Source organism: Sulfitobacter brevis, from assembly GCF_900112755.1.
GTDB lineage: Bacteria > Pseudomonadota > Alphaproteobacteria > Rhodobacterales > Rhodobacteraceae > Sulfitobacter > Sulfitobacter brevis.
On sequence record NZ_FOMW01000004.1, the window covers coordinates 172,226 to 283,614 of the forward strand.

Annotated in this window: 116 protein-coding genes, 2 pseudogenes and 1 riboswitch (1 of these 119 cut by a window edge); of the genes and pseudogenes, 56 read left to right on the top strand and 62 right to left on the bottom strand. The window is 59.9% G+C overall.

From position 1 onward, the window contains the following. Positions 1 to 594, bottom strand: the 5' portion of a protein-coding gene (locus BM174_RS06865; RefSeq protein WP_143092430.1) for a bestrophin-like domain. It extends 207 nt beyond the left edge of the window; only the first 594 of its 801 coding nucleotides appear in the window; the start codon lies at positions 592 to 594; its stop codon lies beyond the left edge, outside the window. Between the two features lie 166 nt (positions 595 to 760). Between BM174_RS06865 and BM174_RS06870 the strand changes: the two genes are divergently transcribed. The 3 genes from BM174_RS06870 (at position 761) to deoD (ending at position 4,172) form a co-directional block, all read left to right on the top strand. Continuing rightward, positions 761 to 2,749, top strand: coding sequence for a protein meaA (locus BM174_RS06870; protein ID WP_093923107.1), 1,989 nt, complete (start codon positions 761 to 763; stop codon positions 2,747 to 2,749). 84 nt (positions 2,750 to 2,833) lie between these two features. After that, positions 2,834 to 3,184, top strand: coding sequence for an H-NS histone family protein (locus BM174_RS06875; protein WP_093923108.1), 351 nt, complete (start codon positions 2,834 to 2,836; stop codon positions 3,182 to 3,184). 283 nt (positions 3,185 to 3,467) lie between these two features. After that, positions 3,468 to 4,172, top strand: a complete 705-nt coding sequence (deoD, locus tag BM174_RS06880) for a purine-nucleoside phosphorylase (RefSeq protein WP_093923109.1) — start codon at positions 3,468 to 3,470, stop codon at positions 4,170 to 4,172. 43 nt (positions 4,173 to 4,215) lie between these two features. On the opposite strand, the gene BM174_RS06885 is transcribed toward deoD, so the two are convergent. The 11 genes from BM174_RS06885 to BM174_RS06935 form a co-directional block, all read right to left on the bottom strand. Beyond that, positions 4,216 to 5,058 carry an urea carboxylase-associated family protein gene (locus BM174_RS06885; RefSeq protein WP_093923110.1) on the bottom strand — a complete coding sequence of 281 codons (843 nt, stop codon included), beginning with the start codon at positions 5,056 to 5,058 and terminating at the stop codon, positions 4,216 to 4,218. Between the two features lie 82 nt (positions 5,059 to 5,140). Then, on the bottom strand, positions 5,141 to 5,356 hold the full coding sequence (locus tag BM174_RS06890) for a hypothetical protein (protein WP_093923111.1): 216 nt from the start codon (positions 5,354 to 5,356) through the stop codon (positions 5,141 to 5,143). Positions 5,357 to 5,416: 60 nt separating this feature from the next. After that, positions 5,417 to 6,193 carry a succinate dehydrogenase iron-sulfur subunit gene (locus tag BM174_RS06895; protein ID WP_093923112.1) on the bottom strand — a complete coding sequence of 259 codons (777 nt, stop codon included), beginning with the start codon at positions 6,191 to 6,193 and terminating at the stop codon, positions 5,417 to 5,419. Between the two features lie 62 nt (positions 6,194 to 6,255). Next, on the bottom strand, positions 6,256 to 7,056 hold the full coding sequence (locus BM174_RS06900) for an FkbM family methyltransferase (RefSeq protein ID WP_245766288.1): 801 nt from the start codon (positions 7,054 to 7,056) through the stop codon (positions 6,256 to 6,258). 12 nt (positions 7,057 to 7,068) lie between these two features. Continuing rightward, complete coding sequence (locus BM174_RS06905; protein WP_093923114.1) at positions 7,069 to 7,398, bottom strand: hypothetical protein; 330 nt, start codon at positions 7,396 to 7,398, stop codon at positions 7,069 to 7,071. 2 nt (positions 7,399 to 7,400) lie between these two features. Further along, a complete protein-coding gene (sdhA, locus tag BM174_RS06910) occupies positions 7,401 to 9,215 on the bottom strand; it encodes a succinate dehydrogenase flavoprotein subunit (RefSeq protein ID WP_093923115.1) in 1,815 nt (604 codons plus the stop codon). 30 nt (positions 9,216 to 9,245) lie between these two features. Further along, positions 9,246 to 9,617, bottom strand: a complete 372-nt coding sequence (sdhD, locus tag BM174_RS06915) for a succinate dehydrogenase, hydrophobic membrane anchor protein (protein WP_093923116.1) — start codon at positions 9,615 to 9,617, stop codon at positions 9,246 to 9,248. A 10-nt stretch (positions 9,618 to 9,627) separates the two neighbouring features. After that, positions 9,628 to 10,011 carry a succinate dehydrogenase, cytochrome b556 subunit gene (sdhC, locus tag BM174_RS06920; protein ID WP_093923117.1) on the bottom strand — a complete coding sequence of 128 codons (384 nt, stop codon included), beginning with the start codon at positions 10,009 to 10,011 and terminating at the stop codon, positions 9,628 to 9,630. A gap of 297 nt (positions 10,012 to 10,308) precedes the next feature. Beyond that, positions 10,309 to 11,271 (bottom strand): malate dehydrogenase, encoded by a 963-nt coding sequence (gene mdh / locus BM174_RS06925; RefSeq protein ID WP_093923118.1) that lies wholly within the window; start codon positions 11,269 to 11,271, stop codon positions 10,309 to 10,311. A 162-nt stretch (positions 11,272 to 11,433) separates the two neighbouring features. Further along, a complete protein-coding gene (locus BM174_RS06930) occupies positions 11,434 to 12,426 on the bottom strand; it encodes a PRC-barrel domain-containing protein (RefSeq protein WP_093923119.1) in 993 nt (330 codons plus the stop codon). 222 nt (positions 12,427 to 12,648) lie between these two features. Further along, a complete protein-coding gene (locus BM174_RS06935; protein WP_093923120.1) occupies positions 12,649 to 12,978 on the bottom strand; it encodes a hypothetical protein in 330 nt (109 codons plus the stop codon). 316 nt (positions 12,979 to 13,294) lie between these two features. Between BM174_RS06935 and BM174_RS06940 the strand changes: the two genes are divergently transcribed. From BM174_RS06940 to lpdA, 15 genes are all read left to right on the top strand, one after another. Further along, positions 13,295 to 14,152: an HpcH/HpaI aldolase/citrate lyase family protein gene (locus BM174_RS06940; protein WP_093923121.1), complete on the top strand. Its 858-nt coding sequence runs from the start codon at positions 13,295 to 13,297 to the stop codon at positions 14,150 to 14,152. Positions 14,153 to 14,154: 2 nt separating this feature from the next. Then, positions 14,155 to 14,712 carry an NnrU family protein gene (locus tag BM174_RS06945; protein WP_093923122.1) on the top strand — a complete coding sequence of 186 codons (558 nt, stop codon included), beginning with the start codon at positions 14,155 to 14,157 and terminating at the stop codon, positions 14,710 to 14,712. A gap of 34 nt (positions 14,713 to 14,746) precedes the next feature. Further along, the gene (locus BM174_RS06950) at positions 14,747 to 14,950 is read left to right on the top strand and encodes a DUF1737 domain-containing protein (RefSeq protein WP_093923123.1); all 204 of its coding nucleotides are present in this window, start codon (positions 14,747 to 14,749) and stop codon (positions 14,948 to 14,950) included. After that, on the top strand, positions 14,950 to 15,981 hold the full coding sequence (locus BM174_RS06955; protein WP_093923124.1) for a MaoC family dehydratase: 1,032 nt from the start codon (positions 14,950 to 14,952) through the stop codon (positions 15,979 to 15,981). The genes BM174_RS06950 and BM174_RS06955 overlap by 1 nt, the downstream gene beginning before the upstream one ends. 280 nt (positions 15,982 to 16,261) lie before the next feature. Then, complete coding sequence (gene sucC, locus BM174_RS06960) at positions 16,262 to 17,455, top strand: ADP-forming succinate--CoA ligase subunit beta (RefSeq protein WP_093923125.1); 1,194 nt, start codon at positions 16,262 to 16,264, stop codon at positions 17,453 to 17,455. A 130-nt stretch (positions 17,456 to 17,585) separates the two neighbouring features. Then, positions 17,586 to 17,894, top strand: coding sequence for a hypothetical protein (locus tag BM174_RS06965; RefSeq protein ID WP_245766289.1), 309 nt, complete (start codon positions 17,586 to 17,588; stop codon positions 17,892 to 17,894). Continuing rightward, on the top strand, positions 17,894 to 18,430 hold the full coding sequence (locus BM174_RS06970) for a hypothetical protein (protein ID WP_245766290.1): 537 nt from the start codon (positions 17,894 to 17,896) through the stop codon (positions 18,428 to 18,430). The genes BM174_RS06965 and BM174_RS06970 overlap by 1 nt, the downstream gene beginning before the upstream one ends. Before the next feature lie 119 nt (positions 18,431 to 18,549). Beyond that, positions 18,550 to 19,443 (top strand): succinate--CoA ligase subunit alpha, encoded by an 894-nt coding sequence (sucD, locus tag BM174_RS06975; RefSeq protein WP_093923126.1) that lies wholly within the window; start codon positions 18,550 to 18,552, stop codon positions 19,441 to 19,443. Beyond that, complete coding sequence (locus BM174_RS06980) at positions 19,443 to 20,165, top strand: FkbM family methyltransferase (RefSeq protein WP_093923127.1); 723 nt, start codon at positions 19,443 to 19,445, stop codon at positions 20,163 to 20,165. Before sucD ends, BM174_RS06980 begins: the two co-directional genes overlap by 1 nt. A gap of 12 nt (positions 20,166 to 20,177) precedes the next feature. Continuing rightward, entirely contained in the window at positions 20,178 to 23,144 is a 2,967-nt protein-coding gene (locus tag BM174_RS06985; protein ID WP_093923128.1) for a 2-oxoglutarate dehydrogenase E1 component, read from the top strand. A 3-nt stretch (positions 23,145 to 23,147) separates the two neighbouring features. Beyond that, on the top strand, positions 23,148 to 24,725 hold the full coding sequence (odhB, locus tag BM174_RS06990) for a 2-oxoglutarate dehydrogenase complex dihydrolipoyllysine-residue succinyltransferase (protein WP_093923129.1): 1,578 nt from the start codon (positions 23,148 to 23,150) through the stop codon (positions 24,723 to 24,725). Positions 24,726 to 24,944: 219 nt separating this feature from the next. Beyond that, entirely contained in the window at positions 24,945 to 25,328 is a 384-nt protein-coding gene (locus BM174_RS06995; protein WP_093923130.1) for an MAPEG family protein, read from the top strand. Between the two features lie 82 nt (positions 25,329 to 25,410). Further along, positions 25,411 to 25,674 (top strand): hypothetical protein, encoded by a 264-nt coding sequence (locus BM174_RS07000; RefSeq protein WP_093923131.1) that lies wholly within the window; start codon positions 25,411 to 25,413, stop codon positions 25,672 to 25,674. A 4-nt stretch (positions 25,675 to 25,678) separates the two neighbouring features. Beyond that, complete coding sequence (locus tag BM174_RS07005) at positions 25,679 to 26,074, top strand: MAPEG family protein (RefSeq protein ID WP_093923267.1); 396 nt, start codon at positions 25,679 to 25,681, stop codon at positions 26,072 to 26,074. 141 nt (positions 26,075 to 26,215) lie between these two features. Further along, positions 26,216 to 27,604, top strand: a complete 1,389-nt coding sequence (gene lpdA, locus BM174_RS07010; protein WP_093923132.1) for a dihydrolipoyl dehydrogenase — start codon at positions 26,216 to 26,218, stop codon at positions 27,602 to 27,604. Between the two features lie 59 nt (positions 27,605 to 27,663). On the opposite strand, the pseudogene BM174_RS07015 reads toward lpdA, so the two are convergent. The 4 genes and pseudogenes from BM174_RS07015 to BM174_RS07030 form a co-directional block, all read right to left on the bottom strand. Next, positions 27,664 to 28,268, bottom strand: a pseudogene (locus BM174_RS07015) (pyridoxamine 5'-phosphate oxidase family protein). After that, entirely contained in the window at positions 28,255 to 28,989 is a 735-nt protein-coding gene (locus BM174_RS07020) for a lysophospholipid acyltransferase family protein (RefSeq protein WP_093923133.1), read from the bottom strand. The pseudogene BM174_RS07015 and the gene BM174_RS07020 overlap by 14 nt, the downstream one beginning before the upstream one ends. Next, positions 28,989 to 29,894, bottom strand: a complete 906-nt coding sequence (locus BM174_RS07025) for a cell division protein FtsX (protein ID WP_093923134.1) — start codon at positions 29,892 to 29,894, stop codon at positions 28,989 to 28,991. The genes BM174_RS07020 and BM174_RS07025 overlap by 1 nt, the downstream gene beginning before the upstream one ends. Continuing rightward, entirely contained in the window at positions 29,891 to 30,562 is a 672-nt protein-coding gene (locus BM174_RS07030; RefSeq protein WP_093923135.1) for a cell division ATP-binding protein FtsE, read from the bottom strand. Before BM174_RS07030 ends, BM174_RS07025 begins: the two co-directional genes overlap by 4 nt. Positions 30,563 to 30,727: 165 nt before the next feature. Between BM174_RS07030 and BM174_RS07035 the strand changes: the two genes are divergently transcribed. Further along, complete coding sequence (locus BM174_RS07035; RefSeq protein ID WP_093923136.1) at positions 30,728 to 31,549, top strand: zinc-ribbon domain-containing protein; 822 nt, start codon at positions 30,728 to 30,730, stop codon at positions 31,547 to 31,549. Positions 31,550 to 31,579: 30 nt separating this feature from the next. Here BM174_RS07035 and BM174_RS07040 read toward each other — a convergent pair whose 3' ends face one another. From BM174_RS07040 to argH, 6 genes are read right to left on the bottom strand one after another with little or no spacing between them, the layout of a single operon-like run. Further along, entirely contained in the window at positions 31,580 to 34,189 is a 2,610-nt protein-coding gene (locus tag BM174_RS07040) for a TIGR02302 family protein (protein ID WP_093923137.1), read from the bottom strand. Positions 34,190 to 34,225: 36 nt separating this feature from the next. Beyond that, positions 34,226 to 35,491, bottom strand: coding sequence for a diaminopimelate decarboxylase (lysA, locus tag BM174_RS07045; RefSeq protein WP_093923138.1), 1,266 nt, complete (start codon positions 35,489 to 35,491; stop codon positions 34,226 to 34,228). Between the two features lie 41 nt (positions 35,492 to 35,532). Further along, the gene (locus BM174_RS07050) at positions 35,533 to 35,850 is read right to left on the bottom strand and encodes a DUF2834 domain-containing protein (RefSeq protein ID WP_093923139.1); all 318 of its coding nucleotides are present in this window, start codon (positions 35,848 to 35,850) and stop codon (positions 35,533 to 35,535) included. Position 35,851: 1 nt separating this feature from the next. Beyond that, entirely contained in the window at positions 35,852 to 36,025 is a 174-nt protein-coding gene (locus BM174_RS21040; RefSeq protein ID WP_177209437.1) for a hypothetical protein, read from the bottom strand. After that, the gene (locus tag BM174_RS07055) at positions 36,022 to 36,201 is read right to left on the bottom strand and encodes a hypothetical protein (protein WP_093923140.1); all 180 of its coding nucleotides are present in this window, start codon (positions 36,199 to 36,201) and stop codon (positions 36,022 to 36,024) included. The genes BM174_RS21040 and BM174_RS07055 overlap by 4 nt, the downstream gene beginning before the upstream one ends. After that, positions 36,198 to 37,589, bottom strand: coding sequence for an argininosuccinate lyase (argH, locus tag BM174_RS07060; protein WP_093923141.1), 1,392 nt, complete (start codon positions 37,587 to 37,589; stop codon positions 36,198 to 36,200). Before argH ends, BM174_RS07055 begins: the two co-directional genes overlap by 4 nt. 22 nt (positions 37,590 to 37,611) lie before the next feature. Here argH and BM174_RS07065 point away from each other — a divergent pair, with 22 nt between their 5' ends. Further along, a complete protein-coding gene (locus BM174_RS07065) occupies positions 37,612 to 38,184 on the top strand; it encodes a TlpA disulfide reductase family protein (protein WP_093923142.1) in 573 nt (190 codons plus the stop codon). Between the two features lie 21 nt (positions 38,185 to 38,205). Here BM174_RS07065 and BM174_RS07070 read toward each other — a convergent pair whose 3' ends face one another. After that, positions 38,206 to 39,288: a Hint domain-containing protein gene (locus BM174_RS07070; protein ID WP_093923143.1), complete on the bottom strand. Its 1,083-nt coding sequence runs from the start codon at positions 39,286 to 39,288 to the stop codon at positions 38,206 to 38,208. A gap of 343 nt (positions 39,289 to 39,631) precedes the next feature. Between BM174_RS07070 and BM174_RS07075 the strand changes: the two genes are divergently transcribed. Continuing rightward, positions 39,632 to 40,195, top strand: coding sequence for a winged helix DNA-binding protein (locus tag BM174_RS07075; RefSeq protein WP_093923144.1), 564 nt, complete (start codon positions 39,632 to 39,634; stop codon positions 40,193 to 40,195). Between the two features lie 81 nt (positions 40,196 to 40,276). Here the strand turns inward: BM174_RS07075 and eda are convergent, their stop codons facing one another. From eda to gap, 3 genes are read right to left on the bottom strand one after another with little or no spacing between them, the layout of a single operon-like run. Further along, positions 40,277 to 40,921, bottom strand: a complete 645-nt coding sequence (gene eda / locus BM174_RS07080) for a bifunctional 4-hydroxy-2-oxoglutarate aldolase/2-dehydro-3-deoxy-phosphogluconate aldolase (protein WP_425442337.1) — start codon at positions 40,919 to 40,921, stop codon at positions 40,277 to 40,279. Positions 40,922 to 40,945: 24 nt separating this feature from the next. After that, a complete protein-coding gene (edd, locus tag BM174_RS07085; RefSeq protein ID WP_093923146.1) occupies positions 40,946 to 42,745 on the bottom strand; it encodes a phosphogluconate dehydratase in 1,800 nt (599 codons plus the stop codon). A gap of 35 nt (positions 42,746 to 42,780) precedes the next feature. After that, complete coding sequence (gene gap, locus BM174_RS07090; protein ID WP_093923147.1) at positions 42,781 to 43,788, bottom strand: type I glyceraldehyde-3-phosphate dehydrogenase; 1,008 nt, start codon at positions 43,786 to 43,788, stop codon at positions 42,781 to 42,783. A 133-nt stretch (positions 43,789 to 43,921) separates the two neighbouring features. On the opposite strand from gap, the gene BM174_RS07095 reads away from it, so the two are divergent. The 3 genes from BM174_RS07095 to nagA are packed head-to-tail and all read left to right on the top strand — an operon-like array spanning position 43,922 to position 46,820. Then, positions 43,922 to 44,767 carry a TauD/TfdA dioxygenase family protein gene (locus BM174_RS07095; protein ID WP_093923148.1) on the top strand — a complete coding sequence of 282 codons (846 nt, stop codon included), beginning with the start codon at positions 43,922 to 43,924 and terminating at the stop codon, positions 44,765 to 44,767. A 38-nt stretch (positions 44,768 to 44,805) separates the two neighbouring features. Continuing rightward, positions 44,806 to 45,693 carry a glucosamine kinase nucleotide-binding domain-containing protein gene (locus tag BM174_RS07100; protein WP_093923149.1) on the top strand — a complete coding sequence of 296 codons (888 nt, stop codon included), beginning with the start codon at positions 44,806 to 44,808 and terminating at the stop codon, positions 45,691 to 45,693. After that, on the top strand, positions 45,690 to 46,820 hold the full coding sequence (gene nagA / locus BM174_RS07105; RefSeq protein WP_093923150.1) for an N-acetylglucosamine-6-phosphate deacetylase: 1,131 nt from the start codon (positions 45,690 to 45,692) through the stop codon (positions 46,818 to 46,820). The genes BM174_RS07100 and nagA overlap by 4 nt, the downstream gene beginning before the upstream one ends. Positions 46,821 to 46,862: 42 nt before the next feature. Here the strand turns inward: nagA and BM174_RS07110 are convergent, their stop codons facing one another. The 15 genes from BM174_RS07110 to BM174_RS07180 form a co-directional block, all read right to left on the bottom strand. Next, positions 46,863 to 47,528: a phosphoribosylanthranilate isomerase gene (locus BM174_RS07110; protein WP_093923151.1), complete on the bottom strand. Its 666-nt coding sequence runs from the start codon at positions 47,526 to 47,528 to the stop codon at positions 46,863 to 46,865. Positions 47,529 to 47,533: 5 nt separating this feature from the next. Further along, on the bottom strand, positions 47,534 to 47,884 hold the full coding sequence (locus BM174_RS07115) for a lipopolysaccharide assembly protein LapA domain-containing protein (protein WP_093923152.1): 351 nt from the start codon (positions 47,882 to 47,884) through the stop codon (positions 47,534 to 47,536). Further along, entirely contained in the window at positions 47,884 to 48,168 is a 285-nt protein-coding gene (gene ihfB / locus BM174_RS07120; RefSeq protein ID WP_093923153.1) for an integration host factor subunit beta, read from the bottom strand. Before ihfB ends, BM174_RS07115 begins: the two co-directional genes overlap by 1 nt. 278 nt (positions 48,169 to 48,446) lie before the next feature. Beyond that, positions 48,447 to 50,312: a 30S ribosomal protein S1 gene (rpsA, locus tag BM174_RS07125; RefSeq protein WP_281244845.1), complete on the bottom strand. Its 1,866-nt coding sequence runs from the start codon at positions 50,310 to 50,312 to the stop codon at positions 48,447 to 48,449. 151 nt (positions 50,313 to 50,463) lie between these two features. After that, positions 50,464 to 50,841, bottom strand: a complete 378-nt coding sequence (locus tag BM174_RS07130; protein ID WP_093923155.1) for a rhodanese-like domain-containing protein — start codon at positions 50,839 to 50,841, stop codon at positions 50,464 to 50,466. 101 nt (positions 50,842 to 50,942) lie between these two features. After that, entirely contained in the window at positions 50,943 to 51,557 is a 615-nt protein-coding gene (locus BM174_RS07135; protein ID WP_093923156.1) for a (d)CMP kinase, read from the bottom strand. Positions 51,558 to 51,581: 24 nt separating this feature from the next. Then, a complete protein-coding gene (aroA, locus tag BM174_RS07140) occupies positions 51,582 to 52,934 on the bottom strand; it encodes a 3-phosphoshikimate 1-carboxyvinyltransferase (protein ID WP_093923157.1) in 1,353 nt (450 codons plus the stop codon). Positions 52,935 to 53,088: 154 nt separating this feature from the next. After that, on the bottom strand, positions 53,089 to 53,790 hold the full coding sequence (gene trmB, locus BM174_RS07145) for a tRNA (guanosine(46)-N7)-methyltransferase TrmB (RefSeq protein WP_093923158.1): 702 nt from the start codon (positions 53,788 to 53,790) through the stop codon (positions 53,089 to 53,091). 208 nt (positions 53,791 to 53,998) lie between these two features. Continuing rightward, positions 53,999 to 55,183 carry a methionine adenosyltransferase gene (metK, locus tag BM174_RS07150; protein WP_093923159.1) on the bottom strand — a complete coding sequence of 395 codons (1,185 nt, stop codon included), beginning with the start codon at positions 55,181 to 55,183 and terminating at the stop codon, positions 53,999 to 54,001. A gap of 4 nt (positions 55,184 to 55,187) precedes the next feature. Then, a riboswitch (SAM-SAH riboswitch) is annotated at positions 55,188 to 55,237 on the bottom strand. A gap of 30 nt (positions 55,238 to 55,267) precedes the next feature. Beyond that, complete coding sequence (gene lnt / locus BM174_RS07155; protein ID WP_093923160.1) at positions 55,268 to 56,794, bottom strand: apolipoprotein N-acyltransferase; 1,527 nt, start codon at positions 56,792 to 56,794, stop codon at positions 55,268 to 55,270. After that, the gene (locus tag BM174_RS07160) at positions 56,791 to 57,690 is read right to left on the bottom strand and encodes a hemolysin family protein (protein WP_093923161.1); all 900 of its coding nucleotides are present in this window, start codon (positions 57,688 to 57,690) and stop codon (positions 56,791 to 56,793) included. The genes lnt and BM174_RS07160 overlap by 4 nt, the downstream gene beginning before the upstream one ends. A 43-nt stretch (positions 57,691 to 57,733) precedes the next feature. Then, positions 57,734 to 58,234 carry an rRNA maturation RNase YbeY gene (gene ybeY / locus BM174_RS07165; RefSeq protein ID WP_093923162.1) on the bottom strand — a complete coding sequence of 167 codons (501 nt, stop codon included), beginning with the start codon at positions 58,232 to 58,234 and terminating at the stop codon, positions 57,734 to 57,736. A 67-nt stretch (positions 58,235 to 58,301) separates the two neighbouring features. After that, positions 58,302 to 59,297 (bottom strand): PhoH family protein, encoded by a 996-nt coding sequence (locus BM174_RS07170; RefSeq protein WP_093923163.1) that lies wholly within the window; start codon positions 59,295 to 59,297, stop codon positions 58,302 to 58,304. 157 nt (positions 59,298 to 59,454) lie between these two features. Beyond that, complete coding sequence (locus BM174_RS07175; RefSeq protein WP_177209438.1) at positions 59,455 to 59,778, bottom strand: hypothetical protein; 324 nt, start codon at positions 59,776 to 59,778, stop codon at positions 59,455 to 59,457. Positions 59,779 to 59,790: 12 nt separating this feature from the next. Then, entirely contained in the window at positions 59,791 to 60,366 is a 576-nt protein-coding gene (locus BM174_RS07180; protein WP_093923164.1) for an OmpA family protein, read from the bottom strand. 534 nt (positions 60,367 to 60,900) lie between these two features. Between BM174_RS07180 and BM174_RS07185 the strand changes: the two genes are divergently transcribed. Beyond that, positions 60,901 to 61,245: a hypothetical protein gene (locus BM174_RS07185; protein ID WP_093923165.1), complete on the top strand. Its 345-nt coding sequence runs from the start codon at positions 60,901 to 60,903 to the stop codon at positions 61,243 to 61,245. A gap of 59 nt (positions 61,246 to 61,304) precedes the next feature. Here BM174_RS07185 and miaB read toward each other — a convergent pair whose 3' ends face one another. Continuing rightward, the gene (gene miaB, locus BM174_RS07190; RefSeq protein ID WP_093923166.1) at positions 61,305 to 62,609 is read right to left on the bottom strand and encodes a tRNA (N6-isopentenyl adenosine(37)-C2)-methylthiotransferase MiaB; all 1,305 of its coding nucleotides are present in this window, start codon (positions 62,607 to 62,609) and stop codon (positions 61,305 to 61,307) included. 111 nt (positions 62,610 to 62,720) lie between these two features. On the opposite strand from miaB, the gene BM174_RS07195 reads away from it, so the two are divergent. Then, the gene (locus BM174_RS07195; RefSeq protein ID WP_093923167.1) at positions 62,721 to 63,590 is read left to right on the top strand and encodes a hypothetical protein; all 870 of its coding nucleotides are present in this window, start codon (positions 62,721 to 62,723) and stop codon (positions 63,588 to 63,590) included. Between the two features lie 78 nt (positions 63,591 to 63,668). Here BM174_RS07195 and fabA read toward each other — a convergent pair whose 3' ends face one another. Next, the gene (fabA, locus tag BM174_RS07200; protein WP_093923168.1) at positions 63,669 to 64,178 is read right to left on the bottom strand and encodes a bifunctional 3-hydroxydecanoyl-ACP dehydratase/trans-2-decenoyl-ACP isomerase; all 510 of its coding nucleotides are present in this window, start codon (positions 64,176 to 64,178) and stop codon (positions 63,669 to 63,671) included. A 206-nt stretch (positions 64,179 to 64,384) separates the two neighbouring features. Between fabA and irrA the strand changes: the two genes are divergently transcribed. From irrA to BM174_RS07220, 4 genes are all read left to right on the top strand, one after another. Continuing rightward, a complete protein-coding gene (irrA, locus tag BM174_RS07205) occupies positions 64,385 to 64,813 on the top strand; it encodes an iron response transcriptional regulator IrrA (protein ID WP_093923269.1) in 429 nt (142 codons plus the stop codon). Positions 64,814 to 64,825: 12 nt separating this feature from the next. Next, positions 64,826 to 65,623 carry a phytanoyl-CoA dioxygenase family protein gene (locus BM174_RS07210; RefSeq protein WP_093923169.1) on the top strand — a complete coding sequence of 266 codons (798 nt, stop codon included), beginning with the start codon at positions 64,826 to 64,828 and terminating at the stop codon, positions 65,621 to 65,623. 163 nt (positions 65,624 to 65,786) lie between these two features. Beyond that, complete coding sequence (gene fabB, locus BM174_RS07215; protein WP_093923170.1) at positions 65,787 to 67,016, top strand: beta-ketoacyl-ACP synthase I; 1,230 nt, start codon at positions 65,787 to 65,789, stop codon at positions 67,014 to 67,016. A 4-nt stretch (positions 67,017 to 67,020) separates the two neighbouring features. Next, positions 67,021 to 67,812, top strand: a complete 792-nt coding sequence (locus BM174_RS07220; RefSeq protein WP_093923171.1) for an enoyl-ACP reductase FabI — start codon at positions 67,021 to 67,023, stop codon at positions 67,810 to 67,812. 64 nt (positions 67,813 to 67,876) lie between these two features. On the opposite strand, the gene BM174_RS07225 is transcribed toward BM174_RS07220, so the two are convergent. Continuing rightward, entirely contained in the window at positions 67,877 to 68,989 is a 1,113-nt protein-coding gene (locus BM174_RS07225) for a THUMP domain-containing class I SAM-dependent RNA methyltransferase (RefSeq protein ID WP_093923172.1), read from the bottom strand. A gap of 133 nt (positions 68,990 to 69,122) precedes the next feature. Here BM174_RS07225 and BM174_RS07230 point away from each other — a divergent pair, with 133 nt between their 5' ends. Continuing rightward, positions 69,123 to 69,488, top strand: a complete 366-nt coding sequence (locus BM174_RS07230) for a hypothetical protein (RefSeq protein ID WP_093923173.1) — start codon at positions 69,123 to 69,125, stop codon at positions 69,486 to 69,488. Positions 69,489 to 69,575: 87 nt separating this feature from the next. Here BM174_RS07230 and BM174_RS07235 read toward each other — a convergent pair whose 3' ends face one another. Continuing rightward, positions 69,576 to 70,004 (bottom strand): FKBP-type peptidyl-prolyl cis-trans isomerase, encoded by a 429-nt coding sequence (locus BM174_RS07235; protein ID WP_093923174.1) that lies wholly within the window; start codon positions 70,002 to 70,004, stop codon positions 69,576 to 69,578. Between the two features lie 219 nt (positions 70,005 to 70,223). On the opposite strand from BM174_RS07235, the gene BM174_RS07240 reads away from it, so the two are divergent. From BM174_RS07240 to BM174_RS07270, 7 genes are all read left to right on the top strand, one after another. Next, positions 70,224 to 70,910, top strand: coding sequence for a haloacid dehalogenase type II (locus BM174_RS07240; RefSeq protein ID WP_093923175.1), 687 nt, complete (start codon positions 70,224 to 70,226; stop codon positions 70,908 to 70,910). After that, positions 70,910 to 71,734, top strand: coding sequence for an alpha/beta fold hydrolase (locus BM174_RS07245; protein WP_093923176.1), 825 nt, complete (start codon positions 70,910 to 70,912; stop codon positions 71,732 to 71,734). Before BM174_RS07240 ends, BM174_RS07245 begins: the two co-directional genes overlap by 1 nt. Continuing rightward, complete coding sequence (locus tag BM174_RS07250; protein WP_093923177.1) at positions 71,731 to 72,711, top strand: threonine ammonia-lyase; 981 nt, start codon at positions 71,731 to 71,733, stop codon at positions 72,709 to 72,711. Before BM174_RS07245 ends, BM174_RS07250 begins: the two co-directional genes overlap by 4 nt. Positions 72,712 to 72,775: 64 nt before the next feature. Further along, positions 72,776 to 73,564: a 3-oxoadipate enol-lactonase gene (gene pcaD / locus BM174_RS07255; RefSeq protein ID WP_093923178.1), complete on the top strand. Its 789-nt coding sequence runs from the start codon at positions 72,776 to 72,778 to the stop codon at positions 73,562 to 73,564. A 28-nt stretch (positions 73,565 to 73,592) separates the two neighbouring features. Further along, a complete protein-coding gene (locus BM174_RS07260; RefSeq protein WP_093923179.1) occupies positions 73,593 to 74,918 on the top strand; it encodes a lyase family protein in 1,326 nt (441 codons plus the stop codon). 188 nt (positions 74,919 to 75,106) lie between these two features. Then, positions 75,107 to 76,189: a zinc-binding dehydrogenase gene (locus BM174_RS07265; RefSeq protein WP_093923180.1), complete on the top strand. Its 1,083-nt coding sequence runs from the start codon at positions 75,107 to 75,109 to the stop codon at positions 76,187 to 76,189. Positions 76,190 to 76,264: 75 nt separating this feature from the next. Next, positions 76,265 to 77,497, top strand: a complete 1,233-nt coding sequence (locus BM174_RS07270; protein ID WP_093923181.1) for a mandelate racemase/muconate lactonizing enzyme family protein — start codon at positions 76,265 to 76,267, stop codon at positions 77,495 to 77,497. Between the two features lie 34 nt (positions 77,498 to 77,531). Here BM174_RS07270 and BM174_RS07275 read toward each other — a convergent pair whose 3' ends face one another. From BM174_RS07275 to BM174_RS07285, 3 genes are all read right to left on the bottom strand, one after another. Next, entirely contained in the window at positions 77,532 to 78,083 is a 552-nt protein-coding gene (locus tag BM174_RS07275) for a hypothetical protein (protein WP_093923182.1), read from the bottom strand. Between the two features lie 262 nt (positions 78,084 to 78,345). After that, a complete protein-coding gene (locus tag BM174_RS07280; protein WP_093923183.1) occupies positions 78,346 to 80,526 on the bottom strand; it encodes a thiamine pyrophosphate-dependent enzyme in 2,181 nt (726 codons plus the stop codon). A 144-nt stretch (positions 80,527 to 80,670) separates the two neighbouring features. Then, positions 80,671 to 81,894 (bottom strand): acyl-CoA dehydrogenase, encoded by a 1,224-nt coding sequence (locus BM174_RS07285; RefSeq protein WP_093923184.1) that lies wholly within the window; start codon positions 81,892 to 81,894, stop codon positions 80,671 to 80,673. A gap of 97 nt (positions 81,895 to 81,991) precedes the next feature. Here BM174_RS07285 and BM174_RS07290 point away from each other — a divergent pair, with 97 nt between their 5' ends. Next, on the top strand, positions 81,992 to 82,891 hold the full coding sequence (locus BM174_RS07290; RefSeq protein ID WP_093923185.1) for a LysR substrate-binding domain-containing protein: 900 nt from the start codon (positions 81,992 to 81,994) through the stop codon (positions 82,889 to 82,891). Positions 82,892 to 83,026: 135 nt separating this feature from the next. Next, positions 83,027 to 83,356, top strand: coding sequence for a cupredoxin domain-containing protein (locus BM174_RS07295; RefSeq protein ID WP_093923186.1), 330 nt, complete (start codon positions 83,027 to 83,029; stop codon positions 83,354 to 83,356). 37 nt (positions 83,357 to 83,393) lie between these two features. Here the strand turns inward: BM174_RS07295 and BM174_RS07300 are convergent, their stop codons facing one another. Continuing rightward, positions 83,394 to 84,059 carry an SOS response-associated peptidase gene (locus BM174_RS07300; RefSeq protein ID WP_093923187.1) on the bottom strand — a complete coding sequence of 222 codons (666 nt, stop codon included), beginning with the start codon at positions 84,057 to 84,059 and terminating at the stop codon, positions 83,394 to 83,396. Between the two features lie 241 nt (positions 84,060 to 84,300). Between BM174_RS07300 and BM174_RS07305 the strand changes: the two genes are divergently transcribed. Next, positions 84,301 to 85,587: an MFS transporter gene (locus BM174_RS07305; RefSeq protein ID WP_093923188.1), complete on the top strand. Its 1,287-nt coding sequence runs from the start codon at positions 84,301 to 84,303 to the stop codon at positions 85,585 to 85,587. 75 nt (positions 85,588 to 85,662) lie between these two features. On the opposite strand, the gene BM174_RS07310 is transcribed toward BM174_RS07305, so the two are convergent. Further along, positions 85,663 to 87,219, bottom strand: a complete 1,557-nt coding sequence (locus BM174_RS07310; RefSeq protein ID WP_093923189.1) for a bifunctional metallophosphatase/5'-nucleotidase — start codon at positions 87,217 to 87,219, stop codon at positions 85,663 to 85,665. A gap of 152 nt (positions 87,220 to 87,371) precedes the next feature. Here BM174_RS07310 and BM174_RS07315 point away from each other — a divergent pair, with 152 nt between their 5' ends. From BM174_RS07315 to arsC, 4 genes are read left to right on the top strand one after another with little or no spacing between them, the layout of a single operon-like run. Then, entirely contained in the window at positions 87,372 to 87,722 is a 351-nt protein-coding gene (locus tag BM174_RS07315) for a DUF952 domain-containing protein (RefSeq protein WP_093923190.1), read from the top strand. Then, positions 87,719 to 88,150, top strand: coding sequence for a DUF1330 domain-containing protein (locus BM174_RS07320; RefSeq protein WP_093923191.1), 432 nt, complete (start codon positions 87,719 to 87,721; stop codon positions 88,148 to 88,150). The genes BM174_RS07315 and BM174_RS07320 overlap by 4 nt, the downstream gene beginning before the upstream one ends. Continuing rightward, complete coding sequence (locus BM174_RS07325; protein WP_093923192.1) at positions 88,147 to 89,190, top strand: quinone-dependent dihydroorotate dehydrogenase; 1,044 nt, start codon at positions 88,147 to 88,149, stop codon at positions 89,188 to 89,190. The genes BM174_RS07320 and BM174_RS07325 overlap by 4 nt, the downstream gene beginning before the upstream one ends. Next, the gene (gene arsC / locus BM174_RS07330; protein WP_093923193.1) at positions 89,187 to 89,531 is read left to right on the top strand and encodes an arsenate reductase (glutaredoxin); all 345 of its coding nucleotides are present in this window, start codon (positions 89,187 to 89,189) and stop codon (positions 89,529 to 89,531) included. Before BM174_RS07325 ends, arsC begins: the two co-directional genes overlap by 4 nt. A gap of 10 nt (positions 89,532 to 89,541) precedes the next feature. Here the strand turns inward: arsC and BM174_RS07335 are convergent, their stop codons facing one another. From BM174_RS07335 to BM174_RS07345, 3 genes are read right to left on the bottom strand one after another with little or no spacing between them, the layout of a single operon-like run. Then, positions 89,542 to 90,906 carry an MATE family efflux transporter gene (locus BM174_RS07335; protein ID WP_093923194.1) on the bottom strand — a complete coding sequence of 455 codons (1,365 nt, stop codon included), beginning with the start codon at positions 90,904 to 90,906 and terminating at the stop codon, positions 89,542 to 89,544. After that, positions 90,907 to 91,419, bottom strand: coding sequence for a PaaI family thioesterase (locus BM174_RS07340; protein ID WP_093923195.1), 513 nt, complete (start codon positions 91,417 to 91,419; stop codon positions 90,907 to 90,909). Continuing rightward, positions 91,416 to 91,838, bottom strand: coding sequence for a PaaI family thioesterase (locus BM174_RS07345; RefSeq protein ID WP_093923196.1), 423 nt, complete (start codon positions 91,836 to 91,838; stop codon positions 91,416 to 91,418). Before BM174_RS07345 ends, BM174_RS07340 begins: the two co-directional genes overlap by 4 nt. 132 nt (positions 91,839 to 91,970) lie before the next feature. On the opposite strand from BM174_RS07345, the gene BM174_RS07350 reads away from it, so the two are divergent. The 9 genes and pseudogenes from BM174_RS07350 (at position 91,971) to BM174_RS07390 (ending at position 100,125) form a co-directional block, all read left to right on the top strand. Beyond that, a complete protein-coding gene (locus BM174_RS07350) occupies positions 91,971 to 92,327 on the top strand; it encodes a MerR family transcriptional regulator (protein ID WP_425442338.1) in 357 nt (118 codons plus the stop codon). Positions 92,328 to 92,640: 313 nt separating this feature from the next. Continuing rightward, positions 92,641 to 93,042: a MerR family transcriptional regulator gene (locus BM174_RS07355; RefSeq protein WP_093923198.1), complete on the top strand. Its 402-nt coding sequence runs from the start codon at positions 92,641 to 92,643 to the stop codon at positions 93,040 to 93,042. A gap of 63 nt (positions 93,043 to 93,105) precedes the next feature. Then, a complete protein-coding gene (locus tag BM174_RS07360; protein WP_093923199.1) occupies positions 93,106 to 94,887 on the top strand; it encodes an acyl-CoA dehydrogenase C-terminal domain-containing protein in 1,782 nt (593 codons plus the stop codon). 50 nt (positions 94,888 to 94,937) lie between these two features. Further along, on the top strand, positions 94,938 to 95,150 hold the full coding sequence (locus BM174_RS07365; RefSeq protein ID WP_093923200.1) for a hypothetical protein: 213 nt from the start codon (positions 94,938 to 94,940) through the stop codon (positions 95,148 to 95,150). A 187-nt stretch (positions 95,151 to 95,337) separates the two neighbouring features. Beyond that, a pseudogene (locus tag BM174_RS07370) lies at positions 95,338 to 95,649 on the top strand (acyl-CoA dehydrogenase family protein); the annotation flags it as partial. 82 nt (positions 95,650 to 95,731) lie between these two features. Beyond that, positions 95,732 to 96,370, top strand: coding sequence for a glutathione S-transferase family protein (locus BM174_RS07375; protein ID WP_093923202.1), 639 nt, complete (start codon positions 95,732 to 95,734; stop codon positions 96,368 to 96,370). Between the two features lie 11 nt (positions 96,371 to 96,381). Beyond that, a complete protein-coding gene (locus BM174_RS07380; RefSeq protein ID WP_093923203.1) occupies positions 96,382 to 97,596 on the top strand; it encodes an acetyl-CoA C-acetyltransferase in 1,215 nt (404 codons plus the stop codon). After that, entirely contained in the window at positions 97,596 to 97,895 is a 300-nt protein-coding gene (locus BM174_RS07385) for an acetyl-CoA acetyltransferase (protein ID WP_093923204.1), read from the top strand. Before BM174_RS07380 ends, BM174_RS07385 begins: the two co-directional genes overlap by 1 nt. Before the next feature lie 25 nt (positions 97,896 to 97,920). Next, positions 97,921 to 100,125, top strand: coding sequence for a 3-hydroxyacyl-CoA dehydrogenase NAD-binding domain-containing protein (locus tag BM174_RS07390; RefSeq protein ID WP_093923205.1), 2,205 nt, complete (start codon positions 97,921 to 97,923; stop codon positions 100,123 to 100,125). A gap of 135 nt (positions 100,126 to 100,260) precedes the next feature. Here the strand turns inward: BM174_RS07390 and BM174_RS07395 are convergent, their stop codons facing one another. The 3 genes from BM174_RS07395 to BM174_RS07405 form a co-directional block, all read right to left on the bottom strand. Continuing rightward, entirely contained in the window at positions 100,261 to 100,935 is a 675-nt protein-coding gene (locus BM174_RS07395) for a Hint domain-containing protein (protein WP_177209439.1), read from the bottom strand. Between the two features lie 201 nt (positions 100,936 to 101,136). Then, the gene (locus BM174_RS07400) at positions 101,137 to 101,781 is read right to left on the bottom strand and encodes a sulfotransferase family 2 domain-containing protein (protein WP_093923207.1); all 645 of its coding nucleotides are present in this window, start codon (positions 101,779 to 101,781) and stop codon (positions 101,137 to 101,139) included. Next, complete coding sequence (locus BM174_RS07405; RefSeq protein ID WP_093923208.1) at positions 101,778 to 102,710, bottom strand: DMT family transporter; 933 nt, start codon at positions 102,708 to 102,710, stop codon at positions 101,778 to 101,780. The genes BM174_RS07400 and BM174_RS07405 overlap by 4 nt, the downstream gene beginning before the upstream one ends. Before the next feature lie 90 nt (positions 102,711 to 102,800). Here BM174_RS07405 and BM174_RS07410 point away from each other — a divergent pair, with 90 nt between their 5' ends. Further along, entirely contained in the window at positions 102,801 to 104,429 is a 1,629-nt protein-coding gene (locus tag BM174_RS07410) for an AMP-binding protein (RefSeq protein WP_093923209.1), read from the top strand. On the opposite strand, the gene BM174_RS07415 is transcribed toward BM174_RS07410, so the two are convergent. Continuing rightward, on the bottom strand, positions 104,426 to 104,890 hold the full coding sequence (locus BM174_RS07415) for a GNAT family N-acetyltransferase (protein WP_093923210.1): 465 nt from the start codon (positions 104,888 to 104,890) through the stop codon (positions 104,426 to 104,428). The genes BM174_RS07410 and BM174_RS07415 overlap by 4 nt on opposite strands. Positions 104,891 to 104,975: 85 nt before the next feature. Here BM174_RS07415 and BM174_RS07420 point away from each other — a divergent pair, with 85 nt between their 5' ends. Beyond that, a complete protein-coding gene (locus BM174_RS07420) occupies positions 104,976 to 105,989 on the top strand; it encodes a hypothetical protein (protein WP_093923270.1) in 1,014 nt (337 codons plus the stop codon). A 105-nt stretch (positions 105,990 to 106,094) separates the two neighbouring features. Here BM174_RS07420 and BM174_RS07425 read toward each other — a convergent pair whose 3' ends face one another. The 5 genes from BM174_RS07425 to BM174_RS07445 form a co-directional block, all read right to left on the bottom strand. Next, positions 106,095 to 107,549, bottom strand: a complete 1,455-nt coding sequence (locus BM174_RS07425; protein ID WP_093923211.1) for an SPOR domain-containing protein — start codon at positions 107,547 to 107,549, stop codon at positions 106,095 to 106,097. 91 nt (positions 107,550 to 107,640) lie between these two features. Next, on the bottom strand, positions 107,641 to 108,282 hold the full coding sequence (gene upp / locus BM174_RS07430) for a uracil phosphoribosyltransferase (protein ID WP_093923212.1): 642 nt from the start codon (positions 108,280 to 108,282) through the stop codon (positions 107,641 to 107,643). A gap of 80 nt (positions 108,283 to 108,362) precedes the next feature. Then, entirely contained in the window at positions 108,363 to 109,556 is a 1,194-nt protein-coding gene (locus BM174_RS07435; protein WP_093923213.1) for a phosphopentomutase, read from the bottom strand. Beyond that, on the bottom strand, positions 109,556 to 110,860 hold the full coding sequence (locus BM174_RS07440) for a thymidine phosphorylase (protein ID WP_093923214.1): 1,305 nt from the start codon (positions 110,858 to 110,860) through the stop codon (positions 109,556 to 109,558). The genes BM174_RS07435 and BM174_RS07440 overlap by 1 nt, the downstream gene beginning before the upstream one ends. Before the next feature lies 1 nt (position 110,861). After that, a complete protein-coding gene (locus tag BM174_RS07445) occupies positions 110,862 to 111,260 on the bottom strand; it encodes a cytidine deaminase (protein ID WP_245766291.1) in 399 nt (132 codons plus the stop codon). Positions 111,261 to 111,389: the final 129 nt, after the last annotated feature.

Consider the following 111,389-nt stretch of genomic DNA (forward strand, 5'->3'; position numbering starts at 1 on the left):
GGTGACGAAGAGCATGTACAGCACGATCTCCGGCACATGGCGGTCGAGCGCTGCGTTACGCGACGCTAGGGCATCAATCATGTCATTCAGCGAGGTCGCAAATGACACGTTGGCCGGACCACCGGGATCTTGAACCCGCGCCGAAGCCAAGGCCCAGACTTTGTCAAAAGCGGCTTCGGCATTTTGGGTTAAACGGGCACGGCGCTGGACCTTGTCGGCGGAGACTTCGCCAGCTTCGACCCGCAACCGCAGATACCGGCGCAAGTCTGCTTTCGCAGCCACTTGATCCTGTGCTGGCAGGAAATCGGTGCGCAACCACGCTGTTCCAATTGCATTCGCCTCACTCACTACCGAAGCCGAGCGTGCATCATGCCGCGCGAGCGCCAGCGAAAAGGTAAAACCAAGCAGCAGGGCCAGAAGCCCGAGTAACGACCCCTGAACTGCGGTAGTTTGCGAACGGGTTTGTTCGGTCTCGCGCGATTGCCGACCTGTGCCCGCACGGTAGCCAAGCCACATGGCAAGAAGCATCGCCAGCAGAAGTACGATTGCAATAATCGGGGTCGGGATATCGTACATCAGGTCACCACTTTTCATCGGCTACGCCACGGTTTCTATCCAACTGTGCCTAGCCATGCATTGCTGACAGGTCAAATATAACGCCACGATATGCCGCAATGCAGCGAATTGACAGTTGACTAAAATTTCACGTATCAACCCACTAACGCAAGAATATTACGCAACCAATAACAAGGGTGTTCCCATGTCGCAGCCGTCAAAAGACCACAGCAAGCCAGCCACAGACCGCCCTTGGTTGATCCGCACCTATGCGGGACATTCGACCGCTGAGGCCTCCAACGCGCTTTACCGCGCGAATTTGGCGAAGGGGCAAACCGGCCTCTCGGTGGCCTTCGATCTGCCGACGCAAACCGGCTATGACAGTGATCATATCCTGTCACGGGGCGAGGTCGGCAAAGTCGGCGTGCCTGTAGGGCATCTGGGCGACATGCGCGCGCTATTCAAGGATATCCCGCTAGAACAGATGAACACTTCCATGACGATCAACGCCACCGCGCCTTGGTTGCTGGCACTGTATATCGCGGTGGCCGAGGAACAGGGCGCAGATATATCGGAGCTGCAAGGCACAGTCCAAAACGACTTGATCAAGGAATACCTCAGCCGCGGCACTTATATCTGCCCGCCTGCTCCATCGCTCCGGATGATCGCGGACGTGGCCGAATACTGCTATACTCACGTGCCCAAATGGAACCCAATGAACGTGTGTTCCTATCACCTGCAAGAGGCGGGCGCGACGCCCGAGCAGGAACTTGCCTTTGCGCTCGCCACCGCCACCGCCGTATTGGACGCGCTGAAACCAAGGGTGCCTGACGCGGATTTTCCGGCATTGGTCGGGCGTATCTCGTTCTTCGTAAATGCCGGCATCCGGTTCGTTACCGAGATGTGCAAAATGCGTGCCTTCGTCGACCTCTGGGACGAGATTTGCGAAAAGCGCTATGGCGTATCCGATCCAAAATATCGTCGCTTTCGCTATGGCGTGCAGGTCAATTCTCTGGGTCTGACCGAACAGCAACCCGAGAACAACGTTTACCGTATTTTGATTGAAATGCTGGCCGTGACGCTTTCGAAAAAGGCCCGTGCCCGTGCTGTGCAGTTACCAGCGTGGAACGAAGCCTTGGGCCTGCCGCGCCCGTGGGACCAGCAGTGGTCAATGCGGATGCAACAGATTCTCGCCTATGAAACGGACCTGCTGGAATTTGACGATCTGTTCGAGGGCAATCCGGCAGTCGATGCGAAGGTCGAGTTGCTTAAAGATGGCGCGCGGGCAGAACTGGCCAATTTGGACAATATGGGCGGCGCAATCTCTGCGATTGATTATATGAAAGGCCGGTTGGTCGAGTCGAATGCAGAACGATTGGGCCGGATAGAATCCGGCGAGACGGTCGTGGTCGGAGTGAACCGCTGGCAACAGGGCGAACCATCGCCGCTCATGACCGGTGACGGCGGCATCATGGTCGTGGACCCTGCTGTAGAGGCGCAACAAATCACGCGGCTTGATGACTGGCGCGCTGAACGCGATGCCGCAGCAGTAGAGAAGGCATTGACAGAATTACGCGCCGCAGCTGCCGAAGGGCGCAATGTGATGCCCGCATCAATCGCAGCTGCCAAAGCGGGTGTGACAACTGGCGAATGGGCCGCACAGATGCGCGCGGTACACGGCGAATACCGCGGCCCGACAGGCGTAGCGTCAGGCCAGTCCAACAAAACCGAAGGGTTGGACGACCTGCGTGCCGCCGTAGATGCCGTGAGCGACCGGCTGGGGCACCGGATGAGGTTCTTGGTCGGCAAACCCGGCCTCGACGGTCACTCCAATGGCGCGGAACAGATCGCGGTCCGGGCGCGCGATTGCGGAATAGATATCGCCTACGAGGGAATTCGCCTCACCCCTTCCGAGATTGTGGCCGCTGCAAAGATTGAAACCACCGACGTTGTTGGCCTTTCAATTCTATCTGGATCGCACATTCCATTAGTCAAAGACCTGATGGACCAAATGCGCTTGGCGGGATTGGGCCATATCCCCGTTATTGTCGGCGGGATCATCCCCGAGGCCGACGCAGCCCGTCTCCGGGAAATGGGAGTAGCACGGGTTTATACTCCCAAAGATTTCGAACTGAACACCATCATGTCGGACATTATTACCCTCGTGGACCCCGAAACAATCGCCGCCCAGTAGAAGGCTGACACAAATTTGTTGATGCCATGTTAATGACCGTGCGGTACATTCGGGTAATAGCAATTAGTAATGACGGGTAATCTAATGGAAATAGACCTTAAATCGATGAACAGCAAAGAGCTTGAAAAGCTTTTATCCGATGTGAAGAAGACATTGGCGTCGACACAGGCACGTGACCGAAAAGAGGCGCGCAAGGCTGCGCAGAAAGCTGCAGCGGAATGGGGCTTTTCGCTCTCGGATATCTCCGACGACGAGAAGCCACAGGTCAAGCCTAAGAAAACTAAGGCAAAATCCTCAAAGCCTAAAGCTGCATCAAAACCTCAGTTCGCCAATCCGTCAGATGCCTCTCAAACTTGGACAGGAAAAGGGCGCCAGCCCAACTGGTATCGAAGCGAGATCGAGAACGGTAAATCACCGGACGATATGCGCATCTAACTTAGCTTGTGAAGTTTATTATCCCGATGCGAACCAATATAGAATCGGGTAAAAAAATCTTCATCAATAATATTTGGAACGGGGCCTGTGATAGCAGGCCCCGTTTTAATTTAACAACCTCTAGGTGCGCAGATAGCAACCCATTCGAGCATAAATGGAAGTTTAAGAGGTCAATTTAGCAAGGTGCAAATTAATTTTCGGCAAATTCTGAACTGCCGGTTGCCTCTTGCCTCCCGGTTGCAGGGCAGGCAAATTGACCCCACCCGCAGTCAGGAGAAATCAAATGACCGTTCATATCGGCGCCAAGCCTGGTGATATTGCTGAAACCGTTCTAATGCCTGGCGACCCGTATCGCGCGAAATGGGCGGCAGAAACATTTCTTAAAGATGCAAAACTTGTCAATGAAGTCCGTGGGATGCTGGGATTTACCGGCACGTGGCAGGGCCACCGAGTGACTATTCAAGGCTCGGGAATGGGCATGCCGTCCCTGTCGATTTATGCCAATGAGCTGATGGCCGAATACAATGCGCAAACTCTAATCCGCATCGGCTCTTGTGGCGGCATGCAGCCCCACGTGAATATACGCGACGTGATTATTGCAATGACAGCGAGCACGATCACCTCGCCTTCTTCAGGTATTTTCCGCGAATTCAACTACGCTCCCTGTGCGGACTGGTCTCTATTAATTGCAGCCGTCAAGGCTGCGGAGGCTAAGGGCACGCGCACCCATGTCGGCGGTATATATTCGTCGGATGTGTTTTATGCCGAACGGCCCGACCTTGATGAGCAAATGGTCCGTCACGGAATTCTAGGCGTCGAAATGGAAGCGGCGGAGCTTTATACACTCGCCGCCCGCCACAAGCGCCGCGCTTTGGCCGTGCTGACGGTTTCGGACCATTTGCAAACCGGAGAAGCGCTACCTGCGGCGGACCGTGAAAAGACATTTGGCGATATGGTTGAGATCGCCTTGCAGGCCGCTTTCTCCTAAAAACGGCCTCAGTTCGCCGCAAAGCCTGTGAATGATGCCTGCGTTACGCCCCGTGCGATCTATCATAGCTGTTGCGCTTGGAGGGCGACCACCCTTCCAGCGCAGCCGCTTTGGGCGCAAAAACTTCAACCAACAGCGGATGACAGGCAGCTTTGTCTGACGAATGAACCGTGGAGCAATCGCCGCCGGGGCAAGCGCTTAGCGCACCAAGCAAGTTGGTCTCGGCGAAGAACTCGATGTAATCTCCAGGCCTGACAGGACTTGCCTTCATAAAGTACTGTCCGGTGTCGCGGGTGAAACCGGTGCACATGAAAACGTTTAAAACATCATGCACGAAAGGCTCGGCCTCGTCCGTAGAGACATTAAGATGCTCCGCCAATGCGCGGGTCAGGTTGGAATGGCAGCAATGGTGGTACATGTCTCCGGCCAGCAGACGGTGAGTATAGGGATCGCAGCGGGTGCCAATAACATCGTGCACAGCGCCACCGAATGCATCAATACCATACCACGCAAGACTGTCGTGGGTGATGGTCGCGAGCGGTCGCAAATGCGGAAAGCTTGACCACATTCTGTCGCCGCGCGTGATATGAGTGCCGTGCAGCGCCCGTGTTTTCCCTGAATAGAACCGTTCATTCAGGTCGTCGGCGTGCCACAGATTCAAGTCTCCGACCTGCGAGCCCTCAACACTGGTGATGCGAAAAAAATGCCCCTCGGGCACCGAGAAAACCCCAGCGTCACGTGGCGCCACAACGACCTCGTCCACCTTCGTCAGCGTGGCGCGCGCGGCATCATAGAGCGCCATGTCGGGCGCAGGCAGGCTGTCGTTGGGATAGCAGATAACGGGTGTGACAGCGCGGCGCGCGGCGGCATCGGTTGGTTCGGTCATATTCGGCCTCTTTGCTGGATCCGTAAAGTTGGTTCAGTTTCAAACCACACGCAAGAGGCTTAGTGTAGGGCGAAATGCGCCCCTATAACCGGGGCACACCCTGACCAGAGAGGCAGCGGTCCGGTTGGCCCTGCGCCCGAAAAGCTTCGGCACCACAGGTAATACAATTGTATTTGACCAACGCACCTTTGCTGGCCGAACGGTCTTCGCGCCAACGGCAGGCGCGGGTCGGGGCCTTGCGGCGCGCGACAACGGCGACGATGATAAATGCAAGGATGAGGGCGATCAGAATGGGCATGATCCGGTCCTCTTGGGGGCGTTTTCGGGCCGCCCGATCCGCGGGCGGCCCAAATCGGCGTTAGATGGTGCGTTCGACCATCAGTTTCTTGATATTGGCAATCGCTGCGGCCGGGTTCAGGCCCTTGGGGCAGGTCTTGGCGCAGTTCATGATGGTGTGGCACCGATAAAGTTTGAACGGATCTTCAAGCTCGTCCAAACGCTCGCCGGTGGCTTCATCACGGCTGTCGACGATCCAGCGATAGGCATGCAGTAGGGCTGCGGGTCCGAGGTAGCGATCGCCGTTCCACCAGTAGCTCGGGCAGGAAGTCGAACAGCAGGCGCACAAAATGCATTCGTACAGGCCATCAAGTTTAGCACGGTCGTCAACCGACTGCTTCCACTCTTTTGCGGGCGCAGGCGTCTCGGTTTCCAGCCACGGCTGGATCGAGGCATGTTGGGCATAGAAATGCGACAGGTCGGGGATCAAATCCTTCACGACCGGCATGTGCGGCAGCGGGTAAATCTTCACGACACCCTTCACCTCTGCCATGCCATAGGTACAGGCCAGCGTGTTGATACCGTCGATGTTCATCGCACAAGACCCACAGATGCCTTCTCGGCACGAACGGCGGAAGGTCAGCGTCGGATCAATCTCGTTTTTGATCTTGATCAACGCGTCGAGGATCATCGGGCCGCAGGTATCCAGATCGACAAAATAGGTATCGACCGCAGGGTTTTTGCCGTCATCAGGATTCCAACGATAGATGTGGAATTCCTTAACGTTATCCCCTGCAGGCTTCGGCCATGTCTTGCCGCTGGTCATGCGGGAATTCTTCGGGAGCGTCAGTTGCACCATTTTGCGTCTCCTTGCTTGGCGCAGCGCGCCAGTCCGTCCATGCCCCTTGCGGAGCGTTTCAATCAGCTTCTGTCGTCTTTGACAAAAAGCGTGTTTCCATCGGCTTCGAGCGTTGCCGCAAAGCCGCGCGCGGTGATCTGGCCGACCAGATCGGTGTCCCATTCGTCCGCATGCCGTGTTTCCATTAACATCGCATCGGGCATCCAGTCCCCCGCCAAAAGCGGTGCAAGGGCCGCGACTTCGGCCCCCTCCACATCAATCTTGATGACTGTCAGATCATGCTTTGCCGCTTGCCCGATAAAGTCGGTGATCGGGCGGATCGGCACCAAGGTCCCGCCATCACGGACCGCCTTGCGCACCGGCATCAATGACGCCTGCCCGAAATTGCGCTGGCGAAAATTCAACATGCCTTCGCCCGCTTCGACTCCCAGCGCGCAGCCTTCGATGCGCACCACATTGCCCAAATCATTCAACCGGATGTTATGGCCCAAACGCCCGATCATCATCGGATTAGGCTCAAACGCGACGACGCGGCTGCCCGGCCCTGCGGCAAGTCCCAGCGGCACGGCGTAGGCTCCGCAATTCGCACCAATATCAAGGATCAGCGCATTGCGCCCCTCAATCAAGTCAACCAGCGCCATTAACGACTGCATTTCAGGCGGTTGCCCGTCGAGCCAGATCATCCGGTCGGTATAGTTATCGCGTGGATCGACATACATCCGCACCCCTGCAAATTCGACCTCGGCGGGCGGCAGGATCGGCACCAAGGTCTGGCGCATCGCCTTATCCGCACGCTTGAACACGGCACGCAGGGCGGCAATTTGCGCCGCCTCTGCTGTCGGGTCCAACGTGGGATGGGCCATTAACGTCATCCCTTACACAAGACCACTGCTCAGCGCGCGGCTTTGCAAACACTGCGCCGTTTCAGGCCGCGCCAAGACGCCGCGCACGGTGGCCACAGTCGTATCGTCCACGCCAATAACCGCAGCACGGGCGTATTCACGCACTTCCAACGCCGACGAATTGTCGATGATGCAATCGGTGAAGGGCGTGATCAGCTTTTTGGGTACCTGCGGGAAACGGGTCGCGAGGGTTTCGGTAATCACCCCCTTGGCCGCTGTCCGTGCAGTATTGTCCACGGCGGTCTGCACCTCGACGCAGGCGCCGAGGCTCAGGGCAACGAGAGCGGCAAGAACCAAACGCATGATCAATACACCCGCTTCTTGGGCGCGATCTTTTTCAGATCAATGCCGCCTTCACTTTCGGTGGTCAGCGGGTTCAGATGCACAGCGCGGAAGCCGAGTTTGGCATCATTGGCCTGATCGCCACTGAACCAGACAAGGCTGTGTTTGCGCCATTCTTTATCATCCCGTTCGGGATAATCCTCATGCGCATGGGCGCCGCGGCTTTCCTTGCGGGCCGCAGCGGCGGTAATGGTGGCCACTGCGTTGGGCATCAGGTTGGTCAGCTCAAGCGTTTCCATCAGATCAGAGTTCCAGACCAGCGAGGTGTCGGTGACATGTAGATCGTTCAACTTTGCCGCGACTTCGTTCATCTTGACGCGCCCTTCTTCGAGGGTTTTGTCAGTGCGGAATACGGCTGCGTCGGCCTGCATGGTTTTCTGCATTTCCAGACGCAGATCGGCGGTCGGAACGCCACCCTTGGCATAGCGCAGACCGTCAAAGCGCGCGAACGCCGCCTCAACCGAAGCTTTGTTCGGCGTCGGCACGGCGGAATTGGGATCAACCACCTCTTTCGCGCGGATCGCGGCCGCACGGCCAAAGACCACGAGATCGATAAGCGAGTTGGACCCCAAACGGTTGGCCCCATGCACAGAGGCACAGCCAGCCTCACCCACAGCCATCAAACCGGGGGAGATTGCATCGGGCTTGTCGTCGGTGGGCGCCAGAACTTCCCCCCAATAGTTGGTCGGAATACCGCCCATGTTGTAGTGCACTGTCGGCAGAACCGGGATCGGCTCTTTCGTCAGATCGACACCCGCGAAAATGCGCGCGGATTCGGAAATACCCGGCAGACGCAGATCGAGGGTTTCTGGTGGCAGGTGGTTGAGATGCAGGTGGATGTGGTCTTTGTTTTCGCCCACACCGCGACCTTCACGGATTTCCATCGTCATGCAGCGCGACACCACATCGCGCGAGGCGAGGTCTTTGTATGTCGGTGCATAACGCTCCATAAAGCGTTCGCCTTCGGAATTGGTCAGATAGCCGCCCTCGCCGCGTGCGCCTTCGGTGATCAAACAACCCGCGCCGTAGATGCCGGTGGGGTGGAACTGGACAAACTCCATATCCTGCAACGCCAGACCGGCCCGCGCGGTCATGCCGCCGCCGTCACCTGTACAGGTATGCGCCGAGGTCGCGGAGAAATAGGCGCGGCCATAGCCGCCGGTCGCCAACACAGTCATCTTTGCTGCGAACAAATGCATGGTGCCGTCATCGAGCTTCCAGCACAACACGCCCTGACAAGTGCCATCCTCGCCCATAATCAGATCAATGGCAAAATATTCGATGAAGAACTCGGCTTTTTGCTTCAGGCTCTGGCCATAGAGCGTGTGCAGGATCGCGTGACCGGTGCGGTCAGCAGCAGCACAGGTGCGCTGCACGGGCGGGCCTTCGCCAAATTCGGTGGTATGGCCGCCAAACGGACGCTGGTAGATTTTACCTTCGTCGGTGCGGCTGAACGGCACGCCGTAATGCTCAAGCTCGTAGACCGCCTTGGGCGCCTCACGGGCGAGATATTCCATCGCGTCGGTATCACCCAACCAGTCGGAGCCCTTGACCGTGTCATACATATGCCACTGCCAATTGTCGGGACCCATGTTCGACAAAGACGCGGCAATACCCCCCTGTGCGGCAACCGTGTGCGACCGCGTCGGGAACACTTTGGAGATACAGGCCGTGCGCAGCCCCTGCTCCGCCATGCCCAAAGTCGCGCGCAAACCTGCGCCGCCTGCCCCTACAACGACAACGTCGTATTCGTGGGTCTCATATTCATATGCTGCCATGTTTTCGGTCTCCCGTTCGGCGAAATTGGATCAGAGCGCCAAACGCGCGATGGCAAAAACACCTACCGCTGCGGCACCGTAGCTGATGCAAGTCATCACGATAATCGCGACCTTCTTGCTCAGCCCGTGGACATAGTCCTCGATCATGACTTGCACTCCGTCGTTGAAGTGCTTGAAGCCTACGAGCAGCGTCAGCGCCGCGACAATCGCGGGGAATGGACGGCTGTAATAGGCAAGGATTTCTTCATAGCTGCCGCCCAGCGCGGGACCGAAGGTGAACACGAACAGCGGGATCAGGATCAGCAAAGCAACCGAGCTGAGCTTCATCGACCAGAAATGTCCGGTGCCTGAGTTCGCCGAGCCGAGACCCTTGGCGCGTTTGCGATCTGTCATATAAGCCATGTCAGCCCCCTCAGACGATTATGACGGTAAGAATTGTCAGCACGACAGAACCGATCAGGCAGGCCCAGCCCAGCTTCTCGGCGGTCGGAATATCCAGCGCATGACCGGTGTCCCAGATCAGGTGCCGGATACCGGCAAGCGTGTGATACCACAGGCCCAGAACCGACAGCAGCATGACCAGATCACCAAACCAGCTGGTGACGAAGCCGTTGACCGTGTTGAAGTAATCCTCAGACGAGGCCGCCGCGAGAAACCACCAAACGATCAGCAACGCCGATATCAGCATCGCGTTTCCGGTAATCCGCGTCAGGATCGAGGTCATCGAGGTCAACTGCGGGCGATAGATCGAGAGATGCGGCGAAAGCGGGCGATTGCCCCGGTTCACATCGGCCATATGTCAGGTCCTTTGTCACTACGTTGGGTACTTGATAGCGCTTTTTACGGAAGTGTCACGACCCTGCGACACAGGCAGGCAAGGTTTGTCCACCTATCGAGAGGGTTAGCGCTAAAAACTATGATATGTGATCACAAAGTGGTAAATTTTTGTGATCACAAAGACGCCACGGAAGCGCTGTCAGGCGTAACCAGACATCCGGCGATACAATATTCTGCATTGATTCCCGCCTGCATCGACGAAAAATGGCGCGCCCCGATACCGAGACGCGCCATTTCTGTCAAACTTCCGTTAGCCTTAGCTCAAGGAGCCGTCGATCGCCTTGCAGGCATCGACCAGACCTTTGACAGCCTTAACCGAGCTATCAAACATCGCCTGCTCTTCTTTGTTCATCGAAATCTCGACAACACGCTCAACACCACCGGCACCGATCACCGTTGGTACACCGACGTAGAAACCGTCCAAGCCGTAAGCGCCATCAACATATGCCGCACAAGGCAGAACGCGTTTTTGGTCTTTCAGATAGCTTTCCGCCATCTCGATTGCCGAGGTCGCGGGGGCATAGAATGCAGAACCGGTCTTGAGCAGGCCGACAATCTCGGCACCGCCATCACGGGTACGCTGCACGATTGCATCAAGCTTGTCCTGCGTGGTCCAGCCCATTTTCACCAGGTCCGGCAGCGGGATGCCGCCAACGGTGGAATAACGCACCAGTGGCACCATCGTGTCGCCGTGGCCGCCCAGAACAAATGCGGTCACGTCCTTCATCGACACGTTGAATTCGGTCGCGAGGAAATGGCGGAAGCGCGCGGAGTCAAGCACACCAGCCATGCCGCAGACTTTCTCGGTCGGCAGACCGGAGAATTCACGCAGCGCCCAAACCATCGCATCAAGCGGGTTGGTGATGCAGATCACAAAAGCATCCGGCGCGTGTTGGGCAATGCCCTCGCCCACGGATTTCATAACCTTGAGGTTGATCCCAAGCAGGTCATCGCGGCTCATGCCCGGCTTGCGGGCGACACCGGCTGTCACGATGCACACATCGGCGCCAGCAATATCGGCATAGTCTTGCGTGCCTGTCAGCGTCGCATCGAACTTACCAGCGGGACCTGATTCTGCGATGTCCAAGGCCTTGCCCTGCGGAACACCTTCGGCAATGTCGAACATGACGACATCGCCAAGTTCCTTAAGGGCTGCGAGATGCGCGAGTGTGCCGCCGATTTGCCCTGCGCCAATAAGCGCGATTTTGGGTCTGGCCATGATAATGTCTCCGAGAGAGGTTGCATTCGCGCCGGGGATAACGAAATGCGACGTGCCGTGCAAGTTGCGCGACGCAGCGCAGCAAATGGAATGCCCCTCAAAGCGAAAAAGGGCCGCCCGTGAGGGCGACCCTATTTTAGAAAGCTTAGTTAAACGCTGCGATCAATCTTCGTATTCTGGCAGTGTTTCCAGCTTGCCTTCAGTGCTGTCCACATAGATGCGGAAGTCATTTGCGTCGCCATTGCGGACCAACTGCAGCTCTTCAAAAGAAAGCTTCACAGTGTGTTCGCCCATGCCGAGGAAGCCACCGATATCTGCAAGAACGTGAGTGATCTTGCCGCTGTCATCAACGATCAGCTCGTCGATTTCACCAATATCTTCGTCTTCCATGCCGTAAATGCGGGCACCTTCCAGATCGTCAGCGGTCATTTCTGTCCACTCAACGTCAGCGTAATTTTCACGCTCGACCGCTGGGCGGGTCAGCAAGTCACGCTCAACTGTGTTTTCAGTAGCAACAACAGCTTCTTTGGTCTCTGCTTCTGCGTTCGCAGCCATTTCTTCTGTCTTGGCTTCGGCGTCAGCGGCCATCTCTTCAGTTTTCGCTTCAGCGTTCTCGGCCATTACTTCGGTTTTGGCTTCTGCATTTTCAGCCGCAACTTCGGTTTTGACTTCGGCGCTCTCAGCTACTTGTTCAGTTTTCATTTTAGCTTCGTTTGCGTCAGCTTCCATGTTGCGCTCAAACGCAGGAGACTGCTCGAGCATTTCTTTGGATGTATTCACAACCAAGAAACGGTCGTCGGCATCGCCCTGCTCACGGACGATACGGATGTCGTCCATGGAAACAGCGATGTCACGCTCGCCTATGCCCAGAAAGCCACCGATGCCGAGGATAACAGCAGTGACGTTGCCGTCTTTGCTGACGATAATATCGTTGATTTCGCCGATATCATCCCACTCTTTTTCGGCGCCAGCTTCAATCTCGGCGTCGTTTTCGAATTCAGTTTCGGAGCTGTAGATCCGCATGCCGATCAGGTTCGACGCGAGGAAGTCGCTCTGCTCCAACGCGACAGTGCCGAACGCGCTTGCGTGTGCGTCGGCATAGGCTGCGCCACTCATGGTCAGAAGGACAGCTGTTGTGCTCAGAAAACGTTTCATCTTAAAACTCCTTGTACAGTTTCGCGTGGGTCTCACGCTGCTGTGAACCCAACCCGAAAAGGCGGTTAGAGTTCCGAAGTCTTGAAAAAAAATGAGTCCATTTGGCAGAGCCAAGCGCTTTGATGCGCTGCAGGGTATATAAAAGCAGGGGCGGATTATCGCTTTGCTAAATAGTCGTATAAAATGGCCCCTGTCTGAAGGCTCAATCGCAAGTAAGCTTTATCAGGCATCCTGATCCGTTGTCGGCAAAGCTTCGGCCAGCTCTTCGAATTGCTGACCTGACGCAACAACACAGGTCAGCCCAGTCGGCATCGTGACAGTGATCGTCCAGCTGCCCGTCTCGTCAGAGGCAAACACTTCAACAACTGAATTGTTTCCTCCCATGCCCATTGATTGCCGCGTCTCTCCATAGCCTTCCGCCAGCCGCAACACCACCTTCTCAAGTGGGGCGCAATTCTGGCTTTGGGCAGCGACATCTGTGGTGGTTGCCAATACGACAGCCGCCGCTGCGGTCAAGGCTGCCAGATGGAGGATTTTGATAGTACGGTGCATTGCAGTCTACCTTCTGTCCTGTGGCCCGGCCCTCGGTCATTGTGGCCCATCCGGAGTTTTCCGGCGACACGGTGGTGGCCTCATGTTTCTCGACTATTCACTCTACCCTCTATTGCGATCCAGCGACCTGCCGGAGCGCGGATTGGAGCAGAAACAACTTCCAAAACTTTGCGCCTGAAAATTGAAATAATGGTTAACGCTGCGTCCCGCCGTGTTTCGCCCCCACCGTTTCGCTGCACTGCGGCACATGATGGCTTGCAATAATCGGCAAGAAATGCCCCTTTGTCGCGCAATGATCAAACCTAGGACCTTCGCCATGACCAAACTCACACGCCCCCTGCGCTCGGTGCTCTACATCCCGGGATCAAAGCCACGCGCTCTCGAAAAAGCCCGCACGCTGGCCTGTGACGCGATCATTTTCGATCTCGAAGATGCAGTGACCCCCGAAGAAAAAGCCTCCGCGCGTGACATTCTGGCAGAAGCGCTGAAAACTGGCGGCTACGGTGCGCGCTTGCGGATCATCCGGATCAACGGGCTTGATACTGAATGGGGCGCCGATGACGCCCGCGCCGCCGCCGGGATGAAGCCGGACGCAATCTTGTTGCCGAAAGTCGGCAGCCCCGCCGATCTCGAAGCCCTCGCCGAACTGGTCGGTGACATCCCGCTTTGGGCGATGATGGAAACACCAGCCGCCATGCTGAACGCGCCCGCAATCGCCGCCCACCGCCAGTTGCAAGCGATGGTTATGGGCACCAACGATCTTGCCAAAGACTTGCAAACCCGGTTCCGCCCCGACCGCCTGCCGTTGATGGCCGGTTTAGGACTGTGCCTGCTGGCCGCCAAATCCCAAAATATCGCCATTATCGACGGCGTCTATAACGCCTTCAAGGACGATGCAGGTCTGCAAGTTGAATGTGATCAGGGCCGTGATATGGGCTTTGACGGCAAAACACTGATCCATCCGGCGCAACTCGACGTGGCCAACGCCGCCTTCTCACCCTCCCAGGACGAGGCCGACCTCGCCCGCCGCCAGATCGCCGCTTACGAAGCAGCGCAGGCAGGTGGCCAAGGTGTTGCGGTGGTTGATGGCCGCATCGTTGAGAATCTTCATGTTGCCACAGCCCGCGAAACTCTGGCAAAGCTTGACGCTATCGCATCCCTCACCGCGGAGTGACCATGACCCTACTTGTACTCGGACTGATCCTGTGGATCGGCGCCCATTGGCTGAGCCGCCTCGCCCCCGCCCTGCGCGATCAAATGGGCAAAGCTGGCAAAGGACTGGTGGCGGTTTTGATCGTTGCCGGTCTCATACTGATGATCCTCGGCTATCGTGGCGCAGACTATATCGACGTCTGGACCCCGCCCGCCTTCTTTATCCATATCAACAACGCGCTCATGCTTCTCGCGCTTTGGGTTTATGGCTCCAGTGCTGCCAAAGGCGCAAAGGCCTGGCCGGCCTACAAGACCCGCCATCCGCAGCTGCTGGCCGTAAAAATCTGGGCATTGGCACACCTGCTGGTCAACGGTGATCTGGCTTCGATCGTGCTTTTCGGCACGCTTCTGGCTTGGGCCATCGGCTCGGTCATCTTAGTCAACCGCGCCGAGCCGAACTGGACACCCCCTGCCCGCGCAGGCCGCCCTACTTATATCCGCCTGATCGTCATCTCACTGGTCATGTTCGCCATTATCGCAGGCATCCACCTGCTGCTCGGCGTCTCGCCTTTCCCCCGCTAAAGCTGCAAGGCCCCGCTAAGCTATAAGGACTGCCATGAAACTCTATCGCTTCCTCTCCGAAGAAGACACATCCGCGTTCTGCCATAAGGTCACGGACGCCCTTAACAAAGGCTGGGAGCTTTACGGCACGCCAACCCAAACCTGGGATCATACAGCAGGCATCATGCGCTGCGGCCAAGCCGTGACCAAAGAGGTTGAAGGCACCTATACGCCAGACACCAAGCTCGGAGCACACTGATGGGAAAAACCAACCCGGGCAGGTTTTTCGAAGACTACCGCATCGGTGACGTCCTCTCCCACGCGGTGCCCCGCACCGTGGGGGGCGGCGAACGCGCACTCTACCACATGCTTTATCCGGCCCGTCACGCGCTCTATTCTTCTGATGAATTTGCAAAATCCTGTGGCCTCGTTTCCAGCCCGCTGGATGATCTGATCAACTTCCACGTGGTCTTTGGCAAAACAGTCCCCGATGTCTCGCTTAACGCTGTGGCCAACCTCGGCTATGCCCAAGGCCGCTGGCTGCTGCCGGTCTGGCCCGGTGACACGCTGCGCGCCGAGTCCGAAGTTATCGGCCTGAAACAAAACTCCAACGGCAAGACCGGCGTGCTTTATGTGCGCACCACAGGCCTTAACCAAAATGATGAAGCTGTGCTGGAATATGTCCGCTGGGTCATGGTCCGCAAACGCGATGAAACCGCTCCAGCCCCCGAAACTGTGATACCGGACTTGCCCACCACCGTTGCCGCCGATCAATTAGTCGTGCCCGAGGGCTTGGACTTCACCAACTATGATTTTACCCTTGCGGGCGAACCGCACCGCTGGGGGGATTATGAGATCGGCGAGCAGATCGACCACGTTGACGGCGTCACGATAGAGGAGGCCGAACACATGATGGCCACCCGCCTGTGGCAGAACACAGCCAAGGTCCATTTCGACACCTCAGCCCGTCCCGATGGCAGTCGCCTGATCTATGGTGGTCACGTCATCTCGATGGCGCGTGCGCTATCTTTTAACGGCCTGGCCAATGCGCAAATGATCGTGGGGATCAACGCCGGCGCCCATGCGAACCCCTGCCTCGCCGGCGACACGGTTCGCGCATGGTCCGAGGTTCTCGACAAAGCCGAAACCGATGCGCCCGGCGTCGGCGCCATCCGCCTGCGCCTCGTCGCGACCAAAGGCGGCGCCCCTTTCGCCTTGAAAGACGACAAGGGCAAGTACCTCCCCGAGGTCCTGCTAGACCTCGACTATTGGGCGCTGATCCCGACATGAACCGGCAGCTTATCGGCTGAATTCTGCGCAGGTCTTCTGTTTTTGAGCCAGAACATCCAATCCCGCCTCACAACAGGCGGGACTATCGGCCATAATAGACAGGCCCAAACACGCTCCCCCCTGCAAAAACGCGGATTTGTGATCACAAGAATTTTGCGTGTGATCACAAATGCCACTTTGCACTGGAAATCCTTTCTAAACTGCGAAAAGCTCAAATCGATCCATAAGACTCACACGCCGCGTGGCTGTGACCTTGAACCAAACACGGGACCGATTTGCGATGAACATCCATGAGTATCAGGCCAAAGCCCTCCTTCGCAGCTATGGCGCACCGGTGTCCGATGGCCGTGTCGTTATGAAGGCAGAAGACGCGAAATCCGCCGCAGGAGAGATGGACGGCCCGCTCTGGGTGGTCAAAGCCCAGATCCACGCAGGTGGCCGCGGCAAGGGTAAGTTCAAGGAAGCGGACGCAGGCGACAAAGGCGGCGTGCGCCTGACCAAATCGGTTGAGGAAGCCGCCGAAGAAGCCAAGAAGATGCTCGGCCGCACATTGGTCACGCACCAGACCGGCCCGGCAGGCAAGCAGGTCAACCGCATCTATATCGAAGACGGCTCCGGCATCGAAAAAGAACTCTACCTTGCCCTGCTCGTCGACCGTCAGACCAGCCGCGTCTCCTTTGTATGCTCCACCGAAGGCGGCATGGACATTGAAGAAGTCGCCGATGCGACACCTGAAAAAATCCTGTCCTTCTCCGTTGATCCGGCCACCGGCTACCAAGCCTTCCACGGCCGCCGCATCGCTTTCACGCTGGGTCTCGAAGGCAAGCAGATCAAACAGTGCGTCACCCTGATGGGCCAGCTTTACAAAGCCTTCATGGAAAAAGACATGGAGATGCTGGAGATCAACCCGCTGATCGTCACCGATGGCGGCGATCTTAAGGTACTCGACGCCAAGGTCAGCTTTGACGGCAACGCGATGTACCGCCACAACGACATTGCCGAGCTGCGCGACACTACCGAAGAAGACCCCAAAGAGCTCGAAGCTTCCAAGTATGACCTGAACTACATCGCACTCGACGGTGAAATCGGTTGCATGGTGAATGGAGCGGGCCTCGCGATGGCGACGATGGACATCATCAAGCTCTACGGTGCCGAGCCTGCCAACTTCCTCGACGTCGGCGGCGGCGCGACCAAAGAAAAGGTCACCGAAGCCTTCAAGATCATCACCTCCGACCCACAGGTCAAAGGCATTTTGGTCAATATCTTTGGTGGCATCATGCGCTGTGACGTCATCGCCGAAGGCGTTGTCGCTGCGGTGAAAGAAGTCGGCCTGAAAGTGCCACTGGTTGTCCGCCTCGAAGGCACCAATGTGGCCGAAGGCAAGGCGATCATCAACAACTCCGGTCTGGATGTCATTGCCGCCGACGATCTTAAAGACGGCGCCCAGAAGATTGTGAAAGCAGTCAAAGGGTGAGCGCTGCACCGCGACATCGTCGCGGTCGGATCGCTTCACCGGAGCGGTCCGAAAAGCCGACGCCCATCGCGCAAGCGGTGGGCGGGACAGAGCGGGGCACTATGTTTTTCCTTTTAGGAGGGACGCATCCATGACGAAATCACCCATGACCGAACCCACAAAATCTTCGCCAATCCTCGCAGGTCTCGCCCTTTTGGGCGCAGGGCTGCTGGTTCGCCAATGGCAGCCGCGTGCGCTGGAACTGCCCGAACCGGGCAATCACGGCTCGCGCGATGGTGGCCTGCGCCGTGCTGCCCGCAAGTCGCGGGACGGTCTGGCAAAGGTCTTGCCTGGCAACCTCACCGGTTCCATCGCCCGCTCGCTGATGGTCATGGGCGCGGGGCTTATTCTTGTGCGCGCATTGGACGAATTGGTCGAAGACCAGGACGCATTGTTCTGATGGCTGCCCTGACACATATCTCCACGATCCGTCGCCTGCTGTTCGGTTCTGCCGTGCTGCTGGCGGCTGTTCCGGCATTGGCCGCGGCTGATGCGGGCGCAGATGTGGCGATCAGCACCTTCAACGCGTGGTGCTTCAAAGCAGGCCAGACCGAAACAAAGGCCCGCGATAATATGCAGGCCGATACTGCACCCTTCAAGCTCAGCTTCTGGGACGACAGTCTTGAGCCGCGCCCCGACGCTGCCCCACGCGGCGTCGAGCGGCGTTGCGAAGTCTCCTTCGCTGGCGACCACACCGCAACCGCCATCGCAGCACTGCAGACCCAGATGGCAACACCACCCAAGTTCGGCACCACCATTGCCCTGCCCGACACCCATAGCGCCCAGAACGGCACCGCGCTGATCGAAGGTCGTGAACTGCTGCGCGGTCGCGTGGCTGTTGTGCATGTCGGCACCCGCGACACCGCTGCTGGCACAGTTGAGACATTCATGACTGTGGACCGTCTCTATGACGGCCTCGGCCTCCCGGAAAAGTAGCGGGCGCGCACAAGTTTACGCGGATAGCACAATACGCCGTTCGTCACCGACACAAGATCAATCGCTCCGCAGGCCTGAGGGCCTTCCGGCGCACCAAGGAACACAAAGAGGAACACTACATGGCCGTACTCGTCGACGAAAACACCAAGGTAATCTGTCAGGGCCTTACCGGCTCGCAGGGCACCTTCCACACCGAACAGGCCATCGCTTACGGCACCAAAATGGTTGGCGGCGTGACCCCCGGCAAGGGCGGTCAAACCCACCTCAACCTGCCGGTCTTCAACTCGGTCCATGAAGCCAAACACATGACCCAAGCCAATGCTTCGGTCATCTATGTGCCACCGCCCTTCGCTGCGGATTCGATCCTCGAGGCGATCGACGCTGAAATGGAACTGATTGTTTGCATCACCGAAGGCATTCCGGTGCTCGACATGATGCGCGTCCAGCGCGCGCTTGAAGGCTCCAAGTCCCGCCTGATCGGCCCCAACTGCCCCGGCGTTATTACACCCGACGCTTGCAAAATCGGCATCATGCCCGGCCACATCCACAAGCGCGGCTCCTGCGGCGTGGTCTCGCGCTCCGGCACACTCACCTATGAGGCGGTCAAGCAGACCACCGATATGGGCCTCGGCCAGTCCTCTGCTGTCGGCATCGGCGGCGACCCGATCAAAGGCACCGAGCATATCGACGTGCTTGAAATGTTCCTCGCGGACCCCGAGACCCAGTCGATCATTATGATCGGTGAAATCGGCGGCTCCGCCGAAGAAGACGCGGCACAGTTCCTCGCCGACGAGAAGAAAAAGGGCCGCTGGAAGCCAACTGCTGGTTTCATCGCGGGCCGCACAGCGCCTCCCGGCCGCCGCATGGGCCACGCAGGCGCGATTGTCGCTGGCGGCAAAGGCGGCGCCGAGGACAAGATTGAAGCGATGCGTGCCGCTGGCATCATCGTCGCCGACAGCCCCGCAACACTGGGCGAAGCGGTGAAAGAAGCGATCGAGAAGTCCGCTTCTTAATGGAAACAGCCGCCGCCCCCAGTGCTTTCAGCCCACTCGGGTTAAAGCACCGCATCGCGACCTCGGGTCTTGCCGGACCCGTGGGCGCAGTGCGGGGGCGGCTGCGCGCTATGCGTGAATTATTGCATCCCGAACTCGCACTGCTTTACCGCGAAGATGCAATGATGGACGCTGTACTGGAACGGCTTATCCAGCCTGATTGGAACTGCCTCGATGTCGGCGCGCATCTGGAGTCGGTGTTCTACAAGCTTACCCAACTCGCCCCCAAAGGCACCCATGCAATGGTCGAGGCGAGCCCCGGCAAAGCCCAGATGCTGCGGGGCCGCGTGGTAGAGCGCCGCGTGGCTGCACGCCGTCTTGATGATCTACTGGGGCCGGACGCTCAGGTTGATTTCATTAAAATCGACGTGGAAGGATTTGAATTTCCCGCCCTGCGCGGGGCCGAAGCGCTGCTGCGCCGCTGCCGCCCGCTCATCTTGTTTGAAGCAGGCGCCGTGGCAGACACCGACATCGCAGACAGCGACGATCGCGCGCTGTTTGAATGGCTGACCCAGACAATGGGCTATGACATCTACGCCACCTTCGATCTCTACTATAACCGCCGTCCCATCACAGCTGACCAGTTCAACAGCTACCGCACCTACCCTTTTCTCGCATTCAACTACTTTGCCCTGAGCGCGGACAAGACCCCCACACAGCGTCCCGCTAATCGTGTCGACTGAAAGGCATATCCAATGACCGACCACCCCGCCAACGACCAGTTCCACGCCTCTTCCTTTTTGGAGGGCGAGAACGCCGATTACCTCGAAGCGATGTATGCGCGTTACGCGGACGACCCCGGCGCGGTAGACGAAGCATGGCAAGCGTTCTTCAAGGCAATGGGCGATGACGGTCAAACCGCAAAGGCCGAGGCTGCAGGCCCGTCATGGGCGCGCCGCGACTGGCCGCCAACACCCGATGGCGACATCATGGGCGCGTTGACAGGTGTCTGGCCGACCCCGCCCGAGGACGCGAGAGCCGCAGGCGAAAAGATCAAAGCCAAGGCTGCTGAAAAGGGCGTTGAAGTTTCCGATGAGGATCTGCGTCAGGCCGTGATGGACAGCATCCGCGCCTTGATGTTGATCCGTGCATACCGGATTCGCGGCCACCTCGCGGCTGATCTGGACCCGCTCGGCATGCGTGAAACCGGCAATCTGCCCGAGCTTGACCCCAAGTCCTACGGCTTCACCGCCGCGGACATGGAACGCCCGATCTTCATCGACAACGTGCTTGGCCTTGAGATTGCGACGATGAAACAGATCGTCGACATCGTGCGCCGCACCTATTGCGGCACCTTTGCGCTGCAATACATGCACATCTCCGACCCTGAACAATCCGCTTGGCTGAAAGAGCGTATCGAAGGCTTGGGCAAGGAAATCGAATTCACCCAGAATGGCCGCAAGGCGATCCTGTCGAAGTTGGTCGAGGCCGAGGGCTTCGAAAAGTTCCTGCACGTCAAATATATGGGCACCAAACGGTTCGGTCTTGATGGTGGTGAAAGCCTCGTGCCGGCGATGGAGCAGATCATTAAGCGCGGCGGCCAGTTGGGCGTTAAGGATATCGTCATCGGCATGCCGCACCGTGGCCGTTTGTCGGTGCTGGCCAACGTGATGCAAAAACCCTACCGCGCGATCTTCAACGAGTTTCAGGGCGGCAGCTTTAAACCCGAAGACGTCGATGGCTCGGGCGATGTGAAGTACCACCTCGGTGCCTCCTCGGACCGTGAGTTTGACGGCAACTCGGTGCACTTGTCGCTAACCGCCAACCCTTCCCACCTTGAAGCGGTCAACCCCGTGGTCATCGGTAAGGTCCGCGCCAAGCAGGACCAGCTGAACGACAAGGACCGCACCGCCGTCATGCCTATCTTGCTACACGGCGACGCCGCCTTTGCAGGTCAGGGCGTTGTGGCCGAGTGTTTTGCGCTTTCAGGCCTCAAGGGGCACCGCACTGGCGGCACCATGCATATCGTGGTGAACAACCAGATTGGTTTCACCACCGCACCGCATTTCAGCCGCTCGTCGCCCTATCCTACCGACAACGCGCTGGTCGTTGAGGCGCCGATCTTCCACGTCAACGGCGACGATCCCGAAGCTGTGGTCCACGCCGCCAAAGTGGCCACCGAATTCCGCCAGAAGTTCCACAAAGACGTGGTTATCGATCTGATCTGCTACCGTCGCTTTGGTCACAACGAAGGCGACGAGCCGATGTTTACCAATCCGGTGATGTACCAAAAGATTAAAGGCCACAAAACCACGCTCAGCCTTTATACCGACCGCCTGGTCAAGGATGGCCTCATCCCCGAAGGCGAGATCGAGGACATGAAGGCCGCGTTTCAGGCCCGTTTGAACGAGGAATTCGAAGCCGGTAAGGAATACCGCCCCAACAAGGCCGACTGGCTGGATGGCAAATGGTCACATCTCGACCGGATGAAGGAAAAGAAATACCAGCGCGGCAAAACTGCGATCAAACCGGAAACGATGGAAGAAATCGGGCGCGCACTCAGCACCGCACCCAAGGGCTTCCCCGCGCATAAAACCATAACACGTCTGCTTGACGCGAAGGGAGAAATGTTCTCCAGCGGTACGGGCTTTGACTGGGCCACTGCCGAGGCGATGGCGTTCGGGTCCTTGCTCACCGAAGGCTACAAAGTCCGGCTGTCCGGTCAGGACAGTTCTCGCGGGACATTCAGCCAGCGCCATTCGGCCCTGATCAACCAGAAAAATGAAGAGCGCTACTACCCCCTCAACCACATCCGTGAGGGTCAGGCCGAATACGAAGTCATTGACTCGATGCTCAGCGAATACGCGGTTCTTGGTTTCGAGTACGGCTACTCGCTGGCCGAGCCCAACGCCCTGACCCTGTGGGAAGCGCAGTTTGGTGATTTCGCCAATGGCGCGCAGATCATGTTTGACCAGTTCATCAGTTCGGGCGAGAGCAAGTGGCTGCGGATGTCCGGCCTCGTCTGCCTGATGCCCCACGGGCACGAAGGCCAAGGGCCGGAGCACTCGAGCGCCCGTCTGGAGCGGTTCCTGACCATGTGCGGCGGGGACAACTGGATCGTCGCCAACTGCACGACGCCCGCGAACTACTTCCACATCCTGCGCCGCCAGTTGCATCGCGGCTATCGCAAGCCGCTGATGCTGATGACGCCTAAGTCGCTGCTGCGCCACAAGATGGCGGTCAGCAACGCCGAGGAATTCACCACCGGTTCCTCCTTCCACCGCGTGTTGTGGGACGACGCGCAGCAGGGCAACTCCGACACCAAACTGGTCGCGGATGACAAGATCAAGCGGGTGGTGATGTGTTCGGGCAAGGTCTACTATGACCTGCTCGAAGAGCGGGATGCCCGTGGTATTGACGACATCTACCTGCTGCGGTTCGAACAGTTCTACCCCTTCCCCGCGCAATCTGCGGTCAAGGAACTTGAGCGTTTCAAATCCGCCGAAATGGTCTGGTGTCAGGAAGAGCCCAAGAACCAAGGCGCATGGACCTTTATCGAACCCAATATCGAATGGGTTCTGGGCCGCATCAAAGCCAAACATAACCGCCCCGATTACGCTGGCCGCGCCACTGCCGCCTCACCCGCCACGGGTCTGGCAAGCCAGCACAAAGCCCAACAAGCAGCTCTCATCGACGACGCGCTGACACTCAAAGGAAACTAACCCATGACTGAAGTACGTGTGCCCACCTTGGGCGAATCCGTGACCGAGGCAACCGTGGCGACATGGTTCAAACAACCCGGCGATACCGTCGCAGTCGATGAGATGCTCTGCGAATTGGAAACCGACAAGGTCACCGTCGAAGTGCCCAGCCCTGTGGCTGGCACCCTGTCGGAGATCGTCGCCGCCGAAGGTGAAACCGTTGGCGTTGATGCTCTGCTGGCCAGCATTTCCGAAGGCGACGCAGGCACCACCACGGCCCCCAAAGCCAAAGAAGCTGCCGAAGATTCTGAGGCCGCGAGCCAGTCTGACCGCGCGGCAGAGCCGTCCAAATCCGTCGATGCGGGTTCGGAAGACATCAAACCGCGCAAAGGCGGCGAAGCTGTCGACGTGATGGTCCCTACCTTGGGCGAATCCGTGACCGAAGCCACCGTCAGCACCTGGTTCAAAAAGGTCGGTGACACCGTCGCGCAGGATGAGATGCTCTGCGAGTTGGAAACCGACAAGGTCAGCGTCGAGGTCCCAGCGCCTGCCGCTGGTGTCCTGACCAAGATCATCGCCGAGGAAGGCAGCACTGTCGAAGCGTCCGGCAAACTCGCCGTGATCACCTCTGGCGACGGCGCCGCTGCGGCCTCCACCGCACAGGAAAGCGCGCCTGCACCCGCAGCAGCGCAATCCGGCTCGGGCAAGGACGTCGAAGACGCGCCTTCCGCCAAGAAAGCCATGGCCGAAGCCGGTCTCAGCCGCGATCAGGTCACTGCCTCGGGCCGCGACGGTCGTGTGATGAAAGAAGATGTGGCCAAGGCTATCGCCGCAGGCGCCTCGGCCGCTAAAACCGAGCAAAAGCCCGCAGCACCTCGCGCGCCTTCTGCCGCCAACGACCAGTCCCGCGAAGAGCGCGTCAAGATGACCCGCCTCAAGCAGACCATGGCGCGCCGTCTGAAAGAAGCCCAAAACACCGCCGCGATCCTGACCACCTTCAACGAGGTCGACATGACCGAGGTGATGGGAATCCGGAATGAATACAAAGACCAGTTCGAGAAAAAGCACGGTGTGCGTTTGGGCTTTATGTCCTTTTTCACCAAAGCCTGCTGCCATGCCCTGAAGGAAATCCCTGAGGTCAACGCAGAGATCGACGGCACCGACATCATCTACAAAAACTACGTCCACATCGGTGTCGCCGCTGGCACCCCCACCGGCCTCGTAGTGCCGGTGATCAAAGACGCCGATTCGATGTCCTTCGCCGAGATCGAAAAGGCCGTGAATGCCATGGGCAAAAAGGCCCGTGACGGCAAGCTGACCATGGCCGACATGACCGGCGGCACCTTCACCATCTCCAACGGCGGCGTCTACGGCTCGCTGATGACAGCGCCGATCCTGAACCCGCCACAGTCCGGCATCCTCGGCATGGCGAAAATTCAGGACCGCGCCATGGTAATTGGCGGCGAAATCGTCATCCGCCCGATGATGTATATCTCGCTCAGCTATGACCACCGGATCATCGACGGTAAAGGCGCCGTGACCTTCCTCGTACGGGTCAAGGAAATGCTCGAAGATCCACGCCGTCTGTTGATGGATCTGTAAAAACGCCGCAGGCCGGACCACCCTCCGGCCTGCACACCACGCGACAGCGCGTCGCCAACTCGCGCCCCGCCCGACCGCAGACCAGACAGTCTAACCCGCCCGCGAAGCAAACATATTGTTGCGCTATTTGCCCAAAGGTCGGACACTCCGAACTACAGCCTTCTGCACGACGCCGGAATTCGGGCGACCCTACCCGCCCCCAATCTCAAGGACCCCGCCATGACCGAAACAACCATTCTTGCCGCCTATGGCCTTCTGGTCATGCTCACCGTCCTGATCCAGGTCCTCGGTGCCACGCGCCAACTCTCGATGGGCTATCTTATGTCGTCGCGCGACGAGACGCGCAGCATGACTGGCATGACTGCCCGCGTCGCCCGAGCCCTCGACAATTCAGTCGTTGCCATGGCCCTCTTTGCGCCCGCAGTCTTGATCCTCGTACTGCTCGACCGGACCAACGCCACCACCTTGCTTTGCGCCCAAGTGTTCCTGATTGCCCGCATCATCTATCTGCCTGTTTACGCCATGGGCGTCCCAACAATCCGCACACTGGCGTGGCTTGCAGGCTTCATCGCGACGGCCTTCCTCTATTTTCTCGCCCTCTAACCCCCCCCGTCGCCGCCAATTCGGAACGCGACGGCTTGCCTGTGGGTTACCTCCTGAACGGCACAGCAAAGGACCCCGCACCATGCAAATGATCTGTCACCACCTGATCACCGACTTCGACGCCTGGAAGGCCGCTTTCGACGCCGACGACGAAGCCCGCCGCGCTGCCGGCCTAAGCGTCCTGCAAGTCTGGCGCGACAAACATGATGGAAAACATGCGTTTTTCCTGCTGCAAGTGAACGACCGCGACCGCGCCCAAGCATGGATCGACCGCTCCGACGCGCTCACCTCCGACGACAAAGGCACCGTCACCCAAGCTACCGCCTATTTTGTCGAAACCGCTTGAAAGCATGACCCCTGAACTCACCGCCCTGACCCTCGCCGCTCTGCTGCAAATCGGTCAATTCGCGCTCTACGCGATCCCCGCAAACCTAGAACTCGGCTCCGGATACACGATGTCGGCCCGCGACCGTGACCCTACGCGACAACTCTCCGAACGCACCGCCCGTTTGGGTCGGGCGTTCGACAACCATTTCCAAGGCCTGATCCTCTTCGCTATCGCCGTAGCGGTCATCCAGATGTCCGCGCAAAACTCCGGCTTTACCGCAGCCTGCGCATGGATCTACCTCATCGCCCGCATCGCCTACGTCCCGGCATACGCGCTTGGTTTGCGCCCGCATCGCTCGGTGATCTGGTTCATCGGCCTCATGGCCACCACCGCCATGCTCATCGCCGCCCTCTTTTGAGCTTCATTTGGCCCTGCAAACTCCGGGGGGGAGGCGCTTGCGCCGGCGGGCAACGCCCCCTACCTTGCGGGCAGAATACCGGGCCTTAACCTTCGCAAACCCGCATGATACAGACCGCCAAAACACCCAAAGGAGACCCCCATGTCCAGCTATGATGTCATCGTGATCGGCTCCGGCCCCGGCGGCTATGTCGCCGCCATCCGCTGTGCGCAACTGGGCCTGAAAACCGCCTGCGTCGAAGGCCGCGAAACTCTTGGCGGCACCTGCCTTAACGTCGGTTGCATCCCCTCCAAGGCGCTGCTCCACGCCACCCATATGTTGCATGAAGCCGAACATAACTTCGCAGAAATGGGCCTGAAAGGAAAATCGCCGTCCGTCGACTGGAAGCAGATGCTGAGCTACAAGCAATCCACCATCGACACCAATACCAAAGGCATCGAATTCCTGTTCAAAAAGAACAAGATCGATTGGCTCAAAGGCTGGGGCTCGGTGCCTGAAGCCGGCAAGGTCAAAGTCGGAGACGAGGTCCACGAGGCCAAAAACATTATCCTCGCCTCCGGCTCCGAGCCCGCCACCCTGCCCGGCATCGAAGTCGATGAAAAGATCATCGTCACCTCCACCGGAGCTTTGGAACTGGGCAAGGTGCCGCGCAGCATGGTGGTGATCGGCGCAGGTGTGATCGGGCTTGAATTGGGCAGCGTTTATGCCCGCCTCGGCGCCGAGGTGACCGTGATCGAATACCTCGACGCGATCACCCCCGGTATGGACCCCGAAGTGCAGAAGACCTTCCAGCGGATGCTTAAAAAGCAGGGGCTGAACTTCGTCATGGGTGCTGCCGTGCAAAAAGCCGAAGCCGCCAAGACCAAAGCCAAGGTCAGCTACAAACTGCGCAAGGACGATAGCGAACATGAGGTCGAAGCCGATGTCGTGCTCGTCGCCACGGGTCGCAAACCCTATACCGAAGGCCTCGGCCTCGACAAACTGGGCATCGAGATGACCAAGCGCGGCCAGATCGCCGTGAACGACCACTGGGAAACCTCGGTCAAGGGCATCTACGCCATCGGCGATGTGATCGAAGGCCCGATGTTGGCCCACAAAGCCGAAGACGAGGGCATGGCAGCGGCAGAGGTCATCGCAGGCAAGCATGGCCACGTGAATTACGGCGTGATCCCTGGCGTCATCTATACCCATCCCGAGGTCGCCAACGTCGGCGAAACCGAAGCCACTCTCAAAGAAGCGGGCCGCGCGTATAAGGTCGGGAAATTCAGCTTTATGGGCAACGCCCGCGCCAAGGCCGTATTTGCGGGCGACGGTTTCGTGAAAATCCTCGCTGACAAGGAAACCGACCGCATTCTGGGCTGTCACATCATCGGCCCCGGTGCGGGTGATCTGATCCACGAAGTTTGTGTTGCGATGGAGTTCGGTGCCTCAGCCCAAGACCTCGCGATGACCTGCCACGCCCACCCGACCTACTCCGAGGCGGTACGCGAAGCTGCCCTCGCCTGCGGCGCTGGCGCGATCCACATGTGATTTAGAGTATTGAGGCGGAGTTTCTCCGCCTCAATCTGCCCACCCGACGCAGGGCGGGCTTACCACATCGTCTTGGCAGCCCGCGCGCCCCATGCTGCGTCATAGGCCTGCCCGCCCTGGTCACCTTGACTGACTTCGCTAAGTATCTCGCCCGCTGTGGGCAGATCGGCGCTCTCGTCTTTGCCTGACCAAGTCCCCGCCCGCATCAGCGCCCGCGCACATTGCGAATAGACCTCGGCCACCGAAATTAAGATTACCGTCGCAGGCTGCCGCCCAGCCTTCTCAAACCGCGTCCGCATCTCGGCATCGTCAGTCAGATAAGCCGTGCCGTTGATCCGCACGACGTTGTGCGACCCTGCCACCATAAACAGCAGCGATACCCGCCCGTCCGCAACAATATTGCGCAGCGAATCCAGCCGGTTGTTGCCACGCCAATCGGGCATGGCGAGGGTCTGTGGGTCTATCGTGGCTACCACTGGACCGTCATCGCCGCGCGGGCTGCAATCGGTGCCTTGTGGCCCGATAGTGCTCAACATGCAGAGCTTTGAGGCTTCAATCCATTGCGGTACAGCGGGGTTAGATGATCGGCAACCTTGCGGATCGCAGGCGCGGCTGGCACCCCATAGAGCGCCTCTAGCGCTGGAATTTCTTCAATTTTTCGCATCGGCGTGGGTCCATCCCGCCTCGGCCAGCAGCGCGTCCGAGGCTGTCTCGACCTCAGCCTCCAACCGCTTCATAAAGGCGTCCTTACTCAGTCCCGGTTCGATCGGCGCGAGAAACTCCACCACCGCCACTCCGGGCCGGCGGTACAGCCCGCGACGCGGCCAGAAGTAACCTGCGTTGGTCGCCACAGGCACACAAGTCTGACCCAACTGGTCATAGAGCACCGCCGTGCCAACCTTATAGGGCACGCTGATCCCCGGTGCGACGCGGGTACCTTGGGAATAGATCACGATCTGGCCGGGTTCCAGTTCGCCGGCCTTAACGTCAGCCATCATCTTGGTGATCGCCTTACCGCGCTTGCCGCGATCAACGGCGATCATTTGCATGCGCTTGGCATACTGGCCAATCACCGGCGTCCACAAGATCTCGCGCTTCATGATGAATTTGGCCCGCGGCAAGGCGTGAAAGATCATCATGATGTCCAGAAATGACTGGTGCTTCGCTGGCACCAGAACCGCGCCTTGCGGGACTTCCCCGCGCACTTCGCAGCGCAAGCCGATCAACCAGCGCGCCGTCCACATGCACCATGCGGAATAGGCTTTGCACGCGGCATAGGCACCCCGCTTCGAGAACATCGCCCAAGGCGCATAGAGCAGCCCGACAACGGGCATCGCGATGGTCGCCTGCATAATGTACAGAATTGACCGTATCCATTGCAGCATCAGCTCAACTCCCCAAGGGTGCGCCTCGCCGCGGCACCCGTCGCCGCAAAGGCCACCACACCCGACAGCAGCGGAACGAACACCGGCAATATCCAGTGCCAGCCCTGAAAGCGCACACCTGTCAAAAATCCGGCATCCGATTGCGCACCGGGCAAAAGCAACACCGCGAACATCGCAAGCACAGTCCCCACGGCAGCGCCCGAAAGCGCACGCAAGGTAAAGCGCCGGATGAAGGCTTGCGCGATATACCGGTCGGTCGCCCCGACCAGCCTCAGCACCGCGATCACCTGCGCATTGGCCGACAGGGCCGCATTCGCAGCCAAGGTGATCATCGCCGCAACGGTCGCCGTGATCAGCAGGATCAGCACCCAACCTAACAGCCGCAACCGCGACGCGGCCTGCACCAAGGGCAGCCGCCAACGGCCGTGATCGTCCAGAATAGCCCCCGGCACCTCGGCTGAAAGCCGCAACCGCAAACCAGCAGGATCAAGACCATTGTCGTCTTCGAGCACTTCGATCAACTGCGGCACCGGCAATTGATCAAGCTTCAGGTCCGGTCCGAACCACGGGGCCAGCAATTCCTGCTGCTCTTCCATGGTCAAGGCCCGCGCTTTCGCAACACCCTTTGTGGTCTCCAGAATGCGCAGCGCGGCTTCGGTCTGGGCGGCACGCTGATCCAGTGGCGCCACAATGCGGATGGTCGCGGTACGCCCCAACTCATCACCCCATCGTTGTGCCAAACGGCCCGATGCCAAAGACAGCGCCAGTGCAAAAACCGCCAGAAATGCCATCGCCGCTGCCGCAAACAGGGTCAGTTGCGCGGTAAAACCCGAAGGCGGCACCACACGGTCGGCCTGTTTGTCACCTGCCCGCAGGGCTTGCAAAACTTTGAGGTCCAGCTTCACAGGTCTGCCCCCGCCAGTTGCACGCGCCGATTGGCGATCCGCAAAACCCGCGCCTGCACATGCGCCTTGGTGGCGCGGATCAGGCTCAGGTCATGGGTGGCGATCAACACAGTCTTGCCCATCTTGTTCAATTCGATCAGCAGCCGCAGCAAACGTTGGGACATTTCCCAGTCGATGTTGCCTGTCGGCTCATCGGCCAGCACCACATCCGGCGACATGATCACTGCTCGCGCCAGCGCGGCCCGCTGACGCTCTCCGCCCGACAGTTCTGCTGGCAGGGCATTGGCGCGGTTCGTCAGCCCGACCCACGACATTAATTCGTCAAGGTCAGCGCCCTCGGATGATCTGCCGGAAACGGTCAACGGCAGCTTGATATTTTCCGATACGTCAAGATGATCAAGGAACTTAACATCCTGATGCACCACGCCAACACGGCGGCGCACCATGGCGATGTCATCGCGGTCAAGCTCACGCACATCGGCGCCAAACACCCGAATATGCCCTGCTGTGGGCAGCAGGGCGCCATAGCAAAGCTTCATTAAAGTAGTCTTACCCGCCCCCGAAGGGCCGGTCAGAAAATGAAACGATCCTGCGGCCAGCTTGAGCGAAATATCCGATAGCAATTCACCGCCACCATAGCTGTAAGCCACATTTTCCAGCTCGATCACAAAAGCACCCCGCGAATGACGACCTGTTGTGCCTCAGCACCGCTCGGGTTTCAATGCACCACTTGAGCGCTTGCAGCCCAGATACTACTTTTCCTGTTGTATTCTAGGACATATGCTAAGGGTTAACGCCCGACGAGGGGCGAAAACAGAGACCAGGGATAGAAAATGCGGCTGACGTGTCCGAATTGTGATGCCCAATATGAAGTTCCGGACGAAGTCGTTCCGGAAGCGGGACGGGACGTTCAGTGTTCCAACTGCGGCCAAACGTGGTTCCAGCATCACCCCGACCATGCCCCTGCTGATGAGGACGATGCGCAGGTGGAACCCGATGCACCGGCACCGGACGAGGAAACTTCCCCGCCGCCACCGCCTGTGCGCCACGCGGAAGAAGCGCCCCAGCGCCGCCAGCTTGATCCCGCAGTTGCCGACATTCTGCGTCAGGAAGCCGAGGCCGAGCATGAGGCGCGCCGCAAACGCCAGTCCGAACCGTTGGAGAGCCAGCCAGATTTGGGCCTGGATACCGCAGACCAGCCCGAAGATGCGGCCCAAGCGAACCGCCGCTCGCTTGAGGCGCAAGAACGGATGGCCCGCATGCGCGGTGAAGCCGCGCCGGGTTCTGATGCTGCGGTCGCGGCGGTCTCCTCGCGCCGTGCCTTGCTGCCCGATATCGAAGAAATCAATTCCACCTTGCGCAAAGACGATGACCGTTCTTCGGGCGATGCCCATGTGCACGGCGCCGTTGATAGTGGTCTTAAGTCAAACCGCAGACGCGGCTTCTGGCTGGGGTTCTTGGTAATACTTGCCCTCGCGACCGTGTTGGCGCTGGTTTACACTAATGCGCCCAAACTGGCACAGATGGCACCACAGACCGATCCGTATCTTTCGTCCTTCGTCACTTGGGTTGACCAGACCCGTGTCACTCTCAACGGGCATGTGAAAAGTCTGCTGACGTGGCTTGAATCGATTGCCTCTCAATCAGACGGCTAACCTTCTGATTTTACGTGACCACCGTAAAACCTAGAAACGGTCCAGCAAGCGGTTGAGGTAGTCACGCTCCACCTCGGGCCGTGCAGTTTCGGCAGATCGGCGGCGTATCTCGTCTAGCAAACGGCGCGCGGTATCCGCCCCGTCCGGACCCTGACGGAAAGGTCCGTCCCCCGGCACATTTGAACTGGCACTGTCGTTTTTGCCACGCTCGCGCCCCAGCGGATCACGGTTACCGCTGCGGCGGTCGGACTCTGCAGTGCCTTGTCCCGGTTGGCGGCCTTGCGCTTCCTTGTCCATCGCTTCGCCGAGCGAGCGTATGCCTTCGCGCAGTGCATCCATGGCTTGGGCCTGATTATCAATTGCTTCGGCCAGATCACGGTTGCGGAGCGCCTGTTCGGCCTGATCCATTGCGCGTCCGGCGTCGTCCAATGCGTCGCGGGCTGCGTCGCCTTCCGGCGTGCCCCCGCCGGGTAGATTGCCCTGCTGGCGATTCAGCTCATCGCGCAAGGCCTGCTGACGCTCGGCCAGCCCTTGCTCGTCCGGCCCCTCGCCCGCTTGCGGTTGGCCGGATTGGCCATCTTGACCCTCGCCGTCCTGCCCTTGGCCCTCGCCGTTCTGGCCCTCATGGCTTTCGCCCTGACCCTGTCCGCCATTGCGCCCTTCGTTGCCCGCGCTTTCACCCGCACTGGCACCAGGGTTGAATTGCTCCTGCAAATCGCGGAACGCCTGATCGCTCAGCCCTTGTTGCTCGCGCAGGGTTTCTGAGAGCCCCTCCATCGCTTGCTCGCCCGGGTTGTTGCCACCCTGACCCTGCTGGCCTTGGGTAACGCGCATGTTTTCCATCATCTCCTGAAGCTCTTTAAGCGCCTGTTCGGCTTCGGCCATGCGGCCCTGCTCCATCAGCTCCTGAATATGGTCCATCATCCGTTGCAGATCATCCTGCGTCATCTGCATGGTTTCGCCCTGCGGCTGCTGTTGCCCGTCCTGTTCCTGATTTGCCTGCTGGTTCTGCAACTGCTTGAGATACTCTTCGGTGGCGCGGCGCATCTCGTCCATCAACTCGGCGATTTCTTCTTTCGATGCGCCATTCTTGATCGCCTCGTTCAACCGGTCCTGCGCCCGCCGCATCCGCTCCAGCGCGTCAGCCAACACACCCTCTTCCAGTTCAATCGCCAGCGCCCACATATCCTCGGCCAGCGCGTCCTGCGCTGTATCTTCCAAACCAAAACGGGCTTGGATCTCCAACCGTGAAATGATCTGGCGCAGGCGCAAGCTGGTTGTCTCGGAGCGGAACAAATCCTGCGGCTGATAGGACACCGCCCGCAAAACCTGTACCATCCGCGACGCGTTGGATTTAGACCACATCAAATCGCGCCGCATCTCGATCACTGCCGCTGCGGTCGGGTCAAAGAAACGTCGCCCCGGAAGAACCATCGCACTGGGTTCAGTCACCCCCTGCTGTTCGGCGGAATCAAGAACCTTCAGACTGATCTGCACCGGCAGGTTGGCCCATGGATGCTTTGAGAAGTCCTCAATGAGATTTTCCTCAAACGCCGCCCGGTCGCCAGAGATGGGTGTGGGCAGCGGCACCAGTATTTCGGGCCGCATATCCGGATCAACGGTCAAACCATAGCGTCGATCCACCGCCGCCAGATCGAGCATGATGCGGGCCTCTCCCGCCTCGACGCCATAATCGTCCTGCGCCGCAAAGGGCAATCGCATCTCGCCCAATGCCGCAGCAACTGGGACGCCCGTCAACCGCACCTGCGGCGGCGTGTCGGGTAGAGTGGTGACGTCCCAGACACGGCCCGAAGGCCCCGCAATCTCGATCGCGCCGGCCTGCACCACGGTAAAATCCTGCTGCGGATCAGATGCCGCAGGCACTTCGCCCGTACGCCCTGAGACGGTTTCCGCCAAGGTCAGCGCACCGACGTCGCCGTAAAACCGCAGGGTAATCAACGTGCCTTCCGGCAGGCTTAGCGCGCCTTCGGCCAAATCGTTGAGGTACAAGGTCGGTTTGCCGGTATAGCGCGGCGGTTCAGCCCAGCCTTCCCAGACGGGTCCGCTGACCAATCCTGTCCCGCCCGGCACCATCTCGGCAACCGAGGCGACGCGCCAGACCGAGCCAAAGACCAGCGCCATGACGAATGCTAAAACAGCAACAAATCGCAACGCATAAGGGTCGCGCCGTGCTACGCGCAAATCTGCAGGTACGGGTCGGGCCAAGGCGGCGCGGGCCATCATCCGCGCCTTATGTGCCCGCCAGACCGCCATCGAGGCATCGTCGCCATTGCCAATCGCCGCACTGTCCATCATCGCCTGTATCGGGCGGCCATGTAGGCTGTGGTCAAGCCGCGTCAGGGCCGCCGCGCGACTGGGAATACGAAAGTGGCGCAGCGCATAAACCAATGCCGCCAGCCCCGCGACCAACGCCAAAACCGCGCCAGCCCAAACCACCTCAAGCATCACCTGGTCCTGCAACCCCAGCATCAGGGCGGCCAGCACCAGCAAGGTTACGGTCAACAGCGGCCACAGGCTGGTCACAAGCGCCTCGGCCAGCATCCCCGCCCAAGTCAGCCGCAGCGGCCAGCGCAACTTTGCCAGCCCGCGCCGCATATCGTTCGGGGTATAAGAGGTCATTACCGGCGTCTCCCGCTGCCTGCTGGCACTACGCCATCATAGCCAAGGGGGAATGGTATCGCGATTTATCATTTCGTCAAAGGTCGGACGTGGGCGAATAACCGCAAATTGATCATCTTTCACCATCACTTCGGGGATCAGCGCACGCGAATTATACTCGCTGCTCATCACAGCGCCATATGCGCCCGCCGAGCGGAAGGCCACCAGATCACCCGCCACCAGGGGCGGCATCATGCGCTGCTTGGCGAAGGTATCACCGGATTCGCACACCGGCCCGACGATATCAATCGGCGCCTGCTCACCCCCTGCTTCAGGCTCGATCACCGGCACGATGTCATGCCAGGCATCATACATCGCCGGACGGATCAAATCATTCATCGCGCCGTCAAGTATCAGAAAATCGCGGCCCTCGCCGGATTTCACATAGATAACTTCGCTCACCATCAATCCGGCATTGCCTGCAATCAACCGGCCCGGCTCAATCTCGATCTCGCAACCCAGGTGCCCCAACGTCCGCTTGACCATCGCGCCGTAATCCGTCGGCAAAGGCGGTGCCGCATTGCTGCGCTCGTAGGGGATGCCCAGACCGCCGCCCAGATCAAGCCGCCGGATGTTATGCCCGTCGGCGCGCAAGGCTTCGGTAAGTTCGGCAACTTTATGATAAGCCTGCTCAAACGGAGCCAGATCCGTCAACTGGCTGCCGATGTGCACGTCAATCCCGACAACATCCAATCCGGGCATGCCCGCAGCCATCCGGTAAACCTCGCGTGCCCGCGCAATCGGAATGCCGAACTTGTTCTCCGATTTACCGGTCGCAATCTTGGCATGAGTTTTGGCATCAACATCCGGATTAACCCGAATAGTGATCGGCGCCACCACACCTAGGCTGCGCGCTGTGGCATCAAGCACCACCATCTCTGGTTCGGATTCCACGTTGAACTGACGGATCCCGCCTTCCAGCGCCAACCGGATCTCGGCCGCCGTCTTGCCCACACCGGAGAACACGATCCGCTCACCCGGCACGCCCGCCGCTTTGGCCCGCAAATACTCACCGGCCGAGACGACATCCATCCCCGCTCCAGCCTGCGCCAATGTCTGCAACACCGCCTGATTGGAATTGGCCTTCATCGCGTAACAAACCAAATGGTCCATCCCCGCCAGCGCCTCGTCAAACAGGCGAAAATGGCGCAGCAATGTCGCAGTTGAATAGACGTAGAACGGCGTACCAACGGCAGCGGCAATCTCGGCCACAGCTACATCCTCGGCAAAAAGCGCGCCGTCGCGATAAAGAAAATGATCCATGTTCTTGTTGGCCTTAAATATTCCCGCCGGAGGCTCCCGCCCTATTTAACAGGCGCCGTCCGCATAAACAGATAGAGCGGCAAGCCGCAACTCACCCCAATACAGAAGGTTGCAGGAATGGCAATCAACGCCCGCCAGTTCCGCCGCACAGAAACCTCGGCGAGCACCCAGACCGTCAGCGCAATCGCCGCAATTGTCAGATCCCAGACCAGCCCGCTTGAGGCCGCGTTGGCATGCCATGCCGCCACCATACCGGACAAACTCAGGCCGTTTTCCGAAAACCACTGAATGAAATAATACATCGGATGCACCGCGCCCCAAAGGGCCAGCGCCAGATAGACCATCCGCAAAAGCGACACCTCAGTAGGTCCGCGCCACGCCGACGGTGGCATAGCCCGACACCCGCAAGCCCGGCTCCAGCGCGGTCGGCACCTGCCGCGTGTCCGAGCGCACGGCCGATCTGTCGCCATTGCCAGATGCCGTGCACCCCGCCAGAGCAACAAGCGCACAGAGCATTATCAGCGCAGCCCTCACGATCCGACGCCCAATCCAATGGTAAACGGCCCGCGGTTCAGGCGCAGGTTGGTCGCCACTGACACGCCGTTGTTGGACAATGTTATACTGCTGTCCGCCGTCGGCTTCACCGGCTCGCCATCCGTACCGCAGCCCGCCAAGAACGCCAATCCCACCACCAGAACGATCCGTTTCATGCCAGTTTATCCTTCCACCGTGCCACTTGCGCACGCACCTGCGCGGGTGCTGTGCCGCCATAGGACATACGCGAATTTACCGAATTTTGCACGCCAAGAACATCAAAGACATCATTTGTGATCCCGTCATGCACCCCCTGCATCTGTGCCAGTGTCAGGTCGGGCAGATCACAACCCTGTTTTTCGGCCAAGCCCACAAGTGTGCCCGTCACATGATGCGCATCGCGGAACGGCAAACCCAGAACCCGCACCAGCCAGTCGGCCAGATCGGTCGCGGTGGAAAAACCACTGCCCGCAGCGGCGGCGAGGTTGTCGCGTTGCGCGGTCATATCGCGCACCATGCCCTCCATTGCGGCCAGCGCCAGCATCAGGTTGTCGGCGGCGTCAAACACCTGCTCTTTGTCTTCTTGCATGTCCTTGGAATAGGCCAGCGGCAGCCCCTTCATCACCATCATCAATGCGGTATTCGCACCAAAAATACGGCCCACTTTGGCTCGGATCAGCTCGGCGGCATCAGGGTTCTTCTTTTGCGGCATGATGCTTGATCCGGTCGAGAACCGGTCGCTCAACGCGACAAACCTGAACTGCGCCGAGGACCAGATAACCAGTTCTTCGGCAAAACGGCTCAGGTGCATTGCGCAGATGCTCGCCGCCGACAGAAACTCCAACGCGAAGTCACGGTCGCTGACAGCATCAAGACTATTGGCGCTGGGGCGATCAAAGCCAAGCGCCTGCGCGGTCATATCGCGATCAATCGGGAAGGATGTGCCCGCCAGTGCAGCGGCTCCGAGCGGGCTTTCGTTCATCCGCGCCCGTGCATCGCGAAAGCGGCTCTGGTCGCGGCCGAACATCTCGACATAGGCCATCATGTGGTGGCCCCATGTCACCGGCTGGGCGGTCTGCAAATGGGTAAAGCCCGGCATGACCCAATCGGCGCCCGCCTCGGCCTGCCCCAACAGCGCCTGCATCAAAGCGTTCAGCCCCGCATCAGCGGCGTCCAACTGGTCGCGCACCCAGAGTTTGAAATCTGTCGCCACCTGATCGTTGCGCGACCTGCCCGTGTGCAACCGCCCTGCCGGTTCACCGATCAAATCTTTCAGCCGCGCTTCGACATTCATGTGAATATCTTCCAAAGCGGCGGAAAAGGTGAACTTCCCGCCCTCGATTTCTGACAAGATCGTGAGCAACCCTTCCCGTATCGCCTCGGCATCGCTATCACTCAGGATACCTGTTGCGGCCAACATGGCGGCATGGGCACGCGACCCTGCGATATCTTGGGCGGCCATACGTTTGTCAAACCCGATCGAGGCGTTAATCGCCTCCATGATCGCATCGGGTCCGGCAGCAAAGCGGCCTCCCCACATTTTGTTGGAGCTGGTGTCGGTCATGGTAATACCCTCGGAGGGATGGATGAAAAAAACTCTATTGGCGCTCGTCTATACGGCCATCAGTCTGGGTGCAAACCCTGCCGCATCCGCAGACCTGTCGGAAATCGCCGCACTGCGCGACGGATCCATGAAAAAACTGGTGATCCACGAAAGCCCCGTGGCCACCTCTGATGCCTCATTCGAGCTGGAAGACGGCGGCGGCACTGCGACGCTAGAAGACTATCGCGGCAAATACGTGCTGGTGAATTTCTGGGCCACATGGTGCGCGCCGTGCCGCAAGGAAATGCCGCAGATCAACGCGCTACAAAAAGAATTCGGCGGCGAGCATTTCGAGGTGCTGACCATCGCTACGGGCCGCAATTCCCCCGAAGGCATCGTCAGGTTCTTTGAAGAAGCCGGTGTGGATAGCCTGCCGCGCCATCAAGACCCCAAACAGCAGCTGGCCAGCCAGATGGGTATCTTTGGCCTGCCGATCACCGTGATCCTTGACCCCGAGGGCCGCGAGATTGCGCGTTTGCGCGGTGATGCGGAATGGGACAGTGACAGCGCCCGTGCCATCATCAAAACGCTAGTCGACGATCAAGCCGAGAGCTAAGACGCCCGCCCGAGAGCGCGATCAGGCGGCATGCCGCAGGATCGCCGCTTCGGAAGAAGACAGGTTGCGCCGTGCGAAACTGCCGTAAGTATGGGGATCGAATTCCAGTTCGGGGTGGTTCTCCAGCAAGCGTGCTCTGTCCAGATCACGCAGGCTGCGCAACGAGGCGGAGACGGGGTGAAAGCTTTCGGTCTCCAGCCCGTTGGCCCACATCACCTGATGATGATCCAACAACAGATGGACGTAGGTCACCTCGCGCGATCTCAGATCGATCGAGATGGTACTGCCATTGATCAAATCTTTCGCCGCAACCAGCACTTCCGGCGTATTAAACAGCTCTTGCGCGACAGCGCCTTTGATCACCAGGCGATGTTCCGGCGAAACCAGCAAGTCATGGTCCGGTGCGTCCGAGCCGATCACGCCGCGCTGGATGCGGATCGGGCGTAGATGCGGCATCGCGAACAGCCGCGCACCGGTCATATGGCGGCTGCCGATCCACCTGATCTGCTGTGCACCGTTGTCTTTTGTTTGAACCGTGTCGCCTTCACGCAGATCCTCGACCCGCGCGGTGCCGTCCGGCGTGCGGATAAAGGTACCGGGCGTAAAGCAGATCACCCCCCCCATGCCGGGGCCATGGCTTTCTTGCGCCACCGCACCCAAGGTGTGGTGAACGATCCATAGGTCGCAGTTGCGCGGAGGAAATTCGTCGAGAAACATCAGCAGCGGCTGGCTGCCGCGCCCGACCTCGATCAAGGTAACGGTATAGCTCTTACTGCCATCGGTAATGACGAAACTGTTGTCCATCAGTGGCGTGTCACGGATCAACTCCCTGTCACGCTCCTTTGCGGCAAGCGCGGCAGGGTCGCGGTCCAGTGCCGCACCGACCAGTCTGTGTACCATGCGCGCCGCGCGTTTGCGCAGCGTCTCCGCCTCGTCCGCCTGATCCAGCCGCAAAACATCATTCGGTCCATCCACACGGATGGCATCCCCGCGCCATGCCCATGCGGCACCCACTGTCAGGGATTGCACCGGCGCGGCCTCAAGACCGTCTATTTCTGTTTGCGACCAGCTAATGACGAACGTGCCCTTAAAGCCCGTCTTCATCGCTGTCTGCCTGCCTCTAGTCTTTTTTTATTATGTGTAAGGTAACAAACTTTACCCAATCGGGGAAGCGGGTTTTAATTTCGGAAATTCAATCCGTTGCCGGATGGCGCTAACGCAACACCGGTGCGGAGCATATCGATATGCAGTGGGCATCTACATGGGGAGCCACTGGATATAGCGACGAACGAGACGCACCTTTACGTGGCGGAAGCCGGCAAATAGGGGGGCCGTCCGTCCAGTAGACTATGATTTACGTCGGGAGAACCGGCAAAGCGAGCCCTCAAACGCTTGCAAATCGTTAACGAATTGATAGCATTCGAGCCGTAAGTAACGAGGTTTAAGCATGACAAAACCACCAAACTCGGCACCAGAGCAGCGTTCTGATACCGTACCTCCTGCGGTTACGGATCGACGGATCGTTTCCTCGCGGCATCTGGCGGAGGGTGCAGGTTGGGAGGCATCCGAACTCGAATACGGGCTGATCATCGCCTACAATGCTTTTACAAGGTGGACCTCCCGCTGCATGGCCGCTGCGGGCAATGGCGATCTGACGCCGCTTGAAATACTCGTGTTGCACAACACCAATCATCGGGCACGTGAGAAGCGACTGGCCGACATCTGCTTTTTGCTCAACATCGAAGATACCCATACCGTAAACTATGCGCTGCGCAAACTGTTGAAGTCGGGCCTTTTGAGCTCGGAAAAGCGGGGGAAAGAAGTATTCTACCGAACTTCTCCCGATGGCGCAGCCCTGTGCGAAACCTATCGCCAAATCCGCGAGGCATGCTTTCTGGACGGGATGCCGCGCACTGACATCAGCGGTGACGAGTTGCGGCAAATCGCGGCGAGTTTACGCTCGATCTCGGGGCAATACGATCAGGCCAGCCGCGCGGCGGCATCCCTTTGAAAGTAAAGGCTGTGTTTAGTTGGAGGGGTGGGACCGGGGCCAGCCCCGGACCCCGGAGTTTATTCCGCCAAAAGAAGGGGTTCAGGACTTGCCCAGCTGGCTGGCGGCACGGGCAAGTTCGGTAATGGCGGCCCAGTCACCGGCTTGGACCAAATGGTCGGGTGCGACCCACGAGCCGCCGGCGCAGATGACGTTAGGCAGCGCGAGGTAGCTCAGCGCATTGTCCATGCTGACCCCGCCTGTCGGGCAGAATGTGATTTGCGGCAAGGGGGAGGCGAGCGATTTGAGGGCGGGCGCACCACCGGAGGCTTCGGCTGGAAAGAACTTCAACATGTCGTAGCCCCGCTCCTGCAGGGCCATCGCTTCGCTTGCCGTAGCCGCACCGGGCAAAGTAGGCAGATCGGCGTCTTCGCAGGCTTGTAGGAGCCTGTCGGTCGCACCGGGCGAGACGCCAAACCGTGCACCGGCATCCTTGGCGCGACGCACGTCGTCCGGCGTCAACAGGGTGCCAGCCCCGACGACACCGCCTTCGACCTTGGCCATCTCAGCAATGACCTGTAGGGCCACTTCCGTCCGCAGGGTGACCTCAAGCGCGGGCAACCCGCCTGCGATCAGGGCTTCGGCCAAGGGGCGGGCATGGGCCACATCGTGCACCACCAGAACGGGGATGATCGGAGCCATGGCAGCGATCTGGCGGGTGGATTTGCTGGCATCGAGTGGGGTCATCAGGATAGGTTCCTTCGTTGGTCGTCAGATGCAGCTTGCACCGGTATCGGCAGCACCCACAAGGGCGCGGAAATTGGCAAAGAGGTCACGGCCCTGCCCGTGTGCATTACCGCTAAGATCGGCTTGCACAGCGGGGCGGTCCAACACGCCTTGCGTCACAATCTCCAGACGGCCCTGCCGGGCATCGACCCGCAAAATGTCGCCATCCCGCAGTTTGGAAATCGGTCCGCCCTCGACCGCCTCGGGGCAGACATGGATCGCTGACAGGATCTTACCTGAAGCGCCAGACATGCGCCCATCCGTGACCAGTGCGACTTTCAAGCCTTTGGCTTGGAGATTGGCGAGGATCGGGGTCAAGCTGTGCAATTCCGGCATGCCATTGGCTTTCGGCCCCTGAAAGCGCACCACGACGATCACGTCACTGTTAAATTCACCGTTCTTATAGGCGGCCTTGACCGATTCCTGATCGCTGAATACCCGCACCGGCGCTTCGATCACCTGATGTTCGGGCTTCACCGCCGACACCTTTGAAACTGCGTTGCCGAGCGTGCCGTCAAGACGCGCCAATCCGCCCGTTGGCTGGAAGGGTTCTGCCACTGTGCGCAGGATTTTGTCATTCAGGCTATGTTCCGGCCCCGCGACCCATTCAACCTGACCGGATTGAAGCTTCGGGTCTTGGGTGTAACGCTCAAGCCCGTCGCCCGCGATGGTGGCGACATCATTGTGCAGCAGGCCGCCTTGCAACAACTGTCCGATCATGAATCCCAAACCGCCTGCGGCGTGGAAATGGTTCACGTCGGCCAATCCATTTGGATAAACCCGCGCCAGCAGCGGCGTCACCTCGGCCAGATCAGAGAAATCGTGCCAATCAAGGACGATCCCCCCTGCCCGCGCCATCGCAACAAGGTGGATTAGCAAGTTGGTCGAGCCGCCGGTTGCATGCAATCCAACGATCCCGTTCACATAGGCACGCTCATCCAACACATCACACACCGGCGTGTAGCTGTTGCCCAAGTGGCTGATCGCCAGCGCCCGCTGGGCCCCTGCCACGGTCAGCGCATCGCGCAACGGTGTGTTGGGGTTCACAAATGAGGCACCTGGCAGGTGCAACCCCATGAATTCCATCAACATCTGGTTGGTGTTTGCAGTACCGTAAAAAGTGCAGGTGCCCGGCCCATGGTAGGCGGCCATCTCGGATGCCATCAGCTCTTCCCGCCCGACTTCTCCGGCGGCGAATTTCTGGCGCACTTGGGCCTTCTCATCGTTGCTGATGCCCGAAGTCATCGGCCCAGCAGGCAAAAATATCGCGGGGAGGTGACCAAAAGCCTGCGCCGCGATCACCAGTCCGGGCACGATTTTGTCGCAGACGCCCAGAAAGACTGCCGCGTCAAAAGTATTGTGGCTAAGCCCGACACCTGCGGCCATCGCGATCACGTCGCGCGAAAACAGCGAAAGTTCCATCCCGGGGGTGCCTTGGGTCACGCCGTCACACATTGCGGGCACGCCCCCCGCTACCTGCGCTGTACCGCCGACCGCACGAGCGGCCTCGCGGATCAGCTCGGGAAAGCGCTCGAATGGTTGATGTGCCGACAGCATGTCGTTGTAGGTGGTGATGATGCCAATATTGCCTGCCGATTTGGTCGCCAGCGCGGCCTGATCCGGCCCTGCCCCCGCATAGGCGTGGGCCTGCCCCGAACAGCTCAGGTGCGCACGGGCGGGGCCGTCTTCGGCGGCCTTGCGCATCCGTTCCAAATAGGGGCCGCGCAGGCCAGCACTACGGGCGATAATCCGGTCGGTGACGCGGGCTACGGTATCATTCAACATCGGGTCTCTCCCTTTGGCGCGGAAATTCAGGTCGTTTAACGGTTGATCAGGCTGCCGATCACGCGGGCGGTATCGTTCATCCGGTTGGAGAACCCCCACTCGTTATCATACCAGCTTGCCACGCGGATCATCCCGCCTTCGGTCACGCTGGTTTGGGCCGAAGCAAAGCAGGAGGAGTGTGGATCATGGTTGAAATCAACCGAGACCAGCGGATCCACCTCATAGGAGAGCACCCCCTTAAGCGGCCCCCCGGCCGCGGCCTTCATCGCCGCGTTCACCGCCTCAACGCTCGCGGGTTTCGCGGGCATGATGCACAGATCGACCAAGGACACATTGGCCGTTGGCACCCGCACAGCCGAGCCTTCGAGCCGGCCTTTGAGATGCGGGATCACTTGGGAAATCGCGGCGGCGGCGCCAGTTGAGGTGGGCACCATCGACAGCGCTGCCGCCCGCCCGCGATATGGATCGCGGTGCGCGGTATCATGGGTGGGCTGGTCACCGGTATAGGCATGTATCGTCGTCATATAGCCGGTCTCGATGCCAAACATATCGTCCAGCACTTTGGCGACAGGGGCCAGACAGTTGGTGGTGCAAGAGGCATTCGAGACGATGACGTCATCGCCAGTCAGTTCGGTGTGGTTAACACCGTAAACGACTGTGCGGTCGGCGTTCTTGCCTGGGGCCGAGATCAACACCCGCTTGCTGCCATTCTCCAGATGTTTCGCGGCGCCATCGCGTTCGGTGAAAAATCCGGTGCACTCATAGGCCACGTCGACATCAGCCCATGGCAGCTTGGCGGGATCACGCTCTGCCGTGAGGCGAATCGCTTGATCACCAACATGCAGGGTATCACCCTCCAGCCGCGCTTTGACCTTCAGCCGCCCGTGAACCGAATCGTACTTGAGCAGGTGCAGCAAGGTTTCGGGAGCGGCGAGATCATTAATCGCAACAACTTGAAGGCCATCCGCGCCATTTTCCATCAACGCACGAAGCACGCAGCGGCCGATCCGCCCAAAACCATTGATCGCGATTGTCGTGGTCATTCGTCAGCTTCCTTCACGATAGATTGGACATGTTAGCGGTAACATATAGTGTTTTTCGCCATAGATCAACCATTCTGCTGCCGTTGTGCCGCGCTACGGATCGGGTAGATTGATCAGGCAAAGGGAGGCGGCAATGAAAACAGAGAAACTTACCGGCCACATGGGCGCGGAGGTGCGGGGCATCGACCTCAAGCAACCCATTTCGCAGGATTTGGCGGGAGCACTGCGCGAGGCATTGTCAGTGCACCAGATGATCGTGATCCGCCAACAGTTTTTGTCGATTGCAGACCAAAAGCGGCTAACGCTGGTCTTTGGCCCGCTGATGCGCCTGCCCTATGTGCAACCGATGGCGCATGATTCCGATGTAATTGCCGTGCTAAAAGAAGCCGCCGAGACCAATGTCGGAGTTTTTGGTGGCGACTGGCATTCCGATTTCAGCTTTCTGGAGAATCCGCCTGCCGGCTCGGTATTGAATGCGGTCGAGGCGCCACAGGTTGGGGGCGATACTGTTTGGGCCAGCCAAGTCGCGGCCTATACTCACTTGCCTGACGCATTGCGCGACATAGTCGAACACCGCCGCGCCGTGCATCTAGGTGCGCCTTACGGTGTCAAACATGCGCCGCCCGAAAATGCCCGCAGCGGTGGTTCGATCAAGATGACCCGCGGTGATCCGCAGGCCGATATTGAGCGCGTGCACCCCGCTGTGGTGACCGACCCCGAAACGGCGGCGAAAGCGCTCTTCGTGAACCCGATTTACACCACACGATTTGAAGATATGTCGGAGGCCGAAAGCGCGCCAATCCTTGCTGCCCTTTACAAACACGCCACCAAACCCGATTTCTCATGTCGGTTGCGGTGGCAGGCAGGCGATGTCGCGGTTTGGGACAACCGGATGAGCCTGCACTATGCCACCAATGATTACGACGGGGCGCGCAGACTTTTGTACCGCACCACTTTTGAACGAAGCGCGCCTGTTTGAAAACCACAGGCACGCGATAGAGAATGCTAGGCAAGGCTATGACCAAAATAGATAGCAGACTGCTGATTGCGGTGGATGGCGGTGGCACCGGATGCCGCGTCGGAGTTGGCTATGCGGATCGCGGTATGCTCGCGCAGGCCCGCGGCGGGCCAGCAAATGTCGCCACGGATTTTACCGGCGCTACAAACAATATCATGGCAACCGTCGGGGAAGCCCTGCGCCGCGCAGGATTGCCGGACAAATTGCCTGACACAGCCGTTGCACATCTGGGGCTCGCGGGCGTGAACTCGACCGAGGACATGGCCAAAGTCGAAGCTGCCCTGCCGATCACCCACTGCACCGTGACGGGGGATCGTGCCACAGCAGTGGCAGGGGCGCTCGGTCCGCAAAATGGCTATCTTATTGCGCTTGGCACCGGCACGATTGTGGCACGACAACGGGCGGGTGATGTGAAAACGGTTGGCGGCTGGGGGTTTGCGCTGTCTGACGAGGCGTCTGGCGCGTGGTTGGGCCGCGCGTTGCTGAGCCGGATCGTGCTGGCCGAAGACGGGCTGGCCGCACATACCCCGCTTAGTCGGGACACCTTGGCGAGATTTGGCGGGCGGGACGCGATTGTCGAATTTTCGGCCACGGCGCGGCCCTATCAATATGCAACCCACGCCCCCGACATCATGGCCGCTGCCACGCAGGGTGACGCGAGCGCGCAGGAGATCGTCGCCGCGGGTGCAGCCTATATCGAGCGCGCGCTCGCAGCTTTGGAGTTTAAAACACGCGACGTGTTGTGCCTGTCGGGCGGGCTTGGCCCTCATTATGCTCCCTTTCTTCCCGCGGCGTTGAGTGAAAATCTGCAACCGCCACAGGGCACGGCGCTTGAGGGGGCGTTTGCACTGGCACTCAAGGCAGCAGCGGCAATGGACCCGTCATGAACATCGCATTTGTCGGCGCCCGCATACATGACGGCAAAACCCTGCACGACGATCACGCTATCTTGGTTAGCAACAGCGTCCCGACGCTGATCCGTCGCGCCGACATCCCCAGCGAATGCCGGATCATCCCGCTCGACGGCGGCGTAGTTTTGCCGGGGTTCGTCGACCTTCAAGTGAACGGCGGCGGCGGCGTCATGGTAGATGGCACCACCTCTGTGGCAACTTTGCGCACCATCGCAAAGGCCCACGCGGGGCTTGGGGTTGCAGGGCTTTTGCCGACGCTCATCACCGACACGCCGCTAGCAACGGCGGCTGTAATAGACGCGGTTGCAGTGGCGCTGCGGGAGGAAGTTTCAGGCATTCTCGGCCTGCATCTTGAAGGCCCCCATCTGGACCCGCGCCGCAAAGGGGCGCATGACGCGGCCCTGATCCGCCCGATGGATGCCGATGACCTGCGCCAGCTGCTGGATGCGAACGAGCGCCTGCCCAACCTCAAGGTGACCGTCGCGCCAGAGGCAGTGACTTGCGAGCAGATCACCACGCTGAAAGACGCGGGCGTGCTGGTGTCACTCGGCCATAGCGATTGCGATTATGAGACTGCCATGCGCTCCTTTGATGCGGGTGCGACCTGTGCCACCCATCTGTTCAACGCGATGAGCCCCCTGACGAGCCGTACGCCGGGGATGGTCGGGGCGATCCTGGATGCGCCCGTGAGCGCAGGCGTTATTGCCGACGGCATTCACGTGCACCCCGCAACACTGCGCACGGCGCTGGCAGCCAAGCGCGGGCCGGGTGAATTGTTTCTGGTCTCAGATGCAATGGCCTGCGCCGGAACTTCGCAGCGCAGCTTTACACTCGGCGGGCGGGAAATCCGCAGGCATGAGGGGCGGCTGAACCTGGCGGACGGCACATTGGCAGGTGCTGATCTGAGCCTGAGCCGTGCGGTGCAGGTGATGGCCGACCAAGTCGGAGACAGTCTTGAGACCGCGATTGCGCGCGCCACCTCGATCCCTGCGGCTATGTTGCGTAGCCCGATGGGACTGGGGAAATGGCCGGACCGGTTGACAGAGCTTCGTTACATGGCCGAACTTGGCGCGGATCCGGTTGGGATGGAGACCCTTTTGTGATTTTGGTGGCAGGGGCGCTGCCCCCGATCCCCCGGGATATCTTCAGTCAAAAAAAGGGGCGGGTTCGCCAAGAGCCGCAGCGCAGAAATTCGCGATCAGCTGCGCGTCTTTGACGCCACGTGACGATTCGACACCGCTGGAAACATCGACCTGCCGTGCGCCCGTGAGCGCGATGGCTTCGGCGACATTTTCTGGGGTCAGCCCCCCTGCCAACATCCAAGGGATGGGCCAGCGACGTCCTGCGATGAGGCGCCAGTCAAAGGCAAGGCCGTTGCCACCGGGCAAAACCGCATCGCGCGGAGGTTTGGCGTCTATCAGGAGTTGATCGGCCACCCGGCCGTATTCATCAAGCTGAGCGAGGTCTTCAGGACCGGCAACGCCAATCGCCTTCATCACAGGCAGGCCGTAGCGCGCCTTAACCTCAACCACACGTTCAGGGCTTTCGCTCCCGTGTAGCTGCAACATGTCGAGCGGCACCTGTTCGGTCAGCGCATCGAGCATCGCATTGTCGGCATTCACGGTCAGGGCAACCTTGCAGACACCCATAGGGACAGTTGCGGCCATGAATGCCGCATCCCCAAATGTCAGATGACGGGGAGACTTTTCAAAAAATACAAAACCCAAATAGCGCGCGCCAGCGAACAGTGCGGCGGGCACGTCGGCAGGGTCGGTCAGCCCGCAAATCTTTACGTTAATAAGGCTCGTCACGGCGCTTAGCTGGCTTCATCCAACAGGGCCAGAACTTCGTCTTTGCCTTCGTGCTTCTCGGCTTTCAGACGTGCCACTTCGCGCTCAAGACGGCGCATTTCGCGGGCTTGTTTGGCGGCTTCGGCACGCTGTCCGTGTTCGCGGATCCACTCCCAGACAAAGCCGATCAACAGGCCTGCGACGATGCTGCCGAGGATCACGATGAACAGCGGCAGGTTAACTGCAGGCGTGACGGCAAACCAGCCGGACACTTCCGCAGGCAGAACCTGCAGGGTCACCATTGCGCGGTTTGCCAAAGCGACAGAGATTAGCGCCAGCGCAAAGATGGCGATACAAAGGTAGCGAACATAACGCATCAGGTGTTTCCGTTTAGCCGGTCACGCAGCAGTTTGCCGGTCTTGAAAAAGGGGACATGCTTCTCTTCGACATTAACGGTCTCACCGGTACGTGGGTTCCGTCCAACACGCGCATCGCGCTTTTTTACCGAGAAAGCCCCGAAGCCGCGCAGCTCAACCCGATCACCCTTGGCCATAGCGCCAGTGATCTCGTCAAAGATCGTGTTCACGATCCGCTCGACGTCGCGTTGGTAAAGGTGCGGATTATCGTCTGCAATCTTCTGGATCAGTTCCGACCGGATCATCGCTTATCCCCCCCGAGATGTGGCTGTTTTGAAATGTTCATTCCCGACTATAGAAAGAAAGCATCGAGCCGTGAAGGGAAAGCATTGCGGCTGATCGGTGTTTTTTTGCACGAAGACCCTGATTTCGGCGGGTTTTTTCTCGCATAGTGCGACACGCGATCAATTCAAGCTGCGCGGATGCAGCGGCGCGCCGAAACAAAGGGCACCCGATTCGCAAGAAAGGCCCCGCAGATTGCTCTGCGAGGCCTTTTGATTTTCAGCACATTGCTGGCGTGGGATTATTCGTCGCCCTTAAGCGCCGCACCCAAGATGTCACCAAGGCTCGCGCCGGAATCGGAGGAACCGTACTGCTGTACCGCTTCCTTCTCTTCCGCGATTTCGCGGGCTTTGATCGAGACGCCAAGACGGTGTGCCTTGCTGTCGACGTTGGTGATCCGCACGTCGACCTTGTCGCCAACGCTGAAACGCTCTGGGCGCTGCTCGGCACGGTCACGTGACAGGTCGGAGCGACGGATGAAGGACTTCATGCCTTCATATTCGACTTCGACGCCACCGTCTTCGATCTTGGTCACGTTCACAGTCACGATCGAGCCGCGCTTCACGCCGCCAACCGCTTCTGCGAACTTGTCGCCACCAACACCTTTGATCGACAGGGAGATACGCTCTTTCTCAACGTCAACCTCAGAGACAACCGCGCCGACCATGTCGCCCTTGCGGTAGTTCTGGATCGCGTCTTCGCCGCGCTCGTCCCATGACAGGTCGGAGAGGTGAACCATGCCGTCGATATCGCCTGGCAGGCCAACAAACAGACCGAATTCGGTGATGTTCTTGACTTCGCCTTCGACTTCGGTGCCCTCGGGGTGTGTTTCAGCGAACACTTCCCATGGGTTGCGCATGGTCTGCTTGAGACCAAGCGAAACGCGGCGCTTGGCACCGTCGATTTCCAGCACCATGACTTCGACTTCTTGGCTGGTCGACACGATCTTGCCGGGGTGCACGTTCTTTTTGGTCCAAGACATTTCGGAGACGTGAACCAGACCTTCGACACCGGGCTCCAGCTCCACGAAGGCGCCGTAATCGGTGATGTTGGTCACGCGGCCAGTGTGCGAGGATTCCAGCGGGTACTTGGCCTGAACCAGATCCCACGGGTCTTCTTGCAACTGCTTCATGCCAAGGCTGATGCGGTGTGTCTCTTTGTTGATCTTGATGACCTGCACCTTGATCGTTTCGCCGATGGCAAGGATCTCGGAGGGGTGGTTTACACGGCGCCATGCCATGTCGGTGACGTGCAACAAGCCGTCAACGCCGCCCAGATCAACGAACGCACCGTATTCGGTGATGTTTTTGACCACACCATCGACGGTCTGACCTTCGGTCAGGTTGCCAATGACTTCGGCGCGCTGTTCGGCACGGGACTCTTCGAGGATTGCACGGCGCGATACAACGATGTTGCCACGACGACGGTCCATTTTCAGAACCTGGAACGGCTGCTTGAGACCCATCAACGGGCCAGCGTCGCGCACGGGGCGCACATCAACCTGTGAGCCGGGAAGGAACGCAACAGCGCCGCCCAGATCGACAGTGAAACCGCCTTTGACGCGGCCAAAGATTGCGCCTTCGACACGCTCTTCTGCGGCGTAGGCCTTCTCCAAACGGTCCCATGCTTCTTCGCGGCGTGCCATCTCGCGGGAGATAACGGCTTCACCGCGCGAGTTTTCGACCTGACGAAGGAAAACTTCGACTTCGTCGCCAACTGCGATTTTGGGAGCTTCGCCTGGATCGGCAAATTCTTTAAGATCGACACGGCCTTCCATCTTGTAGCCGACGTCGATGATGGCCTGACCGGCCTCGATGGCAATTACTTTGCCTTTAACGACAGAACCCTCATCGGGCGTGTCCATTTCAAAGCTTTCTTCCAGTAGTGCTTCGAATTCGTCCATTGCTTTTGTCATGTAGCTAATCGTTTCCTTTTGTGTGTTTCTGGCCGTGCGGTTGTCTCCGCCGGTCTTGGAATGGATTTGGTCGGCGTGGCCCTTCGATGCGCAAACAAAACAGGGCCGGAAAAAACCGACCCCTGCCTGATATTTGCGCCCGAAGCTGTAATCGCCCCTTAGACACCGCGCGTATATGGAATTTGATGGCATCTTGCAAGGGGGAACGGGTGGGTGCACCCGCGCGCCTTTGGATACCAAAGCTGTCGTGCCCCTTCGGGCCGATGACTTTGGCAAGCGCGGCCCGAATGTAGACCATCCGGACCAGCTATTGTGCGTTTAGCCCCGCGAAGAGGGCGCAAGATTAGCTTTCGGTCGGGCCGCCAGCGTCTTTCCAGCCTGGGAAACCGCCGATATTGGTCACATTTGTATAGCCCATGTCTTTAAGTGTCTTGCCGGTCAGCGCTGCCTGACCGCCCGCGCCGCAGATCAGATAAAGCTCGGCGTCTTTCTTGAGAATCGGATTGTAGAAATCCTTCATCTCCGGATCCGCGCGAAATTCGATCATGCCGCGCGGGATACGGTGCGCACCCTTGATGGTGCCGGTTTCCGCGATCGCGGCGGAATCGCGGACATCGATAAAGACGCCTTCGCCTTTGGCATGCTTTTCAATCGCAGCCTTGGCGTCCAGCTTTGGAACGTCGGCATTCGCAGCGTCGAGATATTCTTTTGCAGTTTTCATAGTAATCTCCTTGGTCTGTGGTCTGCCCCTGACATAGTGCAGGTTTCACCTCGCACCAGTGGCCGAGCGAAAATACACGCAGCCCTTTGCCCGCAGCCCCGCTAGCCGCGCCGTTTGGACTCGATAAGCGCAACAACAGCAGCAACCGCATCGTCGATGGCCATCTCGGTGGTATCGACCTCAACCGCATCCTCGGCAGGGCGCAGCGGCGCATCCGCACGGCCCATATCGCGGGCGTCACGCGCCTGCACGTCGGCTAAAACCTCTTCAAAATTCGTGGCGTGCCCAGTCCCCGAAAGCTCAGCGAACCGGCGCTGCGCCCGCACCTCGGCGCTGGCCGTGACAAAGAGTTTTACTTGCGCTGCGGGGCAAATCACCGTCCCGATGTCGCGCCCGTCCAACACAGCGCCTCCGGCACGCAGAGCAAAGCTGCGCTGAAAGTCCACCAAGGCTGCGCGGACATCCGGCATCGCTGCCACACGACTGGCCTCCTGCGCGACGGCTGGCATGCGCAGCCCCTCGGCGTGCAAATCACTGGCGATCAAAGCCAATGCCGCCTGCAACGGCCCGACGCCTTCCAGCGATTTCACTGCCACCGCGCGGTAAAGTAATCCGGTATCGAGATGCGCAAAACCGAAATGCGCCGCAACTGCGCGTGAGATCGTGCCCTTGCCCGAGGCCGCTGGCCCATCAATCGCAACTGTAAAACCATCCATTGTCACTGCCCTCCCGGCCGCGCGTTAAACATCATCACGGGTTACTTGCGCACCCAATGCAGCCATTAACGGCTCGAAAATCGGGAAGGAGGTCGCGATCGGCCCGCCATCATCAACCCGCACCGGATTTTGGGCGGCCATACCAAGGATCAGCAAGGACATCGCAATGCGGTGATCGAGATGGCTGGCACAAAGCGCCCCGCCCTTGACGCCATCCGCACCATAACCGGTCACGATCCACCAATCCGGCCCGTCCTCGACTGTGACCCCGTTGGCGCGCAAACCGGTAGCCATGGCATCAATCCGGTCGCTCTCCTTGACCCGCAGTTCTTTCACGCCGCGCATCACTGTCTGGCCGCGTGCAAAAGACGCCACAACAGACAGGATCGGATATTCGTCAATCATGCTCGCGGCGCGCTCGGGTGGCACCTCAATCCCCTGCATATCGGGCGAATAACGCGCCCGCAGATCCGCGACTGGCTCGCCGCCTTCTTCGCGCTCGTTTTCAAAACTCAAGTCAGCGCCCATCTCGCGTAGCGTGGCAAACAACCCCGCCCGTGTCGGGTTCAAACCAATCCCCGGCACCAGAACATCTGATCCCGGCACGATCAACGCGGCGCAGACAGGAAAGGCCGCCGAAGACGGATCGCGCGGTACTTCGATATGTTGGGGCTGCAACTCAGGCTGGCCCGTCAATGTGATGACCCGCCCTTCTTCCGTATCTTCAACGGTGATCTCGGCCCCGAACCCCGCCAACATCCGCTCGGTGTGATCGCGCGTTGCTTCGGCCTCGATCACCTGCGTCTTACCGGGTGCATTCAATCCCGCCAGCAAGACCGCGGATTTCACCTGCGCCGAGGGCACCGGCACCACATAGCGCACCGGGACCGGCTCTGCCGCGCCAACCAAAGTCATCGGCAACCGCCCGCCCTCACGGCCCACGGACTGACAGCCGAACAAGGCCAGCGGGTCGGTCACCCGCGCCATAGGCCGCCCGTTCAAACTGGCGTCGCCGGTAAATGTTGCACTGATCGGCGAGGTCGCCATCGCCCCCATGATCAGCCGCACGCCCGTACCAGAATTACCGCAATCAATCACCTGATCAGGCTCGGCAAAGCCGCCAACACCCACGCCCTGCACCGACCATTTGCCGCCGCCATGCTCGGTCACTTCCGCCCCGAACGCCCGCATCGCCTTGGCGGTGTCCAACACATCCTGACCTTCCAGCAATCCGGTGATCGTGGTCTCGCCCACGCACAAGGCACCAAGGATCAACGCACGGTGCGAGATCGACTTATCGCCCGGCACCTCCGCCGTACCGGCAAGCGGCCCACATGGCGTTGAGGTCATCGGAATAGGTGCGGCGTGGCTTGACATGGAATACCCTTCTCTTGGATCCCCCCGCTTCTAGCCCAGCCCCCGCACGCCGTCCATGCCACCAGAACACAGAGCCTGTCTGGGCTCTCTCATTTTCGCAAAAAATATCCTGGGGGAGCTTGATCGGGCAAAGCCCCTTCGTCCGCCCGAAATATCAATCGCGGATAAACGTCAGGTAATGCGGCACCCGCCCTTCGCGCAGCGCCTTTTGCTCATAGCGGGTCGAAATCCAGTCATCCCACGGCTTTTCCCAATCCGTAGGGCCTTCGGCCGCCCAAGTGAACCCGTGCTGCGGCACCTGCTCTAAGGTCTGCCGCACATAATCTTCAATGTCGGTCGCAACACGGAACTGCGCACCCGACCGCAACACCCGCGCCAATGGCGCCAGATGCTCAGGGGTCACAAAACGCCTGCGGTGATGGCGCGATTTCGGCCAAGGGTCAGGATAGAGCAGAAACGCGCGATCAATCGAACCCTCCGGCAAAACATCAAGAATATCGCGCGCATCCCCGGGATAGACCGACACATTCTCCACGCCCGCGCGCCGTATCTTTCCCAACAGCATTGCCACGCCATTGATATAAATCTCGCAACCGAGAATCCCGACATTCGGATTTTGCGCCGCTTGATGTACCATATGCTCACCGCCGCCAAAGCCGATCTCTAGCCAGACCGGCCTGTCACCAAACAGATCTCTCAAATCCAAAGGGTCACGTTGGGGGTTATCCTCCCAACTCACCAGACCGGGGCTAAGCGGTGCGAGGTCTTCGTCGATATAGCCCTTCTGCGACGGCTTCAGCGACTTGCCTTTCAGGCGACCATAAAAATTGCGGCGGGGGCGAATGGGTGTGTTCATGGCCGCAGCCTTTAACCCGCAATCTGCGCGCCTGCAACGCCCCCCCCACCGCAGGGTAGATCGCGCCGACTGTCGCTAAACCAAGTTCATTTGGCCCTTCAAACTCCCCACGGAGCGTCAGCAACCCAAAACAAACTCTGGCAGTGCCAACAAAAAAGCCCCCCGCGCGGCGCACGGAGGGCTTAAATTCAAACCGCAGTATCTTGCGTCATATCGCTGCGCGCAACTGATCCACCAGATCCGTTCGCTCCCAGCTAAACCCGCCATCGGCTTCGGGTGCGCGTCCAAAGTGGCCATAGGCGGCCGTGCGCTGATAGATCGGCTTGTTAAGCTGCAAGTGCTCGCGAATTCCGCGGGGCGTCAGGTCGATAATCTTGCGGATCGCGTTTTCGATGGCCGTATCAGACACATCGGAATCGCCACCGGAGGTGTCACAGTAAATCGACAACGGCTTGCTGACCCCGATCGCATAGCTGAGCTGGATAGTGCATTTATTTGCCAGCCCCGCCGCGACGATGTTTTTCGCCAGATACCGCGCGACATAGGCCGCCGACCGGTCCACCTTGGTCGGATCCTTGCCAGAGAACGCGCCGCCGCCATGGGGTGCTGCCCCGCCATAGGTATCCACGATAATCTTGCGGCCCGTCAGACCTGCATCACCATCCGGCCCGCCAATCACAAAGGTGCCCGTCGGGTTGACCCACCATTCCGTCTCTTCCGAGATCCAGCCTGAGGGCAGAACTTCGCGGATATAGGGCTCCACGATGTCACGAATGTCCGCGCTGGTCTGGCTTTCATCAGCATGCTGCGTCGACAGCACGATCGAGCTTAAGCCCACGGGTTTGCCATTCTCATAGCGCACTGAAAGCTGGCTCTTGGCATCGGGGCGTAGCGTCGGCTCGGTGCCATCTTTACGCACCTCGGCCAAGCGCCGCAGAATGGCATGGGCATAATGGATGGGGGCCGGCATGAGCTCTGGCGTCTCATCCGTGGCAAAGCCAAACATGATCCCCTGATCGCCGGCGCCTTCTTCTTTTTCGCCAGAGGCATCGACGCCTTTAGCAATATGTGCAGACTGTTCGTGCAGCAAATTCATCACGTTACACGTCGCGTGATGAAACTTTTCCTGCTCATAGCCGATGTCTTTGATGCAGGCCCGGGCGATGCCCTCAATCTTTTCCATATACTCGGAGAGCTTGGTCTGGTCCGAAAGGCCAACTTCGCCCCCGATGACCACTTGGTTTGTCGTAGCGAATGTTTCTGCCGCGACCCGCGCTTCGGGTTCCTCGGCTAAAAAGGCATCCAGTACTGCGTCGGAAATGCGGTCGCAAACCTTGTCAGGATGGCCTTCGGAAACGGATTCCGAGGTAAAGGTATAGTTCTGGCGGGACATATCGTGCTCCATTCAAAATAATCTCACCACGTCAGGAAGCCGTTGTGGTCAGTCTAAGGGACTTAGCGAGCGCCCCCGTTAGGGTCAAACGCTATCTGGGTTTACCTGAACACGCTTTCGTCGGTGCGCCATTCCCGCAGCACCCAAGCCCAGCAGCAGCAAGATCATCAGCGGCCAGTCTTTCGTCCGGCTGTACAGCGTCGGCGGCAGCGGTGCAGGCAACGCGGCATCAACAAACCCTGCCTCGTTCAGCGCGAGCGAGGCAGTTATCCGGCCCTTGGGATCAATCATTGCCGAAATGCCGGTATTTGCGGCGCGGGCCAGCGGCAGACCTTGTTCGATCGCGCGCATCCGGGCTTGGGCCAGATGTTGCTTTGGCCCCGCAGCTTTGCCAAACCATGCATCATTGGTGATCTGGATCAGAAAGTTCGGGCGCGTCGGCGCGGCGTTCACATCATGCGGAAAGACCGCCTCATAGCAGATCAGCGGCAGCGCAGAACCCAACACGCCGAGGTCGAGCATCTCGGGGCCCGCGCCCTTGGAATAGCCATAGCCCTCACCCGCAGCCAAACCGTAGATCCCGAACTTAGCCAACAGGTCACCGAAGGGCATGTACTCGCCGTAAGGCACCAAATGGTGCTTGTCATAGACCTGCGCGACCTGCCCGTCGCGCTCCAGCACGGCGAGCGAATTATAGAACCGGCCCGCGCCCCGTCGTTGCACTCCAAGCATCACGGTCGCACCGGATTCAGTGGCGGCTGCGGCGATTTCATCAAGAGCGGATTGCGCCAGATCAAGCGACCACGGGATCGCAGTTTCGGACCAGACGACAAGTTCCGGAGCCGCCAAACCGGGTTGGGCGGGCGCAGCGGTATAGTCAAGCTGGCGGATAAAATGGGTCTCGATCAGGTCGGGCTTCCATTTGTCGCGCTGCGGAACGTTGGGCTGCACCAGCCGGATAACCGGTCTGTCGGCAACTTCAATCGCAACCGGCAGCAGCGAAACAGGCAGCATGACAGCAGCCAGAGCAGCAACCAAAACCGCACCTTGCGCCAGTCGTGCGCCAAAAGAAACCCGCTGTGTCGAGACCATGACCGCCACGGCGACCATCGCCATGCTGACCGCATAAGGTCCGATCCACGCCAGTGCCTGACCGCCGATCACCCCCACCAGTGCCTGCGAGGGCATGCCCCAGGCAAATCCCGTAAAGGCATAGGCACGCAATATTTCAGCCAGCGGCAGCGCAAAAATCAATGGCCATGCCCGTGCCGAAAGCCGCCGCGCGACGCCAAAGGCCAGCGCCCAATAGGACGCCATGAACAGAGACAGGCCCAATAGTGCAAAAGGCGCGATCCACGCATGCTTTTCCGGCTGTACCATGAAGGGCGATACCAGCCACTGAAGAACATGGACAAAATATCCCGTTCCAAAGGCCCAACCAAGCCAGGCGGCAGACCACGCTCCTGCCCGCGCACGATAGAGCCAAACGGCACCGATCAGCGCAAACAGCAGCAAGAACGGCAGATCATAGGGGGCCTGCCCGAAACCGCCAATCGCGCCAAGGCCGGCGGCCAGCGCAAGCTGTACCCAGCCCGACCTCTTTGTGATCATCCGTTGGCACCCATCGTGCGTACGCGCAGCCGTTTAATCCGGCGCGGATCAGCGTCGATGACCTCGAACTCCGGCCCGTCAGGGTGCAACACCACTTCGCCGCGCGCGGGCACACGACCCGACAGCATCACGACCAAACCGCCCAATGTATCAATCTCTTCTTCATCTACAGTGTCATGGTCGGTCAACGAATGGCCGATCTCGGCTTCGAAATCTGCCAGCGGCGTTTTTGCGAGGGCGAGATAGGTGCCGGGTTTTTCCACGGTCCAGTACTTGCCTTCGTCAACGTCATGTTCGTCTTCGATCTCCCCGATGACCTGTTCGATCAGATCTTCGATGGTGACCAACCCGTCAACGCCGCCGTATTCATCGATTACCAGCGCCATGTGTCGCCGTTCAGCCTGCATTTTGGTCAGCAAGACTCCGATCGTCATCGAGGGCGGCACAAACAGCAAAGGCCGCAACATCGCTTTAAAATCGAAATTATGCGCGGTGCCGTTGAAGCCGAAATTCAGCGCCAGATCTTTGAGGTGCGCCAGACCGACTGGAGTATCAAGCGTGCCGTCATAGACCGGAAGCCGCGTCAGCCCGCTTTCCTTAAAGACAGCAACAAGCTCGTCCATACTTGAGGAGATCGGCACGGCAGTGATGTCAGCCTTTGGCACGGCCACGTCATCCACCCGCATGCGGCGCAGGTTTATCATCCCATGGGTGCTCGGCCGCGCGTCGGAGCCATTACCGTTGCCGGTTGGTTCCTCGCTTTCCGAGGGGCTTAGCGCCTCTATGACACGAGAGAAAAATCCACCGCTTTTTACAGAGCTTTCTTCGATTTGCTCTATGTCTTCATCTGCAAGCGCGCGTTGCGCCGCGTCAGATGGTCCGTCTGTATCGCCCATCGGGTCCTGTCTTCATCCTGTCTTGGCCGGTCCGACCGTTAATTTACATATATGGGTCATCAAGACCCAGATTACCAAGTATTTCGACTTCAAGACGCTCCATCAGCGTCGCATCGGCATCATCGACATGATCATAGCCCAACAAATGCAGGGTGCCGTGGATGATCAGATGTGTAACGTGATCGGCAAAGGGTCGCGCAGCCGCCTCGGCTTCGGCTTGGCATGTCTCGAAACTTAGCGCGATGTCTCCCAGTTCAAGCAGCCCGTCAAGCCCGGCCTCGGGGGCCTGCGGAATGCCGCCCGATTGCGCTGCAGCGCGTTCCTCGGCGGGCCAGCTGAGCACGTTTGTCGGCGTGGGCTTGGCGCGGAAGTCGCCGTTGAGCACTGCGATGCGCGTGTCGTCACAGGCCAGCAGCGTGACTTCGCTAATCTCTGGGTCGATATTGAGGTGCACTAATGTGGCGCGCACCGCTTGGGCGGCGTGGTCTTCGAGGTCGAGCGCGGTCCAGCGGTCATCCTCGATGACGATGTCGAGCGTCTCCATCACTGGCGCACGGGGACCAGCCCCCGCCACCCTAGGACATTTTGCGTCAACAAAAGAGGGGCAATGTTCATCCTGACGCGGCTGTATCGGCTTCGTAGGCTTCGATGATGGCAGCGACGAGCGGGTGGCGCACAACATCTTTCGAGGTGAAGTAGTTAAAGGCGATTTTAGGGATACCCGCGAGCAGCCGTTCTGCATCGGCAAGGCCAGAGGGCACACCGCGCGGCAAATCGATCTGGGTACGGTCACCGGTGATGACCATGCGGCTGTTCTGGCCCAGACGGGTCAGGAACATTTTCATCTGCATGGAGGTCGCGTTCTGGGCCTCATCCAGCACCACAAACGCATTGCTGAGCGTGCGCCCGCGCATAAAGGCAAGCGGCGCGATTTCGATGCGTTTGTCTTCGAGCAATTTGGCTAATTGCTTGCCGGGCAGGAAATCGTTCAGCGCATCATAGAGCGGCTGCATGTAAGGATCGACCTTGTCCTTCATGTCGCCGGGCAGATAGCCAAGCTTTTCACCGGCCTCGACGGCGGGGCGGCTGAGGATGATCTTGTCAACATGGCCACCGATGAACATCGACACGCCGACGGCGACCGCAAGATAGGTTTTGCCGGTACCGGCGGGGCCGATGCCAAAGGCCAGCTCGTTATTAAACAGCGACTGGACATAGGCCTTTTGCGCTTCGGTGCGCGGCTCAACGCGTTTTTTGCGGGTCTGGATTTCGATCGACCCGCCGATTGGCATTTCGATCTGGTCCCCGTCGCGCACACCGGTCCCCACAGCAGAATTCCCCATCCGCAGCAGGCTTTCGACATCGGCGAGCTCAACGGACCGGCCACCCTCAAGACGGGTATAGAGCGCGTTGAGTAGCGCCTCGCCTTGTTCGGTCGCCTCGGCCTCCCCCATCAGCGTGAGATGATTACCGCGCCGTACGATCTGGATATCGAGGCCTTTTTCAATCGCCGCCAGATGCGCGTCATAGGCGCCGCATAGGTCAATCAACAGCCGGTTATCGGGATAATCCAACACCCGCTCGGAGGGCGCTGATGCGGTGGTCATGAGATCGCTTGAAGGCAAGGCAGGCTCCTGCAAAGGGGTGTGAACAACAAATAGGGGTTTGAACGCGGATGTGTAGGGCTGCAAATCGGAATTGCAGACAAAAAAGGCCGGAGCGCGAAACGCTCCGGCCTGTTATAGGATTTTGTGCGCGGCAATGTCAGTTCGGGTCCCGAACGTTTGAACCGCCTTTGAAATCGCCAACTGTAAAGGTTGGATCAGCGACGCCGGAGCAGACTGGTTTGCCAAATTTATCGAGACGCGCAGAGAGGTATCCCTCGACCCCGTCATCGATGATCCAGTGGTCGCAGCCGTTCGGATCGACCCAAATACCGGCCTGAAGCTGGCTGAGGTGCTTTTTGTCGAAGCCACGGTCGTAGGTTTTATCAGCAGGATAACCCCGGCCAAGTCCACCTTCGTAATCGGCGCAAGCGGTCAGACCAAAGGCACAGGCCGTGACCATAAGAATTTTTGTTTTAATCACAACGATGTCCCCTTAGCGAATGCAGATGATTTCGACGCGGCGGTTCTTGGCCATATTGGCTGCTGAACTGTTTGCCACTGCTGGCATGCGTTCGCCGTAGCCCCGTACATCCGCGATCCGCGCGCCAGTTGCAGCTGCCACAGCGGCGACCGAATTGGCACGGTTGTATGACAGGCGCATGTTGTACTCGTCAGAGGCGCGGCTGTCGGTGTGGCCGGTAATGATGTAGGACACCGCACCGGTTGTCTGGAAAAAGTTCGCCAGACGCGCCTTGCCCGGAGAGCTGATCCGGTAGCTGTCGGTGGCGAAAAACTGATCGGTTTCCATTACACCGCAGACATTACCGCGCCGGCAAACCGGAATACCCTGACGGGTGGTGTGCGGCGTCATATAGCCTTCGGCACCGTCGTCCATGACCCAGTGTTCACAGCCATCGGGGTCAACCCAGATGGTCGGAATGTACTGGCCTTTGTCGCGGCCTTGTTGTGACCGCGTTTGCGCATCGGCAGCTGATGCTTGAAATGCGAGTGCTGCAACCAGTGCCACACTGGCCAGCGCACGCACGGCTTTGGAGATTGTGTTTACCACAGCCTAGTTTCCTTATCCTGTTCCCCCACGAAAGAGCTGCCCATCCCAGGTCCGGTCCAGCTCCGCATAAAGGCAGGTTAGGTTTATTTTTCTGTGCTGTGAAGGGAAGATGTCAATTTTGTGCCCTGATTTCACGGGTATAGCGACGAAATACGGCAGTATCGGAAAGATTGTCCCTGTTTGATGCCCAAGGCCCTGCATAAATGGCGTGGAGCAGTGCGCGAAAGAGATGCGCATCCGGCGCTGCCGACCTGCGAACCTGAGCGGGACAAAGCAGGCGTAAGTCGCAGGTTAACCGCTGCAGCCTTGATGATTGAAGCGCAGCCCGCGACAATCAACTGCTCTTGTGAGATACTGTTTCCGACAGCGCGACAGTCAACGAAATTGTTTCTTGATTCGCACCAACCACTGAGCCAGCGTGAAGTCATTCAATGCCAGCGCTGTCGATGATTTCCACTGGAACGCTTTCGCGCAACGCCACGTTATTGAACTGCTGGGCCGACATTTTTCGGCTTTAACAACTGGGGTGTAGAAATGATTAAAAATCTGGGAGTGGCTGCTGTTATCGCAGCTATGGGGCTGCCAGCCATCGCTGGTGGAAATGCACACGGACATCACAATTACGGCGCTTACGGGCCAACCGGCAATCAAATTGTGGTCAGCTGCTATCGCGGTCCGTGGAAAGAAGTGATCTGGGACCGTCCGAACGCGGTTTTCGTCGATAGTCTGGTCTCGGTCGGCTATGACTTTTCAACCGCAGCGGCGATCGCCGAGCGGGTATGCCGCGATCAAACTCTGGTCGGCAATCCCGGCGCATTGAAGGCAAATATGGAAAATATCTGGCATCAGCCCGGATCGCATCGCCGCCACAACTATTGAGCACTCTGCACAGCCGTGCCCTGACGAGCGGCGCGGCTGTGACTTACAAAATCCGGCCGTCAGCGCACCACGGCAGAGAGCGAATTGCGCTTGGCCTCGACCACCCGAACCTTTTGAACAGTCCCTATTTCCGCCGTCGTGTCCTCGATATGGACCGCGTGCAGATACTCGGACTTACCGACCATCTGCCCTGCCAACCGACCCGGCTTTTCCACCAAAACCGATAGATCCCGTCCGACCATGCTTTGCTGGATCTCTTGCTGCTGCTCGGTAATCAGCGCTTGCAGCCGTTGCAGACGCTCGTCGGCCACAGCCGGGTCTACCAAGGGACGCTCGGCCGCAGGTGTACCGGGGCGCGAGGAATATTTGAACGAATAGGCGTAGCCGTAGCGGACTTCGCGCACCAAATCCAACGTCGCCTCGAAATCCGCATCGGTCTCTTCGGGGAAGCCGACAATAAAATCGCCGGACATCACGATATCGGGGCGCGCAGCACGGATGCGCTCTATCAACTTGAGATAGCTTTCGGCGGTATGGCTGCGGTTCATCCGCTTGAGGATACGATCAGACCCCGACTGCACGGGCAGATGCAAATAGGGCATCAGCTTTTCAACCTCGGCATGAGCCGCGATCAGCGCGTCATCCATGTCGTTGGGGTGGCTGGTGGTATAGCGGATCCGCTCCAGCCCATCGACCTTTGCCAAGTCGCGGATCAATCCGGCCAGCGTTGTGCCGCCGTGGTAGGCGTTGACGTTCTGACCCAGAAGAGTGACTTCGCGGACGCCCCGCTCGACCAGATCGCGGGCTTCTTCAAGCACCCGCGCCGCAGGGCGCGAGACTTCGGAGCCACGGGTATAAGGCACCACGCAGAAGGCGCAGAATTTGTCGCAGCCTTCCTGAACCGTCAGAAAGGCGGCAGGGGCGCGGCGGGCCTTGGGGCGGGATTTGAGGTGGTCGAATTTGTCTTCCGGCGGAAAATCGGTGTCGAGAGCACTCTGGCCGCTGCGCACTTTGGCCTCCATCTCCGGCAGGCGATGGTAGGATTGCGGACCGACGACCAGATCAACGGCAGGCTGGCGGCGCATGATCTCGGCGCCTTCGGCCTGAGCCACACAACCCGCGACAGCGATTTTTAGATTGGGATTTGCCTCTTTGAGCGGCTTCATGCGACCGAGTTCGGAATAGACTTTCTCGGCGGCTTTCTCACGGATGTGGCAGGTATTAAGCAGGATCATATCCGCGTCGTCAGCCCGATCGGTGGCGACATACCCCTGCCCGCCCAAAGCCTCCGCCATGCGTTCACTATCGTAGACATTCATCTGGCAGCCATAGGTTTTGATGAACAGCTTTTTGGGCGTTGTCATGGCAGATATCCGGGTTAGGAGGCAGAAACGCGGTCTAGCAGTGTCCTGCCCCGCTTGCAATGCACAGCGAATTGACCGATTCTGGCCCGCAGGTACAGCACGCGAGGGCTTATGCATTTCCCCGATCTGGCGACGATGATCAAAGACAGCGCCGACACATTGGCCAAAGGAGCCACGGCGATTGTGATGGTCGAGGATGATATCGAGGTCGATACCACGCTGCGCCACCACCAGCAGGCGGGGTTTGCCAATGTGATCGCGCTGATGCCTGCCGGTTTTGATCTGGCGAAAGACCTGCAGAAATCAGTGCTGCGGGTCGATTATGACATGTACCGCGATCAGGCGATGGAGCGCGGCCTGAACCAGATCATCGACGCGGTGCCGGGCCAGTGGCTGTACTACTGTTATAATGCGGAGTTCCTGTTCCATCCGTTTTGCGAGACCCGAAACATCAACGAGATGCTGGCCTTTCATACCGAAGAGCGGCGCCATGCGATGCTGGCCTATGTGATCGACCTCTATGCCGACGATCTGGAACAGCATCCAAACGCGGTATCGCTGGACCGCGCGCATCTGGACCGCTCGGGCTACTATGCGCTGGCACGGCACGCCAAGACGACCGATGGCCATCCGATGGAACGGCAGTTAGATTTTTTCGGGGGTCTGCGCTGGCGCTATGAGGAGCATGTGCCTGCAGCGCGGCGCAAGATCGACCGCATTCCGCTGTTTCGCGCCAAAAAGGGTCTGCGCGTACGCAGCGATCACACTTTTAATGATGAAGAATATAATACCTACGCTTGCCCGTGGCACCACAATATCACGGCGGCGGTCTGTTCGTTCCGAACGGCCAAGGCGTTGAAGACCAATCCGGGCAGCACCTTTGATATCCACACCTTCAAATGGCACAACTCGGCGCCGTTTGAATGGCATTCGCGGCAATTGCTGGATTTGGGTCTGATGGAACCGGGCCAATGGTTTTGAGGCAGCCGGTTATCGGATTATAAAGGTTTGGGTGGCCTGCCCGTGTGGCGGGCAGGCACATTCGTTCGATGTGACGGATCAGCTTTCGCTCAGCGCGACCTTCATGTCTTTGACCTGATAGATCACTTCGCCATCGGCTTCGACGATGCCATCGGCAACGCCCATCGTAAGGCGGCGGGTCTGAATCGCTTTGGTAAAGTCGATTTTATACGTCAGCATTTTGCGGTCGGGGCGTACCATGCCGGTCAGCTTGACCTCGCCGACGCCCAGCGCATAGCCGCGCCCCTGCCAGCCGCGCCAGCCGAGGTTAAATCCGGTAAGCTGCCAAAGGCCGTCAAGGCCAAGGCATCCGGGCATAATCGGGTTGCCGGGGAAGTGGCAGTCGAAGAACCACAAGTCTGGCGTGATGTCGAACTCGGCGACAATATGGCCTTTGCCATGGGCACCGCCATCACCCGAGACCTCGGTGATCCGGTCCATCATCAGCATCGGCGGGGCGGGAAGCTGGGCATTGCCGGGGCCGAATAGCTCGCCCCTTGCACATTTCAGCAAGTCGTCCTTGTCGAAGCTGGTGGGGTAATCGGCCATAATTGCGGCTCTCCTGCTGGATGGTTTTTGTTGCATTCCCGTTTAGCATTGCCACAGCCCGTGCTGCAAGGGGACCGGCGATGAGCGGGGATGTAGGGTGGCACTGCGCGTATGGTTTGACAGGCTAAAGGTGCAATATGTGGATTTGGTTTGAAAAACCGCTGCATTGCCCCCTATATAACAAGGTAAAGGGCAGTGGAGCCGAAATGACTGAATTGCAGATTGAAGCAGGGACAAGGTGGCTGGAGCAGGCCGGCCTGCGCCCGACCCGTCAGCGCGTCACGCTGGCGAGCCTGTTGGTGGGCGACGGCAAGCACCGCCATGTTACAGCCGAAAGCCTGTTTGATGCGGCTAAAGGTCAGGGTGATGCGGTATCTCTGGCCACGGTCTACAACACTTTGCGCGCCTTCTGCACGGCGGGGTTGTTGCACGAAGTCACTGTGGATGGTTCCAAAAGCTATTTCGACACGGACACCCATGATCACCCGCATTACTTTTGGGAAGACGATGGCACGCTGACCGACGCACCGTCGGATGATTTGGTGATTGCACAATTACCTGCCGCACCTGCAGGAGCCGAGATCGTAAGCGTCGATGTAGTGATCCGCTTGCGACGCAAAGACACCACCGCATAGACGGACTTTCATATGTCGCATCCGCTTATTACCCAGACCCACATCGTTACCTATCAGCGTGACGGGGTCGTGCTGGTCAAGGGGCTGTTCGCCGACCATGTCGATGCCCTGCGCAGCGGGGTGGAGCGTAATATGGTCGATCCCGGTCCTTATGCATCAAACAACGATAAGGCTGGCGAGACGGGGCGGTTTTTCGACGATTACTGCAACTGGCAACGTATCGAAGAATTCGCAGAGGTGATCCGGAACTCTCCCGCTGCCGAGGTCGGGGCAGATTTGATGCAAAGCCAAACGGCGCAGGTTTTTCATGACCACGTGCTGGTGAAAGAGCCGGGCACCTCGATGGCGACACCGTGGCATCAGGACGGCCCCTATTACTTTGTCGAAGGCCGCCAGACAGTCAGCTTCTGGTCGCCGCTTGATCCGGTCACCGATGCCTCGTTGCGCTGTGTCGCTGGGTCACACCTGTGGGAGAAGCCGGTTTTGCCGACCCGCTGGACAAAGGGCGATGCATTTTTTGATCCAGCGCCCTATATGCCGGTGCCTGATCCGGACGCGGAGGGCATGGATATTCGCGAATGGGAAATGGAACCGGGCGATGCGGTGGCCTTTAACTACGGCACGCTGCACGGTGCGCGGGGCAACAAGTCGGTGGCACGGCGGCGGGCCTTTTCGCTGCGGTTATTGGGAGATGACGCGCGTTATATCGCGCGGCCCGGCCCGACGTCGCCGCCCTTTCCCGACCACGGCATGCAACCCGGTGCGCGTTTGCGCGAAGACTGGTTTCCAACTCTGTTCAAACGCGCTTGAGGCGGGCGGCGCGAACGCGGCGTCCTGCGCGTCTGTCGCAGGGCCACTTGCGGCTTTTTCGCTGGAAACTCAGCTTTCTTGCCCCTTCGCCCTGCCCATTGATGTTGCACGCCCCATAGGCAATGTCCTAGTATCACGTTGAATTTTCAAAGGAGTGCTGCCCATGCGCCGCGTCGTCGTCACAGGGTTGGGAATCGTCTCTTCCATCGGAAACAATGCTGAAGAAGTGCTGGCTTCGCTCAAGTCAGGCACCAGCGGCATCGAAGCCAGCCCGGAGATGGCCGAACACGGCTTTCGCAGCCGCATTGCTGGCACGCTGAAGATCAATGTCGCGGATCATATCGACAAGCGCACCCTGCGGTTCATGGGACCGGGCGCGGCCTATGCGCATATTGCAATGGGTCAGGCGATTGCCGATGCGGGGCTGGATGACAGCGACATCTCGAACCCGCGTACCGGACTTGTTGCCGGGTCGGGCGGCCCCTCCACCTCCGCGATGTTTGCCGCCCATAACGTGGTGAAAGATACCGGCGCCACCAAACGCATCGGACCGTTTGCCGTGCCGAAATGCATGTCTTCGACGATCAGCGCAAACCTGTCGACCGCTTATAAGATCAAGGGCATCAACTATTCGATCACCTCCGCTTGCTCGACCTCGCTACACTGTATCGGCAATGCCGCAGAGCAGATCATGATGGGCAAGCAGGACGTGATGTTTGCCGGTGGCGGCGAGGAGCTGGACTGGACGCTGTCCTGCCTGTTCGACGCGATGGGCGCGATGAGCAGCAAGTATAACGACGCCCCCGAGACCGCCAGCCGCGCCTTTGACGCGGACCGCGACGGATTCGTAATTTCCGGTGGCGGCGGTATTGTGGTGCTCGAAGATCTCGAGCATGCGCAGGCACGCGGCGCCAAGATTTACGCCGAAGTGACCGGCTATGCCGCGACCAGCGATGGGCACGACATGGTCGCGCCTTCCGGTGAAGGTGGTGAACGGGCGATGCGGCTGGCGCTTGCCACCCTGCCCGAAGGCCGCAAGGTCAGCTATATCAACGCGCATGGCACCTCGACCCCTGTTGGCGATGTCGGCGAGATCGAGGCCGTGCGCCGTGTCTTTGGCAAGGGCAGCACGCCGCCTGTGAGCTCGACCAAATCAATGACCGGCCATGCACAGGGCGCCGCGGGCGCCTTGGAGGCGATTTTCAGCCTGCTGATGCTAGACAATGACTTCATCGCTAAATCGATCAACGTGCAAAACCTCGATCCGGCGCTGGAGCCGGAGGAGATCGCGCTGGAACGGGTCGACAATGCCGAGCTGGACAGTGTGATGACCAACTCTTTCGGCTTTGGTGGCACCAACGGGTCGATGATCCTGTCGAAATTCAAGGGGTAAGAGAATGTCCGGATTGCTTGCAGGAAAACGCGGCCTGATAATGGGTGTCGCGAACGAACGGTCGATTGCATGGGGAATTGCTAAGGCAATGGCCGGGGCTGGCGCGGAGCTGGCCTTTACCTATCAGGGCGAAGCCTTTGGTAGCCGCTTGAAGCCGTTGGCCGAAAGTGTCGGCAGTGATTTCATGGTTGATGTCGATGTGACCGACGATGCTTCGCTTGATGCCGCGTTCGAGCAGTTGGGCGCACGCTGGCCGACGGTTGATTTCGTGGTCCACGCCATCGCCTTCTCGGACAAGTCCGAGCTAACGGGGCGGTTTCTGAATACCAGCCGTGCGAACTTCAAACATTCTATGGATATCTCGGCCTATAGTTTCATCGAAGTGGCCCGCCGCGCGCATCCGTTGATGGTTGAGCAGGGCGGCACGCTGATCACGCTTACCTATCAGGGCAGCAACCGCGTGGTGCCGAACTATAACGTCATGGGTGTCGCCAAGGCGGCGCTGGAATCCGCGACACGCTATCTGGCCAATGACCTTGGCCCCGAAGGCATCCGCGTCAATGCGATCAGCCCCGGCCCGATGAAAACCCTGGCAGGGGCCGCAATCGGCGGCGCGCGCAAGACCTATAAGCACACCGACCAGAACGCCCCGCTGCGCAGCAATGCGACGCTTGAAGCTGTGGGCGGGACAGCGGTGTATCTGTGCTCGGATGCCGGTGCTTGCACCACTGGTGAGATCATCCGCGTTGACGGCGGCTTCCACGTGCTGGGCATGCCGCAAGCCGACCACTTGTAAGAAACCGCGCGGGGGCAAACGCCCCCGTCGCCCTGCCAAACGCCACGAGAGGTGTTGCGCTGCCCTAGCGCAGCGGCGGCGTCTGCCAGAGCCAGACTTTCATGCCCCCATGCGCCACGGCGGGACCCTGCGGCTTCCACGGCAGTCCGGTGGCTTTGGCCAAAGGCGGCTCGGACGTGACGAGCCCGACGCGCCAGCCCTTAAACCGTTCCAGCAGCGTCACCCCCAAAGTGCCGTAAAGCGGATAGAGCAATTTCTTGTTGCCGATCCGCGCGCCATAGGGCGGATTGACGATAACCAATCCGGGCGGACCGTCGGGCGGGGTGATCTCACCCGCACCGTGGCAGGCAAAACTGATCCAATCCGAAACCCCTGCCCGTTCGGCATTTGCAGTGCTCATCCGGATCGCGCCAGCGTCGCGGTCGGAGCCATAGAAGCGCTGCTGCGGCGTCTTGGTCGGCGCGGCACTGCGCATCTCGTCCCAGACATCCTGATCAAAGCTCGCCAGTTGCTCGAAGGCAAAGCTGCGCGAGCGGCCGGGCAGCAAGCCTGCCGCGATTTCCGCCGCCTCGATGGGAAAGGTGCCCGAGCCGCACATCGGATCCAGCACCGGTTCGGTGCCGTTATAGCCGCATTGCCGCAGGAAGAGAGACGCGAGGTTTTCGCGCATCGGGGCCTTGCCGACCGCCTCTTTATGGCCGCGTTTGTGCAGGGATTCGCCCGAGGTATCGATGCTGATCGTCACCTGATTGTCGTGGATACGGACCTTGAGCACCATCTCTGCCTCGTCCGACAGGGTGATGCCGTGGCTCTCGCGCAGCGCGGTTTCGATCCTCTGGGTTGCAGCACCCGCATGATAGATTTTCGAGGCCTTGCAGGTCACCTGCACCTTGACTGGCACGTCGGAACGCAGCACATCCCCCCACGGAAATTTGCGCGACCGTTTATCAAGTTGCGCAAGGTGAAAGGCCATAAAACTACCGATGCGGGCCAATACTCGGGCCGTACCGCGCAGTTCCAGATTGGCGCGCCAGACCTCGGGCCAGCCGCCTTGCACTGTCACCCCGCCCGGTGAAACGGTGGGCGCGACAAAGCGCTTTTCGACGGCTTCTTCGCAAAGCACCGCCTCGAGCCCCGGAGGGCAGACGAGAAAAATCTCAAAGGTCTGTTGTTCCATCCCCGTGTCTTTAGAGGCAACGCCCGCCCACTGCGAGAGGCAACGGCGCTTTTCGAAAAATCGCCAGATCAATTTTGTTAAAATTTTGCGACACCGCCATCATTGTGTCGCGATTCATTTGCAAAATGGGTGCATGGATTTTCGCCGGACATATCACGCCGAAGTGCTGCAATCGCGCCGCGACCGCGCCCGCCGCGCCATTTTCTGGTCGCGGGCCACTGGCGTGCTGCTGATGATCACCGTGGCCGCCACCCTGCGGTCGGAGCCTGAACTGCGCAGGGTACTGGCGGACGCTGGCATTGACGCGATGCTCAAGGTCACCGGGCGGGTCGCGGCGCCACAGTTGGCCGATGCCTCGGCTGTGACCTCTGAACGGATGCCGGTCAGTCGGGTCAAGGTGAACCGGCCCGCAATTGCCGCCCCGTCCGAGGGACATGACACCCAAGCGACAGCCGATGCGCTGGGGCAAGCACTTGCCGAACGCCGGATCACCGATTAACGCGCCAGCAGTTCCGACAGAGCCAGACACGAAAAAGGGCGACCCGCTTGCGCGATGCCGCCCCTCGTCAGTGCCGTGATCGCTTGATCAGGCGATTTTAACCAACTCGATATCAAACTGCAGGTCTTTGCCCGCCAGCGGGTGGTTCGCGTCCAGCGTGACTGTCGCGTCATCCACGCTGACGACGGTGACCGGAACGGCCTGACCCTCGGGGGTCTGCATCTGCAACTGGGTGCCGAGTTCCAGCGGGATTTCCGCCGGAATGCCTTCGCGTGGCACGGCCTGACGCATCTCGGGGTTGGCTTCGCCGTAAGCATCCTGACAGGCGACTTTGACGACCTTCTTGTCGCCGACAGCCATGCCGGGCAGTGCGGTATCAAGGCCGGGGATGATCTGGCCGGAACCTACCTGAAACTCCAGCGGGTCACGCCCTTCGGAGCTGTCGAATGTTGTGCCGTCCAGCAGGGTGCCGGTGTAGTGAATTGCGACGGTATCGCCGGATTTGACCTCAGCCATGTTAATTTCCAATCTTATCGGTAAAAATTTATCGGAGGCCACGTATCTACGCAGGTGCTCCGGATTCGGCCGCAACCTGACAAAACATGCCCTTTATGTAAACCCCCGCGCCAAAAGCACGCGTAATGCGGCCTCAAGTTGCCGGATTGCCCTTTCATTTCGGGCCTTTTCCCTCTTCGTGCAGCATGCCACTCTATCCCAAAATCAGGGAGAGCGTTCATGCCCATTACGACCTGCGTCTTTGACGCCTACGGCACACTTTTCGATGTTGCCGCCGCCGCGCGTCAAGCCGCTGCCGAACCGGAATTCGCCGCCATCAAAACCGACTGGCCCGCCGTCGCCGAACAGTGGCGGTTGAAGCAATTGCAATATTCGTGGCTGCGCGCGGTCACTGGCGCACATACGGATTTTTGGGAAGTCACGCAAAACGGTCTCGATTGGGCGCTTGAGAAAACCGGCCATCATGGCGATGCAGCGCTGCGCGCCCGGCTGCTGGCGCTCTATTGGGAGCTCCAAGCTTATTCCGAGGTGCCCGACATGCTGGCCGAGTTGAAAGCAGCCGGATTGAACACTGCTATTTTGTCGAACGGCTCGCCCGCAATGCTCGACGGCGCGGTCGCTTCCGCAGGCATCGGTGGCGTGCTGGACGCCTGCCTTTCGGTCGAAACTGTCGGCATCTTCAAACCCGACCCTTCGGTATATGATCTTGTTGGCAGCCATTTCGGCTGTGACAAAGAAAACGTGCTCTTCGTCTCCTCCAACGGTTGGGATGCTGGCGCGGCCACAGGCTACGGATTTGAAACCGCATGGGTCAACCGCAGCGGCGAGCCGATGGACCGCCTGCCATGGACGCCCTCGCATGTGCTCAAAGACCTGACCGGAATACCCGCGCTGGCCGGTGTCTGATGGCGCGGTTTGAAACCTCGGACGGATTGTCGCTCCATTATACCGACGAGGGCGATGGCCTGCCGATCCTGTGTCTGTCAGGGCTGACCCGTACGACCGCAGATTTCGACTATGTCACCCCGCATCTGGCAGGCCACCGGCTGATCAAGATGGACTATCGCGGGCGCGGCCAATCCGATTTCGATCCAGACTGGAAGAATTACGTCCTGCCCGTCGAGTGCCGCGATGTCTTGGAACTGCTCGCGCATCTGAGCCTCGATAAAGTCGCGATCCTCGGCACTTCGCGCGGCGGGCTGAACGCGATGGGCCTCGCAATGGGGGCCAAGGACCGCCTGTTGGGCGTTGCGCTCAATGACATCGGGCCAGAGCTTGATACGCGCGGGCTGGAAGTTATCATGGGCTATCTGGGCCGCAATCCAACGGCCAAAACCCATGCCGAGGCCGCTGCCGCCATGCCGCGCTTCTTTCCCGAATTTAGCGCGGTGCCCGACAGCCGCTGGCGGGAAGAAGCCGCCAAGCATTACACCCAGACCGATAAGGGTTTGCAGATCACCTATGACAAGCATCTGCGCGATGCCGTTGCTATGGCCGGTGCCGATGGTGCGCCAGACCTCTGGCCGTTCTTTGACGCACTCGCAGGTCTCCCGCTGTGCTGCATCCAAGGCGCCAACTCTAACTTGCTGAGCGATGCGACTGTCGCTGAAATGCGCCGCCGCCGTCCGGATATGGTGCTGGGCGTGGTCCCCGGTCGCGGGCATATTCCTTTTCTAGACGAACCCGAGGCTGTTGCCGCCCTCAAGACATGGTTGGAATTGATGACATGAACATAGAGATGATCCGCGCCGCCCAAACCCGACTGGCAGGTGTCGCGCGCCACACGCCGCTGCTCGGCTCGCCATTTCTGGACGAGATCGCAGGCCGCCGTGTCTGGATCAAACCCGAATGCCTACAACACACCGGCAGCTTCAAGTTTCGCGGTGCGTGGTCAGCCCTGTCCGCGCTTGACGACAAGGTGCGCAGCCGCGGCGTGATCGCCTACTCCAGCGGCAACCACGCACAGGGCGTGGCCCTTGCCGCGCGGATGCACGGGGTGCCGGCGGTGATCATTATGCCGGCGGACAGCCCGCGCCTGAAGATCGCCAATACCCGCACTTACGGGGCCGAAGTGGTGCTCTATGACCGCGCGACCGAAAGCCGCGAAGAGATCGGCGACCGGATCAGCGCCGAGCGCGGGCTGACTTTGGTCAAACCCTACGACGATCCACAGGTTATCGCGGGGCAAGGCACCACTGGGCTGGAAATCGCGGCACAGGCTGCCGAATTCGGTATCACGCAGGCGGATGTGATCGTTTGCTGCGGCGGCGGCGGCTTGTCGTCGGGGATCGCACTGGCGCTGGCGGCTGACGCCCCCGGCTTGCGGGTGCGCCCCGCCGAACCAGAAGGGTTTGACGATGCGGCCCGTTCTTTGCGTGAAGGTCGAATTCAGCGAAATGAGCGGCTGACCGGATCTATCTGCGACGCTATCGTTACCCCGCAACCGGGCGAGCTTACGTTCCCGATCTTGAAAGACCGCGCCGGTCCGGGGCTGGTGGTCTCGGACGATGAAGCGCTGCGGGCGATGGCGCAAGCTTTCAACCGGCTAAAGCTGGTCGCGGAACCCGGCGGCGCGGTGGCTTTGGCGGCTGCGCTGTTTCGCACCGATGAGATCGAGGGCGATGACGTGATCGTCACCATCTCGGGCGGCAATGTCGATACGGATATCTTTGCCCGCGCCTTGGCGACACTGGACCGCCCTGAATAATCCCGCACCCCACGCGGAAATCGTGCCAGAATTTGGTACACCCCTCATGAAAGGACCCTGACCTATGCAGATTTTGGATACTGGTGACGTGCGGTTGCATTACCGCGTGGATGGCCCCGATGATGGCGCCCCGGTGGTCTTTGCCAATTCGCTGGGCACCGACATGCGGTTGTGGGACCCGATCTTGCCGCTGTTGCCCAAGGGGCTGCGTCTGATCCGCTATGACAAGCGCGGGCATGGGCTGTCGACCTGCCCTTCCGGAAATTACTCGATGGGGTCGCTGATCACCGATGTCGAAAAACTGATCGATCACTTGGGCGTCACGAATTGCGTCTTTGTCGGGCTAAGCATCGGCGGCATGATCGCGCAGGGGTTGGCGGTTAAACGGCTCGATCTTGTGCGGGCGATGGTTTTGTCCAATACCGCCGCGAAAATCGGCAATGCGGCGATGTGGGACGACCGGATTGCCGCAGTGCGCGCAGGCGGTATCGAAAGCCTTGCCGACGGAGTGATGGAGCGCTGGTTCTCTGCCGAGTTCCGCGAAAAGCCCGAGCTTGAACTTTGGCGCAATATGTTGGTGCGCCAACCCGATGATGGCTATGCCGGATGCAGCGCCGCAATTTCGGGCAGCGATTTCTATGCGACCACGGCCACTTTGCGCCTGCCGACGCTGGGGATCGCTGGGGCCGAAGATGGCTCCACCCCGCCGGACCTTGTGCGCGAAACCACCGACCTGATACCCGGTTCGCGGTTTCATCTGATCCGCCGTGCAGGGCACCTGCCGTGCGTTGAGCAGCCTGAAGAATATGCGCAGGTGTTAAGCGAATTCTTAAAAAGTGTCGGCCATGTTTGATCTTACCACCCCAGCGAAAGTCTGACTTATGGCCGCAAGTGTTTTCGACAGCCCTCTTTTTGCACACCTGTTTTCCACGGGTGAATGCGGGCGGCTGATGTCTGATACTGCCGCGATCCGCGCGATGTTGCTGGTCGAAGGGGCGCTGGCGCAAGTGCAAGGCAAGCAAGGCATTATCCCCGAGATCAGCGCCGCCGCGATTCACCGCGCCACGCTGGAGGTGCAGGTCGATCCGGGTGCGATTGCCAAGGCGACAGGGGAGAACGGTGTGAGCGTTCCGGGGCTCGTGGCCGCGTTCCGCGACGAGATGAAAGCGCCCGAACACGCGCAATATGTGCATTGGGGGGCGACCAGTCAGGATATTCTGGACACCGCGCTGATGCTGCGGTTGCGCCAAGCCTTGCTGCTGGCCGAGACCGATCTGCATGCGGTGATCCGCGCCTTGGGCAAACAGGCGAAAGCCCATGCCCATCTACCAATGCCCGCACGCACCTATGGCCAGCATGCGACGCCGACCACATGGGGTGCGGTGGCAGCCGACTGGGGGGCGCCGCTCATCGAGGCGCTGGCGGGGCTAGAAAACCTGCGCAAGTCCACGCTTTGGGTGTCGCTGTCAGGCGCGGCAGGCACGGCATCGGCGCTGGGGCCGGAGGCGGCAAAGACACGGGCCGGATTGGCCAAAGCACTCGGGCTGCATGATCCACAACGCTCGTGGCACACTGATCGCGGCCCCATCCTGCGAATTGCCGATTGGCAGGGTCAGGTGATGGCTGCTCTGGCGCATATGGCTGAAACACTTATTGGGCTTACAAGCACTGATATAAGTGAAGTTTCTCTTGGCAGTTCGGGCGCGTCCTCGACCATGCCGCAAAAGCAGAACCCTGTTGCGCCCTCGGCCTTGCTGGCGTTGCACCTGCAATTTAACGGGCTGCGCAGTACCTTGCAAAGCGCCGCCGTGCACCAGCACCAGCGCGACGGTGCGGCGTGGTTTGCCGAATGGATGGTAGTGCCACAGCTCACGCTGAGCCTTGCTGCCGCGTTGCGACACGCCCGCGATATTGCCGAGAACATGACCCCGCATCCAATGCGGATGCACAGCAACCTTGATGACAATCTTGGCCTGATCCATGCCGAAGCGCTGAGCTTTGCGCTGGCCGAGTTGATGCCACGTCCCAAGGCGCAGAAGGTGACAAAAGCGCTCTGCCTTGACGCGCTGCGCCAAGGCACGCCGCTGGAGGATTTGGCGCGGCACGACTACCCCGATCTGGGCAAGGATGTGTTTGAACCTGTGCGCGGCACCGGATTGGCGGCGCAGGATGCGCTGGCCTTTGCCAGCCGCGCCGCAAAGTTCTGACGCATTAAACCGCCCCTGCTCTATCTTGCGAGGCGGAGTTGCACATACATTTTGTCGAACCGGAAGATGTCTCGACCGCGCGCGATCTCACATTGCGTGAATAATTCGACCTTGAGCTTCATAGTGCCTTGCAGGCCAAGTCGATCCGCGCAAGCTTGCTTGAAACAAATCAAGTAAGGGACGACCCAATGATTAAAGCTGCCGTCTGCCACGCCTTTGGTGCCCCTCTGGTTGTCGAGGAGGTGCAACTGCGCGCGCCTGAAGGCAGCGAGGTCGAAGTAACAGTTGATGCGGTCGCGATCTGTCATTCCGATATTTCATTTGCTGCGGGCGCTTGGGGCGGATCATTGCCTGCCGTATATGGCCACGAGGCAGCGGGACGTATTTCGGCGCTGGGTGGAAACGTCAGAGGATTGGCGGTCGGCGATTCTGTCATTGTGACGCTTATCCGCGCCTGTGGGTCTTGTCCCAGTTGTTGCAGCGGGCGGCCCACGGGCTGCGAAACGCCCTATGACGGTGATCAGGGGCCACTGAAAACTGCGGATGGCGGCAAGTTGCACCAAGCGATGGCCTCGGGCGCTTTTGCAGAAAAGGTCGTCGTCGAGCAGGCGCAGGTCGTAAAAATCAGCCATGACATTCCCAAAGATGCGGCGAGCCTGATTGCCTGTGGGGTGATCACTGGCGTCGGTGCGGTGGTGAACGCGGCGGGCCTGCGTGCCGGTCAGGATGTTGTGGTGATCGGCGCAGGCGGCGTGGGATTGAACGCGATCCAAGGTGCGCGGATCGCAGGCGCGCGGCGGATTGTTGCAGTAGATATGAGCGAGGAAAAGCTCGCCATCGCACGGGAGTTTGGCGCCACCGACGGGGTGCTGGCCACAGCCGAAAAGCCCTGGCGCGAGGCGATGAAGCTGATGGGGCGCGGTGCCGATGCTGTTATCGTGACGGTCGGTGCGACCCCTGCCTATGACGCGGCCCCGAAATATCTGGCGGGCGGCGGGCGCGTGATCATGGTGGGCATGCCGCATTCGGGCGCGATGTCGACCTATGAGCCGGTGATGTTGGCCGCCACGGGCCAGGGTATGGTCGGCTCCAAGATGGGCGATGTGGTGATTCAGCGTGATATCCCGTGGATGGTAGATCTGTATTTGCAAGGCCGGTTGAAGCTTGATGAGTTGATCTCGGCGCGGTGGACGCTGGAGCAGATTAACGAGGCGATTGAAGACACCAAATCAGGCGCAGCACGGCGCAATGTGATTATGTTTAATCGCTAAACTAAGGGGGCCAGCCCCCCCCCGGCCTGCGGCCTCCCCCCGGAGTTTCTCCGGCCAAATGAATTGGAATTTGTGATGAAACTTCAGGACCTCGACGTCATTGTCACCGCGCCCCCCGCGCCGGGTTGGGGCGGGCGGTACTGGATACTGGTCAAGGTGACGACGGATACCGGCGTTGTGGGATGGGGTGAGTGCTACGCCTCGTCCGTCGGGCCGGAAGCGATGCGTCATGTGATTGAGGATGTTTTTGCGCGGCATATGCAGGGTGAGAATCCGGAAAATATCGAGTTGATGTTCCGGCGGGCCTATTCTTCGGGGTTTACCCAGCGGCCCGATTTAACCGTGATGGGCGCGTTTTCGGGGCTGGAGATCGCCTGTTGGGATATCTTGGGCAAGGATCGGGATCGTCCGGTCTATGCGCTGATGGGCGGACGGATGAACGCGCGGGTGCGTGCCTATACCTATCTCTATCCATTGCCGCACCACGATCTGGCGGCCTTCTGGACTTCGCCGGAGATGGCGGCGGAATCGGCGGCAGATTGTGTGGCGCGTGGCTATACGGCGGTCAAGTTTGATCCGGCGGGGCCCTATACCATGCGCGGCGGGCACATGCCGGCCATGACCGACATTGCGCAGTCGGTGGCGTTTTGCAAAGCCATCCGCGAGGCTGTTGGAGATAAGGCGGACTTGCTGTTTGGAACCCACGGCCAATTCAGCACAGCGGGCGCGATCCGCTTGGGCCGCGCCTTGGAACCCTATTCACCACTTTGGTACGAGGAGCCGATCCCGCCTGACAATCTAGCAGAAATGGCAAAAGTTGCGGCCGCTGTGCGCATTCCGATTGCGACGGGCGAGCGATTAACCACCAAAGCCGAATTTGCGCCCGTGTTGCGGAATGGCGCGGCGACGATTTTGCAGCCCGCACTGGGCCGTGCCGGTGGCATCTGGGAGATGAAGAAGGTCGCCGCGATGGCCGAAGTCTATAACGCGCAGATGGCACCCCATCTCTATGCGGGACCAATCGAGTGGGCCGCAAATGTGCAATTTTCTGTGTCGATCCCGAATATTCTAATGGCCGAAACTATCGAAACGCCGTTTCATGATGCCCTGATCAAGAGCGCGATTCGGGTAGAGGACGGATTTATCACAGCACCTGAGGCACCCGGTCTGGGGATCGACGTTGATGAGGACCTTGCGCGGGCGCATCCCTACACCGGCGATCATTTGCACCTGCAGATGCAGGATGCACCGTGCGACTATGTGAACGGCAATGCTTTTGAGGGCGGCGCACCTGCGACGCCGGACTAAGTAGAACCGTCGGTGCTTGCGAGGAAGGCCGCTGTCAGATCTGCGGGTCTGAACTGGTCAAATGGATGGCTTCCAAAGCGCGGTGATGCGCGAGCAACAGGGCGTCGGCGTCCCTTTTCGCCCCTTTGAGGGCGATTTGGCTGATCACCTGGACCACCACGCCTTTGATGGCGATATAGCTGTGCAAGATGGGTTGGTTCTGGCTTGCGCCAGCGAGGGTGTAGCTCAGTGTGCCGAAAGGCGCTTCACCCGCATTTGCCGAAGTGAGGTCGGAGAATTCGAACTCGCGCCCGATCTCGCTGGCCTGTCGGCTGACCATCGCCATAATCTGTGCTTCGATCTGGGCTTGATCCGCGGCTTCTGTGGGGCCGCTTTGGACCATGACCTTGGCCATATATCCACGGCTATCAAGCCAGTAGCTCAGGCCTTTCGTGCCGCCTTTATCAAGACGCGCAAACAGACCTTCGGTGCAAAAGCTGGCACCCGGTCCGGCGGCACGACAGCTCGGATCGTCGTCGGCCCAGACAGGCGCGGCCTGTTGAAAGGCGGCCAAGGCAAAAATAATCATGGCGAGTACATGTTTCATGGGAACTCCTCTGCTGATTTTGCGTTAGTCCAATTAAGGAAGAATTTCCTTCAGACGCAAAACTCCTGAGAGAAGAACAAGGAATTTGGGCACTTTGATCTAAATGTGGTGCAAAAATGCGCCGATATTCCTGCGTTTTACACCATGTTGATGATGGGACTGTCTCCGCGTGGCCAGCCAAGCCGCACAGTTCAAGACCACCGAGACGAGGCCCCTGACCCCGCCTCGCAAAAGCAGATGCAAGTTTTGCTAACTCGCTGGCTTAACCGTTCACAACCGTCTGTGCTGCGGCCACGATGCCCTCGCGCGAGGGCAGCGTGGCGCCGTACGCCGGACCGGTCGCGATAAAGCTGTCTTCGGCAGTCAGACGGGCGAACCGTGCCACGCCCTGCTCTACCATCAGCGCCATCAAGGCCTCGGCCTGCCCGCCCGTGCGACGGCATTCATCAACGATCAGCACAGGGCGTGATCCGATTGCCTGCATCAAAGCCTCGGTTGGCAACGGCGCTAACCAGCGCAAATCAATGACGCGCGCATTAATTCCCTGACCTGCCAGATCATGCTGGGCCTGACGCGACAGGTAATGACCGTTGCCATAGGTGACGATCGCCAAATCCTCGCCCGCGCCATGCACGCCGACGCTGCCCAAGCTGATGCGCTGATCCGGCGCCGGGTAGGTCCGCATCCAGCCGCCGTCGCCCGGCTCCAGCAGATCGCGCATCGGGTACAGCGCAATCGGCTCAAGAAATACCACCACGCGCTGCTCCTCGCGGGCCAGACGCACGGCTTCGCGCAGCATGCAGGCCGCGTCGTCGCCGGTGGACGGGCAGGCAATGATGATCCCGGGAATGTCGCGCAACACCGCAATGGAATTATCGTTGTGGAAGTGACCGCCAAAGCCCTTTTGATACCCCAGCGCCGAAATCCTCAGCACCATCGGGTTGGTCCATTGCCCTTGGCTAAAGAACGACAAGGTCGCTGCCTCACCGCGCAACTGGTCCTCGGCGTTGTGCAGATAGGCCAGAAACTGGACCTCGGGGATCGGGATAAACCCGTTATGCGCCATGCCGATCGCAAGGCCGAGAATGCTGGTTTCATCCAGCAGTGTGTCAATGACGCGGGCGGGGCCGAACCGGCCGTGCAGCTTTTGCGTAACGCCGTAATTGCCGCCCTTGCGACCCACGTCCTCGCCCATCACCACAGTTTCGGAATACGCCAACATCACATCGTGCAGCGCCCAGTTGATCAAGCGCGACATTGGCTGCGGCGCATCAAACTGCGCTGTATCACTGCCAAAAACCTGCTGCCGCCGCGCCTCATCGGGGCCGTTCGTCGGCGCGCAGGCCCGTGATGGTGGCACAATGCTCGCCATCACCTCGGCGGCGGACTGCAGTCTTGGCGTCGATGCCATCGCCTCAGCCGCCTTGGCAACCGAGGCCAATGTCTGCTGATAAACATCTAACGCCTGTTCAGTCGATGCCGCCCCGCTGGCCACCAATCCGCGCACAGAATAGAGCAGCGGATCGTTTGCCTCATCGGCTTCCACCTCGGCTTTGGGCAGGTATGAGGTCACCACATCCGGTCCGGCATGGCCGTACAAACGCACTGTCCGTAAATGCAAGAACGCAGGCTTGCGGTGCACTCGCACCCAATCTGCGGCCTCTTGCGCTGCCTCAAACGCCGCGAACATATCCAACCCGTCAGCCGCAAAATACTTCAATCCGGGCCGTTGTGACATCGACGCATGAATCCAACCCGTCGGCGTCTTGGTCGAAATCCCGATCCCGTTGTCCTCACACACAAACAACAGCGGTAGGGGAATGCCCTGCACCGCCGTCCAGCAAGCCGCGTTAATCGCGCCTTGTGCCGTAGAATGGTTGGCCGAGGCATCGCCGAACGAACACATGGTAATCGCATCGCGGGCAAGTACCGCGTGCTCGGGCCGCCCGCGCCGCGCCAAACCGATGGAATGTGCAGCCCCGATTGCCTTGGGCAGATGGCTCGCAATCGTCGACGTCTGGGGCGGGATCATCAACTTCCGACTGCCCAACACCTTATGGCGCCCGCCACTTATCGGGTCTTCTGTAGAACAGGCAAAGCTCAGCAGCATGTCCCGCATGATGTCCGTCGCGCCGGTCTGCTGGGCGCGGGCTATCTGGAATGCCGCATCACGGTAATGCAAAAACGCCATGTCATCGGGGCGCAGCGCATAAGCAACTGCCGCCATACCCTCATGGCCGCTGGAGCCGATGGTATAAAACCCCTGCCCGGCCTTCTGCATCGCCCGGCTCTGGATGTCCAACGCACGGCTCAACACCTGCGCCTCGAACATCTCCAGTGCCATCTCAGGCGTCAACGCCCCCAGCGGCGTTTCACCAACAGGAAAATCCCACGCCGCCACGCGACGCAGGAAATTGCCATGCACTATTTCAACGCGATCCATGCTGCCCTTTTAGTATCAATGTCTCAAAACGTGCTGCAGCAGATACTCAATCCCAAACCGAGAGAGGAAACCCCCCCCCTCTCTTTTTGACCACAAATATCCGGAGGGAGGTCCGGGGGGAGGAAATCCCCCCAATCCAACGCTTTAGAAAAACGCCTGCAAGCCAGTCTGCGCGCGCCCCAAAATCAAGGCATGCACATCATGAGTACCCTCATAAGTGTTCACAGTCTCAAGGTTCATCATGTGGCGGATCACCTGAAACTCGCCTGAAATCCCGTTGCCGCCATGCATGTCCCGCGACATCCGCGCGATATCCAGCGCTTTGCCGCAGTTGTTGCGCTTCACGATGGAGATCATCTCCGGCGCGGCATTTGCCGCATCCATCAAACGCCCAACCTGCAACGAGGCCTGAAGACCCAGCGAAATTTCGGTCATCATATCGGCCAGCTTTTTCTGGAACAGCTGTGTTTGCGCCAAAGGCTTGTTGAACTGCTTGCGATCCAGACCGTACTGGCGCGAGGCATGCCAGCAGAACTCGGCAGCGCCCATTGCCCCCCAGGAAATGCCGTAACGTGCACGATTCAAGCAGCCGAACGGCCCTTTCAAACCTTCCACATGCGGCAGCAGCGCGTCGTCGCCCACTTCCACATCCTTCATCACGATCTCGCCGGTGATCGAGGCGCGCAGGCTCAGCTTGTTACCGATTTTTGGCGCGCTCAAACCGTCCATGCCCTTTTCGAGTACAAAGCCGCGAATTTTGCCGCCATGCTCTTCGGACTTGGCCCAGACCACAAAGACATCCGCGATCGGCGCGTTGGAGATCCACATTTTGGAGCCGGTGATCTTGTAGCCATTGGCCGTTTTCACCGCACGGGTCTTCATGCCCGCAGGGTCGGAACCCGCGTCAGGCTCGGTCAGGCCGAAACAGCCAATCCACTCGCCCGAGCACAGTTTGGGCAGAAATTTCTTGCGCTGCGCTTCGGATCCGTAAGCATAGATCGGGTACATCACGAGGCTCGCCTGCACCGACATCATCGACCGATAGCCCGAATCGACACGCTCGACCTCACGTGCAACCAGACCGTAAGAAACGTAGCCGCTGCCCAATCCGCCGTATTCCTCGGGGATGGTTATGCCAAGCAGACCCATATCGCCCATTTCGCGGAAAATACCAGCGTCAGTATGCTCGTTAGCAAAGGCCTCGATCACGCGAGGCTGCAGCTTCTCTTGTGCATAGGCGCGTGCACTGTCCTGAATCATGCGCTCGTCTTCGCTCAACTGGTCGGACAGGCGGAAGGGGTCGGTCCAGTCGAATGTTCCCAGATCGGGCTTGTCCTTGGCGCGCAGTGTTGGTGTCTCGGCGTTCATGATGCTCTCCTGAATGGCTCGGATTTGGCAGCAGTATTGCAAATCAAAGCGAGGAACTCTATCGCTGCTTTATCCTGCACCTATGAGAAAAAGTCATATGATCGCCCCGCGCCGCTTCCTGCCATCAATCTCGGCGCTGCTCGCTTTCGAGGCTGTCGCGCGTCTGGGCAGCGCCACGCTCGCCGCAGCGGAGCTTTCGCTCACCCAAAGCGCCGTCAGCCGTCAGATCAAGACGCTGGAAGAACAACTGGGCCTTACGCTGTTTCACCGGCAGGGCCGCCAACTGGTGCCCAGTCAGGCCGGTCAAGACTACGTCGTCGATGTGCGCGATATCCTCAACCGGTTGGCGCAGGCCTCGCTCAAGGCGCGCACCAATCCATTGGGTGGCTCGCTTAACCTCGCGATCCTGCCCGCGTTTGGCATGCATTGGTTGGCGCCACGTTTGCGCGACTTTGCGCAGGCCCATCCGGAGGTCACGGTCAACCTCAGCACCCGCCTGCATCCTTTCGCCTTTGCCAGCAGCGCCTTTGATGCCGCAATCCATTTTGGCCACGAAGATTGGCCCGGCGTGCAATATCTGCCGCTGATGCCCGAACGTGTTGTGCCAGTGTGCAGCCCCGAACTGCTCACCGCGCCAATTGCAGACCCGCAAGACATGTTGAACCACCCGCTATTGCACCTCGAAACCCGGCCCAAGGGCTGGGCCCGCTGGCTTGGCGCCTTGGGTATCACCGACACCCCGCCCACGGGCATGGTGTTTGACCAGTTCTCGACAATGGCACAGGCGGCGATCCACGGGCTCGGTGTGGCGCTCTTGCCAGTGTTCTTTGCCGAGCCCTATTTGCGCGATGGCAAGCTTGTGCTGGCCTCGGCGCAGACCACGCAGAGCATCGGCAGCTATTACCTCGTCTGGCCCGACGACCGCGACGAATCCGCCGCCTTAAAATCATTCAGGACATGGCTCGCCAGCGAGGCAGAAACTGTGGCGCCAGCATAGCGCCCCCGCGCTAAAATCTGTCGCGACCGCCCCTCTTTCGAGATTTTCTCGCCAAATTTGCCTAATTTTTGCCTCAATCCCAAGTTATATAAAACTGTCTGTTACCGGGTGGGGCCGTTACAGGAGAGCATGGGTATGCTTACTTCACTTCGCGCGGGCGTTTGTACGCTTGCTACTGCCACAGTCCTTATTGCCAGTTCGGCGCAGGCCGATGATCTGACCGTCCTGATTCTGGAAGGCGCGTATTTCCCACCAGTAGTCAGCGCGCAGATCGGGGACACAATTGTCTTTGTCAACGAAACCGACTCCGAGCATACCGTTTCGGGCGATGATGAAATCTGGACCTCCGGACCAATCCCGACCGAGGGCAGCTATCGTCTGGCGTTGAACGAAACCACCCCGCTCACCTTTGGCGGCGACTGGGTCGATGGCTCAGAGATGACAGGCCAATTTAGCCTCGAATAATCAACCGAGCCGTCCAATTCCCACCGCGGCGCACCGCTCAAACCGGCGCGACCAGCGCCGCGCCTGTCGCGCGGTTGGAATTGACGGCGCGGTCGACGCGATGCCAATGCAATAGATCCTCAGCGGCGGGCTGCATCAGTGCAGCCGCCCCTTTGCCAGCCTCGCCCAACCAAAGCGGCCAGTCAGCCTCCGCCAAGATCACCGGCACGCGACTGTGCAGCGCGGTCATCTTTCCGATCGCTGCCGTCGTCACCACCGCGCAGGTCGCCAGACGACTGCCGTCCGGTTGCTTCCAATCCTGCCAAATCGCCGCAAAGGCCAAGGGCGCGGCATCTTGGCGTGTGATGTACCACGGGTCGCGCCCGTCATCCTCGCTTTTGGTCCATTCGTAGAAACCGCTGGCCACGATTATGCCGCGCCGCTCGCGTACTGCGGCACGAAAGGCAGGCTTCTCAGCAATGGTCTCGGCGCGCGCATTGATCAGCAGCGGCCCGTCATTGGGCTTTTTGTACCAATGCGGGATCAACCCCCAGCGCATCGCGCCCAATTTGCGTTGCCCCTCTTCCGCGCTGGTGACGATATGCACCTGATTGGTCGGGCAGATATTATAGTTTGGCACCGGCGGCAGGTCATTGGCCGGTGCCGCACTGAAAAGCTGCGACATCGCATCGGGGGGAAGCGTTATGGCCATCCGACCGCACATGGGCTGTTCCTTTGCACTCACTCACCGCAAGTCTTGCGGTTAAGATATAGCTGGCGTGCAAGGTTGCAACGCCTACGGCCCATGCCTTCTGTCTAAACCACCCAGCCCGCGCCCTGCCCCCTTGGCTGAAGTTTGCGCAACCAACGCCCTTTGCAGTCCCCGCAGTCACCGATGCGGTTTTACCCCGCCGCGATATCTGGCACAGAGGGCAAATTGTTCAGCCTTGCGCCAAGGAACTCGTATGCTCAGGTCTTTTCTGCCCGTCAGCGCCCTCTTACTCGGGTCGTTTTTCCTCCTGTTTGCGGGAGGAATCAACGGTTTGATCCTGCCAGTGCGCGGCGCCAACGAAGGATTTTCCGATATTTCGCTCGGCCTGCTCGGCACCGGCTGGGCGCTCGGCTATGTATCGGGCTGCGTGTTGACGTCGGGGTTGGTGGCGCGGGTCGGGCACATTCGTGCCTTCGGGGCGATGGCGGCCATCGCTGCTGTGTCGATCCTTGGCAGCGCCATCGTGGTGAACCCTTGGGCGTGGATCATCCTGCGCGGCGTCTGTGGTTTCTGCTTTGCCGGTGCGGCGATGATCGTGGAGAGCTGGCTGAGCGAACAGTCCGCCCCCTCGGCGCGGGGCCGGATTTTCGGCGTCTACACAATGGTGAACCTCACCGCGAGCACCGCGGGCCAGATGATGTTGACGCTGGGTGATCCGAACGGATTTCTGTTCTTTGCCTTGGGCGCGATCTTTTATTGTCTGGCGCTGGTGCCAACCGCGATCAGCTCGACCTCGACGCCAGCGCCTTTGGCAACGGTCAAACTAAACCTGCGCAGCCTGTGGAAGAACTCGCCCGTGGCGGTGTTTGCCGTGTTCTGGGTTGGGGTCTCGAACGCGGCCTTTGGCACGCTCGCGGCGGTATATGCGCAGAAAATCGGGCTGGTGCTGGCGGCCATCGCGCTTTTCACCTCGATCCCCATTCTGGCGGGCGCGATCATGCAGATCCCTGTCGGATTGCTGTCTGACAAGATGGACCGCCGCCGCGTTCTGGTCGGCGTGGCCGCGCTGGCGCTAATCGCCGATATCGCCTTTTTGGTGCTGGCCCCGCAAGGGCGCGGGATGAACCTGCTGTTGGCGGCGCTGCTGGGCGGGTCAATCTATGCGATGTATCCGGTCATTGTCGCTCACGCCAACGACCATGCCGAACCCGGCACCGCGATCCAGATTTCCGGCGGCTTGCTGCTGACCTATGGCCTTGGCTCCATCGTCGGCCCGCTGATCGCGGGTTTCGCGATGGAAGAAGTCGGCAATCGGGCGCTCTTTATGGTGACTTCGGCCTCGCACGGGATGGTCATACTCTACACCCTGTGGCGCATCGGGCGGCGCGAGGCGGTGTCGGATGCCGACAAGTCGAGCTTCCAACCGATCAACGCGGGCCGCACCTCGAACCTGCAAACGGCTGAACACAGCAACGCGGGCGACGTCCCCCAACGGCGCCGCGAACCACGCTCGATCCGCGAGGTTCTGGGCAAGCGGTAGGGTCGCTTGCAGACACTTGCTAAAACGACAAAGGGCGCACCTTAGTGCGCCCTTTGCTTTTGCAATTAGCCGGATTTACTTCACCGTAATGCGCCCGTCAGTATAAGGTGCATAGGGTCCGTTCTTGGCCAAAAACTCTGCGGTGACATCGGCCAGATCGGGGCCATAGTCATAAGCATTTTCGGCAGACTTGAACATCTCGTAGCCGTCGCCGCCATTGCGGACGTAGTCGTTGGACACCGCGCCATAGACCTTGTCCATCTCCAGTGGTGCGCCATTCACGGTCACATCGCTGATGCGATCGCCAACTTCGGCTTTGGCATCAAAGGCAAAGGTCATGCCCGCAACCTGCGGGAAGCGGCCTGCGACCTCTTCGATCTGGCTGACACCGTTTTCAAGGGCGGCTTTCAACGTCTCGCCACTGATCTGGAATGTCGAAAGCGTGTTCTGGAACGGCAGCACGGTCAGCACCTCGCCCATCGTCACTTCGCCTGCGTCGATGGAGGCACGCAGACCACCAGAGTTTGCGATGGCCAAGTCGATGCCTTGGTCCTTAACCCTTGCCAACATGGCGTCGGCCACGAGGTTACCCATAGTGCATTCCATCACGCGGCAGGCGTTGCGGTCGCCGTCAATTGCCTCGGATGTCTCGGCAACCACCTTGTTGCGGATCTCCTCCAGCGGCGCGGCGGCCTCGGCGATGCGGCCAACGGTGGCTTCATCCTCGGTCACGGCCGCGTCCATGATCAGCGGCTCGCCCTTGGCTTCGGTCACGTTGCCTTCGTCGTCAAAGGTCACGTTCAACTCGCCCAAAAACTTACCATAGGCATAGGCCTGTACGATGGCGGTTGCGCCTACCATGGTGGGGTACGGGCCTTCGGCACGGTCGTTGGTATTGCTAAGCAAGGTGTTGGAGTGGCCGCCGACGATCACGTCAATCCCGGTGGTTTCAGCCGCGATCTTCTGGTCGACGACATAGCCGGAGTGGCTGAGCACGATGATCTTGTTCACGCCCTGCGCGGTTAGCAGATCAACCTCGCCCTGCACCGCACCGACCGGATCGGTGAAGGTCACGTTATCGCCGGGGGACGCCAGTTCATGGGTGTCTTGCGGGGTCAAACCGATCAGGCCGATCTTCTCGCCGCCGCGCTCGATCACGGTGGATTTCGCGAGTTTGTCGGCCAGCAACGGCTCGCCCGAGACATCGGCGTTCGACATCAGCACGGGAAAGTTGACCGCATCCATAAAGCCGCTGAGCACTTCGGGGCCATCGTCGAATTCGTGGTTGCCCACGGTCATCGCGTCATAGCCCATCTTGTTCATCATCTCGGCGGCAAGCGCGCCTTTGTAATAGGTATAGAACAGCGTGCCCTGAAACTGGTCGCCGCCATCCACGAGGATCGCGTTATTGGACCGTGCGCGTGCCTCGGCAATCGCGGTCACCAAGCGGCCCGACCCGCCGAAACATTCGCCAGCAGTGTTATCCTCGGCACCGCAAGGCCCGTCGTACTTGCTGATCGGCTCGAACCGCGCGTGAAAATCGTTGGTGTGCAAAATGGTCAGGCTGTAATCGGCAGCGGCCATACCGCTGGTCAGCGCGAGGGCTGCCGTGGCTGTCAGGATTCGTTTCATTGGTTTTCCCCGTTGGATAGAGTGATGGCGGTATCGTGGCGCGGGGCACGAGCGGAGTCAAAGGCGATGTGCACCTCTGGTAGTCCCCCTCGCTCTTGCCGCAGCGGCAAGCAGGGCTTGACCCCCGCGACAGCACGGGGCAACAGTGCCCCATGCTGATCTTCAAGATATTCCGGGCGGACGAATGGGCCGCCCTGCGCAAGGATAAAGAGACCGCAGGGGCGCCGATTGACGTCACTGACGGCTATGTCCATTTCTCCACCGCTGAACAGGCCGCCGAAACGGCAGCCAAGCATTTTTCGGGCGAAGAGGGCCTGTATCTGCTTGCCGTTGAGACCGACAGCTGCGGTCAGGACATCAAGTGGGAAAAGTCGCGCGGCGATGCGCTGTTCCCGCACCTCTATCGTAAGCTGGCCCTGTCGGATCTGGTCTGGGCCCAGCCGCTGCCCCTGCTCGACGGGGTGCACCAGTTCCCCGCCGGTCTGGCCGAGGCAAGCGCGTGACAGGGTATATCGACCCAGAGCGGGCGCAATTTGATGCGTTCAAAGGTCTGGAACGCGATAAACCCCTCAATATGCTGAACCTCGTCGCCCTGCGCGACAAGGCCAATTATGCGGGCGATCATGATCTGGCCCGCGACGGGTTGAGCGGGGCCGAGGCCTATGCGCTCTACGGTCGCCACTCTGCGCCGGTTCTGGCCCGCGTCGGCGGCTCGATTATCTGGCGCGGCCAGTTCGATCTGACATTGATCGGCCCTGCGGATGAGGCATGGGACGTAATGTTCATCGCGGCCTACCCCAATGCGCATGCCTTTCTCGCCATGGTGTCTGATCCCGAATATCAGCAAGCCGTGAAACATCGGCAGGCGGCGGTCAAAACCTCGCGGCTCATCCGCAGCCAGTCGCTGCCTTTGACGGACGGATTTGCATGAGAGCGCTGATCGAGCGGTTGGGCCTTTCGGCCTTGCACCGCCTTGACCCCGAAGTCGCCCATGGTTTGGCGATCCAAGCACTGCAAACCGGTCTGGCCCCCGCCCCCGGCCCGATCACCTCGGCCCGCCTGAAAACGCGGATTGCGGGGTTGGATCTGGCCAATCCGGTCGGCCTTGCCGCCGGATTTGACAAGAACGCCACCGCGGTTGCGCCTCTGTCACGTGCAGGCTTCGGGTTTATCGAGGTCGGGGCCGCGACGCCGTTGCCGCAGTCCGGCAACCCGCGTCCGCGTCTGTTTCGCCTGACCGAGGATGCCGCCGCGATCAATCGCTTTGGCTTTAACAACGAAGGCATGCAGGTCATCGTCGCGCGGTTGTCGCGGCGCGGGGCTGGCGTGCCTGCCGGGCTGAACCTCGGCGCGAACAAGACCAGCACCGACCGTGCCGCCGATTTCGCCCGCGTCATGGTCGCCGCCCGCGATCACGTCGATTTTGCCACGGTCAATGTCTCCTCGCCCAACACGGAAAAGCTGCGCGATTTGCAAGGCAAGGCAGCACTCGCGGGCCTGCTTGAAGGTGTCATGGACGTCCGCGGGGCGTGTCCGGTGTTTCTCAAAATCGCGCCCGACCTCACCGCGGCCGAGATCGAGGATGTCGCCGAGGTTGCCACCAACGCCCGTGTGGCGGCGATCATCGCCACCAATACAACGCTTGACCGTGTCGGGCTGAACAGCCTGCATATGGGCGAAGCGGGCGGCCTGTCCGGTGCGCCGCTGTTTGAGAAGTCCACCCGCGTGCTGGCAAGGCTGTCGACTCTGACCGATATTCCCTTAATCGGCGTCGGAGGTATTTCGAGTGCCGAGGAAGCCTATGCCAAGATCGGCGCAGGTGCCTCTGCGGTGCAGCTATATACAGCACTGGTGTTTGGCGGACTGACACTGGTGCGCGAAATTGCCGAAGGGCTGGACGCGCTTCTGGCCCGCGACGGTTTCGCGACAGTCGCCGATGCGGTCGGCAGCAGGCGCAGCGACTGGCTGTGATTACGCTTTGGCACAACCCGCGCTGTTCGAAATCACGGCAGGCGCTGGCTTTGCTTGAGGTTGCAGGGGCTGAGGTGTCGCTGCGACGCTACCTTGATGACGCGCCCGATCTGGCTGAGTTGCAAGCCGCACGCGCGGCGCTCGGGATGCCGCCGGTGATTGCGATGATGCGCAAGGGCGAGGCAGTCTTCAAAACGCTGGGACTTGGCCCGCAGAGCAGCGATGACGCCTTGCTGGCCGCGATGGTGGCTCACCCGATCCTGATCGAACGGCCCATCGCCTTCAAAGACGGCCGCGCCGTGATTGGCCGCCCGCCAGAAGCTGTGCAAGACCTGCTCTGAGCCAGCCGGATCAGTCCGCCGCTGCCTCAAGCGCGGGGTAGCGCAGGCCGAGCGTAATGCCGCGTGTCACAAATGAAATCAGCAGCGCCAGCCACAGCCCGTGATTGCCCAAGAGCGGCAACAACACCAGCACCGAGGCGACATAGACCGCGAAGGACACCAACATCATATTGCGCATGTCCCGCGAACGGGTGGCGCCGATAAAGATGCCGTCCAGCATCCATGCGGCACAGCCTGCCAATGGCGCGGCGACCATATAAGGTAGATATTCGCGCGCGATGGCTCTGACGTTCTCTGCCTTGGCCATCAGATCAATTATCGCCCCGCCGCCGATGGCAAAACCCACCGCCATAGCCACGCAAATCACCAGCCCCCAGCCGGAGGTCAACACGGCTCCGCGCCGTAGCACAGCCCGTTGTCGTGCCCCCAAAGCGCGGCCCACAATCGCCTCTGCCGCAAAGGCAAAACCATCCAGCGCAAAGGCGGTAATCATCAGGAATTGCAACAGCACCTGATTGGCGGCCAGCGTCACATCGCCCAAGCCGGAGCCGAGGAACATGAAGGAGACAAACATCGCCTCCAACAGCATCGATCGGATCAAAATATCGGTATTCACCGACATCATATGCACCCAGCGGGGGCGGTCAAAAACCTGCACCCAATTGCGCCAGTCCGGCAAGGCAAAGGCCGCGCGGCAGAACCACAAGCCTAGCAATGCGCCCGACCATTCCGCGAGGAAGGTCGCCACGGCCACCCCCTGCACGCCCCAATCAAGGCCCAGCACAAACCATAGGTCGAGCACAATATTCAGCCCGTTCATCCAGACCTGAATGACCAGCACGGCGCGGGTCCGCTCCTGCGCGATCAACCAGCCGGTGATCGCATAGATCGAAATCGCGGCAGGGGCCGACCAGATCCGGATCGCCATATATTGCCGCGCCAGCCCCTCCACCTCGGGCGAGCCCGGCGAGGCCTTGAAGGCCAGCCAGAACAACGGCACCTGCAACAGCACTACCAGTGCCCCCGCCCCCGCCCCGATCAGCAAGCCACGGGTCAGCAGCGCGGCGACCTCGGCGTGATCGTCATTGCCGGCTGCTTGCGCCGTCAGACCCACAGTGCCCATGCGCAGAAAGCCGAATATCCAATAGAGCGCCGACAGGATAATCGCGCCCAGCCCCACCGCGCCAATCGGTGCAGCAAGCCCCATCTGGCCGACCACGCCGGTATCCACGGCACCAAGGATCGGGACCGTGGCGTTTGAGATAACAATCGGCAGCGCGATGTTGAGCACGCGACGATGGGTCACCACATCCCGTGGCGCCAGCGCGCCTTTGTCGACGGCGCGGACCTCTGCATCGCTCAGCGGCTGGTTCATCTACTCGGACCTTTGCGGCATCACGAAGTGCCCTGTTGCTTGTGCAAACAGCCGCGCGCGATTGTCTTGCCATGCCTCCACATGCACCGAGGCATAGCGCCGCCCCGAACGGTTTATCCGCGCCCGAGCATAAGCATCGCGCGGCAGGCCGGAGCGTAAATAATCAACCGTGAAGTCGATGGTTTTGGGCAGGCGCGGCAGGTGTGCGTGATCAAGGTTGGTCACATCCAGCGCACCGCTTTCCATATCCTCCCAAAGCATCCCCCAGCTTAACGTGATAATTGCCGTCACCTCAAGGAAGGCCGCCGTCGCGCCGCCATGCAGCGCAGGCAGCATCGGGTTGCCGATCAGGCTGTCCTTGAAAGGCATGATGCCGGTCAGTTCATCGCCACGGCGCTCGAACTCGATCCCGAGGAACCGGATATAGGGCACTCCGTCGACCATGGCACGCAACACTTTATCGCGGCGTTGCTTGACGACCTGAACGGGCTCTGGCGGGCGTCTGGTGCTCATCGTTTCCCCTCCACAGTGAAGGTGCCGGTGGCAATGGCGACCGGATTGTCGCTGTCTTCGTCCATCGCCTGCGCACGCACAAAAGCAACCGAGCGGGTGACGTGATAACAGGTGGCTGTGGTGGTGATTGTCTGGCCCGGAACGGCGGCGCGCAGGTATTCGATGCGCAAATCCATCGTCGCGGTGCCAGCGGGATTGCTGGGGTGGCTCATTACCGCCGCACCGCAGCAGGTATCCATCAAAGCCGAAACTGCCCCGCCGTGGATTACGCCGGTTTTCGGATCGCCAACCAACTGGTCGTTATAGGGCATCGAGATGACCGCCGTGCCCGCCTCAATCGATTGCAATTGCATTCCCAGCGCAGCGGAATGCGGCAAAGCCTTGATAAAGCTCGCCGCCAATTTAATCTTGTCTGTCATCGGCTTGGAATTCCTTCGGTGAAGCGTGACCTTTATCGGGGGCTGTCTGGCAAAGGGCAAGACCACCTGTTGCGCTCGGTCAGCCTTGGTTCTAGCTTGAGTTTAGGGGGGCCGCAGATGCCAGAGCAGCAAATGACATTCAAAGAAATGTGCGCGCATTTTGACGTGACGCCGCGCACGCTGCGCTACTACGAATATATCGAACTATTGCAACCCCAGCGCGAAGGCAGAACCCGCTTTTACGGCCCGCGTGAAAAGGCGCGGATGAAACTGATCATGCGCGGCCGCAAGTTCGGATTTTCGCTGGAAGATATCCGCCAGTGGCTGATGATCTATGAACACGAAGGCACCACCGCCCAGATGGAAGCTTGGATCATCATGGCCGACGGGCAATTGGCCGAACTGGCCGAACAGCGCAAGCAATTGGAAGAGGCGATGGCTGAATTAAAGAAACTGCGCGATGACACGGCACAGTCGCTTGATGCCTAGATACGGTCCTGCCTGACGTCAGCCTTTAAGGCACATCCTCGAACTCTCGTCACTGCACCCGCTTGCCCTGCCGCACCCCGTCAGTGTGTGAGGTTCGGACAGGTGCGGCCCCGATCCCCTAAATACCATCTTAAATTCAGTTCAGAAACAGGTCGCAACGCAGCGGGCCTGCCTTTACGCGATACGTCGCTACGTAAAGTTACAAAGTGACGTGGCGTCTTACTTACGTAAACCTTGGCAGTCGTTGTATGGCTGCGTTTGTCACTTACGTAAAATGCATGAACGTCACCCTTTCCTGACAAAGGTATGAACGATGAGCACCGATACATTGACCATCCGCCAGATGTGCGACGCCTATGACGTCACACCGCGGACCCTGCGGTTTTACGAAGCCAAAGAACTGCTATTCCCGATCCGTGATGGCCAAAAACGCCTGTTCACCAAGAGCGACCGCGCGCGACTGAAACTGATCCTGCGCGGCAAGCGCTTTGGCTTTAGCCTCGAAGAAATCCGCCAGTTGCTGGACCTGTATCACATGGGCGACCAGCAGCAGACCCAGATCGCCCGTACCTATGAAATCGCCCGCGCACGCCTTGCCGCTATGGAAGCCCAGCGCGATGAATTGAACGCGAACATCAACGATCTGCAAGACCAGCTAAAGTGGGGCGAGAAGATGATCGCTTCCGTCAACCAATCGCGCAAGGCCGCAGAATAATCTGCGCCTGACCGCACCCGCCATACCGACATATCGCCAGCAAATTCGAAACGGAGCGCCTTGATGCCAAGCTACACCCCCCCCACGAAAGACCTGCAATTTGTGCTGCACGATGTGCTCAAGGTCACGGAATCCAAGACGCCCGGCTACGAAGAGCTTGAGCCTGATTTCACCGCTGCCATTCTTGACGAAGCGGGCAAGCTGACCTCTGCCGTGCTCGCCCCGCTGAATGCGGTTGGCGACCGTGAAGGCTGCCGCTTGGAAAATGGCGTTGTCTACACGCCCAAAGGTTTCAAGGAAGCCTTCGAGAAGGTCAAAGAAGGTGGCTGGACCGGCCTTGATATGCCTGAGCAATACGGCGGGCAGAACATGCCTTACGTGATCGGCACTGCCGTGGGCGAGATGTTCTCCGCCGCAAACCAAGCCTTTACGATGTATCAGGGTCTGACCCACGGCGCGGCCTCGGCGATCCTTGCCCATGGTACTGACGCCCAGAAAGACACCTACCTGCCCAACATGGTCTCCTGTGAGTGGACCGGCACTATGAACCTGACCGAGCCGCATTGCGGCACCGATCTGGGCCTGATGCGGACCAAAGCAGCCCCACAAGGCGATGGCAGCTTTAAGATCACCGGCCAGAAAATCTTCATCTCGTCGGGTGAACACGACATGGCCGACAACATTATTCACTTGGTGCTGGCCAAGATCGAAGGCGGCCCCGAAGGCATCAAGGGTGTGTCGCTGTTCATCGTGCCGAAGTTCATGGTGAACGAAGACGGCTCTCTGGGCGAGCGCAACGGTGTGACTGTCGGCTCCATCGAAGAGAAGATGGGCATTCACGGCAACTCCACCTGCGTGATGAACTATGACGGTGCCACCGGTTATTTGCTGGGCGAAGAGCACAAGGGCATGCGCGCCATGTTCACCATGATGAACGAGGCCCGCGTCGGCGTTGGTATGCAGGGTCTGGCACAGGCCGATGTCGCCTATCAGAACGCGGTAATCTATGCCAACGACCGCCTTCAGGGTCGTGCGGTGACGGGTGCGGCCTATCCCGACAAACCCGCCGATCCGCTGATCGTGCACCCCGATATCCGTCGCTCGCTGATGGATCAGAAAAGCTTTGCCGAAGGTGCGCGTGCCTTCATCCTTTGGGGTGCGTCCATGATCGACGCCGCACACCGCGCGGATGACAAGGATGCCGATGGCCTCGTGTCGCTTCTGACGCCAGTGATCAAAGGTTTCCTGACCGATCAAGGCTATGACATGACCGTCAAGGCGCAGCAGATCTATGGCGGCCACGGCTATATCGAGGAATGGGGCATGTCGCAGTTCACCCGCGATGCCCGCATTGCGATGATCTACGAAGGTGCCAATGGTGTGCAGGCGCTTGACCTTGTCGGGCGCAAGCTGGCGCAGGACGGCGGCAAGCATGTGATGGCGTTCTTTGACATGGTGAAGAACTTCATTAAAGACAACGCTGGCGAGGACACCGAATTCGATACCGCCTTTCTTGACCCGCTCAAGGCTGCCAGCAAGGATTTGCAATCGGCGGGCATGTACTTCATGCAAAACGGTATGAAAAACCCCAATCACGCGCTGGCAGGGTCGAATGACTTCATGCACATGTTCGGGCATGTTTGCCTTGGCCTGATGTGGGCGAAAATGGGCTTGGCGGCCAAGAATGCCCTTGCAGCGGGCACCGGTGACGCCCAATTCTACAAGACCAAGCTGGCCACGGGGCGTTACTATATGGCGCGCCAATTGCCTGCCACTGCGCTTCACCTGACCCGTATCCAATCGGGCGCCGACACAGTGATGGCTCTGGCCGAAGCCGACTTCTGAACCGGAGGGGCGGGGCTACGTGCCCCGCTCCGACCCACAAAGGAAAGACCATGCCAAAACGCTTCCGCCTGACCCGCCGCTTCCCTGTCGCAATGACAGAGGATGGCTATCGCAAGCTGAAAAAATTCAGCAAGGACGCAGGGCTAGACGAAGGCGAGGCGCTCTCCTTTTTGTTCGAGAATTTTAACAGCGTAATCCATGAAGAAAACCTGACAGCCCGCCTGCGGCTGTTCAACTCGGAGCTCGACGATCGCAAACGCTGACACTTGGGAGGGGCGGCAGATGAAAGACCAGACAACCAGCACGTCGCCTTGGATGACGGGCGAACACCGCATGCTCGCGGATATGACCGCGGCGTTCATCGACACCGAATGGGCACTAGAATTCGATAAATCACGCAAGCACTGCCAGATGGACCGCGATACCTCGCAGCAGGCCGCTGTACTTGGCCTGACCCAGCTCCAGAACACCCGCTTCCAGCCCGCCGAAACCAAAACCAGAACCTCGGTCGCCCGCGCCTTCCTCGACAGTTGCATCGCTGATAATCAACGCGGCGCGTTGACGGTCGAGAAAGCCACCATGCAGAAATCCTGGCTCACCGACACCCAAGGCGAAGTGCCTGATATCTGCCTGCAAATGCACGGCGGCTATGGCTTCATGCAAGAATACGCTGTTGGTGAAATGGGGGCCGACGCCCGCGTCCAGCGCATCTGCGGCGGCACCATTGAAATCATGAACGAACTGATCGGACGCGCCCACTAACCCGCTTCATTTGGCCAAAAAAACTCAACGGGGGTTCGGGCGTGTAAAACCCCCGTATGACCCGCCAACAAGGACCTGACCTATGACAATCAAACTCCACTGCTTCGGCGAAAGCGGCAACGCCTATAAAGCGGCCCTCGCCCTGCAATTCAGCGGCCTCGACTGGGAACCGGTCAAGGTGGACTTTTTCGGCGGCGAAACCCGCAGCCCCGATTATCGCACTGCGCTCAACAACATGGGCGAAGCGCCAGTGATGATCGATGGTGACCTGCGGCTGACCCAATCCGGTGTCATTCAGGATTACGTCTCCGAGAAATCCGGCAAGTTCGGCGGCAAGGATGCGACGGAACGCCGCGAGATCCTGCGCTGGGTGCTCTGGGACAACCACAAGCTCAGCTCGAATGCCGGAATGACCCGCTTTCTGATGAATTTCCTGCCCGAAGACAAACGCCCCAAAGAGGTGATCGGCTTCATGCAAGGGCGTCTCGCGGCTGCTTACGGGGTGCTCAACGATCACCTTGAAGGACGCGAGTGGATCGTCGGCGACAGCCTGACCAACGCCGACCTGTCGTGCTGCGGCTACCTATATTACCCCGAACCTTTCGGCTTTGACCGCAAGGATCGGCCAAACATCGACACATGGCTCACACGCCTGTCCGAAACACCGGGCTGGAAAGCCCCCTATGACCTCATGCCCGGCAGCCCCGCTGACCGCGCCTAAAGGAGACTGTTATGACCGAAGAAGCATATATCTACGACGCCCTGCGCACCCCGCGTGGCAAAGGCCGCGCTGATGGCTCCCTGCATGAGCTGACCTCGCTGCGCCTCTCGGCGCTGACGCTGAATGCTATGAAAGAGCGTAACAACCTCGAAGGCCACGCTGTTGAGGATGTGATCTGGGGCAATGTCACCCAAGTGATGGAACAGGGCGGCTGCCTTGCCCGCTCTGCGGTGCTGGCCTCTGACCTTGACGAGCGTATCCCCGGCCTTGCGATCAACCGGTTCTGCGCCAGCGGCATGGAAGCCGTGAACCTTGCCGCCAACCAGATCCGCGGCGGCGCGGGCAATGCCTATATCGCGGGCGGCGTTGAAATGATGGGCCGTGTGGCGATGGGCAGCGATGGTGCGGCCATTGCCGTTGACCCCTCGCTCGCGATGGACAGCTATTTTGTGCCGCAAGGCATTTCGGCCGATATCATCGCCACCGAATATGGCTTCACCCGTGACGAGGCTGACAAACTGGCCGTGCAATCGCAGCAGCGCGCCAAACGCGCTTGGGACGAAGGCCGCTTTGCCAAATCGGTGATCACCGTGCGCGACCAGAACGGTCTCGCGATCCTTGATCACGACGAATACATGCGCCCGCAAACCGACATGCAATCGCTCGGCGCGCTGAACCCTGCGTTTCAGGCGATGGGTGAAGTCATGCCCGGCTTCGACAAGATCGCTTTGATGAAGTACCCGCATCTGGAGAAGATCAACCACATCCACCACGCGGGCAACTCTTCGGGCATCGTTGACGGTGCCGCTGCGGTGCTGATTGGCAACAAGGAATTCGGCGAGAAATACGGGCTGAAGCCCCGCGCCCGCATCCGCGCCACCGCCAAGATCGGCACCGACCCGACCATCATGCTGACCGGCCCCGTACCAGTGACTGAGAAAATCCTTGCGGATAACGGCATGAAGATCGGTGACATCGATCTTTTCGAGGTCAACGAAGCCTTCGCCGCCGTGGTCATGCGCTTTATGCAGGCCTTCGACGTGGAAGACAGCAAGGTCAACGTCAACGGCGGCTCCATTGCAATGGGCCACCCGCTGGGTGCGACTGGTGCGATGATCATCGGCACGCTGCTCGATGAATTGGAGCGTTCCGACAAGGAAGTCGGCATGGCCACACTCTGCATCGCGTCCGGCATGGGCGCCGCTACGATAATTGAGCGCGTATAATGGCCGAGAGCAAACATCCGTTCCACGGCGTTGCCGCACTCGCAAAGAAGCGCGGCGCGCCCGACTTGCAAATCAAGGTCGAGCATGACGGCGATTACGTGCGGCTTTATCACACTGATCCTGCGCTGTTTTTCAAGCACCGGGACGATCCCAGCGACCCGTTTGACCGCGAGTTCTTTGGCAAGCACAAGCGCATCCTGCTGAGCGCCGAGGACTGTGCCGGAGACCACGAGTACACGCTGGCCCTGATCGAATCCCTGCTGGAAAAATTTGCTGATTACAAATTTCAGCGCAGCTGACCTAACCCATTGACGGGAGAGACATATGACCGATTTCACAATGAAGACCGACGCCGAGGGCATCGCCACGATTACCTGGGATGTGCCGAACAAATCCATGAACGTGATGTCCTTTGACGGGCTGCGGGAACTGGAAGAAAACATCGACGCCGCCCTGGCTGACGAGGCTGTCAAAGGCATCATCATCACCTCCGGCAAGGAGGGTTCTTTTGCCGGCGGCATGGACCTTAACCTGCTCGCCAAGATGAAGGCAGATGCGGGCGACGATCCTGCCAAGGGCCTGTTTGAGGGCACCATGAAAATGCACGCCCTGCTACGCAAAATCGAACGCGCAGGCATGGACAAGAAGACCAACAAAGGCGGCAAACCTGTTGCTGCTGTGCTGCCCGGCACTGCTGCGGGCATCGGACTGGAAATCCCGCTCGCCACGCACCGCACTTTTGTGGCCAACAACCCCAAGGCCCGTATCGGCCTGCCCGAAATTCTCGTCGGGATCTTTCCGGGCGCGGGCGGCACAACACGGATGGTGCGCAAACTGGGCGCAATGGCGGCCTCTCCCTTCTTGCTCGAAGGCAAGATGGTCAGCCCCGAGGCCGCGCAAAAGGCGGGCATCATTGATGAGGTTTCCGACGATCCGATGGCCGCAGCCCGCGCATGGGTGTTAAGCGCCACGGACGCCGATATTCTCAAGCCGTGGGATGCCAAAGGCTACAAAATGCCCGGCGGCACGCCTTACCACCCCGCTGGCTTCATGACCTTTGTCGGCGCCAGCGCTATGGTGAACGGCAAGACCAAAGGCGCCTTCCCTGCTGCCAAAGCGCTGCTCTCGGCTGTCTATGAAGGTGCGCTTGTTCCTTTCGACACTGCGCTCAAGATCGAAGCGCGCTGGTTCACCCATGTGCTGATGAACCCCTCCTCCGAGGCGATGATCCGTTCGCTCTTCCTTAACAAGGAAGCCTTGGAAAAAGGTGCTGTGCGCCCCGAAGGTGTACCAGACCAACGCGTCAAAAAGCTCGGCGTCCTTGGTGCGGGCATGATGGGCGCGGGCATTGCGCTGGTTTCTGCTCAGGCGGGTATCGAGGTTGTGTTGATTGACCGCGATCAGGCCGCTGCCGACAAGGGCAAAGCCTATGCCGCGACCTACATGGACAAAGGCATCGCCCGCAAGAAAGCGACGCCCGAGAAGAAAGAGGCGTTGCTAAGCCTGATCACTGCGACGCCGGATGTCGACGCGCTGAAAGGCTGCGACCTGATCATCGAAGCGGTTTTCGAGGACCCCAAGGTCAAGGCCGAGATCACCAAGCGCGTCGAAGCGGTGATCCCCGAGGATTGCATCTTCGCCTCCAATACCTCGACCCTGCCGATCAGCGAGCTGGCCAAAGCCAGCAGCCGCCCCGAGCAGTTCATCGGCATCCACTTCTTCTCTCCGGTAGAAAAGATGCTGCTGGTCGAGATCATCAAAGGTGCCGAAACCGGCGATCGTGCAGTGGCCAAATCGCTCGACTACGTGCGCCAGATCCGCAAAACGCCGATCGTCGTGAATGACGCGCGGTTCTTCTATGCCAACCGTTGTATCATCCCCTACGTCAACGAAGGCGCGCGGATGATCACCGAAGGTGTAGCGCCCTGGATGATCGACCACGCGGCACAAATGCTGGGCTTCCCCGTAGGGCCAATCCAGTTGACCGATGAAACCTCCATTGATCTTGGCGCCAAGATCGCACGGGCGACCAAAGCCGCGATGGGCGATGCCTATCCGGAATCGCCTGCCGATGAGCTGATCTTCTGGATGGAAGAAAAGGGCCGTCTGGGCCGCAAGTCCAACGCCGGTTTCTTTGACTACGATGAAAAGGGCAAGCGTCAGGACTATTGGAAAGGCATGCAGGAGAAATACCCGCTGGCCGACGTGCAGCCCGATCTCATCGAAGTGCAACATCGCCTGATGTTTGCACAGGTGCTGGAGGCGGTGCGTGCGCTGGAAGAAGGCGTGTTGATGGACATCCGCGAAGGCGATGTCGGTGCGATCCTCGGTTGGGGCTTTGCGCCGTGGTCCGGTGGCCCCCTGTCATGGCTCGACATCATCGGCACCCCCTATGCTGCCGAGCGTTGCGACCAATTGGCCGAGAAATACGGCAAGCGCTTCGCCTGCCCCGATCTGCTGCGCGATATGGCCGACAAGGGTCAAAGCTTCTACGGGCGCTTCAACCCCGAGAAGAAAGCCGCCGCCTGATCCTAGGCAAAACTTAAATAGACTGCGCCCCCTTGTTGCAAAAACAAGGGGGCGCTTTTCGTTTGGGGGATGGGATGTTTTCGTGTCAGGTCGCAGGGCTTTTAGGCAGTGCGTCGCGTTAGACGCACCGTTTCGTCAGCAATAAGCGGCGGCAGCGCCCGAGACCCGACCGACCGAGGCAAGGATCTGGTCTTCGCGCATTAGGCATTCGGCGATAAAGGCCGCGTCACTGGTGCCCAGCAGGTCGTAGGTTGCAGCGTCGGCGGCAAGGAATTGATCCAGCGCGATCGTAGTCGCGGGGCAATGCACCAAGGCGCCGCCTTCGGCATAAATTACCTCGTCGCGGGCAAAGTAGATCGCGATGATCTCGAGTTCCTGAAACGGGGCGGCACGGTGAATGCCCCGCACCCCATCAAGCGCCGAAGCAGGCACCACAGCGAAGGGGTCGCCGTACATATCCTGCGCCGCGTCACAATCAACCAGCACCCCTTGATCGGGCAGCAGGGTCAGTTCGGTCCGGTTGTCCAACGCCCCTGCGGGCACCACAACAGGCAATCCGGCCCGGCCCTGCGCTGCGTCGATCCACACCACGCGGCGGCGGATCTCAATTATCTGCTGCATGCCGTGGTCGAAGGTCAGCACCGTATCACCGACCGCCAGTGCCTCGACCGACCGCCAACCGAGGTTGGATGCGACACGGGTGCCCGCCATCAACCCTTGGGTTTGCGCGGCCAGACCGCCATCAAACGCGCCCGAACGCTCGACCGAGCGGTGGGCTATCTGTGGGCTCTTTTCTTTCCATCCAAACATTTCATCCATCCCCATGGTGCTGCGTCCGTGGCAGGGACGCTGTTGCAGTTACCCTTACGAGTTGCAGCGATTCGCGTGTTCAGGAGTGGCCGAGAAAACGGCGAGATTGGGGCATTGTTGCCGCAATCAGCAACAGTTTGCGCTAAATGCAGCAGATTGATGCGAATGATGCGGCAAACCTCGGGCTTCGGCGCGGTGCGCTCAGAAAGAATACCCGAATCTGGCGATGTCTTCGGCACAGCACTCGGCAATCACATCGCGGGTCGCAGGGATGAAGTAGTCTTGGTACGCCGCGTCCCGTGCCGAGCGGTTGGCGGTCGGCAGATCGAGCGCAAAACCCAGATGCTGCTCTAGCGGGGCGGCATCCTGTGCGAAATGCTCCAGCCGGATATAGGCGTCACAATGCTCCGCGCCTGCGCAATCGCGCATGTAGCGGGCGGCGGGCCAGTCTTGCAGGCTGCGCACCGTGTCGGGGTGGGTCAGGAAATCGGAAAACTCGCTGGTTTTCGCCAGCCCAACGGCAGGGTGGTCAAAACTCTGTTCGCGCAGCCAGTGATAATAGCTGACCGCGCGGTCCCACGGATTGCGCACCATGGTAAAGCAGAACATCCCCCCCAGCTCGTCGCGCGTGACCAGCCCGTCGATGTCCGACAGGGTGGCGTGTTTCCATAAACGGCCCCGGGTCGGGACGTCCTTAAGCCGCCGCCGCCGTTTGGCGGCTTTTGGCGTGTCACCCAGCATAATGTCGTCCTTCATCGCCCGCGCCTCCAACGCCAGCGCCATCGAAGTACCGCCGGTTTTGGGGATGTGCACAAAGGCATAGGCCCGACCGCGGCTGATGATCATGTTGGTATCTTTGGCGCGCGCAGCGGCACCGGTGTGCTTGAGCGCATTGCGATCACCGCCCCCGCACAGGCGATCAACGCCATACCCGCAAAGGCCATCGGCTCGACAATCTGGCCCCAAAGAACGAAGGCCCAGAAGCTGGCGAACACCAGCAAGGAATATTCGAACACCGCGACCTGACTGGCCTCGCCCAATTGATAGCCGCGAAAGATCAGCGCGATCCCGATAAGCGAGCCAACCGCCTGTACAATGATCCAGAACATCATGCTCGCATCCAGCGGCCCCCACGTTCTGAGCGCAAAACCTGCGTGCCCGATCGGCGCCTCGGCCGAAACCAGCAGCACCCCGAGCGCACCAAACACAGCCAGCATCCCAAAGAACCCAGCGGTCAGGGTCAGCGTGCTTTCCCCCTCACACCACGACCGCGTTGCCACCGCCCCGATGGCATAGAGGAGCCCTGCGATGACCGGCAGAAACGCCACCAGATCAAGCGCTGCCGGATCGGGCCGGATAACCAGCACCGCGCCAAGAAATCCCAGCACCACAGCCGCCCAGCGGATCGGCCCGACAGTCTTGCCCTGCACCAGCACCGAGATCATCACCACGAACAGCGGCGAGGTGAACAGCCCCGCTACCACCACGCCAATTGGCATAACCGACAGACAACCGAAATAGATCAGCATTGATCCCGCCTGAAACAGGCTGCGCCCCAGCACAGCCCAGATGCGTTTGGAGCGTAACCGCCCCCCGATCAGCATGGCGATCAGCGCCAGCAGCACCAGCGCCATGACCCCGCGCACCATATGGAACTGCCACAGCGATCCACGCTCGGAGATATAGGGGACGAAATTGTCAGTCAGCCCAAGGCTCGCCATGCCTCCCAGTACCGAAAGCGCTGCTAGCCCCGGTCGTGTCACGTCACTGCTCATCCTGCCCCCGTTGTCCGAAATTCTGCTCTTTCAAAGTCACCGGACGACAGCAATACTCAACCCCTAAAATGATCGTATCGGGAGACGGCAATGGGTTGGATGCAGGACGAGACCGGATTGGGCAAATGTGCGGCCAATCATATTGCCCTGAGCCCCCTGTCGCATCTGGCGCGGGCAGCCCATGTTTTTGCCGATCATCCAGCAGTAGTCTATGGCGATCACCGCGTGACCTACGCCGAGTATCACGACCGCTGCACGCGGCTTGCCAGTGCACTTGCAGCAATGGGTGTGGCATCGGGCGAGGTCGTGGCCACGCTGATCCCCAATCTGCCCGCACAGGCCGAGGCGCATTTTGGCGCACCCGCTTGCGGGGCCGTGCTCAACACCATCAACACGCGGCTTGATGTCGGGACGGTCAGCTATATCTTTGATCACGGCGGCGCCAAGGTGGTGCTGGTCGACAGCCAGTTTCTCGACCTCGCCGAAGCCGCCTGCGCCCAAATGCAGGGTAAAGCGCCTAAGATTATCGAGGTACCGGATGCCGCAGCGGGCTTTCCGGCCTCTGGCCGCCACCCGCAATATCAAGCGGTGCTGGCAGGCGCGGATCCTGCTTTTGACTGGATGTTGCCGCAGGACGAATGGGAAAGCCTTGCGCTCAACTATACCTCCGGCACCACGGGGCGGCCCAAGGGCGTGGTCTATCACCACCGCGGCGCCTATCTGATGACGATGGGCACGGTGGTGTCATGGCGCATGGTGTTGCATCCGGTGTTCATGCAGATCGTGCCGCTGTTTCATTGCAACGGCTGGAACCACACGTGGATGATGCCGCTGATCGGCGGCACACTGGTCTGCTGCCGCGACGTGACCGCAGCGGCGATCTATAACGCTATCGCAGACGAGGGCGTGACCCACTTCGGCGGCGCCCCGATTGTGCTGAACATGCTGGTCAACGCCAGCCAAGCCGAACGCCGCAGTTTTGACCACACCGTCGAGGTTTTCACCGCAGGCGCGCCGCCTGCCCCTGCGACCTTGGGCAAGATCGAAAAGCTCGGCTTCAACGTCACGCAGGTTTACGGGCTGACCGAAACTTACGGTCATGTCACCGAATGCATTTGGCGCAAGGATTGGGATAGCACCGATGGCGCGGGACGCGCCGCGATCAAGGCCCGCCAAGGGGTCGCCATGCCGATGATGGAACATATCACGGTGATGGACAGCGCCATGCAGCAGATCCCGATGGACGGCACCGCGCAGGGCGAGATCATGATCCGCGGCAATTCGGTGATGAAAGGCTATCTGAGAAACCCCGAGGCCACAGCAGAGGCTTTCGCGGGCGGCTATTTCCACTCCGGCGATATCGCGGTGCAACATCCAGACGGCTATGTGCAGATCGCCGACCGCGCCAAGGACATCATCATTTCGGGCGGCGAGAATATCTCCTCTGTCGAGATCGAAGGCGTGTTGATGGGCCATGACGACGTGAACCTTGCTGCCGTGGTGGCCAAGCCGGACGACAAATGGGGCGAGGTGCCTTGCGCCTTTGTCGAGCTAAAACCCGGTGTCACGGGCGATGCCGCTGCGCTGATCGCCTTCTGCCGCGCAACGCTGGCGGGGTTCAAAGTGCCCAAAACGATCGTGTTTCAGGAGCTGCCCAAAACCTCGACCGGCAAAATCCAGAAGTTCGAACTGCGCAAACAGGCGAGTGCGACTGTCTAGCCGATCTGCTTTTCATAGCGCCAGACATCCAGCGTAACGCTGCCATCGCGGGTGGGCGCCGTGTAGCTGACCGTTTCCGCGCGGTGCCATCCGCATTTCTCATAAAACCGAGCGGCGCGTAGGTTGCCGACGGTGCAGGCCAGCCACGCGGTGCGCCCCGTCAAATCGGCCTCGACGGAGGCCATCAGCGCCTGCGCCACGCCGCGCCCCTTCAAAGCCGGATCAACATAAAGCTGATAAAGCTCGTCTTGCTTGAGGATGTAGAAACCGGCGATGCCCTGTTCGTCACGCCCCACCCTTACATCGGGCAGATCTTCGGTCATCCGTGCAGTGAATTCATCGGGCTGGCGCGTCGCAACAAGGGCTGCCGAGACAATATCGCCATGCGCCTGATGCCAACCTTCGTGCCAGATTTGCACAAGTTGTGGAATATCCTGCGCTTGAGCGGTAGTGATCTTCATTATGGTGTCCTACGCGGGGCCCATTGCCCCGAAAGTAACCTCTGCTAATGTACTGCAAAAGAAAACAGGCGCTGACAATAACCCGATGACCGCACTCAGCAAATATGCCCGCCTCGAAGCGACGGGCCTTTGGCGTGCCACGCCCGAAGCGCAGCGCCGCGAAGTCATCGTGTCGGTGGGCGAAGCGACGCTGGTGATCAGTGATCTGAAGGATCAGGCGCTGACCCATTGGTCGCTGGCGGCATTGGAACGCGCCAACACCGGAAAAAGCCCCGCAATCTATCACCCAGACGGCGATCCCAGCGAAACGCTGGAACTGGGCGAGGGCGAAGAACAGATGATCGAGGCGATCGAGACCCTGCGCCGTGCGGTGAACCGCAGCCGCCCGCGCCCCGGCAGGTTGCGCTGGGTGGGTGTCCTGGTATCGGTTGTGGTGGTCGCGGCGCTGGCGTTGTTCTGGCTGCCAAGCGCGATGCAGGACCATACCCTGCGGGTGGTGCCACGGGTGAAACGCGCGGCCATCGGGCAGGCGCTCTTGAAGCGGATCGAACGCGGCTCTGGGGCGGTTTGCGCCGAAGAAGCTGGCGTTGGGGCCCTGACGCGGCTGGCCGCACGGCTCAAATCGGCACGGATCGTCGTGGTGCCCGCGATGACCCAGCCCAGCCTCAACCTACCTGGCGGTTTGATTGTGCTGAACCGCAGCGTGATCGAGGATTACGAAGAGCCCGACGTAGCCGCAGGCTATGTGCTGACCGAGTTGGCGCGCCGCTCCGAGACCGACCCGCTGCGCGATCTGCTGCGGGTGGTGGGGCTGCGTGAAAACTTCCGCTTGCTGACCACTGGCGATATCGCGCCGGACGCGCTCAACACCTACGCGGAATATCTGCTGACTGTGCCCGGAAAGCCGCCTGCTTTAGCGACCCAGCTTGCCCGCTTTGACGCCGCTGCCCTGCGCAGCACGCCCTATGCCTATGCCCGTGATATCACGGGCGAGACCGTGCTTGAACTGATCGAGGGTGATCCGATGAATGGCCGCCTGACCGAACCGCTGTTGTCCGACTCCGACTGGTTGCAGTTGCAAAGCATCTGCGGCGGCTAGTGAGCACGCCACGAAATCCGGCGCGAAACCCTGCGAACACCCCATGAAAAAGGCCAGCCGGAGATGCTCCGACTGGCCTGTGTTTTTCTATGCAAACCCGTGAGATCAGTTGCGCGCGAAGGCATCCCGATATCCGGCACGCTTGAGACGGGCCATCGCGTTCTGGGTGGACCCATCCGCTTTGAACGGTCCCGCCTGCACCGTCAGATAGCTTTTGCCACCCTTGATGTGTTTGCCGATCCGCGCCGGGAACCCCAGCGAGGCGATCTTTTGTGCAGCGCGTTGGGCATTGGCAGGGTTCCCAAAGGTGCCGACCTGCACATACTGCTTGCCCGCCACGGCACGCGCAGGCGCGGCCGCTTGAGGTTCGACAGCCCGTGGGGCCGAACGGCTGGAGTAGACCGGCTTGCGCGTGACCTGCTGGCGCTGGATCGGTGCGGCACCTGGCTTACGCAACACGCGCTTGAGCCGCTGCCCGTCGCGCTGGACGATCTCGACAGTACCAAGCTCGCGGCTTTGGGTCATCACGTCAATGTAGGGATAGATCAACGGCACTGATGCGGTCACGTCCTTGCCTGTGCGCGTATCGATCAGGCGGCGCGGTACAGTTTGGGTCCAGACCAGCAACATCTCATGGCGTCCGGCCAGTGTCTGCTCGGCGCGGTAGGGGTTCAAACGACCGTCATCCCAAACCTTGCGGTAGCCTTTAGGCACTTTGACGTTGCGCGTATTGATGCGGTTGTGCGCCACATGCTTCGGCACGATCCGCGTATTCGCGGTAACCGTCACCGGGGCTGGAGCCTGAGCCACAACTGCGCGACGCGACGCGGGGGCGACTGTTGCCACAGGTGCCGTGCGCGCGACGGGGGCGAGCGTCGCCACCTGCGCTTGGGTCGCGCGGCGATTGCCGACAATAGGTGCGTCCTGCGGGCCGCAACGGATCACATTTTTGCCAGAACTGCGCAGGTATTGTTGCGACAGTGCCGAGGCGCCGGGACAGGCTGACGCGGCGCGCACTGTTTGGGTTGTAACAGTGCGTGTAGTTGCGACCGGAGCTGCGGCAACGACACGCGGGCGCGGCGCCGGCTTTGGCAGCGCAACGGGCGCGGTCTGGCGCACAACGACAGGTGCGGGCAGCGGCTTGGGGCGCGGCGCTTCGACCACGCGCGGGGCTGGCGCCTGTTTGACCACTGGCTTGGCGGCTGGCTTTACTACGCGCTTGACGGGTGCAGGCGCAGGAACGGATTTGACGGGCGCGTTCATGGTGATCTGCACAGGTGCTTCTTTTGGCGCTTTTGGCGCGGCGGCGACCTGACTGATACCTGTCGGCTGGAACCCGCAGACGACCTGCCGCGCCCGCGATACCCGCGGCACCCAAGTGACGTTGCCATCGATACCGGCGCGGATAAAGACGCAGCCCCGGCTATCGACATATTGCTTGCCGTTATAAGAGCTTGGCGGAAATTCAGCAGGCTGGCGGTCCGTGTTTTGTGCCTGCACGGCGGTGACGCCGATAGAGCCTGCCACTATGGCCAGTGCAATAAGTCTCGTTAGTTTCATGTCGTGCCCCCACACTATGTAGACACAACGATGCATCACCGCGCGTCTCAAGTCTAGCAGATGGCGCAGAAATTCCACCAATCAAGAGGGTTTATTTCGTGCCGAACATCCTGTCGCCCGCATCGCCAAGGCCCGGAATGATATATCCGACCTCGTTAAGCGCTTCGTCCACGGCGGCCGTGACGATCGGCACATCGGGATGCGCCTCTTTCATCCGCGCAATCCCTTCGGGCGAGGCCAGCAAACACAAAAAGCGGATATTGGTGGCGCCCGCCTGCTTCAGCAGGTCAATCGCCGCAACCGAGGAGTTGCCGGTCGCCAGCATCGGGTCCACGGCAATCACCAGACGGTCGTCCATGCCTTCGGGCACTTTGAAGTAATATTGCACCGGCTGCAGTGTGGCTTCATCGCGGTAAAGCCCGACAAATCCGACCCGCGCCGAGGGGATCAGCTCCAAAACACCATCAAGTAGCCCGTTGCCTGCCCGCAGGATCGAGATCAGGGCCAGCTTCTTGCCGTCCAGTGTCGGGGCATCCATCGATTGCATCGGGGTTTCGATGCGCTTGGTGGTCATCGGCAGGCCGCGCGTGACCTCATAGGCCAAGAGCTGGCTGATCTCGCGCAGCAACTGGCGGAACGCTCCGGTCGAGGTATCGCGGTCGCGCATGATTGTCAGTTTATGCTGAACCAGCGGGTGGTCCACCACTGTCAAATGTCCGTCGTCCTTGGCCATGTCGTTCCCCTTTATTTCGCTCGCTTTTAGCCTCAAGTCGCCCTGCGGCACAAGGCAAGGGCGTGTCTGATTGCCCGAAACTAACGCGGCACCGTAACGCCGAGGTGGTCTGCGACCAATGCGGCCACATCGACAAAACCGATTTGGCCCAATTCACCTCTGCCCTGCCCCGCAATCAACACCGGCACCCGTTCACGGGTATGGTCGGTGCCAATCCATGTCGGATCGTTGCCATGATCGGCGGTCAGCAGCAGCATGTCATCAGGACGCAGCGCTGCGATGACAGTGCCTATCCGCCCGTCAAACCACTCCAATGCCCGCGCATAACCCGACACATCGCGGCGGTGGCCGTAAAGGCTGTCGAACTCGACAAAATTCGCAAATGTCAGGCTGCCCTCTGGCGCATCGCGGACCAGATCATCCAGATGATCCAACAGAACCGCATCAGTGCCTTTGCGGACCTCGTCGATGCCCTGCATCGAAAAGATATCGCCAATCTTGCCCACGGCGATGACCGGCCTGCCAGCGTCCTGCACCCAATTGGTCAGCACCGGCTTTGGCGGGGTTATCGCATAATCGCGGCGGTGCGCGGTGCGGGTAAATCCGTTCTCGGCATCCCCGATAAAAGGCCGCGCAATAACCCGCCCGGCCTTCATCGCGTGCAAGATAGGGGCGATGTCACGGCAAAGCGTTAACAAGCGCTCCAACCCGAAATGTTCCTCATGCGCGGCAATCTGGAACACGGAATCCGCTGATGTATAGCAAATCGGCATGTCGGTTGCGCAATGCTCCGCCCCAAATCGCGCGATGATCTCGGTGCCCGAGGCATGGCAATTGCCCAAAATCCCCTTTGTGCCCGCCGCTGCCGCGACCTGTGCCGTCAGATCGGCGGGAAAGGCAGGCGTGCTGTCGGGAAAATAATGCCACTCCCATGGCACCGGCAACCCTGCGAGTTCCCAATGGCCCGAGGGCGTGTCCTTGCCGCGCGAAACCTCGGTCGCAGCACCCCATTGCCCGCGAGGCGTGGCATCAAGACCCGGCACCTGCATGCCACTGGCAAGCGTCAAAGCCGCCCCCAACCCCAGTGCATCAAGTTTTGGCAAAGACAATGGCCCGCTGCGGCCTTCCTCTGCCGCACCCGCGGCGCAAGCTTCGGCGATATGGCCCAGCGTATTGGCACCGGTGTCCGGCAGAGCACCGTTAAAGAACGTATCTGCGTCGGGCGCGCCGCCGATGCCGACGGAGTCCATCACCACAAGAAATGCACGCGCCATCAGCCTACCCTTTCCAAGATCAGATCGGGCAAGTCGGGGGCGCTGTCGGCGAGTGTCATCGCTGCAGCGACTTGTGCCGCCACACGGTCGGCGTCTTCGGGGCGGCTGGCGTGAACCATCGCCAGCGGCTGACCCTTCTCGACATAGCTGCCAAGCCGCAAAATCTCCGAAAGCCCCACGGCGGGATCAATCTGGTCGCTTTCCACCACGCGCCCGCCGCCCAGCGCCACAACGCCAAGGCCCAAAGCTTCCCCATCAATCGCGGCGACATAGCCCGCAACAGGGGCAGGCACCGCGCGGATCACCGTGGCCTCGGGCAGCACACGCTGCCAAAGCTGGCTAAAATCCGCAGGGCCGCCCATCGCGGCAATCATCCGGTCAAACCGCTCTGCGGCGGCACCGCTGCGGATCGCCTCGCGCAGCTTATCAGCCCCATCCTGCGCATCACGGGCCAGACCGCCATTGGCGAGCAATCCGCCCCCAAGCGCGGCAGCAACCTCGACAATCGGGCCGGTGCCCTGCCCCGTCAGCACGCGCATAACCTCGACCACTTCCAGCGCATTGCCAAGGCTCGGCACCAGAGGTTGGCTCATGTCGCTGATGATTGCGGTGGTCCGGCAGCCCGCTGCATTCGCGGTTTTGGTCAAAGCCTCGGCCAAGGCCCGCGCCTGCGCCATATCCTTCATGAACGCGCCGCTGCCGACTTTGACATCCAGCACCAAACCGTCGAGCCCTGCCGCGAGTTTTTTCGACAGGATCGAGGCCGTGATCAGGTCGAGCGAGTCCACCGTCGACGAAACATCGCGCACCGCATAAAGCCGCTTATCCGCAGGCGCGATATCCGCAGTGGCGCCGACGATCGCGCAGCCTGCGTCGGCGACCACGGCCCCGAATTTCTGCGCGTCAATTTGCGTCACCACACCAGGGATGGCCTCGAGTTTATCGAGCGTGCCCCCGGTGTGGCCCAGCCCCCGTCCCGAGATCATCGGCACATAGGCCCCACAAGCAGCCAGCGCAGGCGCGAGGATCAAAGACACGCAATCACCGACCCCGCCAGTAGAGTGTTTATCAAGCACCGGACCGTCGAGATCCCATTCCAGCACGCGACCAGAATCGCGCATCGCCAACGTCAGTGCGACGCGGCCTGCATCTGTAAGCCCGTTCAGGCAAACGCCCATCGCAAATGCGCCCGCCTGCGCGTCGCTCAACTGACCAGTCGCCAAGGCCTGTGCGACCCACGACATTTCGGCCTCGTCTAATCCCTGCGCGTGGCGCAGTTTGGCCAATATCGCCCGCGCGTTCATGTCAGGAGCCTTGCATATGCGCGGCACCAAAGGCACCGGGCAGCAGTTCCGCCACGGTCAGCACCTGCTCTGCGCCCGCGGTTGTTGCCATGGTCACGCGCACATTGCCTGCCGCAAATTCCGCAAGCTTCTGGCGGCATCCACCACAGGGCGGCACCGGTTGCGGGCTGCCTGCGACGACATAGATTTCCGTCACCACCCGCTCGCCTGCTGCAACCATCGCGGCAATGGCACCAGCCTCGGCACAGGTGCCTTCGGGATAGGCCACGTTTTCAACGTTGCAGCCGACATAGACCGCCCCCGTTTCGGTGCGCAGTGCTGCGCCGACTTGGAACTTCGAATAGGGCGCATGGGCGTTTTCGCGCACTTCGATTGCCGCATCCCGCAGGTCAGATGTCATAGTATTCCCCTCTTTCTTTCCACTTATAGAAAACTCCGCATCCTGTTGCGATGCAAAAAGCCGCGCAGCCCGCGCCCCGCCGATTTTGTACTACAGCAAAAGGCATGTTGGCCTGCTTGCAAGAGTAGT

Excerpts from the sequence above, each read along its gene's own strand:
- BM174_RS07250 (WP_093923177.1), top strand. The coding sequence starts at position 71,731 with ATGAACATAGAGATGATCCGCGCCGCCCAAACCCGACTGGCAGGTGTC.
- pcaD (WP_093923178.1), top strand. The coding sequence starts at position 72,776 with ATGCAGATTTTGGATACTGGTGACGTGCGGTTGCATTACCGCGTGGAT.
- BM174_RS07340 (WP_093923195.1), bottom strand. The coding sequence starts at position 91,419 with ATGAGCACCAGACGCCCGCCAGAGCCCGTTCAGGTCGTCAAGCAACGC.
- BM174_RS06905 (WP_093923114.1), bottom strand. The coding sequence starts at position 7,398 with ATGCGTTTGGTTCTTGCCGCTCTCGTTGCCCTGAGCCTCGGCGCCTGC.
- BM174_RS07425 (WP_093923211.1), bottom strand. The coding sequence starts at position 107,549 with ATGAAACTAACGAGACTTATTGCACTGGCCATAGTGGCAGGCTCTATC.
- nagA (WP_093923150.1), top strand. The coding sequence starts at position 45,690 with ATGAACATCGCATTTGTCGGCGCCCGCATACATGACGGCAAAACCCTG.
- BM174_RS07055 (WP_093923140.1), bottom strand. The coding sequence starts at position 36,201 with ATGAAACGGATCGTTCTGGTGGTGGGATTGGCGTTCTTGGCGGGCTGC.
- BM174_RS07385 (WP_093923204.1), top strand. The coding sequence starts at position 97,596 with ATGGCCGAGAGCAAACATCCGTTCCACGGCGTTGCCGCACTCGCAAAG.
- BM174_RS07375 (WP_093923202.1), top strand. The coding sequence starts at position 95,732 with ATGACAATCAAACTCCACTGCTTCGGCGAAAGCGGCAACGCCTATAAA.
- BM174_RS07440 (WP_093923214.1), bottom strand. The coding sequence starts at position 110,860 with ATGAACGCGCGGGCGATATTGGCCAAACTGCGCCACGCGCAGGGATTA.
- fabA (WP_093923168.1), bottom strand. The coding sequence starts at position 64,178 with ATGGCCGATTACCCCACCAGCTTCGACAAGGACGACTTGCTGAAATGT.
- BM174_RS06965 (WP_245766289.1), top strand. The coding sequence starts at position 17,586 with ATGACGAAATCACCCATGACCGAACCCACAAAATCTTCGCCAATCCTC.
- BM174_RS07170 (WP_093923163.1), bottom strand. The coding sequence starts at position 59,297 with ATGACCACCGCATCAGCGCCCTCCGAGCGGGTGTTGGATTATCCCGAT.
- BM174_RS07295 (WP_093923186.1), top strand. The coding sequence starts at position 83,027 with ATGCTTACTTCACTTCGCGCGGGCGTTTGTACGCTTGCTACTGCCACA.
- BM174_RS07390 (WP_093923205.1), top strand. The coding sequence starts at position 97,921 with ATGACCGATTTCACAATGAAGACCGACGCCGAGGGCATCGCCACGATT.
- BM174_RS07360 (WP_093923199.1), top strand. The coding sequence starts at position 93,106 with ATGCCAAGCTACACCCCCCCCACGAAAGACCTGCAATTTGTGCTGCAC.
- mdh (WP_093923118.1), bottom strand. The coding sequence starts at position 11,271 with ATGGCCAGACCCAAAATCGCGCTTATTGGCGCAGGGCAAATCGGCGGC.
- BM174_RS07400 (WP_093923207.1), bottom strand. The coding sequence starts at position 101,781 with ATGATCATCAGCCGCGGTCGGGCCTATGCCTTTGTGCACATCCCCAAA.
- BM174_RS07235 (WP_093923174.1), bottom strand. The coding sequence starts at position 70,004 with ATGGCTGAGGTCAAATCCGGCGATACCGTCGCAATTCACTACACCGGC.
- BM174_RS07195 (WP_093923167.1), top strand. The coding sequence starts at position 62,721 with ATGCATTTCCCCGATCTGGCGACGATGATCAAAGACAGCGCCGACACA.
- aroA (WP_093923157.1), bottom strand. The coding sequence starts at position 52,934 with ATGTCAAGCCACGCCGCACCTATTCCGATGACCTCAACGCCATGTGGG.
- BM174_RS06945 (WP_093923122.1), top strand. The coding sequence starts at position 14,155 with ATGACCCTACTTGTACTCGGACTGATCCTGTGGATCGGCGCCCATTGG.
- BM174_RS06875 (WP_093923108.1), top strand. The coding sequence starts at position 2,834 with ATGGAAATAGACCTTAAATCGATGAACAGCAAAGAGCTTGAAAAGCTT.
- sdhA (WP_093923115.1), bottom strand. The coding sequence starts at position 9,215 with ATGGCAGCATATGAATATGAGACCCACGAATACGACGTTGTCGTTGTA.
- BM174_RS07210 (WP_093923169.1), top strand. The coding sequence starts at position 64,826 with ATGTCGCATCCGCTTATTACCCAGACCCACATCGTTACCTATCAGCGT.
- BM174_RS07325 (WP_093923192.1), top strand. The coding sequence starts at position 88,147 with ATGAGAGCGCTGATCGAGCGGTTGGGCCTTTCGGCCTTGCACCGCCTT.
- BM174_RS07220 (WP_093923171.1), top strand. The coding sequence starts at position 67,021 with ATGTCCGGATTGCTTGCAGGAAAACGCGGCCTGATAATGGGTGTCGCG.
- BM174_RS07365 (WP_093923200.1), top strand. The coding sequence starts at position 94,938 with ATGCCAAAACGCTTCCGCCTGACCCGCCGCTTCCCTGTCGCAATGACA.
- BM174_RS07000 (WP_093923131.1), top strand. The coding sequence starts at position 25,411 with ATGCAAATGATCTGTCACCACCTGATCACCGACTTCGACGCCTGGAAG.
- upp (WP_093923212.1), bottom strand. The coding sequence starts at position 108,282 with ATGGCCAAGGACGACGGACATTTGACAGTGGTGGACCACCCGCTGGTT.
- BM174_RS07275 (WP_093923182.1), bottom strand. The coding sequence starts at position 78,083 with ATGAAACATGTACTCGCCATGATTATTTTTGCCTTGGCCGCCTTTCAA.
- BM174_RS07135 (WP_093923156.1), bottom strand. The coding sequence starts at position 51,557 with ATGGATGGTTTTACAGTTGCGATTGATGGGCCAGCGGCCTCGGGCAAG.
- BM174_RS06980 (WP_093923127.1), top strand. The coding sequence starts at position 19,443 with ATGGAAACAGCCGCCGCCCCCAGTGCTTTCAGCCCACTCGGGTTAAAG.
- BM174_RS06900 (WP_245766288.1), bottom strand. The coding sequence starts at position 7,056 with ATGGCCCATCCCACGTTGGACCCGACAGCAGAGGCGGCGCAAATTGCC.
- BM174_RS06930 (WP_093923119.1), bottom strand. The coding sequence starts at position 12,426 with ATGAAACGTTTTCTGAGCACAACAGCTGTCCTTCTGACCATGAGTGGC.
- lnt (WP_093923160.1), bottom strand. The coding sequence starts at position 56,794 with ATGATCACAAAGAGGTCGGGCTGGGTACAGCTTGCGCTGGCCGCCGGC.
- BM174_RS06885 (WP_093923110.1), bottom strand. The coding sequence starts at position 5,058 with ATGACCGAACCAACCGATGCCGCCGCGCGCCGCGCTGTCACACCCGTT.
- BM174_RS07290 (WP_093923185.1), top strand. The coding sequence starts at position 81,992 with ATGATCGCCCCGCGCCGCTTCCTGCCATCAATCTCGGCGCTGCTCGCT.
- BM174_RS07070 (WP_093923143.1), bottom strand. The coding sequence starts at position 39,288 with ATGAAGACGGGCTTTAAGGGCACGTTCGTCATTAGCTGGTCGCAAACA.
- BM174_RS07280 (WP_093923183.1), bottom strand. The coding sequence starts at position 80,526 with ATGGATCGCGTTGAAATAGTGCATGGCAATTTCCTGCGTCGCGTGGCG.
- BM174_RS07335 (WP_093923194.1), bottom strand. The coding sequence starts at position 90,906 with ATGAACCAGCCGCTGAGCGATGCAGAGGTCCGCGCCGTCGACAAAGGC.
- BM174_RS07435 (WP_093923213.1), bottom strand. The coding sequence starts at position 109,556 with ATGGCGCGTGCATTTCTTGTGGTGATGGACTCCGTCGGCATCGGCGGC.
- rpsA (WP_281244845.1), bottom strand. The coding sequence starts at position 50,312 with ATGCCATCAAATTCCATATACGCGCGGTGTCTAAGGGGCGATTACAGC.
- BM174_RS07445 (WP_245766291.1), bottom strand. The coding sequence starts at position 111,260 with ATGACATCTGACCTGCGGGATGCGGCAATCGAAGTGCGCGAAAACGCC.
- BM174_RS07345 (WP_093923196.1), bottom strand. The coding sequence starts at position 91,838 with ATGACAGACAAGATTAAATTGGCGGCGAGCTTTATCAAGGCTTTGCCG.
- ybeY (WP_093923162.1), bottom strand. The coding sequence starts at position 58,234 with ATGGAGACGCTCGACATCGTCATCGAGGATGACCGCTGGACCGCGCTC.
- irrA (WP_093923269.1), top strand. The coding sequence starts at position 64,385 with ATGACTGAATTGCAGATTGAAGCAGGGACAAGGTGGCTGGAGCAGGCC.
- deoD (WP_093923109.1), top strand. The coding sequence starts at position 3,468 with ATGACCGTTCATATCGGCGCCAAGCCTGGTGATATTGCTGAAACCGTT.
- BM174_RS07160 (WP_093923161.1), bottom strand. The coding sequence starts at position 57,690 with ATGGGCGATACAGACGGACCATCTGACGCGGCGCAACGCGCGCTTGCA.
- BM174_RS07305 (WP_093923188.1), top strand. The coding sequence starts at position 84,301 with ATGCTCAGGTCTTTTCTGCCCGTCAGCGCCCTCTTACTCGGGTCGTTT.
- fabB (WP_093923170.1), top strand. The coding sequence starts at position 65,787 with ATGCGCCGCGTCGTCGTCACAGGGTTGGGAATCGTCTCTTCCATCGGA.
- BM174_RS07265 (WP_093923180.1), top strand. The coding sequence starts at position 75,107 with ATGATTAAAGCTGCCGTCTGCCACGCCTTTGGTGCCCCTCTGGTTGTC.
- BM174_RS06935 (WP_093923120.1), bottom strand. The coding sequence starts at position 12,978 with ATGCACCGTACTATCAAAATCCTCCATCTGGCAGCCTTGACCGCAGCG.
- BM174_RS07095 (WP_093923148.1), top strand. The coding sequence starts at position 43,922 with ATGAAAACAGAGAAACTTACCGGCCACATGGGCGCGGAGGTGCGGGGC.
- BM174_RS07225 (WP_093923172.1), bottom strand. The coding sequence starts at position 68,989 with ATGGAACAACAGACCTTTGAGATTTTTCTCGTCTGCCCTCCGGGGCTC.
- BM174_RS06955 (WP_093923124.1), top strand. The coding sequence starts at position 14,950 with ATGGGAAAAACCAACCCGGGCAGGTTTTTCGAAGACTACCGCATCGGT.
- BM174_RS06995 (WP_093923130.1), top strand. The coding sequence starts at position 24,945 with ATGACCGAAACAACCATTCTTGCCGCCTATGGCCTTCTGGTCATGCTC.
- BM174_RS06890 (WP_093923111.1), bottom strand. The coding sequence starts at position 5,356 with ATGCCCATTCTGATCGCCCTCATCCTTGCATTTATCATCGTCGCCGTT.
- BM174_RS07230 (WP_093923173.1), top strand. The coding sequence starts at position 69,123 with ATGGATTTTCGCCGGACATATCACGCCGAAGTGCTGCAATCGCGCCGC.
- BM174_RS07355 (WP_093923198.1), top strand. The coding sequence starts at position 92,641 with ATGAGCACCGATACATTGACCATCCGCCAGATGTGCGACGCCTATGAC.
- BM174_RS07300 (WP_093923187.1), bottom strand. The coding sequence starts at position 84,059 with ATGTGCGGTCGGATGGCCATAACGCTTCCCCCCGATGCGATGTCGCAG.
- BM174_RS07115 (WP_093923152.1), bottom strand. The coding sequence starts at position 47,884 with ATGCGTTATGTTCGCTACCTTTGTATCGCCATCTTTGCGCTGGCGCTA.
- sucC (WP_093923125.1), top strand. The coding sequence starts at position 16,262 with ATGAACATCCATGAGTATCAGGCCAAAGCCCTCCTTCGCAGCTATGGC.
- lysA (WP_093923138.1), bottom strand. The coding sequence starts at position 35,491 with ATGGATCATTTTCTTTATCGCGACGGCGCGCTTTTTGCCGAGGATGTA.
- BM174_RS07310 (WP_093923189.1), bottom strand. The coding sequence starts at position 87,219 with ATGAAACGAATCCTGACAGCCACGGCAGCCCTCGCGCTGACCAGCGGT.
- BM174_RS07395 (WP_177209439.1), bottom strand. The coding sequence starts at position 100,935 with ATGTTTGGATGGAAAGAAAAGAGCCCACAGATAGCCCACCGCTCGGTC.
- BM174_RS07260 (WP_093923179.1), top strand. The coding sequence starts at position 73,593 with ATGGCCGCAAGTGTTTTCGACAGCCCTCTTTTTGCACACCTGTTTTCC.
- BM174_RS07065 (WP_093923142.1), top strand. The coding sequence starts at position 37,612 with ATGAAAAAAACTCTATTGGCGCTCGTCTATACGGCCATCAGTCTGGGT.
- BM174_RS07315 (WP_093923190.1), top strand. The coding sequence starts at position 87,372 with ATGCTGATCTTCAAGATATTCCGGGCGGACGAATGGGCCGCCCTGCGC.
- BM174_RS07350 (WP_425442338.1), top strand. The coding sequence starts at position 91,971 with ATGACATTCAAAGAAATGTGCGCGCATTTTGACGTGACGCCGCGCACG.
- BM174_RS07100 (WP_093923149.1), top strand. The coding sequence starts at position 44,806 with ATGACCAAAATAGATAGCAGACTGCTGATTGCGGTGGATGGCGGTGGC.
- BM174_RS06895 (WP_093923112.1), bottom strand. The coding sequence starts at position 6,193 with ATGGTGCAACTGACGCTCCCGAAGAATTCCCGCATGACCAGCGGCAAG.
- BM174_RS07380 (WP_093923203.1), top strand. The coding sequence starts at position 96,382 with ATGACCGAAGAAGCATATATCTACGACGCCCTGCGCACCCCGCGTGGC.
- BM174_RS07040 (WP_093923137.1), bottom strand. The coding sequence starts at position 34,189 with ATGACCTCTTATACCCCGAACGATATGCGGCGCGGGCTGGCAAAGTTG.
- BM174_RS06985 (WP_093923128.1), top strand. The coding sequence starts at position 20,178 with ATGACCGACCACCCCGCCAACGACCAGTTCCACGCCTCTTCCTTTTTG.
- metK (WP_093923159.1), bottom strand. The coding sequence starts at position 55,183 with ATGTCCCGCCAGAACTATACCTTTACCTCGGAATCCGTTTCCGAAGGC.
- BM174_RS07005 (WP_093923267.1), top strand. The coding sequence starts at position 25,679 with ATGACCCCTGAACTCACCGCCCTGACCCTCGCCGCTCTGCTGCAAATC.
- sucD (WP_093923126.1), top strand. The coding sequence starts at position 18,550 with ATGGCCGTACTCGTCGACGAAAACACCAAGGTAATCTGTCAGGGCCTT.
- sdhC (WP_093923117.1), bottom strand. The coding sequence starts at position 10,011 with ATGGCCGATGTGAACCGGGGCAATCGCCCGCTTTCGCCGCATCTCTCG.
- BM174_RS06940 (WP_093923121.1), top strand. The coding sequence starts at position 13,295 with ATGACCAAACTCACACGCCCCCTGCGCTCGGTGCTCTACATCCCGGGA.
- BM174_RS07020 (WP_093923133.1), bottom strand. The coding sequence starts at position 28,989 with ATGCTGCAATGGATACGGTCAATTCTGTACATTATGCAGGCGACCATC.
- BM174_RS07245 (WP_093923176.1), top strand. The coding sequence starts at position 70,910 with ATGGCGCGGTTTGAAACCTCGGACGGATTGTCGCTCCATTATACCGAC.
- BM174_RS06870 (WP_093923107.1), top strand. The coding sequence starts at position 761 with ATGTCGCAGCCGTCAAAAGACCACAGCAAGCCAGCCACAGACCGCCCT.
- odhB (WP_093923129.1), top strand. The coding sequence starts at position 23,148 with ATGACTGAAGTACGTGTGCCCACCTTGGGCGAATCCGTGACCGAGGCA.
- BM174_RS07240 (WP_093923175.1), top strand. The coding sequence starts at position 70,224 with ATGCCCATTACGACCTGCGTCTTTGACGCCTACGGCACACTTTTCGAT.
- BM174_RS07420 (WP_093923270.1), top strand. The coding sequence starts at position 104,976 with ATGACCGCACTCAGCAAATATGCCCGCCTCGAAGCGACGGGCCTTTGG.
- BM174_RS06970 (WP_245766290.1), top strand. The coding sequence starts at position 17,894 with ATGGCTGCCCTGACACATATCTCCACGATCCGTCGCCTGCTGTTCGGT.
- argH (WP_093923141.1), bottom strand. The coding sequence starts at position 37,589 with ATGACCGACACCAGCTCCAACAAAATGTGGGGAGGCCGCTTTGCTGCC.
- edd (WP_093923146.1), bottom strand. The coding sequence starts at position 42,745 with ATGTTGAATGATACCGTAGCCCGCGTCACCGACCGGATTATCGCCCGT.
- BM174_RS07075 (WP_093923144.1), top strand. The coding sequence starts at position 39,632 with ATGACAAAACCACCAAACTCGGCACCAGAGCAGCGTTCTGATACCGTA.
- BM174_RS07285 (WP_093923184.1), bottom strand. The coding sequence starts at position 81,894 with ATGAACGCCGAGACACCAACACTGCGCGCCAAGGACAAGCCCGATCTG.
- trmB (WP_093923158.1), bottom strand. The coding sequence starts at position 53,790 with ATGAACACACCCATTCGCCCCCGCCGCAATTTTTATGGTCGCCTGAAA.
- miaB (WP_093923166.1), bottom strand. The coding sequence starts at position 62,609 with ATGACAACGCCCAAAAAGCTGTTCATCAAAACCTATGGCTGCCAGATG.
- sdhD (WP_093923116.1), bottom strand. The coding sequence starts at position 9,617 with ATGGCTTATATGACAGATCGCAAACGCGCCAAGGGTCTCGGCTCGGCG.
- BM174_RS07405 (WP_093923208.1), bottom strand. The coding sequence starts at position 102,710 with ATGAGCAGTGACGTGACACGACCGGGGCTAGCAGCGCTTTCGGTACTG.
- eda (WP_425442337.1), bottom strand. The coding sequence starts at position 40,921 with ATGACCCCACTCGATGCCAGCAAATCCACCCGCCAGATCGCTGCCATG.
- BM174_RS06950 (WP_093923123.1), top strand. The coding sequence starts at position 14,747 with ATGAAACTCTATCGCTTCCTCTCCGAAGAAGACACATCCGCGTTCTGC.
- BM174_RS07410 (WP_093923209.1), top strand. The coding sequence starts at position 102,801 with ATGGGTTGGATGCAGGACGAGACCGGATTGGGCAAATGTGCGGCCAAT.
- BM174_RS07185 (WP_093923165.1), top strand. The coding sequence starts at position 60,901 with ATGATTAAAAATCTGGGAGTGGCTGCTGTTATCGCAGCTATGGGGCTG.
- BM174_RS07035 (WP_093923136.1), top strand. The coding sequence starts at position 30,728 with ATGCGGCTGACGTGTCCGAATTGTGATGCCCAATATGAAGTTCCGGAC.
- lpdA (WP_093923132.1), top strand. The coding sequence starts at position 26,216 with ATGTCCAGCTATGATGTCATCGTGATCGGCTCCGGCCCCGGCGGCTAT.
- gap (WP_093923147.1), bottom strand. The coding sequence starts at position 43,788 with ATGACCACGACAATCGCGATCAATGGTTTTGGGCGGATCGGCCGCTGC.
- ihfB (WP_093923153.1), bottom strand. The coding sequence starts at position 48,168 with ATGATCCGGTCGGAACTGATCCAGAAGATTGCAGACGATAATCCGCAC.
- BM174_RS07130 (WP_093923155.1), bottom strand. The coding sequence starts at position 50,841 with ATGAAAACTGCAAAAGAATATCTCGACGCTGCGAATGCCGACGTTCCA.
- BM174_RS07270 (WP_093923181.1), top strand. The coding sequence starts at position 76,265 with ATGAAACTTCAGGACCTCGACGTCATTGTCACCGCGCCCCCCGCGCCG.
- BM174_RS07415 (WP_093923210.1), bottom strand. The coding sequence starts at position 104,890 with ATGAAGATCACTACCGCTCAAGCGCAGGATATTCCACAACTTGTGCAA.